This window comes from Chitinophaga sp. GbtcB8 (assembly GCF_019091455.1).
Taxonomy (GTDB): domain Bacteria; phylum Bacteroidota; class Bacteroidia; order Chitinophagales; family Chitinophagaceae; genus Chitinophaga.
This window is the reverse complement of the sequence record NZ_JAGXJN010000033.1, coordinates 1-104,357: the sequence shown is the minus strand read 5'-3', so window position 1 is coordinate 104,357 and position 104,357 is coordinate 1. Positions and strand designations below refer to the sequence as shown.

Below are 104,357 nucleotides of genomic sequence, written 5' to 3'. Positions count from 1 at the left end.
GCCAGGCCACATGCGGCAAATGTTTTTCCTGGCCCGGGCCTACGTGAATATCATTGCCCTGTGCATAGGCCAGCGCGCTTAGCTGGGCGGGTTTGCTGGAGTTATAGTGCACCTTTACATCAGACATATCCATACCGGAAAGGTTTTCCACCCCGGATTTCAGGCTGTCGGGCATACCTGTATTATTGGCTTGCAGCTGTGTGGTGAATTTTCCCTGCACGGGTTTTTCCTCTTCCGGCAAAGTAGCTCTTTGCAAAACGAATTTGCCTTGCATCGGTAATTTTTTCTCTTCCTCTTCCGGCTGTAGCTGGGCTGGAAATTTGCCCTGCACTAATTCGTCCATATTGGCCGCATTTCTTTGTAAGGGTGCAGTGGAAGGTGCAGCTGTTTGTTCATCAGCAGCCGAACGGGAGCTGGAATAGGATTGATCTGAGGAGGAATATGTGAACATAGTTATAGAGGGTTTACCGGTAATAGTATAAATGTAGCAAAAATATCTGGTATGCGATCACCCCCAACATCTTCCCCGCATAATACCCGCATCAAGTCCACGTTATACCCACCGCTTACAACCGCCAGATGTACACTTCCGCAGGCCTTTCCTGCATGCAATCAGTGGTGGTAGCTGTGCCCCTCCCGGAAAAACAGCCGCAAAAGGTGTTGGCATTGTCCCCAGCTGCCCTGCAACCTTTTACACAACCGCATAGTACCCGCCCCCGAAACAGAAAACGTAAACAATTGGTAACCACGCTGCCGGCGCACCCGTCATAGAAAAACAGGGGTATACCTGCTAATAGCAGCTACAGGAAAGGGATACAGGACGGAAATAATTAACGATAATACTATTTTGAGGAATGGTAAGGCCCTCCTTTTTTTGTTATTTTTAGCTAACAGAATAATCAGTAACAAAAAGGCCAAAGACCGCTATTGTTAAACGTACGCTAACCGTTTCACCTGAAAACCCACCATCCTATGAACACGTACACCATTACCATTAATTGTGAACTGCTGAATGAAACCGGCATCCTGGTAGCCCGCACCCTCAAAACCATCGTAAATACACTACCCAGGGTTACAGACAAATACATGTTTGTAGCCAGCCAGCACTTCAAGCCTATCGTAGTTCAGCTCAAAAAGGTTATTGACCTGGATACCGGCCTGCCCGTATTCATTTGCAGCGGCGAAGAAGTAGACGACACCGAAGGAATCAAGGAGGTCATCGGCCACGCCGCCTTTGCAATGGATTGAATTTTTGGGGGGAGGGATTAAGGCCTGGGAATAAGGTTAAGGCTTGAGGAAATAAAATCTACAGCATAATGCCTGTAAAATTGATTGGCACCCCAGGGTAACGGGCGCATTCCTGTGATAAGATCTGCAACATGATGCCTTTAAAACAGCGTCTGCAAAATAACATCCAGAAATTAATGTCTCAAACCTGCACCCATACATTGACTGGCTCGCCGGCCCATCCGCCTGTATTTGTATGCTGCCTACCCCGTGCAACTTACCTTCGCAGCAGGTCCAAACGACGGACCTTGCCCGGCGTCATGCGCTTGATACCGCTTCATAGCATTCCTATGCTGATACGCCCTTCAACGCATCATGTGTGCACACACAGGCGGGTACAGTCCGGAGCTGGACCTGCGAGAAGAAGCCCTCTAAAACAGCAAACACCATAAGAATCAGGCGGGTACAGTCCGGAGCTGGATCTGCGAGAAGAAGTCCTTTAAACAGCAAGCACCACGGGTACACCTGCAAGAAGAAACCTTCTAAAACAGCAAACGCCATAAGAATCGGCATTGTCTTTGTTATAGCATACTTGAATCTTCCTGTACATAACTAAAATTCACAGTATGAAAGCATTGTTATTTTTGCCACTGTTAGTGATGAGCGTATGGATCACTGGCTGTACCAAGAAGTATGAGTATGTTACCCCCAACCAAACCATTCAAACCGATATTGCCGCTGGTGATTGGAAGCTGATTAACGATGGAAAAAGTTATGCAGTAACCATTAGCATGCCGGAAATAACTGACCAGGTGAACCAGGAGTTTGGAATAGTGGTATCTGTATCCGGCGATGGCGGTACCTTTGAAGCCATTCCTGAAGTATATGCAGGTTATAGCTACTCTTACACGCATACCACCGGTAGCCTTACCATCGAATCACAGGCCGTAAGCGGCACCACCGCCGGTACCGCTCCCCCGGCTATCACGGTAAAAATTGTGCTGGTGGAATCAGAACCATAATTTTACCGGTTAAATCAAAAATATAGCGGCTGTATCATTTATGATACGGCCGTTTTGTTTTGTAAACCCCTTTTTTATAAACCTACCCGTTTATGTAGGTGGTTGGTGTTATAAATCTTCTTAAATTAGCTACACTTTTATTGAGACCGTTAAAAAGATGCACATTGTAAGGTTTAACCATTCAACAGAAATATGAAACGCCAAAACAATTGAAACGTTATAGTCTATTCGCTCTATCTGATACAAAAGCATCCTTTTAGCAGCCCCGTTTAAATTTTTTAATATCATGGAAAATTCATTTAATCGCAGCGCTGTGCGTTTAATATCCGCGTTGCTGCTGGCCCTCACCAGCCCCTGCATTGCCAATGCCCAGGGTTCCAACAACCACCGCGTTCTAACGCACGCCAACTGGACCAATGAGCTGAACCTGCAGATCCCCTATGAGCAATTCAGCATCTGCGCTGGCGACAATGCCGTGCTGATCGCCACTTCTGGTCATGTTTTCCCCGAAACCCTATGGTACGATGCTCCTAAAGGCGGTAAGCTATTACACACCGGCAGCACCTTTAAGGTAAATCCCACAGAAACCACCGTGTATTATGCTGCTTCAGAGCTGTATACGGAAGAACGTGGCCGCGATGCCATTACCGTTACCGTTAGCAACTGCCAGCGCCGCCAGGCTATTGGTGATGATATTGGATATGTAGATGTACCTGCCAAAGCCGTAAAGCTGCAATTAACCGCCAACGCAGAAACCGGCGAGCTGTTATTGCAGGGCAAAGAGAACTGGGATGGCAGCCTGCTCACTGTGCAAAACAGCCAGGGTAAAGAAATACAACGGGAAGTGCTGAAAGGCGAACGTTTCCGTTTATCCGGCCGGTATACAGATGGGGTGTACATTGTGAATGTAACCACACCGGAAGGCAAAACGCTGATCGGGAAGCTAAGGTTGTATCAGTAAGTAAATGTTATTATAAAGAACAAGGGTTCATCATCTGTGCGCAGAGGATGAACCCTTGTATTATTTACTAATGTAGACTTGATAATTTAAGCAGCCATTCTCCGGAGTAAAATTCTAATTTGCTGCTACACCAAAATTATATACGATGTCGCAGGGAATATATTAATCATCAATTATTAATTCCTAACCTGCTCCTCTTCTTTCACCCTCCACTCATTATCATAAAACCCTGCCGTCTTAATCGCCTCAATCCCCCCTTTCATCAGCTCTGCGCTAAAGATCATATAATCCGGGAACCCACTGCCACCCGCAAAATACTGGTTTGCTTCCGCGGCATGCAGCCCTGTTATGCCCGTGCCGCTGATCACGGCAATACTGGCCGTTTTACTGTCCTGCCGTGGCCATACAAAATAGGCGGCCAGCGCGTCGCCAGTGTACTGTTGTGCACCCACCTGCAGCTGCCCGCGGTTCACCTGTATAGGGCAGTTTTTCAGTAAAGCATTCCATGCTTTATTACTGCCGGCATGGCCGTATAGAACAATGCCCTGGTCAGGGTAGGCAGCAGCCTTAAAATCTTTATCAGCCACCAGGTCCACGGCGCCGTTGCCGCGGTAGTACCAGGTTTCTGCATCATAGCGGGCTTTATTATACGCCCACTCATTTTCTGCAGCATTGCCGCTGGTGCCGTACACAAATACCATGTGGTGGTTAAAGGCTTCTTTCAGGGTGCCATTACGTTGCGGGCCTTTTTCAGTAGCAGCAGGTAATGTGCCAACGGCCCATTGTGCCTGTTTATGTAAATAAACCACCGTGTCTGATTTCGTGATCGTTAGCGGAGTGCCATCCAGCGTGATCGTAATAGTCCCAGCAGGCATATCTTTCAGGTCTAACGCTAACGTAGCTACGTTATCAGTAGTACCGGTTATGCTGCGGTGGTCCTCACTGCGGTGCAGCTGTATGCGGCTGTATTCCAGCGAGTGTTGTTGCTGCAGAATATGCGCCCAGCGCATGCCGGAAGAGATGGCGGGGTTGGCCGTGGTAAAATCAATATGCTGCCAGCTGCTGTCCGGCAAAATGGTATGCCATTGCAGGAACTGGAACAGCGGCGGCCAGTCCACGCACTTATCGCCGTACCAGTGCTCGCCGCCCGGGTACTCATAATAGCTGAAGTCAGCATGAAAACCGGACAGCACGCGTTTCATCTGCCGCGCATATTCAACAGAAACCACTTTATCGCTATCACCGTGTAATACGTACACACCTGCCGCTTTGTAATTATTGGCCAGCTTTAGCACGTTACTGGGGTTGCTGGCGCGCAGCAAGATCTTTTCCGTATTATTTTTCGGGGAGTCCGGTATCAGCCCGTCGGCAGATCCGTAACCTGTTAGGGTTGGGTAACCGGAACAAGGCGCCACAGCCGCCCATTTGCCGGGATAGGTGGCGCCCAGGTACCAGCTGCCATGCCCGCCCATAGAGTGGCCGGTTAAATATATTTTAGTAGGGTCTGGGGAGAATGTTTGCTTCGCAATATCCAGCACTTCCAGCGCATCAAGCCGGCCCCAGTCTTCCCAGTTAAAACCGCGGGGGCGGCGGTTAGTAGGCGCTACCAGCACACCCCAGTCTTTTTGCTTGTAGGCGCGGGCCTGGTTTATGGACTGTACTTCTGCGCCATGCACGGAAAGGAACAGGGCAGGGGCGCCGCCGGTGCTGCCTTCCTGTGGCGATACGCTGTAGTATTGCACACTGCCGTCTATCTGGCTTACAAAGGTGCTGGTATAATGATCGCCGGGGTTCACCACCTGTAAGGTAATATTCCGCTGGTCTATATTTCGTTTATTGCTGCCCGTTAGTATCAGTGTACAGGAGGCCGTGCCTTTCTGCTGCAGCTGGCTGGCATCCATTTTAAAGCCCACTTTGCGGGTGGTCATGGGCGCAATGTCCGGCAGGGTGCTTACCACTTCTTTGCCCTGTATGCCGGCGCTGATCTGTAAGCCTTTCAGGGCTTGTTTGCTGGTGTTAATAACCACTACTGCGCCCCATAGCTCTGTATTGGTTTTACCGCTTACAATAAACGGCAGGGTAGAATCTGCGGTGCTCAGGTACACGGGTTTAGGGGGAAACAGCAGCTGTGCCTGTATTCCCTGCCGTCCAAAGCTGCGGGCCGTGCGTACGTAAAATTCATTCAGCCCTTTCTTCAGCTGTACGGGAGTATACATCCAGCCGTAGCGGTAAATATCGCCGGCATGCGGTTCCCCGTTCACATACACCATCTGGTGCCCGGAAATATTCAGCACGGCTGTTTGCGCCGCAGGCGCATTATATGTAAGGTAGAGGTACCCGTTGTTAATCAGGCGGCCTTTGAACATACCGGCGCTGTCGGCCTCAATAGATTTCCAGCTGCCTGGTGTATTGTCCAAACCAGGAACGCTGCTGCCGGCTGCCGGTGTGCTAAGCTGCCCGGTGTATAACTGGTAGGCCAGGGGATCGGTGAACAGCGCCTGACGCCCGTATTGATGACTGGGCCCGCTGATCAGGCCCCTGGTAAAAGTGTAACGTTCCTGGGCATACGATATAGTACATACCAGGAAAAAAATCCATAGTAATAGGGTCCTTCTTATCATAAATTCAACTGTTTGTCCGTTCAAAATAGGCAATTAGGACCGTTTATCCCACCACCCCCACTTTAGTGTTATCCCGGACTTGGAAGGACATACTTATCAACGCAAAGCACATTTGCAAATATTTTAATTTAAATTTTTGTTATAAAGTGATCAGAATTGTCACTATTTTATGATGTAAAAAGAGGGAACAATGCTTTGGGGGAAGCGGGACTGCTTTTACAACCAAATGCCGACATGAACACATTAGATGCAGTATTAGTAGAACGGTTACACGAAAATGAAGTAGCCGCGTTTGATACCCTGTACTGGAAGTATCACGAAGTAGTTTATCGCAACATCCTGAAGCTCGTGAAAGAGACAGTAGTTGCAGAAGACATTTTACAGGAGGTTTTTATAAAGCTGTGGGAAAAAAGGCAGGAGATCAAGGCATCGCAGTCAGTAGCAGGCTGGTTGTTTGTGATCAGTTTTAATCTGTCTGTGAATTACAGCCGCAAGAAGCTGCGTGAACAAACCTTTCACCAGAAGCTCCTGGCCCTTGCTCCGGGTGAAGAATCCGGAACGGACCGTAAAGTCCTGCAGGAGGTGCAATACCATTTACTGGAGCAGGCCATCGCAGAACTATCGCCCCAGCGCCGCCGTATTGTAACCCTTTGTAAGCTGGAAGGCAAAACCTATGAGGAAGTAGCCAATGAGCTTAATATTTCCCGTAATACTGTCAAAGAACATCTATCCGCAGCCATGGTTAAACTCAATGACTACATTCAGAAGAACGCAGAACACAGGTATGTCCTGTTATTCCTTCTTTTCCTGAACCGCGACTGGTGAAGGTCAGCACATCAGGAACACCCTGTTTCGTATTATTCTAAATAATATATGAAATTTTCTGGAAGGAACACCCACCCTTTTTTTACACTTCATTGTATTTAAATTAAACAACCGACAGCGTGCACAATAGGAAGGAATATCTCAGGCATTTATTACATACAGAGGAATGGACGATTGCTGAGAAAGAATGGATGCTGCAGTATTTGGATGAGAACGATCTTTCAGAGCTTGAAGCATTAGCCGCAGAAGAATTCAATACTGACCTGGAGACTGTAAAACATACCCTCAACAGGAAAGTTGCAGAAGATCTTTTAGAGCGCATTCACCGGGATATGGATATACCCGCGCCACACCTTTCACAACCCAAAAGGAATACGGCCAGGGTGTATACATGGTGGGCAGCAGCGGCAGCAGCCATTTTGTTAGTAGCAGGTATCGGTTTTTACACCCTTACCCGCCAGTCTGTTAAACCACAGGTGGTAGCAACAAATAACGAACGTAAAACAATAAAGCTGCCGGATGGATCGCTGGTATCGCTGGAACCCGGTTCCACGCTGGAATATCCCGGGAGCTTTAGTGAAGATACGCGGGAGGTAAGCTTAATAGGAGAAGCGTATTTTGAGGTAGCGCATAATGATAAACAACCCTTTGTTATTCATTCCTCCCTCATAAATACCACGGTGCTGGCCACCTCTTTTAATATAGAAGCCAGGGACGCCGGCGCCGCAAGGGTAGTAGTAGTAAGCGGCCGCGTACAGGTACAGGCAAAAGGCCAAACCGCAGGAAGGGATCAGGCAATGATCATTACCGCCAACAAAAGCGCAGTATACAGCAAAGCAACCGACCAGCTGCAAATGCTGGATGCTGAAGACGATGCCCGCTTTTATGCGCAAAAACGCTCCGGTAAGTTCATGTACAAAGGCGTAACGCTGGATAAAGTGGTCAGTGACCTGGAGCGGTATTATAATACCACCATCATTACCCACGAAAGGATCCGCCATTGCGTGTTTAACGGTGATTTTAACACAACCGATGATATAGATAAAGCGCTTACTTTGATCGCAATATCATTAAACGCGAACATACGCAAGGACAGTAGTACTAACAGCTACACAATAACCGGTGGCAGCTGTTTATAAGAAAGTTACAGCAAATAACACAGTAGAAGAAAACCTAGTTGAATTGAAAACCAAACTAATCGCCAGTATGAAAATTTCCCTATTGTCAGATCCGGGGTAACCATTAACAGACAAGGTTAATCCAAACAGAAAAACCCTGTTTTGCAGAGAATCTATTGTTGTCTGGTTTCCTTAACGAACCGGAATGGGCTTCCTTTGCCCGGTAACCAGCCATAGTGGCATAATAGAAGTAATACAGAGAATTAGAGTCAACCAAAAAAACTAATCAAATGATGGAGCTGTTACGACAACCGCAACCCGGTTAGTCCAACTTATTTTTTACAAGGTTAATAATCCGTAAAAACGTTGCGCTGTTTTACAGCCGCTAAACTATTGCCTGGACTTTAAGAAGTCCGGGACGGAGATCCTATTTCCTTAACGGTACAAGTGTTCTGAACAACCAACGGAACGCTAATGGAGAAGGTATGCCCTGCCAGCTGTACTCAATGCTAATATACAATAAAGTGAAACATGCGCATTAAAAAGACGCTCTACTTAAAATTATCACTGGTATTCCTGTTCATGCTGGGCGTGATGAAAAGCCCTGCAGCAGGCGTAAAGAGCGCGCAAAATGCGCTCGACAAAAAGATCACGATCGAATTAAAAGATGTAGTGCTGAAAGATGCGCTGGAAAGGATTGCAGACCTGGCCTCCATATCTTTTGTATATGTGAATACCGAAGCGCTGGAAGCCAACCGCGTAAACCTGCATGCACATGATGAAAAAGTAGGTACCCTGCTGGATAAGCTGCTTACGCCGTACTCCCTTTCTTACTCCGTAGTATATGACCGCGTTGTTATCCGCAAAAGCGAGCGGAAAACAATACGTCCTGAAGGAGCCTTATCCATCAGGGCCATTACCACCCCGCAGCAGAAACAGACCATTGATGTAAAAGGCGTGGTAACCTCTGAAAAGAAAGAGCCGCTTGTAGGCATTTCCATCGGGGTAAAAGGTACTTCCCGCGGTACCATGACCAATGAAAGAGGCGAGTTTGAAATTAAACGCATCAGTAGCGATGCCATCCTGGTATTCAGCGGCACCGGTTATAAGCAGGAAGAGCTGAACCTGTCCACCTACAAAGGCGGAACACTGGCCATACAATTAACGGAAAAGCCTACACGCTTAAATGAAGTGGTGGTAACCGGCTTTCAGAATATAGATAAGAACAAATTCTCCGGCGCCGCCACTCGCTTAAAAATGGAAGATGCCAAGATGGACGGGTTGGTGGATGTAAGCCGTATGCTGGAAGGCCGCGTTGCCGGTGTGGCCATCCAGAACGTGTCCGGTACATTTGGCACCGCGCCTAAAGTACGCGTGCGCGGCGCTACCTCTATTAACGGGGATAACAAGCCCCTGTGGGTAGTAGATGGTGTGGTGCTGGAAGATGTGGTGAATATATCCAATGATCAGCTGTCCAGCGGTGACCCTACCACCTTGCTGGGATCCGCCGTTGCAGGCCTTAACTCCAATGATATTGAAAGCTTCGACATCCTGAAAGATGCCGCCGCTACGGCGTTATATGGCGCGCGCGCCATGAACGGCGTAGTGGTGATCACCACCAAAAAAGGACGTGTAGGCAAACCCGTGGTAACCTACACGGGCAACTTCAGCACCCAGCTGAAACCTACCTACGGCAATTTTAATATCATGAACTCCGCACAGCAAATGTCTGTGCTGGGCGAGCTGGAACGCAAAGGCATCCTTAGCTCCAACATCCTTTCCCGGGGCGATGTTGGCGTGTTCGGCAAAATGTACGAGCGCCTGAACGGGGACGATGCCGGCAACATCCCACTGGAAAATACCCCGGAAGCCCTGCGCGCCTTTTTAATGCGCTACGGCAAAACCAACACCGATTGGTTTGACCTCCTGTTCCGCAACAACTTTATACAGGAACACTCCGTCAGCATTTCCAGTGGTACAGAAAAATCGCAGTCCTATTTCTCCACCAGCTATTACAGTGATAACGGCTGGACCATTGGGGATAAGGTCACCCGGTACACCATGAACTACCGCAATAACTATAAATTTTCTGACCGGCTTTCAGCCGGTTTCTCCACCTTAGGTTCTGTACGCCAGCAACGTGCCCCCGGCGCATTGTCGCGCACCAGCAACCCGGTAGAAGGGCAGTATGACCGCGAGTTTGATATTAACCCGTTCAGCTACTCCCTGAATACCAGCCGCACCTTAACCGCTTATGATGAGCAGGGCAACCTGGAATATTTCAGAAGGAACTTTGCCCCCTTCAACATCATTAACGAGCTGCAGAACAACTACCTGAGCCTGAACATGATCGATCTGCGCCTGCAGGGCGATCTGGCCTTCAAGCTCAATGATCACCTGCGTTATGAGTTCGTAGGTGCGTTACGGTATGTAAAGTCATCCCGCGAGCACCAGATCACAGAAAATGCCAACATGGCCAATGCCTACCGCGCTAACGGCAACGCCACCATTGCAGCCAACAACAAGTTCCTGTACCGTGATCCGGATAACCCGGACGGTCAGCCCATTGTAGTGCTGCCCTATGGCGGCTTTTACAACCGTTCGGAAGATCAGCTGGTGAACTACGATTTCCGCAACAGCTTAACGTACACCAATACATTTTCAGATAAGCATAACGTGAATGTGCTGGTAGGCCAGCAGGTGAAGTATGCCGACCGTCAGGCATCATCCAACACCGGTTACGGCTACCAGTACAACAACGGCGGTGTACCCTTCATTGACTACCGTATCCTTAAACAAACCATAGAAGGAAATTTTCCTTATTACGGCATGAGCAAAGACTATGACCGCTTTGCCGCTTTTTATGCAACCGGTACTTATGCCTATGATGGTAAATATAACCTCACAGGCACGGCAAGGTACGATGGGTCTAACCGTCTTGGGCAGTCCCGCAAGGCGCGTTGGTTACCTACTTGGAGCGTGGCAGGCTCATGGAATGTGGACAGGGAAGCTTTTATGCAAAGGGTAAACGTGGTTGACTACCTGACGCTGAGAGCCAGTTACGGCCTAACGGCCAGTATGGGGCCTGCCACCAACTCCAATATCGTATACCAAACCATTAACACCAACCGTCCGCACCTGAACGAAGTGGAGTCTGTGATCGCTTTATCGCACCTGCAGAACGATGATCTTACCTGGGAAAAATTATACACCACCAACCTGGGGCTGGACGCGGGTTTATTTGACAGGCGTTTATCTGTGAACCTGGACCTCTACACCCGGCGCAGCTTTGATCTCATCAGCATTATCAAAACCTCCGGTATAGGCGGCGAAACAATGAAGGCAGCCAACTATGCGGATATGAGCTCCAAAGGTGTGGAGCTGATGGTAGGAGGGGAGATCATCCGCCGCAAAGACTGGGGCTGGCGTACCAATGTAACCTTTGGCTACAACACCAACAAGATCACCAATGCCAAGAACATACCCTCCATTTTTGACCTGGTAGTAGCAGAAGGCGGCAATAAGGAAGGGTATCCTGTGCGGAGCTTATTCTCCCTGCAATACAAGGGGCTGAATAGTAATACCGGCGTGCCCACCTTCGTGAATGAGCATGGCGAAAATAAATCCGATGTATACCTGCAGGACCTGAACACGCAATACCTCGTATATGCGGGCCCGGTAGATCCGCCGGTGAACGGTGGTTTCTCCAACACCTTCCATTACAAAGCGCTTTCCTTAAATATATTTTTCACGTACCAATGGGGTAACAAGATCCGCCTGTACCCGGCGTTTAAATCCACCTACACGGATCTGGATGCCATGCCCCGGGAGTTTTATGACCGTTGGGTAATGCCCGGCGATCAGAAGGCCACACAGGTGCCCTCCATTGCAGATGCCTTTGAGCAGCTGGTGTTTAACGGATCTCACCCTTACAATAACTATAACTATTCAACAGAAAGAATAGCCAAAGGCGATTTTATCCGCTTAAAAACAGTATCGCTCACCTACCAGATGCCGCAGCCGCTGATCAAACGCATTGGCTTAACCAATGCCGCCATCACAGCCGCCGCCATCAATCCCTGGCTCATTTATGCAGATAAAAAGCTGAAAGGGCAGGACCCGGAATTCTTTAACTCCGGTGGGGTGGCGCAGCCTATACAAAAACAATTTACGCTTTCATTAAAAGTCGGAATATAAAAAGAGGACAAGATGATAAAACAACGTATAATCTTATCTGTGATTGCCGGCCTGCTAATGTTCACCGGCTGCAGGAAATACCTGGAGCAGGTGCCGGACAGCACATGGACAGACCTCAGCACGCCTGAAAAGGTAACGCGCCTGTTAGGTACTGCCTATCCGAAATCCAGCTACATCACTTTTTGCGAAGCCCTGTCGGACAATGTAGCTGACAAGGGGGTAGGACAAACAGAACGGGTGAATGAAGATCCGTTCCTTTTCCAGGATGTACGCAACGATAAGGAAGATTCGCCGGAAGCATACTGGATGGCCTGTTATAAAGCCATTGCCGCCACTAACCTGGCGCTGGAAGCCTGCGATAAAGCCGGCAATACAGAAGCCTACCGCCGTCAGCGTGGCGAGGCCCTGGTAGCCCGCGCCTATGCCCACTTTATGCTGGTAACCTTCTTCTCTAAATTTTATGATGCCGCTACAGCCGCTTCCGACCCGGGCATACCTTACGTAACGGTGCCGGAAACCGTAGTGTCTAAACAATATGAGCGTAAGACGGTGGCCTATGTCTATGAGATGATAGAAAAAGACCTGCTGGAAGGCTTGCCCCTTATCAGCGATGATGCCTATACAGTTCCACGTTATCACTTCAACCGGGCTGCCGCTTACGCTTTTGCCACCCGCTTTTACCTGTTTAAGAAAGATTATGCAAAGGTGCTGAGCTATGCCAACCAGGTATTTCCCAATAACGATTTTGGCGCTAACCTGCGGCCCTGGAACACCACCTACGCCAGCATGTCGCCGGAGCAGCTGTGGAACCAGTATACCCTGGCCACGGAAAATGCTAACCTGCTGCTGGCAGAAACGGCATCCGTTTACGGACGTTACGGCGCCCGTTACCGTTATGGGCTGGACTATGCGCATGAGATCAATATACTTACCTACAATGTAACCGGCGGCCGCTATATATACCCGGTATACTACTACGGTAACCAGGATTATTTTGTACCCAAGCTCAGCGAATATTTTGTAAAAGCATCTGTGAACGCAGAAATAGGCGATCCCTATGTAATGACGCCTTTGTTCACCACAGAAGAAGTGCTGTTCAACCGGGCAGAAGCCAATGTTTACCTGGGCAACAACAATGCCGTGCTGCAGGATCTGAACCTGTTTGCCAGCAAAAGGATCAGCCAGTACAATTCCTCCGCCCATATACTCACCGTTAACAAGATCAGGAACTACTACGGCATCAGCGATGTAAAGACTGCGCTGATCCAGACCATTCTTGATTTTAAACGGGCAGAGTTCATACAGGAAGGCATGCGCTGGTTTGATCTGCAACGCTACAAAATGCCGGTAACGCATTACACCATTACCGGGCAAACGCTGGTGCTTACTGCAGATGATAAACGCCGTGTGCTGCAGATCCCGCAATCTGCCACCAGCTCCGGTATTGCATTAAACCCAAGGTAAACGTGTGCCACACATAAACGCATAAAGAATGAAATCAATAAAAATACTCGCGCTCTTCGTTTCCATCGCTTTCCTGGCAGCCTGCTCCAAGAAAGATGACCTGAGCACTATAGACGATATACCCGGCCTGGGTGGCGATACCTGGGTGAAAGGCCCGCTGGATCAATGGTTGTATGATACGATCACCAAGCCTTACAATATTGCCGTAAAGTATAAATGGGACCAGTTTGAGTTTGAGCTGAACAAAACCCTGGTGCCGCCTAAGGAAGAAAAGGTGATACCCGTAATGTCCGCCATTAAAAAAGTATGGATAGATACCTACATGGATGAAGCAGGAGAGATCTTCTTCAAAAAATACAGCCCTAAGTTCTTCATCCTCTCCGGCAGCGCCAGCTGGAATGAGAACGGCACCATAACACTAGGCACCGCAGAAGGCGGCCGTAAAGTAGTGTTATACCTGCTGAATGATTTCCGCACCAAAGGCATGCCTGGTTATGTACCCCGCGATTCCGCCACGGTAAAACAAATGTTCCATGTAATAGAGCATGAGTTTGGGCACATCCTCCACCAGACCACTATGTACCCGCAGGAGTTCAGGCGCATTACCGCCGGTTTATACACCGGTAACTGGAATAACATTTCCGACTACGATGCCCGCCGGGATGGATTTGTAACCGCTTATGCCATGTCGGCATACGATGAGGATTTTGTGGAAATGATCTCCACCATGCTGGTAGAAGGTAACGCAGGTTTTACAAAGATCGTGAACAGCATTCCACCCGGTGTTAGTGTTAACGGCATTCCGCAGGAAGAGGCCCAGGCCCGCCTGCGTAAAAAGGAAGCAATGGTAGTAGACTACTTTAAAGCCGTATGGAAAATAGATTTCTACAACCTGCAAACTAAAACCCGGAAAGCCATTGACCGGCTGTTGTATTAGTCCTATAAAAAAAACATTATGAAACGATATCTATTATATCTCTTCCTGATCATCGCCACCTTCACCGCCTGTAAAAAGGAGGACGATCCCGTTTTTCCAAAATCACCGGATGAAAGGCTTAACGATACGCTCAACAAATACCAGCAAACCTTAACCGGCGCGCCTTATGGCTGGAAAGTGCTGATCTTCCCCGCCGGTGTACCGCACAGTGTGTTCAGCTTTTACTGCCGGTTTAATGATTCCAACCGCGTAGCCATGTTCTCTGACTTTGACGCAACTTCTTCTATCACGTTAAAGGAAAGCAGCTACCGTTTAAAAGCATTACAGCAGCCCAGCTTATTATTTGATACCTACTCCTACATCCATGTGCTCAGTGATCCGGATGGCGGTGTAAATGGCGGCGCAAATGGCCAGGGCCTGGGCTCTGATTTTGAGTTTGCGCTGAATGGTATGTCCGGCGACAGCATATTGTTAACCGGCCGCTTTAACAGAAGCAAAGCCTATCTTATAAAAGCCACCCAGCAGGAACAGCAGGACTATTACAACCTTAAACGGAACCGTGCTTTTGAGAACATCACCAAATTCCTCACCTACTTCAAACGCATCAGCGTTGGCAGCAGCCAGTATGAGATAAAGGTGAATATCTATGCACATACCATCCTCTTCACCTGGAAAGATGCTAATGGCGTGCTGCAAAGCATGGAAGTAGGCTTTTACTTCACGGCCACCGGCGTTGCATTCTCACCTGCATTTACAGATGGCATTAATACCATTACCGGCCTGGAAAATATTGTATGGAATGAGAGCACACAAACGCTGAAAGGCACCGGCTTTACCATTGCCGGTTTTGCCAAACCACTGGTAATAGACAGTACCGCAGCACGCCGCTGGTGGCAGCAGGGCCTGGACCAGGAATACTGGATTAGCCCCTATGGCTTCCATGACAATGGGGTAGATGATGCGTACAATATTACGCAACTGCCGGATTTTTATGCCCTGAGTTTTTGGCCGCAGTCCGGTACCAGTGGTGGCGTGAACTATGATCTGCTTGGATTTGTAACCCAAACCGGCGATCAGCAGCCAACAGTTAGTTATGGGCCTGCATTTGAACCGCCCAATTTTAGAACAGACGGTAAAGTGACATTTTCCTACCTGGGCGACTTTGGCAAGTATCCGCCTGACATAACACCCATTGCAAAAACTGTTAACAAGCTCATAGATGCCAACGGGTTTTACCTGGTACAAACAGGCGCCAGCAGTTATGATATGGTCAGTGCAAAAGATGGTAAGGCCTGGATCACATGGTTCCGTTAATAAAGCGACTATTCCATATAACCCTCAAATAGAAAAAGATACCAACAATGAAGAAGCTGAAATATATTATTTGGAGTGCAACACTGCTGTTCTCTTGCGCTAAGCAGGAACAGCCTGTAACGCCTGTGCAAAAAGATGCAATGTCCGTACAGGCCCCAGCATTGGTTGTTGCGGCTGCGGACGATATGCCGGTAGCGCTGGATCCTGCTTTTGTAAGCTGTTACGATAACTATACCGATACCATGCGTAACGGAGCTGCGCCAGGTGTGGGTTTGCAGACCTTTGTAGATTGTTTGGCCCCACAAACCAATAAATGGACACTAGGCTGGCCGGTCGAACATCCCGGCAAGTTGTATCCGGCAGCCCCTGTTTGCTATCCGTGTATACACCAGCTAACCAACTTTGATATGATGCTGGAGCTGCTGGAATTATCCGATGCCAGTACGCCTGCACAAACAGACCTGGCGCGTCTGTACCTGGAACCGTATAACGACATTATTACTACAGGTATTCTGCAAGGAGCGCCAGGCACTACCGGTACTCCGGAAGGTAAACATATTGCGGTGATGAACTATTTGAACACCATTAACACCATTACTACCGACGAAAGAATATTTCTGACCCGTTACATAAATATTTTGTTTGGCCGCTTAGTCATGCCACAAGCATGGGCCGAAAAACTCTATTACCAATTGTGGAAGATCGTAGACATCAATACAGGGAAAGTGCTGGGATACACTAAAGGCCCTACACTTTTTCTGACCACTATTGGCGTACCACGCGTATAAACCCCATAAGCATTATCAACCCGGATCATCTTGAGAAAAACTTGCTTTATGAGAAAATACATTTTTACACCGCTGTTTAAAATAGCACCGCTCTTCTGCTGTCTGCTGTTGTTAGCCTCAAGGTCTATGGCGCAAACAGACATCAGCATTGGCACCGGCACTACCGGCAATGGTTCCACCTTCTCTTATCCCTGCCCTATACAGGATTATTATGAAGGCAGCCGTGCGCAATACCTGTACAGAGCCTCTGAGCTGATAGCCGCAGGTATGGGCCCCGGTATGATCTCCGCCATAAAATTTAACGTAACCAATGTAAACGGAGCGGAGATTGTAGAACAGTATGCGCTTAAGATCGCTACTACCGCCATTACCACCCTGGGTACCACCAGCTGGGAAAATACCGGCAGCCCGGTATATGGCCCGGTAGATTACCAGCCCATAGCCGGTATCAACGCTTTTACATTTACCAGTGGTTTCTTCTGGAATGGTACAGACAATATCATTGTAGAAGCCTGTAACGGTGGCGATGACTACACCAACAACCCAAGCATTCCCTGGACAACAGGTCTGTCCTTCAATGGCTCCCGTTCCTATGTAGCGGACAATCAGGGTAGCCTGTGCGGCACCACTACCACTAATACCTCCGGCACAGCTACCACCCGTCCGAACATCATTTTTACCTGGACGCCCGCATCCGCCTGCACCGGTACGCCCAACGCAGGTACTGCAGTAACCAGCGTAAGCAGCGTGTGTTTAAATGAAAGCTTTAACCTGAGCTTAACCGGCGCCACCGTGGCATCCGGTTTAAAGTATCAGTGGCAGTCTTCTCCCAACAATAGCACCTGGACAAACATTCCCAATGATACCACCGCCGGTATCACTGCCACACAAACCGCAAGCACGTATTACCGTTGTGTAATAACCTGCGCCAATACCGGTTTATCTGCCAACTCCACCAGCGTGCAGGTAGCATCGCCCACACTGGTATCAGGCACTTTCTCCATTAACAAAGCCCAACCCACCGATCCTACGGGAACGCATAACTTCAACTCTTTTAACGATGCCTATAACTATATTAAGTGCGGCATCAACGGACATGTGATCTTTAACGTAGCAGCTGGCAGCGGCACCTATACGGAGCAGCTGAACATGACCGCAGTACCCGGCGCTTCCGCTAACGCCACTGTTACCTTTAACGGCAACGGGCAAACGCTTACATTCACCTCCACTAACGGCAGCCAGCGTGCGGTGATCAAGCTGGATGGGGCGGATCATATCATCTTTAATGACCTGGTCATCACCGCAGCCGGCAGCACCTCCACCGAATATGGTTTTGGCGTACAGCTGCTGAACGATGCTGATTCCAACGTGGTGAATAATTGTACCATCAATATTACCACCACATCCACTTCCCAGAACTATGCAGGTATAGTTGTCAGCGCCTCCGCTTCCAATGCCACCGGCACCGGCGATGCCAAGTGCGATGGCAATACCTTTAGCAATAATACCATTACCGGTGGTTACTATGGTGTAACCCTGGTAGGCAGTAATAACTTTGCCAACGGTAACAACCGTTTCACCGCTAACACCATTAAGGATTTTTATAACTATGGCTTTTATCTCAGCTACTCCTTCAATGCGCTGGTCAGTGGTAACACCATCTCCCGCCCGGCACGTACAGATGTGTCGGACTTTTACGGGGTGTACCTTACCAACCTCAATACCAAGGACAGTATCAGCAAGAACCGTATCACCGATCCGTTTGGCGGAGCACCCACCAGCACAGATGATTTTTACGGCGTGTACCTGACCGGTGTGGATGCATTAAGCTCCCTGGAAAACATTGTAAGCAATAACCTTATCTATAACCTTAGCGGTAACGGCAGTGTATTTGGTTTCTATAACAGCAGCTCCGATAACGTATATTTTTATCACAACACCCTGGCGCTGGATGGCAGCTCTTCCGGCAGCTCTTATGTAACCCGGGGTTTTAACTTTACTACCAGCCGTATAGATGGTATTAATTTCATCAACAACATTATCACCATCACCCGCAGCGGCCCCGGTCCCAAACATGCGTTGTACTTTGGCAATACTACCAGCACAGTGGTATCTGATAAGAACGACCTGTTTATTGCACCGGGCGTAGCCAATGCCTTCAGCGGTTACTTCTCCGCCAACCAGGCTACCCTGGCCAACTGGCAGGCCGCCAGCACACAGGATGCCGGTTCGCTGGCCTCTAATCCCATGTATGCATCCACATCTACCGGTAATTACAGCCCGGTAAATGCGTCTATTGATAACAAGGGTATGCCGGTAGGTATTGCTGCTGATATTAATAATGCGGCACGCAGCGCCACCACGCCGGATGTAGGTGCGTATGAATTTACACCGCCGCCTTGTACCGTGCCGCCCACACCAGGTACCGCCACCGTAGGCGCCACGCCGGTGTGCGTGAACAGCCGCGTGGCCCTGGGCCTCACTGGTAACTCTGTTGGTTTAACACAAACTTACCAATGGCAGATAGGTAATGCAGCAGCAGGTCCGTTCACAAACCTGGGCGGCCTGCTTACCAACCCGGATACCATCATCGTAGCATCCCTTACCTCTTATTACCGGGTAGCAGTAACCTGTAGCGGTAATACGGCTTATTCAACGCCCGTATTGTTAACCGTAACGCAGGCATTACCCGGTGATACCTACACCATTGATAAAACAGCCCCTGCCAACACGCCCAAGAACTATCTGAGCTTTGCAGCCGCCAAATCCGCGCTGGAATGTGGTATTGCAGGTCCCGTGATCTTTAACGTGGTAGCAGGCCGCACGCCATATACAGAGCAGCTGATCCTGGATTCTATTCCCGGCGCATCAGCCATTAACACGGTAACCTTTAAAGGCAACGGCAACACCATTGCTTACAGTTCTGATAATACGGATGAAAGAGCTGTGATCAAGCTGCGCCGTACAGACCATGTAACCTTTGACAGCCTGAAGATTGACGCCACCGGCACCGGCGACTACGGTTATGGTGTACAGCTGATCAGCAATGCAGACAGCAACACCATCCGCAAGTGTGAGATCATTATCTCCACCACCAGCTCTTATGAAGACTATGCCGGTATTGTGATCAATGCAGCAGATGATGATGCCTCCACTTACGGCGCCACCCTTTGCGATGCCAACGTAATTGACCGCAACACCATCACCGGTGGTTATTACGGCATTACCCTGGTAGGTGATGAGGACCTGATGCTGCTGAATAACAAGATCACCAATAACACGGTGAGGGATTATTACGCAGCCGGTATCCGCATCAGCTATACCAACAATACGCTGGTAGAAGCTAACAGCATAAGCCGCCCCACGCGTGATAACAGCAGCTATACCGTAAGCGGTATCAATACCTATGAGGCCAGCAACAAGCTGCTCATCACACGTAACCGCATCTTTAACCCCTTTGGCGGCGATGCCGGTAACACCAGCGATTTCCATGGCCTGTACATTCAGTACACCAGCGCCAATGGCGGAGCAGAGAACATAGTATCCAATAACGCGGTGTACGGTATTAATCATGACGGTTACATTTACGGTATTAACAACTACTATACAGACAATACTTACTATTACCATAACACCGTGTCGCTGGATAACGCCACCGCTACCACCGGTGATGCTGCAAGAGGTTTCTATATAGCAGGTGACGTAGCCGGTGTGCGTTTCTTCAACAACATCATCACCATTACCCGCGGTGGTAACGGCGCCAAACATGGTATTTATGTAAGCGGCACCAATACAGATCTTACATCAGACTATAACGACATCTATGTGAAAGGCGGCGGCAGCCAGAATTACTTTGGTTACTATAGCGGTAACCAGGCTACACTGGCAGACTGGAAAGCCGCTAACTTCCAGGACGAGCATTCCATTAGCATGGACCCGGTATATGCCGATATGCCGAATGGCAACCTGGCACCGGTAATAGCCCCGCTGGATAATACCGGCACACCGGTAGGCATTACCAACGATATACTGGCGGTTGTGCGCAGCACCAGCAAGCCGGATATGGGCGCGTATGAAATAACCATACCGCCTTGCGTGGCCCCGCCCAATGCAGGAACAGCTGTAGCCAACCCGGCAACCGATGTTTGCATGGGCGCCACCATTGCACTCACACTCACCGGTAACACTACCGGTGGCGGACAAACGTACGTTTGGCAGAGCGGTAAGGCAGCTGCCGGCCCATGGCGCGCCATCAGCGAAACCCGCTATGTGAAAGAGTATAAGACAGAGCTGACAATGGAGAACTATTTCCGTTGCCTGGTGATCTGCGGCGGGGATACCGCTTACTCCGTACCCGCACATGTGAACATGAATGCACCGCTGCTGTCCGGTAACTATACCATTAACCCGGCAGCACCGGTAAGCGCCACCAACTTCCAGTCATTTACACAGGCCGTAGCAGCCCTGGATTGCGGTATAGCCGGCTGGGTAACCTTTAACGCTTACCCCGGCACGTACACAGAACAGGTACGCATGCACAAAGTACCCGGCGCCACAGATACCAGCCGTGTTACTTTCCAGAGCCGCGATCATGCAGCCGCTTCCGTAACCTTAACGTTTAACGGAACCAGCGCTGCTAACTATGTTCTGAAGCTGGATAGCGCTAATTACATTACCTATAAGGAGATCACAATAAAATCAAACGGCACTACCAATGGCCGTGCCATAGAGCTGGCCAGCACCAGCTCTTACGACAGCATTAAAAATTGTATTGTAACCGCGCCCGCTGTAACCAGCAGCACTACCAATGTAGTAGGTATTTATGCAGATGATCTGAAAGGCGTACAGACTGTGATCAAAGGTAATACCATCAACAACGGCAGCAGCGGTATCTGGATCTCCGGTAGCTCCGATGCAGAACATGTATCCGCCCTGGTAATAGACAGCAATACAGTCAATAATGCTTACCAGTATAACATTTACACCTATTACACCAACAGTGTAAAGGTGAATAAGAATACCATTAACATTACAGCGCCGCGCGCCAGCACTTCTTACGGTATTTACACCGCTTACAGCGATACCGCTTTTGAAGTGAGCAACAACGCGGTGAACATCAGCGGCACCACCACCAGCACTTACGGTATTTACACTTACTATAGTGATGGTACTTCCCTGAAGCCTGGTAAAGTGGTTGGCAATAAAATAAAAGCCATTAGCGGCAATACCGGTTCGCTGTACGGTCTGGAAAACTATTACAGCAGCTACATAGATGCGGTGAATAATGTAGTAAGTATTAAAACCAGCGCCGGCACTGCCTATGGCTTATATGGTTATGGCGATGAATACGTTAACTATTACAACAACAGCGTACAGAACGCATCTGCCAACACTGCCAGCACCAATGCAGCAGCATACTTTAGCCCCAATGCAGCCGTGAAAGCGCGTAACAACATTTTTGCGCATATGGCCGGTGGTAAAGCCATGTACTTCCCGGGTAACGCGGACGATTTCAACAGTGATTATAATACTCTGTACACCACTGGTACAGGACTGGTTTACGCGGGCACGAATTACACTTCATTACAGCAATGGCGCGATGACGCGGATCTGGATATAAGCTCCATTGTATACAAACCCGCCTTTACAGACGATAGCACCCTGGCACCTGCCATAACGGTACCGGATGTATGGGCCATACATGGCCGCGGTGTACAGGTGCCCGGCAACGACCGTGATATTAATTACAAACCACGTCCCACTACCCTCATAGGAGGCGTACCGGATATGGGTGCATATGAATTTCTGCCCACGGTGCTGCCGCCGGCATTGCCCGCCACACCAGCCGCCCCTGCGCCCGGTGTAACGCAGACCTTTATGTTCGGTACTGATACCGTAACTAAAGTAACCTGGGGCCCCACTGTACCGGATACCATTTCTGTAAGAAGGTACTCCGGTGTAATACCGCCCAAGGTAGATACCTCCAAAGAGTTCATGTACTTCTATACGGAAATTGCTGCGCCGCAGCCCTATAGCTTTGGCATACAGCAGTACTACGTGGATTCCTGGCAGGGACGCTTTAAGAAGCAGGCAGATATTCGTTTAGGCAGAACCGTAGATACTTCCAATACCTGGGTGGTGAATGATAGCAGTAAAGTGATAGACGCCTACAACATCATATCAGACACCAGCCTTAATTACCTGAACAAATTCACCGGTCTTAAAGGCCATCTGCCAGATCCTCCGTCAGTGATACAGCCGGCAGACAGCTCTAACAGGGGCACCCGCTTCTGGGTAGGGTATGGCCACCACCAGTTCTTTGGCAGTGATAACAGCCAGGATATGGTGCTGTACCTGAGCGCAGAAGACAGCGCCAATGTGGTGGTGCGTATTAACGGCACCTCATGGGAAAAGCAATACCATATACCGGCTAACACGGTTATTAGCAGTGACCTGATCCCTAAAACAGGCCTCTCAGACGCCCGCCTGTTATCAGAAGGCTGGTCAGATAAAGGCATCAGCATAGAAAGTGATGTGCCCATTGTAGCCTACGCGCACATCTATGGCAGCGCATCATCCGGCGCCACCATGCTGCTGCCGGTAGGTACCTATGCGTACGACTATTATACGCTGGGATCCGAACAGTATTACAGCACCGATACCTATTCCTGGTTCTACGTAGTAGCAGATTATGACAATACCGTAGTTGAGATCACGCCCTCCAATCCTTCACTGGGTGGCCGTGTTGCAGATGTACCGTTCACCGTAACGCTGAACAAAGGCGAGGTGTACCAGGTATTAGGCGCCCTTAAATCCGGCTCTGAAGGGTACGATCTCTCCGGCAGCCATATTAAATCGGTATCCAACTCCGCTGGCAAGTGTTACCCGGTAGCCGTGTTCTCCGGCAGCAGCCGCACGGCCTTTGGCTGCAGCACCAGCGGAAGCAGTGGTGATAACTTCATCCAGCAGAACTTCCCGTCACAGGCATGGGGCAGGAACTACCTCACCGCACCAACTTCCGTAGATGATGATCCGTCCAGCTTTATGACCAACGTTTACCGCGTATTGGTAAAAGATACGGCCACCATCGTAAAAAGGAATGGCGTAGTGCTCACCGGCTTGATCAACAAACGCTACTACGAATACTATAGCGACAGTGCCGATTATATACAGGCCGACCAGCCGGTAATGGTAGCACAGTTCATGTCATCTTCCGGAGGTTGTGATAATACCAATGGCCTGGGCGATCCCGAAACCATCTACATCAGCCCCATTGAGCAGGGCATTAATAAAGTAGGCCTGTACCGGAATACAGAGGAGTCTATTGAGGTGAACTATTTAACACTCATTATACCCACTGCCGGTGTAAGCAGCCTGCTCATAGATGGCAACAATATCTTTGACCATGTATATGCGCATCCTAACCTGCCCGGTTATACGGTAGTAATAAAACGCTGGGATGCAGAACAGGCCCAGTGTACGGTAAGCAGCGACTCCGCATTTACCGCCATCACCTATGGCCTGGGCAGCGTGGAAAGCTATGGGTTTAACGCTGGTACGCTGGTGAAGAACCTGAACAGCAGGCCATCCTTTAACAATGTGTACGACAGCAGCGGCATAGCCAATGATTATACCTGCGCTAAAACACCGTTCCGCTTCTCCATGTTGTTATCGCTGAAACCCGCCACTTTAACCTGGCAGTTCAGCAAGGTAGCTAACCTTACCTCCAGCCAGGATGTAACACAGCAGAACCCAGTGCCGGTTGATTCTTCTATCGTGAACGGCCGCAAATACTTCCGCTTTGTGGTAGACAGTAACTATGTATTCAGCGCGCCAGGTACCTATTATGTGCCCATTGTAATGACGCACCCGGATATAGAAAGCTGTAACAACAGCCTGGAAACCATACTGCCCATTAAGGTAATAGCCGCACCGGTGGTTGACTTTACTGTAGCATACTCCGGTTGTGTGGCAGATACTGTGCAGTTCCGCGGCAACGCTACTACCGCCAATGGTGTAGGCATCAGCTCCTGGAAATGGGAATTTGGCGACAGTGATACTGCTACCATAAAAGACCCGCTGAAGAAATACAATGCACCAGGCACTTACAATGTGAAGCTGAGCATCATAGCTGCAGAAGGTTGTATAGGAGATACCACCTTACCGGTAACGGTAAATGCAGCACCCGCTGTTGCACTGGTAAAAGACAGCCTCACCGTATGCGCCGGCTCCAATGTAACCTTTGATGTACAGAACCCGGATGCAGACGCCACTTATAACTGGTACAGCGCCGCAACCGGCGGCACGCTCCTGGGCAGCGGTACCAGCTTAACAATACCCAACATCACCGCCACCGGCAGCTATTATGTAGAAGCTGTAAAAGATGGTTGTACGGGCGCCAGCCGCAAGCGTGCATTCGTAACCGTATTCCCGCAGCTCACTACACCGGTAGCGGAAATAGATACCATTGGCGTAAACATGATCCGCTTCAAATGGGCGGCTGTACCTAACGCCACCGGTTATGAAGTATCCATAGATGCCGGTTCAAACTGGATGCAGCCTTCCTCCGGACCTAACGGCTTAACACACACCGTATCCGGTTTACAGCCTGCACAGGAAGTAACGCTGATCGTAAAAGCCAAAGGTTGTGAAGACAAGATCTCTGCACCGGTAAGCGGTAAAACCCTGCCCGATGGCATCTTCATCCCCAATGCCTTCTCTCCGAACGGTGATGGTTTGAACGATGTGCTGCGCGTGTATGGTTATATCATCAAGGACATTCACTTCATGATCTTTAACCAGTGGGGCGAGAAAGTATTTGAAACAAATACGCAGACAAGAGGCTGGGATGGTGTGTACAAAGGCAAAGCGCAACCCTCAGGTGTGTACATCTATGTGTGCAAGCTGCAGCTGACAGATGGAACCATGGTAGAAAAGAAAGGCGCCATCAACCTGATCCGGTAACGTAAAACTGACGACCATGCTGAAGAAAATAACCTATCAAACCCTCATTTGCCTGGCCGGGCTGCTGTTCATAAACACAGCAGCCCACACCCAGAACCTTTCCAACAAAGGGAAAGAGTTCTGGGTGGCTTACGGCCATCACCAGTTCATGGAACCCGGTATGGACAATAGCCAGGAAATGGTGCTGTACCTGAGTGCAGAACAACCCGCCACCGTAACCGTAAATATTTTCGGCACGGCCTGGACAAGAACCTATAACATACCTGCCAATACGGTAATAGCTACAGAGCCAATACCCAAAGCAGGTTTCTATGACGCCCGCCTGTATTCACCGCCGCCATCTTTTGGTGGTACCGGTGGGGAAGGGGTGTTCACCAACAAAGGCATTCATATTGTAAGTAATGTACCCATTGTATCCTATGCCCACATTTATGGCAGCGCCTCATCCGGCGCCACCATGCTGATGCCCGTTGAAACATGGGGTTATTCCTATGCATCCCTCAACAGCCAGCAGGAATATTCAGACAACTGTTTTTCCTGGATGTATGTAGTAGCAAAGGACGATAATACCATGATAGAGATCACTCCCTCTGTGCCCAGCCGTAACGGCCGTGTACCAGGTGTGCCATTTACACAGGTATTGAACAAAGGACAGGTATACCAGCTCATAGGCGCCTCTTTAGGCGGCGGCGCAGGTAATGTGCTAACCGGCACCAAAGTAAAATCCATCGGCAATGCCGCGGGCAACTGCTTTCCCATAGCCGTGTTCTCCGGCAGCAGCCGCACGTATATTAACTGCGCCAGCGGTTTCCCCGGTGGTGGCGATAATAATATACAGCAGATCTTTCCTTCGCAGGCCTGGGGTAAGCTGTACTTAACAGCGCCTACCTCCACCAGCGATAAAGCCAATAGCTTTCATACCAACATTTATAAAGTGCTGGTAAAAGATCCCACCACAGTAGTAAAAAAGAATGGGATCGTATTAGGTGGTTTTATACCTGCCAGCTCATCTTACGAGTTTGAAAGTAATACAGCCGATGTAATAGAAGCCGATAAACCTGTACTGGTAGCACAGTTCATGTCGTCCACAGGCGGCTGTCCCAATACCAGTGGCCTGGGCGATCCGGAAATGATGTACCTGAGCCCACTGGCACAGGCCATTAACCAGATAGGCTTTTACCGTAACACGGAGGAGAATATTGATGTGAATTATCTCACCCTCATTATTCCTACCAACGGTGTGTCTTCCCTTAGTATAGACGGGGCGCTCAATGCCGCTTCCTTCACCTACCCGCACCCTAACCGTCCCGGGTATACGGTAGTGGTAAAACGCTGGACCGCCGCACAGGCACAGTGTATTGTGAAAAGTGATTCCGCCTTTACGGCCGTTACCTATGGTTTGGGCAGCGTGGAAAGTTATGGTTACAATGCCGGTACGCTCATCAACAACCTGAACGTAGTAGGCGCTATCCATAATTCGCTGGACTCATCTTCCACCACCAATGACTTTACCTGTAACAATACACCGGTAGAGCTTTCCGTGCTCATAGCTTATCAGCCCACCAAAATGGTGTGGAAGCTAAGCCAGCTGGGCGGGGTAGTAACGCCTAATGCAGATGTAACGGACAATGCGCCGGTAAGCAAAGGCACAGTACTGGTAGATGGGGTGCCCTATTATAAGTATACGCTGCCGCAGCAATACACCTTTAATACCATAGATACTTTTGAAATACCCATTCTTTCCACGCATCCCAGCATAGAGAATTGTAACAATACGGAAGAAGTGAAATTTACAGTGATTGTGAAAGGAAAGCCACGACCTAATTTTACGTATGCCCATACCGGTTGTACACTGGATACGGTATATTTTAAAGGCGATACCAGCAGCCTCAATGCATATAAAATAGACCGCTGGAAATGGCAGTACCCCGGCCCAGTGCTGGATAGCGGGCAAATGGTGCAACGGGTATTTGCACCCGGCACGCAAAACGTAAAGCTGACCGCCATTTCAAAAGAAGGTTGCGTAGGCGATACTACCATTGCCATTGTGATCCGTCCTAAACCCGTAGCCAGCTTCAACACTGCTACCAATGCCGTGTGCGAAGGCGGCAGCATACAGGTTACAGATGCCTCCACCTTTGGCGGCCCGGCCCCCATTAAAACCTGGTACTGGGATTTTGGGAACGATACCACGCGCTCCGTTACCACCAATGCTGCGCAAACAGCTATTTACAAAGGGTATAATACCTATACTATTAAACACGTGGTAAAAGTAAGCGACCGTTGTATCAGCGACACGGCTACTAAAACCGTGACGGTATATGCCAAACCGCAGCTGGGTTTTACTTACCCGCTGAACTGTTTACCGGTAGATGGTATTGTACAGTTTAACAGCACTACCACCACACCGGACGGGCAAGCCATCAGCGCCCACGCCTGGAACTTTGGGGACAGCACCGCCACACCGGCTAATCCCAATACTTCCGATGTAGCCAACCCAACACATACTTATACCCGCTACGGCACGTATAAAATCAAATACAGCGCTACTACTGCCAATGGTTGTACGAAGGATACTACTGTCTCCGCCACCTTTAACCTGAAACCAGCCCTGGCCTTCTCTGCGCTCACCGCAGTGTGCGAGAATGTGAAAACGCCGGTATCAGTAGCAAAAGGCAGCGTAACCAACGGTGTAACCGGTACCGGTACTTACCGCGGGCCGGGCACCAATGCCGTGGGCAACTTTAATCCCGCTGCAGCGGGCCCCGGCACACACACCATCTGGTATGTGTTCACCACCAATGGCGGCTGTATGGATTCTGTTTCAAAGACCATTACAGTATATCCCAAACCAGTGGCCGCATTTGCCGCCACGGCCAGCCTTTGCCAGGGCCAGGTAGCTACCATTACAGATAATTCTACCATTCCGTCCGGTAACATCACCAGCTGGAAATGGAGCTTTGGAGATGGCAGCAGCGCCACTTATACTAATGGCAATGCATTCACCCGCACCTACACCGGCAGTAACACCTATAACGTGAAGCTGGTAGCTGTGAGCGATAACAGCTGTGTAAGTGATACCGTTACGCACGCTATTGCCGTGCATCCGTTACCGGTAGCTGACTTTACATTGCCAACCGCTATCTGTATGCCGGAAGGTGAAGCAGCATTTACTAACCTTACTACGGTGTCAGATAATTCTGCATTAACCTACCAGTGGGCGTTTGGCGATGCTACTAATTCTACGGTAAAAGACCCTAAACATGTATATGCCAGCGCAGGCTCCTACACCGTGCAGCTGATCGCTAAATCAGTGTACGGTTGTACCAGTGATACGGCTAAAGTGCTGAGCGCTTTCTATAACAAACCTATTGCCAGCTTCCTGGTAGAGCCGGATACTTTGTGCCAGGGTACGGACAATGTGTTCACCGATAAAAGTACCGCCCCTAACAGCAGCATTACAAAATGGGATTGGACATTTGGAGACGGCAGCGGCGCTACCTCCCGTAACCCGGTAAAACGTTATGATGCACCGGGCAACTACGATGTAAGACTCACCGTTACCAACGCCATTGGTTGTGTAAGCAATGCTTTCACCAACAAAGTGCTGGTGTACCTGCAGCCGGTAATAGATGCAGGCCCTTCCTTCGTAGTACCGGAAGGCACTATGCTGCAATTCAATGCAACAGCCAATGATTCCTCCGTGCTTACCTTCCGCTGGACACCCTCCGGAGATTTCCCGGATCCATCCATCCTGCGCCCTTACCTGCAGGCCATGCGCGATGAAACATATACCCTCACCGCAGTAGGGCAGGGCAACTGCTCCGCTGTGGATGCCTTAACTGTAAAAGTGTTGAAACCCGTAAAAGTGCCCAACGCATTTTCCCCCAATGGCGATGGTATTAACGATCAATGGGTCATTACCAACCTGGCCGATTATCCCGGCGCCACAGTAGATGTGTATAACCGTTACGGACAGCGCGTGTACACCTCCAACGGCTACAACGTAGCATGGGATGGCACCTGGAATGGTAAGGCATTACCGCTGGCCACTTATTACTATGTAATTAAGCTGCAAAGCGGTTTCCCGCCGCTCACCGGCAACGTAACCATTTTGAGATAACAATAAAAAACAATTCACATGCAACCGTATCTGAGGACATTAACCAACGCGCACATGGACACAGTGAGGTGCCATGTGGTCAACCAAAAAATAAAAATTGTACGTATGAAACGTTTTACCAGAACCCTGGGTTTGCTGATCGTAGCAACACTCTCCGCCTTAAGCACACGGGCGCAGATAGATCCGCACTTTTCCCAATACTACGTGTACCCCTCCTGGTTAAACCCCGCCTTAACCGGTGCGTTTGACGGTGACTACCGTCTGTCGGCTATTTACCGTACGCAGTGGGGTAATATCAGCAGTCCCTTCTCCACCTTTGGTGCAGCAGCGGACATTACCACCGACAAGAATTTCAACTTTGGCGCCAGTGTGCTGAACCAGTCAGCCGGCGATGGCGGTTACAACTACACCACCGGGTATGCTAACGTAGCCTACACCGGTGTAAAGTTTGGCGCTATGCAAACGCACCAGCTGGCTTTTGGTATGCAGCTGGGTTTTATACAGCGCAAGTTCGATCCCTCCAAGCTCACCTTCGGTGACCAGTGGAATCCCATCACCGGTTACAACCCCGGCACCAGCTCTGCAGATGTGTTTAACAAAACTTCTGCAATGTCCTTTGATGCCGGTGCAGGCGTATTGTACTATGATGCAGAACCGGGAAAGAACTATAACATTTTCGGTGGCTTCTCCGTATCACACCTTACCCGCCCCAAAGACCAGTTCAGCGATAAGGGCGATGCCCGCATACCCATGCGCTACATTGGACATGCCGGCGTAAGGCTGCAGCTGGGCCAGGGTTTTACCTTAACCCCTAACGCCATGTACATGCGCCAGGGCACTGCTTCTGAAAAAATGTTTGGCGCTTACGGGCAAATGAATGCTGCCATGAACACTGATTTCCTGCTGGGCGCTAACTACCGTGTTAAAGATGCCATCTCCGTATACGCTGGTTTCATTTATAAGACCATGACACTGGGCGCCAGCTACGACATCAATAATTCCGACCTGGGCAAAATGGTGAAAGGCGCCAACAGCTTTGAAGTATCCTTAACCTTCATTGGCCGTAAGAAATACAAGGCGCAGGAAGTAGAATTTGTTTGTCCAAGATTATAATAACACGATTCAAAGAAAACTCATGAAAAGAATATTCTTAGTTGCAGCGGTAGTGTTAATGGGCATGGCAGCACAGGCACAGTTCACCTACGACTACCTGAAGGCCGGTGATTTTTACTATAAAAAGGCCGACTACAATTCTGCCGCACAGTATTATGAAAAATACCTGGCCTCCCGCAAAAGCATTATCCGTTCTGCATCATATAATCCTTATACAACCGGTACGCTCAGCAAAAAACAGGTAACCCCTGTAAGCAGCGAGCAGCAAGCCATCTATTACCTGGCAGAAAGTTACCGCCAGCTGCATTACTATGTAAAGGCAGCGCCTTATTATGAAGAAGTATTGGAGTTTGATAAAACGCAGTTTCCCCTGGCAGCCTATCATTACGCCACAGCATTACGTGCACTGGAAAAATATGAAGCCGCACAAAAAGCCTTCACCTATTTTCTGAGCATCCACGAAACAAAAGATGAATACACTGCAGCCGCAGAGCGGGAAGTAAAGAACCTGCAGTTTATACAGGAGCAGCTGCACCGCAGCGATCTTTCACAGTACTCCGTGCACAAGGGCGCCACCGGCCTTAATACCACCGGCGCCAGCTATGCACCCGTATGGCTGAACGACGGTACTTTAATATTCACCTCCACCCGTCCGGACAGCGCTACAGATAAGAACCATGTGCACCTGAACCGGGTATACCAGGCCGCTGTAACAGCTGGCAGCGCATCTAACATTACCCGTTTGGAGCTGCCGCAGCCGCGGGATATACACCAGGGTGTGATCAGCATTGCACCGGATGGCAACACCTTATTCCTGACCCGTTGGAAAATAGAAGATGGTAAAAAGATCGCCAACATATACCGCAGCAAAAAATACGGCAATGCCTGGAGTGAGCCGCTGATCCTGGATGAGCAGGTGAATGCTGCCGGTTACAATGCACAGCAGCCTTTTGTAATGCCCGACGGTAAGCACCTGTTATATGCCAGCGACCGCAAAGGCGGTTATGGCGGTTATGATCTCTGGTATGCTGACCTGGATGTAGATGGCAAACCTCTGAACAGCCGCAACCTGGGCAGCACCATCAACAGCGCTGATAATGAGCAGGCGCCTTACTATCACGCAGCCAGCGGCATGCTGGTATTTTCTACTGATGGTGGCGTAGGCATGGGCGGTTACGATTTCTTTTACAGCAAAGGCAGCCTGGATAACTGGGAGACGCCTGTGAACTTCGGCTACCCGGTGAACTCCGTAAAAGACGATATCTACTTTGCCAGCAAAGGCACAGAAAAAAATATCCTGGAAAATGTGTGGATAGGCTCTGACCGCGCAGCAGAATGCTGCCTGGAATTATTTGCCCTCAACAAAAATATTCCTGTACCGCCGGATACTATCAAGGCGCTGCCGCCGGTAGTAAAAGAAGTACCGCCACCCGCAGTTGAAACACCCACCATCCTGCAGAACGTGTACTATGATTTCAACGTAGCCACGCTGAAAACAGAATCATACCCTGCGCTGGATGTGCTGGTGGATATGCTGCTGCAGCACCCGGATCTACGCATTGAGATCAGCGCGCATACAGACAGTAAGGGTTCCGACGCGCTGAACGCCCGCCTTTCTGAAGCAAGGGCCAGGAACGTAGTGGAATACCTGATCAGCAAAGGAGTTGATAAGGAAAGGCTGCAGTACAGGGGTTATGGCGCTGCACAGCCCATTGCACCCAATACTACGCCGGATGGAAAAGATAATCCCGAAGGAAGGCAGAAGAACAGAAGAACAGAGTTTAAAGTGCTGAAACCTTAAAACAAATGTTATGCAGATATCTATTAAAAGATGCATGGCGGTTGCTTTAATGATCTGTATGGGGGTGCATTCCGTGAGTGCGCAACAACAACCGCATTACACGCAGTACATCATGAACCCGTTTATTATTAATCCGGCCGTGGCAGGTATAGAGAACTACTGGGATGTAAAGGCCAGCCACCGCCACCAGTGGGCAGGGCTCAACGGTTCGCCGGTAACCACGTATTTAACCGTGCATGGCCCGCTGCGCAAAAGTGATTATCCGCAGGCATCGCCAACGGGTTTTGAAATAGAAGGTACCAACCCGCGCGGCAGGGCCTATTGGGCCGACTATGAAGCGCCGCCTTCACACCCCGGTGTAGGTTTCACCTTGCTGAATGACAGGACCGGCCCCTTAAACCGCGTTTCTTTTAGCGGCACCTATGCACATCATATAGGCCTGGCGCCCCGCACCAGCTTAAGCGCCGGTATCTCACTAGGCATGCAGTCCATTACGCTGGATGCTTCTAAGCTGGAGCTGCAGAATCCCAATGATCCTGTGATAGCCGGCAGCACGCTGCTGAATACCTGGAAGCCGGAAGTAGCCGCCGGTTTGTGGCTTTACTCCGCAGATTACTTCATTGGTTTATCGGCCCAGAATATTATTCCCATGAACCTGGGTTTTGATGAAGGCAAGGTAGTAGGGGATTCTGTATACCGTGGTAAGCTGATCCCGCACCTGTTCCTCACCACCGGTTACCGTTTGTGGCTATCGGAAGATGTTACGCTGATGCCCTCTGTAATGCTGAAATACATAACAGCAGCGCCGGTAAGCTTTGATGTAAATGCCAAGGTGCAGTACCGCGACCGCATATGGGCCGGCGCATCTTACCGCTATAAGGATGGCGTAGCAGCTATGCTGGGCGTGAACATCAGCTCCACGTTCAACATTGGGTACTCTTATGATTACACAGGATCTTCCTTAAACACCGTAAGCCGTGGCTCACATGAGATCCTGGTCGGGATCCTGATCGGTAACCGCTATGGCGATCTGTGTCCGCGCAACGTATGGTAACAACAATAAACAGTTTATTCATTTTTCAACCAATACAAACAAGAGTTTTTATGAAACGTTTTTTCCAAGCATCATGGTTTATTCCCTGTGTACTTGTAATGTCTGTAATGTTTACAGCAATATCCTGCTCTAAAGATGGTGATCCCGGACCCGCCGGCCCGGCCGGTCCAAATGGCCCTGCTGGTCCCGCAGGTCCTGCCGGCCCTAAAGGGGATACCGGTACCGCCAACGTAATTTATTCAGGCTGGCTGGATATAGCTTTTGAGCAGGATACCTCATCCGGCACCTGGATAGCCAGCCTGGATGCACCGCAGATCACACCCGAAGTATTAGCAGGAGGTGAAATAAAAGTATACATGAACCTGAACTCTGCTGCTGATCCGCTGGTAGCGCCGCTGCCTTATTTTGACGGCGACTACATTATTAATGTACGTTTTGTGGAAGGCCTCATAGGGCTGCTGGCTAACGGCAATCTGTCAACCGTAGAAGATGATAACGGCGTTAAGTACCAGCAGGCGCGTTACATCGTGATCCCCGGCGGTACCAGCGCCCGCAAGGCAGCAGCAGGTATTGACTGGAATGACTACAAGCAGGTAAAAGCCTATTTGCATTTAAAAGACTAAAGACTGATCTACTAATAACTCCATCACAGATTAGATTATAGGAAAAAGGGCTGCCCTTTTCAGGGCAGCCTGTTATTAATCTTAACCTTTTTTGGGAACCTCTATTACAGTGTTTATGAACAGATATTGTGACTTTACCGACGAAGAATTAATACAGCATTATTTATCCGGCGACAACAGCGCTTTTACGCGCCTGGTGTACCGGCATAAAGACAGGATCTTTACCACCATTGTATTGCTGGTGAAAGACCGTACCCTGGCAGAAGATATTTTCCAGGAGACTTTTATAAAGATCGTGAATGCTTTAAAGGCCGGGCATTATACGGATAACCACCGTTTTGTAGCCTGGGCGGCGCGCATAGCGCATAACTGCAGCATTAACCACTTCCGTAAGGTGCACGTGTCGCTGCCGGTAGTGCTGGGCTACAGGGAGGAGCTATCCGAAAACTTTGCAGGCATAGAGCCCAGCGAAGAGCAGCGCCTTATTATCCGGGAGCGGCAGCAGGAGCTGCATGGCATGCTGGATATGCTGCCTGCTACACAAAGGGAAGCATTGATACTGCGCTATTATGCCGACCTGAGTTATAAGGAAATAGCAGAGGTGGTGAATGTAGGCATTAACACCGCGTTGGGCCGTGTACGTTATGCCATTATGAACCTGCGTAAGATCATGGAACACGCCAGGGAGAATGCCATCGCATAAAATAAATTGCGCGTGTGAAAATAAGAGGTGGTTAACGGTTTACAAACATTATACATTATTTGCTGCGGAAGAACTTTTGTATAAAAGGTTTCGCCTGTTATTACCTGTCTGACAAATGTAAGCGGTAATAACAGGCGTTGCGCGGCTATTTTTCAGGAGCCGGTTTAGGTGCTTCTTTTTTATCAGCAACCACTTTTACCTTTTTGCCTGCAATGGCTTTCTTTACCTTTTTACCTGCAATAGATTTTTTGCCAGCAGCAGCCTTTTTTGCAGTTTTCTTATTAACAGGTGCTTCTTTTTTAACCAGCGGTAATCCTTTGCTGAAGGCTTTAGCTGCTTTCTTCACCCGGTTCTTGAATTTCTTCTCTCCCAATTGTTCCTTCCAATTGGTAAGCAGTGTTTCAAACTGCTGTTCAATTGTTTTACGGGTATCCTTACTGGATGCTTGTCCCTTCTTAGTTTCAGACATTGAAAATTGTTTGTTTATAAATTATGAGTAATGTGTGGTTACATAAAGTTAACAATTATATAACCCCAGCAATGTTAAGTTTTTTAAAAAGCCACATAAAACCTTCGTTGTAAATTCGTTATAAGGGTATAATATATTGATATTAGGTGCTATGTTTACGGTGTTTACCTGTGCTGCACATGAATAGTGCAGCCTCCCATCCCTGTATTTACAGCCTCCTTCATAATTTAATTGACAGCCTCTGCCAGGTTCGGTAGCTTTCCGGGTAAATAATCCCATTATGAAAGCATCAATCTGTCTTGTAGCCGCCATCATCTTTTTACCACTCATAACATCCGCGCAATTAACCACTGCGCCCAGTGGTAATAATAAAAAAGCATCTGTTAGCGAACGTATTGGTTTAACGGATGTAACCATTCATTACGACCGCCCCGGCGTAAAAGGCAGGGAAGGCAAGATCTGGGGGCAGCTGGTGCCCGTTGGTTTTACAGACCCTGGTTTTGGCAGCAGCAAATCTGCCCCCTGGAGGGCCGGCGCCAATGAGAACACTACTTTTGAATGTACCAATGATGTAAAGATAGCCGGCCAGCCTTTACCCGCCGGCAAATACGGATTTTTTGTAGCCTATGGCCCCGATGAATGCACCCTCATTTTTTCCAAGAACTCCAGTTCATGGGGGCAGTTCTATTACAATGAGCAGGAAGATGCCCTGCGGGTAAAAGTAAAACCCGTGGCGCTGGCTAACAGCGTGGAATGGCTGAAATACGAGTTCATGAATGAAACAGAGAACACCGCTACCGTGGCCCTGGAATGGGAAAAGGTCAGTATCCCCTTCACTGTTGAAACTGATTATGTAAAAGATCAGATCGCCTCCTTCCGCCGTGAATTAAGATCAGACAAGGGGTTTAACTGGCAGGGCTGGAACCAGGCCGCCCAGTGGTGCGTACAGCATGATACCAATTTGGAGGAAGCCCTGCTGTGGTCCGATTCCGCTACCAGTGCAAATTTTGGCGGCGACCGCAGTTTCCCGGCCTGGAGCACCAAAGCGCTGGTGCTGAATAAGCTGGGACATAATGATGAAGCCACCGCTGTTATGAAAAAATCGCTGCCCTTAGCCGGCATGAACGAGATGCACCAGTACGGCCGCATGCTGGTACAGCAGAAAAAGCCTGCAGAAGCGCTAGAAGTGTTTAAGCAGAATTTTGACAAACATCCCAACGAGTTCACTACCCTTATGGGATTAACACGCGGCTACTCTGCCACCGGGGATTATAAGTCCGCATTGAAGTATGCCCGCCAGGCCTTATCCCTTGCGCCCGACCAGATCAATAAAACCACGGTGCAAGCCGCTATTGATAAGCTCAGCGCAGGCAAGGATGTGAACTAACGGCAGCAGCACCTGCCAGTCTGGCCTACGGCCCTATTTTTGATGAACAACAGGAAAAAGGGGCTATGGAAACTAAAAATGCGCAACCAACTTTTGGTGAGCTTATAAATGGTAATAAACCGGTGCTGGTAGATTTTTCCGCGGAATGGTGCGGCCCATGTAAAATGATGCCGCCCATTCTTAAAGAGCTGAAGAACATGACCGGAGATGATGTGGTGATCCTGAAAATGGATGTGGACCGCAATCCCAAGCTGGCAGCAGCTTACCAGGTACAAAGCGTGCCTACCCTCATGGTGTTCCGTGGCGGTGAGGTAAAATGGCGGCAAAGCGGTGTAATGAATGCCCGGGAGCTGAAAGGAGTGATCGATCAGTTTAAAGGGTAAATTTCCCGCATCCGCAGTATCTTGCTGCATATATGCCGGTCATTCAGTCATCTACTTACAAACCACCATTCTTTTTACGGCATCGTCATTTACAGACGATCTATCCCGCTTTATTCCGTAAGCTGCCGCGCGTTCATTATGAGCGTATACGCTTTACCACCGCTGACCAGGATTTCCTGGACTTAGATTTCAGCCGCATTGGCAGTAAAAAGGTCGTGCTCATTTTACACGGGCTGGAAGGGAATGCTACCCGCCAGTATGTAAAAGGTATGGTGCACATCTTTAACCAGGGCGGCTATGATACGGTATCCATGAACTTCCGCGGCTGCAGCGGAGAACCTAACCAGCTGCTGCGTTTTTATCATAGCGGTGAAACCGGCGATCTGGGACAGGTAATAGATCACCTTACCACATTAGATCAATACGATAGTATTCACCTGGTGGGTTTCTCTTTAGGCGGCAATGTAACCCTTAAATATTTAGGTGAGCAGGGCGTGGATATTCATCCCTCCATCCGTTCTGCCGTAACCTTTTCTGTTCCCTGCGACCTGCAGGATAGCTCCGTTGAATTAGAGAAAAAGCATAACACGGTATACATGCGCCGCTTTATCCGCGAGCTGGGTTTAAAGCTGCAGGCAAAAGCACAACGTTTTCCCGGCATGATCAACCTGGACAATTACCACACTATCAAAAGCTTCCGGGAGTTTGATGACCGTTATACCGCGCCTATTCACGGCTTCCCGGATGCGCTCACGTACTGGGACCGCTGCAGCTCCAAGCCTTTCCTGGAAAACATCCGCATCCCTACCTTGCTCGTTAATGCATTGGATGATCCATTTTTAGGCAAAGGCAGCTTTCCTTACGAAGCAGCTGCCCGGAATCCTCACTTTTATCTGGAAACGCCCAGCCATGGCGGGCATGTGGGTTTTGTAACTTTTGGCGGCACGTTTTACTGGTCAGAGCGGCGGGCGTTTGGGTTTATCAGCAGGAATGCCTGATAAATAAAGCGGCAGGGATTGCTCCCCGCCGCTGTTCGGTGTTACTAGGATTGGTTCAAAAACCAGGTGGTGTATTGCAAATAGTCAGGGCTTAATATGAATATCCATGGCCCCGGATATTTCCGTAGAGATCTCTCCCAGGAAACGGTCCGGGTTATCCGGGTCAGTAGAAGTATTACCATTGCAGCTTTGGCCGGTATACACTTTCACAAAATCAATATATTTTAAGGTTACGCTTTTGCCATTGGCATCTACTGCATTGCTGATCTCCAGCTTATTGTAACCGCGCCCTTCATCATTGATGGTTTGCAGCACATCCGCTGATCCGTTATCGGAATAACCCCAGTCAAAAGGTTTGTTGGTCATCAGGTCTGTTTGGTAAACAGGATCATACTTTTTGCCGATGGTATTGGGCAGCAAAGTGCCTTCAAAAGAAATAGAATCCGGGTTTGCAAAAGAGGGGTAGTAGGGCTGCGTGTGAAAATAGTTGGCCAGCACATAACCGCTGTGGCCCTGGTTGTCTTTCCACAATATATCCGTAGCTTCTTCCTTTTTAGGATTGTAATACGTGATGCGGTATTTTTTTATGGTAGTGGCTTTAGCATATTCGCTGCCGGCCAGCTCATACCATTCGCCATCATCCGGCTTACCGTTACCGTTCTTATCCTGCATTACCAGCACAATACCCGGCTCTGACCATTCCTGGCCGGCATTGGTTAAGGGATTGCCAAAGATGCCAAGATCATCGCCATCTTTATTCTCAATGGAATGGTCGAACCCAAAAGTTACGTAACCGCCATAACTGCCTAGTGACAGCAAAGCATCGCTGCCGCCGATCAATTTTTTAGCACCGGTTGTATCCCCTAGATTATTCTCATTTACAAACTGCCCGGGCGCGGGCAGGTACTCAAACACCTGGCTAATATATGCGCTGCTGGCTGCAGTAGCCGGCCGGAAATGGTCCGGTTCTTCCGGCGTGGGCGTTTCATCTGCATCCTTGGAGCAGGCTGCCAGCAACAGTGCAGCAGATAAAAAAGTAAGCCGGGTAGATCTTGTGAATTGCATAATATGGAAGTGTTAATTTTTCTTAAGGAATACAAAATGGCCGGGAATATCTCCGGTTTCAACGGACCATTTCTTTTTGCCGCTTTTATCAAAGCAGTACAGGATGCCGGGTGATACGTAGTCCAGCGCATCAGATACGTACACATCTTCAGTATCCTGGTCTACCAGTATACCATAGGGTATTACGATCTGTTTATCCGTACCATCGGTAATGAATTGAGTGCTGAGCAGCGTATCCGTTTTTACATTGATCATAGCATAGCTGATAGTGTTGGAATGGGTAATGTAACTCCATGCCACGCTGTAGATGTAGGCCCGGTCTTTATGAATAAAGATGTTGCTGGCTGTTATATCAAACCGCTTTTTTACCGTATCTGTATGCGTATCAATTACGTATAGGCGGGAGGGTACGGTATAATAATCTCCCCGGGAGCTTACATACAGGTCGCCATAAGGGTCCAGCGCCAGGTGGTCCAGGTTAATGGCTACATCAATGCGCTTCAGCTCCTGCTGTGTGTCCAGGTTTATGACGGATACCGTACGCTCATAATTAGGCGGGCTGTAACCGCCGGAGTTGGCTACATACAGCTTGTTGCCGCTAATGGCCATCTGCTCCGGGTTACGGCCGGTTTTAATACGCGCGGTTTCTGTGAGGGAAGCGGTATCTATTACCGATACATAACCATCATTAGAGGTGATGTATGCATTGCCTTTATAAAAAACTACGTACCGGCATTGCCGTATGTTCAGCTGTTTAATACGGGTTACTGTGGCGGCGTCCACTACCTCTACCTTGTTGGAGTTGTTTACTACAATGTACATTTTGCTGCCGTAGATCTGTATGTCGTTTCCAACATCTCCCAGGCCTTTGGTTACTTCCGGGTTGTAGGCTTCAAACAGGCGGCGGCTGTAGCGGCCTGTGGTAAGATCCAGGTAATCCAGGGAAGCTTTGTTCATGTTCATGTTACCCTCATTCAGCACATACAGTCCCTGCACGGTAGGCGTAATATCATGCGGGCGGCTGTAGCCGGTTATGTCCACGCTGTCAACCTGCGGCAGCAGGATATCTTTACGGCAGGCCGTAAGCAGCAACAGGCTGTATAAAAGAAAGCGGTATAAATGATTCACAGACATCATGTTTTGTGATCAGCGGCTGATGCTTAAAGTAAGCCGGTAGTTACGGCCTGGCATGGGAAAGTTCAATACCACATCGTAATACTGGTTTAATAAATTATTCACCTCAAACGTTAGCTTATTTGTAAATGATCGCTGCGCCAGGATCCAGGAGGCAGAGAGGTCGCTGGTGTACCAGGGCTGCACATAATTCACGGGGATGTTCCTTTTCTGGCTGTAACGTTCCCCGGTATAAATAAAGCTGTAGTTCAGCGCCAGGGAACGCCAGTCGGCCCCCAGCATAAAAGATCCGCTGTGCCAGGGTGTGTAGGGGATCTGCTGCCCGTAGTTAAACCCACCCTTGCCGGAAGTAACATCCTGTGCCTTTTGATACGTGTAATTAATGCCTGCATTTACCAGCAGCTCCTTAAAAGGCTGCAGGGCGGTGTTGAGCACTACATCTATTCCTTTAATATTCACCCGCCCCAGGTTCATCATAGACCAGCCAAAGAGGTTATCAGAAGGCACGGCTACTATCTTATCCTTTACATGATTGTAATAACCATCTGCCTGCAGGGAAATGTATAACCAGCGTCCGCGCATAGGCTGCTGCCAGGTAAAACCCGCATCATACTGCTGCACATATTCAGGTTTCAGGTTATTGTTGCCAATGAAAGTATAGTATAGATCATTGAAAGTAGGCAGGCGGAAAATGTGCTTGTAAAAAGTACGCAGCCACAAATGCTGTTGTGCAAAGGGCTTCCAGGCCAGCGACAGGGAAGGAGTGTATTCCCTTTTAGGACCGGCGCTTTCATAGGTTTGTACTTTTTCATTTACAATGGTGGCCAGTAAATTGCCCTGTATTTCCAGCTGTGGTAAATGCACCCGGCTGGCCAGCGCCACCAGTGTGGTGTAGCGGGTTGGGTAGGGAAAGCGGTACAGGTTTGCATCCATCGTGTTGGATATAAAGTCCGCTGCCAGCGAGCTTTCCCACCAGCGGTTAATAGTATATTCATTCGCCAGGGATACATACACTTCTTTCTGACGATAGTAGTTATCCAGTAAATGTTGTTCGTTGGGATATTCGGGATCAATATACCGGCTGTATAGATCAGCGTATTTAGCATTGGCTAAAAGGCGGTATCGTTTATGCGGATCGTTGTGAAAGGTTGCCTGTACAAACTGGTCACGATCCTCCAGGTGCTGCCCGTAATTAAAGTGGTTGGCTACAATAGCGCCCGGCAAGCCGCGGCCGGATTGATAGCGGTAATACTTCACCGCCCAGGTGCTGCTATCCGCCAGCAGGCCGTTTAAGCCGGCTTCTGCGCGAAAAGCATTTACATTACCATTCTGCCGCAGGGCTGTAGTATCATACTTACCATTAGTGTAGCGGAATTTATACCGACCGTTGGCATTGATCCATTCTGTGCTCACTGTACTATATATGCGTGCTGTAACTTTTTGCTGCCATAAAAGCGAGGGGTTAATTAAACCGGATGAACCGGTTTTCAGACTTACTTTACCATTCCATTGTTCATTGTCTGAAAATTGGGGTGTACGGGATTGCAGGGCCAATACATTGCCCGCGGAGAAAGCCCTGGCGGGCTGTAATAACGTAGGGGGCTGCCCGTTATACAGGGTTATTTCAGAAATATTATCTAAGGAAAATTTACCCAGGTCTGTCTGCCCGTTCTGCGCATTGCCCAGCACCAGCCCGTCATAGCTCACTGCTGTATGGTTGGTGCCCATGCTGCGTACATTAATGGTTTTTAAACCACCTATGCCGCCGTAATCTTTTAGCTGCACACCGGAAAAATACCGTACTGCATCGGCTACAGACAGGCTGTTTAACCGCTGCAGCTTTGACCCGGATAATACCTGCATGGCAGTAACCGGGCTAAGGCCTGCCGGCAAGCGTTTGGCATCTACCCGTACTTCCTGTAAAGTGGTAGTGTCTTTTACTTGGGAATAAGCAGCGCCGGCCCATAACAGGCTGGCACTGCTTAACAGGTGAACATACTTACGGATAAAAGCCGGTTGTTGCATAATTAATGGAATATCGGCATAGCAGGGAAATACCAGCCTGTATAGGTTAATGCCTTTTTCAATACTGCTGTGGTAGCATCATAGATCAGTATGCGGTTGGTATCGCCGGTGAATGCGCCGTTAATTGTGGTCAGCACCAGCTCATTTTTATCTTTGTTATACGCTGCGCCTGCGCCATAAAAGAACTGGCCGCTGGGCAGGGTAATGAAAGGTGTAGTTAAAGAAGCCGCGTTACCAATTACATAACGGTACAACTGTGTGCCACCGGCAAAACCGTTGTTGCGCACTATGTACACGGTGCTTTCCTGTGTAGAGGAAGTAATAGCTGCATGCCGCCATGCACCCCAGGGTGAGGGTACGCTAAAGGGTAGCTTTAGCGCGGTACGGCCCAGCGTAGCGGGATCAATACGGATCAGGGAATCAGCATTGGTAGCATATACAGCGCCGTCTTTACCCAATGCAAAAGCCAGGTTGGCTGCGCCGAAATTTTTCACCCATGCATAGGTGCTGCTGTTGATAGCTACAATACCATCAGTTTGCGAAAGTACAAATACATAACTGCCGGCTTTCAGCATGTCGCCGGTATAACCGGCCACTGCGCTGATCTTGGTGCCAATAGCCAGGCTGGGTAACGTTACCGGGTACACGCCATCTTTAGCGCTCAGCAAACCGTGCGTAGCATCAACACCAATGAACGCATGACCGTCATTCTGCGGCAGGGTGGCCACACGGCCGCTTTCCACCATGGTATTGGCATCTGTTACCACCATGGGGCCGCCTGCTTTAATTACAATGTACATTTTGCCATTAAAAATGGTAGCGTACTGCAGGGTGCTGGTGGCAGTACCCAGTGCGCCGGTGGGGTTTTGCTGATGGTACACATTCAGGTCCAGGCTATCGCCACTGTAAGAATAAAAATGCAGGTCGCCGGTGCCATGGCCAAACCAGCCTTCATTGGCAATAAAAAAGCCATTGGCATAATTTGCTAATAACGCGGTTTGCGGGGCATTAACTTTTCCAAGCTCCGCTGCTTCTTTTTGCAGCGGCTGTAGCGTTTCTTCTTTCTGGCAGGCTGCAAAGAAAACAGTAAGGGTTCCCAATAACAAAAGGGGCAATAGTTGTTTTTTCATATGATCGTATGGGTTTAAAAATACAGGGACATACAATGCCTGCCGGACCAGCAGCCCGGAAAAAAACAATTGTAATAAGTACTGGTATTATTGCACCAGCACTACACGCCATGGGTAAAAACGATACAGTAAAAAAGAATATAATGCCGGTAGGCTTACATTCCTGGCCTTTCACCCGAAAGCGCTGAATGACTGATTGCACCTTGGCAGGTCTTCTGGCTCTCCTGCTTTTCCGGCAGCCTTCCCATTCTAATTGAACAGTGGCATGCAGTACTCCGGAAAAACGTCCCAACAGGTTGGGAGCAGGATCACAGCTACGGGGATAGCTCCGGTATTACACCGGATTCCCTTTTAAGCCCGGTTTTTTACACCGGGCACCAAATGCGAATGCAAACGTACGGGAAGTATTATTAAAATCCAAAGAGGGAAGGATGAGTGGGGGGAAATGAATGCTAAACGCTAAACGCTAATAGCTAAAGGCTAATGATCACTCATCATCCAACCCCTTTCCATTGAGTATTTGCTTCGTATATTTTTCAACCCTTGCCTCCCGGGTTTTGGATTGTTTGGGTTGAGAGAAATGAAAAAGGTATGCTCTCTGCCGGCCTGGGGTTAATGCTTCAAAAGCTTTTTTCAGGGCAGGCATCTTATCCAGTTTCTTTTGAAATTCTTCGGGAACATTAAATTCTGCTGTCTTTTTTAAAGTTACTTTCAAGCCGGCTTCCTCTACGGCAATGGCTTCATAAATATAGGTTTTCAGGATGTCCTTCATCTCCACTATTTCCCGGACATTAGTAAAACGGATCTGGCGCGCGGACTGCACATTCTCCGTTTGCTGAATTAAAATGCCATTGGTGTCATTTAATAACACGCCTTTGAAGAATAAGTACGCACAGTATTCTTTAAACTCGTGTATTAAAACAACGTTGCTTTTCTGAAGCGTGTAACAAGGACAGCCCCACTTCAATTCTTCCGTGAGCCCGCAATCCAGCGCGATCGCTCTCAATTGTTTTAGTTCTTTCTGCCATTTTTCGGATTTATCGAAGTAGAAATCAACCTTTGGATTCATTTTATTCATTTATTAAAGTTAACTGAAATAAGCTTGCTGTCTGCAGGGCCTGAATGCATGATGCCACAGACTGGATGTACATGACAAAGAAAAGTCTGCATAACCCCATGCCTTAGCACCAAACTATACGATCCTTTAAATTATTGCGTAGCTATTTGGCTACTAATTTAAAGGTAGATGTTTAACTACGCAAATTTTTTTTAAGAGAATTCTTAATACTTCTTATAATAGATCAGCTCCCCGGCTTCCCCGCCGCCACTATTCTCGCTGGGTACAAACAAGGTTACCAATATCGCGTTCTGCCCGTTTATCACCGTATTGGCAATGGTAGGATTGGCGAAGGCCTTGCTGCCATGATCTGTTACAATATGTAGTGTGTCTGCATTGCCGGTCTGGTAATCATACAAATACGTACGCCAGGTACCAAAATCACCTTTGGTGCCCTGGCCTTCAATTACGCCAAAGTTGTAACCTTTGTAAACGGCAGCATCCCGGTCGCCAATGTTACCTTTTACGCCCCAGTATAATAAGGCATTATCAAAGTTGGGCTGCTTGCTGGTGGTCCAGGTATTAAAGTTGGTGAGAGTGCCGCGGGCCTGCCGGTCCACATCACAGTTGGAATAAAAATGATGCCCCACATCCAGCCGGGTGCTGCTGGCATAATACAGGTTAGGCGTACCTTCTGCGCAGGAGGAAAGTGTTTGCGGCGCATTAAAACTTTTATTTACCGCACCGTTTTGCAGATCCGTCCAGTTACGGAAATACACAAACTTCAAATGGTTATTAGGCTCCTGCTCCCAGGCCATTACAAAACCGCCATCGGCTGCAACAGCAATGGTAGGTTGCGATGCGCTGCCTGTGTTGCTGCCGGCCAGCTCGCGGATCCATGTCCAGTGTAATACATCGGTCGAAGAAGCCAGGTTTACCTTTGCCTGGCCATTTACATACGTATGGTACACAGCAATAAATCCGCCACTGGGATTGGCAATGATTTTTGCGCAGTCCATAGTATGGCCAACGTTATCTTTTGCATTGTAAATGTGCGCATCAGCGCCCGTAACGTTTTCAATAATATGCCGCAGCTCTGCACGGGTAAGATCAGAAGGAGCTGCCAGCGCAGTGGCTTTGCTTTTGGCCGTTAATTCATTACCGGCAGTATCATTGGCTGCATTGTTTTTAGCGCAGGCGCCTGCCAACAGGCATACGCCTATAACATACAGGAGAGGTGTTTTCATACTGGTGGAAGATTTGGGTTTTACAATAAAAAAAACAGGTTTACAATACTAACAAGATATTATTTTTCATCATCGTTTGCAACAGTAGGGGTAGCTATATCGCCTAATAATAAATTCACCTGTTCTGCAGGCAGCTCCTGCACATTGCGCAGCTTGCGTTCTATGGAGCGCGACCTGCGTCCTGCTTCATCAATTACGTTGCTGGCTTCCTGTAATTTCTTCTGTGTTTTATCCAAAATAGTTCCAAAGTTGCCGAACTCCGTTTTCACGGCGCCCAGCAGCTGCCATACTTCGCTGGAACGTTTTTCAATGGCCAGCGTACGGAAACCCATCTGCAAACTATTCAGCAGGGCGGAAAGGGTAGTGGGACCCGTAATAATAATGCGGGATTCCCTTTGTATGGCCTCAAACAAACCCGGTGTGCGGATCACTTCTGCATACAGGCTTTCAAAGGGCAGGAATAAAATAGCAAAGTCAGTAGTGTTAGGCGGATCAATGTATTTGCTAAAGATATCAACCGCGCATTTTTTAATGCCTTTTATAAAGTTCTTGCGGCATTCTTCAATTGCTTCCGGGATAGCCTTATCATAGGCTTCTATCAGCAGCTCAAAATCTTCTTTCGGGAACTTGGAATCAATAGGGAGCCATAATGCCTGTTCGGGGTTTTTGCCCGGCAGCTTTACCGCAAATTCCACCAGCGCATTGGAGCCGGCTTTAGTTTTTACATTTTTGGCATATTGCTCCGGCGTTAACAGCTGGTCCAGCATATTTTCCAGCTGGTATTCGCCTAAGATGCCCCTGGTTTTCACGTTGGTGAGCACGCGTTTCAGGTCACCTACACCGGTGGCCAGCTGCTGCATATCACCTAATCCTTTGTGCACGGCTTCCAGGCGCTCGCTTACCAAACGGAACGATTCTCCTAAGCGTGTTTCCAGTGTCTTTTGAAGCTTTTCATCTACTGTGGCCCGCATCTCATCCAGCTTTTTTTCATTGCCGGATTGCAGGTCCGTGATCTTTTTATCCAGGGAGCTGGTTAAGTATTGCAGCTTGTCTTCCATGCTGCGGGTTAGCATATTCAGGTTAGTAGAAAAAGTTTCCAGCTGGTTCTTTTGCAGGTCGCTGGTGGTTTTCATAGCAGTGGAAAGCTGCCCGCCAAATACCTGCAGGGAGGCTGTCATTTCCGTGCGCGTGTTTTTTGCCGCTTCATTGGTTTCTGCACGGTTGGTCACCATTTCCTGTTTCATAGCGGCTTCCAGCCGGTGCAGGCTATCCAGCAGCTGATCTGTTTTATATTGTAAGGTGTTTTGGCGGGAGGTATTGGCGGCTTTATTCACCATTACCAGCACTACTACCAGCAGCAGTAATATCACAGCCAGTAATACATATATTATTTCCATTGTGAAAAGTTAAAAGTAAAAAGTACAAATTAAAAAGGCCGCCTGTTCATAATCCTGTATCCTTCTCTTATTTCAGCATTCCTAAAATCATCCCCATCACCTTATCCCGGTCTTCCAGCCAGTCTTTTGCATACACATTCAGCGTTTGCCAGCCAAAGGCCTGTAAAATAGCGGGGCGTTGGTAATATTGTTCTATAAGGTTATCGTTATAATAATGGGTGGCATCATCCAGTAGAATGCCTAAGCTATAGTTTGTATCAGCAGCCTGCCGTTTTACAGCTAAGGAGCATTTAAAGCTGCTTTGCCCCACATTTACATCTACCGTGTAACCGGCTGTTTCCAATGCTGTTTTGATCTGCTCACTTACAATATTGTTCCCCTCAGCAGCGTAAAAAGACCGGGTACCCGGTAGCACCAGGTTATCCAGTATTTCCCGGGCCTGCGGCATGTTGCCATTGCTTACCATTTCCGCATATTGTAAAAAGCGTTTAAAGTAACGTGCGCCGTCATTATGCTCATTGGTAATGTGGTGGTGTTGTATGCTGCTTACTACCGCCATGTGTTTCCTGGCCCGGCTGAATATTACGTTCAGTCTTTTCTCGCCACCACGGCGGTTTACGGGGCCAAAGTTCATGCGCATATCCCGTTGCCGGTCGGGCCCGTAACAAACGCTTATAATAATGATGTCCCTTTCATCTCCCTGTACATTCTCCAGGTTTTTTACAAACAGGCCGGTGAACTGTCCGCCTTCTTCCCGGTTATATGCATTTTCCAGCAGCGCTTCAAATTCCCGGTCCGTAGCGGCCAGCGCGCTAAGCGCATCTGTAATAGCGCCCTGCTGTTCCTGGCTGAAGGCTACAATGCCAATACTGTCCTGCACATTATCCAGCAGCAGCTGTTTTACAATGTAAGCAATATACCCCGCTTCAGCTGTATTGCGGCGGTTTTCGTAGATGCCTTCCGGTAAGTAATGGTAGCTGATGCTGTTTTGCAGCAGCTGTGCTGCGTTGACAGCTCCTTCTTCCGGCTGTAACACCTGCTGTAATGGTGTTTGCTGTGCAGGGGTGGTATGGTCTGGTATGGTGAGCAGCTCTGCGCCATAAAATGCGTGGTTGGAAAAACTGATCAGCGATTCATACCGGCTGCGGTAATGCCAGCTTAGCATAGTGCCGGGTAATTTGCCTGCACCCTGCACCAGCAGGCTTTCTGCATCCGTAGGGTAGGCTGCTTCAGCTTCCGGCAGGTCTGCATCTTCAGCATCTGCACTGCGGTGCTGGAAGAACTGACCCGGCGGCATCTGTTTATCATCGCCCACAATAATGGTTTGCGGCGCGCGGAAAAGTGCGGGTATCCCTTCTTCCACCGGTATCTGGCTGGCTTCATCAAAAATAACCACGTCAAATAAGCAGGCATTCATGGGCAGGCTGTCGCTCACGCTTAATGGGCTCATGAGCCATACCGGTTTAATATCTTTTAACACCAAACCGCTTTCATAGGATGCCATTTCCCGTATGCTGCGGAAACGCATGGTTTTGCTCATTTCATGTTCCAGGATGCGCCGGCCTTCTGCATAGGCTTTCTTTAATATTTTCTGTTCCGGTTTCAGCTGGCTGGCGGCCGTATGGCTAATGGCATAATGCTGCAGGAACTGCTGCCGCCTGGTAGCGCGTATATAATCACTGTTCAGCACCAGTAAGTACTGGTAGGTTTGTGCTATTTCTTTTACCACCTGTTGCAGGGTGGCATGGGTGGTGGCTGCAAAAGCAGGGTTACGGTCCAGTATTAATTGCAGGGAAGTATGCGCCATGGCTGCTTCCGCCTGTAACGGCGTTAAGGGAATATGGCGGATCACTTCCTGCAAAGGCAATGGCAATGCGGCAAAGGCCTGCAATGCAGGCAGCAGTTTTTGTACAGCTCCAGCATTTTTGCTGATGGCTGTCAGCTCTTCGTTTACCTGTAACAGTGATTTCTGTTCGTACCGGTACAGCGATTGCTGCAGCTGCAGCTCCAGCTGGTGCAGGGTATTGTTCAGTGCATTCAGCTGCATCACCAGCTCATTGGCAGCGGGGTGTTGCAGCAGGTAATCAACATGCGCGTTGCCCAGCTTACGCCGCAGTGTTTCAATACCTATGTGAATGGTCTGCAGATTATCTACCCGGTATTTTTGCTGTGTGGCCCGCAGGTGTTCCTGTGCTTTTTCAAGTGCGGCATATTCCTCCTGCAGCTGCTGCAGCACGTCGCTGTAGGCAGGCGGCAGCTGGTGGCCGGTAAAATCGTAGGCGCGTAACAGCTCTTTTTTTAAGCGTTTCCAGGAGCCGCTGAAGAAGCGGAAAAAAGACCGTTCATATTTATGAGCAATAGCTAATCCATGTTTGGTTTCCTGTGCGCTGAATTTCTGCAGCCATTTACTATTGGCTTTTACCGTTTGTTTATAGGCCTTTTGTAATTTCCGGTATTGCCGGTAAGCTTTTTCAAAACGTTTGGCTTCTTTATGCGCAGGGTCTACCAGCTGCAAATTACTGCTCTCTGCCAGTGGCGCCAGTACAGCGGCTGTTTTCACCAATGTAATAATGCTCAACAGCTTTTCCGTGTATTCATAAGGCAACTGGTTGGTGGTAATGATGCGTACAACATGGTCAATAGCGCCCTGCGCGTGTGAGGCCATATTATTCACCAGGGTAAAGGCCTGGTCAGACAGTATGACCGCATTACCTAAATTACGGAAGGGGTGTTTTGCAAATGCAGCATCAGCGCCCTGTTGTTCCAGCACACTGCCCAGGTTTTGCAGCGTATCGCCAAACTCAAGCCACTGGCTGTAACCGGGCATATCGGCCTGCTGTTGTGCATCCAGTGTGGGCATATGCGGCTGCAGCGCTACCAGCCGCGCTATCAGCTCCCGCGTAGGCAGCCCGGTATTTTCATACTGGTTATTTTGCCGGGCATGATAGGCTTGTAATACCTGCAGCTGCCGTTGCAAATGTTCAACGGCTATTTGCCGCCGTAAGGTCAGGTGGGTAAGGTCCATCTTGGAGCGCAGAAAATCGTCATACACGGCTTTGAGCTCCTGGATAAATGTTTTCTTATCAGCCTGGCTATCGTGAATATAACAGCACAGCTCTGCCAGCTTGTTCTGCTGCAGGCGGTGGTACACTACATCCAGCGCAGCTCTTTTTTCACAAACAAACAGCACGGTTTTGCCCTGCGCTAAATAATCTGCTATCAGGTTGGTGATGGTCTGGCTTTTACCGGTGCCGGGCGGGCCTTGTATAATATAGCTCCGCCCTGTTCTGCCCTGCAGGATGGCATTGGTTTGCGTAGGATCAGCGCTGATCACATGGTACCAGTCGGCCGGGGAATGGCTGGCAGGCGCCAGGGCCGGTGCCTTGGGCTGTTCGCTGAACAGCTCTGCAAATACCGGGTGCGCGGTGGTTTGTTCCAAAGCCTGGTTATAATCGCTTACCAGGCTCATTTTTTTATAGTTGAAATTTCCCAGCACCAGGTTACATACATCCAGCTCCCAGTGGTGAGGATCCTGTATTATAACAGGTGCGGGTATTTCTGTTATATCAGGTGTTTTACCTAAGCGTTTCAGGTAAGTGATAAGGGTTTGTTGTGCAGTGTAATATTGTGGCGTTACTTCCGGCTCTTCGCTGAAATGTAATTGTACCTGCTGTCCTGCGTTTTCAATCGGTGCTTTCACCGTTTCGTAAAAGACCTGCATGGTATCTTTTTCAAATGCCAAAGTTTCCGGTAAGGTAATACCGTACAGCTCCTGTAGGTACTGCGCCAGCACCGGGTTTACAGTGGCCATATTATCCTGCAGCTCTAAGGTGAACCGGTCGTCCGGCACGCCTTTGCTGCGTTTAAGCTTTACCGGCAGCAGCAATAAAGGGCTTTGAATGCGGGCGCTGTTCTCGATAGTTAAATTATGCCAGTGTAAAAAGGCTACCACCAGCTTTAGCTGGCTAAAGCCATACTCCCGCTCATCGCTCTCCGACTGCTGGCGTATGCCATTCAGCTGCGGCTGCAGGTAAGGGTGTTCCCGGAAATGCAACCGCTCATTCAGCAACAGGTCTTTTTCGCCTTTTACAGCTTTGCTGATGTTGTTCCAGCTAAGCAGGGCAGCAGGGGAAATGTATTCCGGTTTTAATGCCAGGGGCACACTGCCTGTGCTAAGGTTTACAAAACGGCTGCCGCTTTTGTAATACAGCAAACGGTTACGCCGGCTGGTATCAAACAACCGGTTCCGCAATCTGGAAAGTATAAGTGCATGAGGTCCGGCAAGGGAGGATGGTGTATTTTTTTTGAACAGATCAGACATAACAGGTAGCCGGCGTTTTGCACATTTACAGGGAAAAAATAGCGCATTACACGCTATTATACAATTTATTTTTTCACGGCAGCTTCTTCCGGCTGAATAATAATGTAATGCACCAATGGGTAAGCCTGTTTAACCGCTTCGCGGATGCGTTCAATGGCATCATAAATATCCCCCGTATCCAGGTCCGGTTTAAAAGACAACATTACCATCAGCATAACTTCTTCCGGAGACTGGTAGGTGGAGAAAATATGTTGTACGCCCTGCACCGCCGGGTCTTTGTTCACCAGCTGAATGATCTGTTTTTGCGTATCATTGCTGATGCCTTCACCCATCAGCAGGCTGCGGCTTTCCCGCGCCAGCAGCACAGATACAATGGTTAACAGCGCGCCTACGATCAGGGAGGCAATACCATCAAAATACGGGTTATTGAACAGGTGGCCCAGGTATACAAACAGCGCTACTACCAGCAAACCAATTACCGCAGCGCTATCTTCAAACAGCACTACAAAGCTGGCCGGGTCTTTACTGCGGCGTATGGCCATCCACCAGGAGTTATTGCCCCGTACCTTATTAAACTCTCTGGCTGCTATCACCAAAGAGCCGCCATCAAACAAAAAAGACACTGCCAGCACCACATAATTCCAGGTAGGATCTTCCAGCGGTGGCGGATTCCGCAAATGCATAATTCCCTGGTAAATAGATATGCTGCCGCCCACGCCAAAAATGAGGATAGAAACAATGAAAGACCAGAAGTACAGCTCTTTCCCATAACCAAACGGGCGGTTGGCATCCGGCTTCCGTTTGCTGTTGCGGATGCCCAGCAGCAATAACAGCTGGTTGGCAGTATCTACCAGGGAATGCACAGCTTCTGATAACATAGCAGAGCTGCGGGTAGCAAAACCTGAAATGAATTTAATAACAGCGATCAGCAGGTTGGCTACCAGCGCTGCATAAATGGTTGTGTGGTTGCGGGCCATTCTATAACAGAACATAAAATCATGCCAGCCCTTACGAAAGCGCCATCACGCGGCTGCCAGGCGGTAATTGAGTAATTATTTCACAACCGGTTTGATTTTTGAGGTAGGCCTTTTAAACAAACGTTATGGATATACTGGGTACTTTCTGGGGGGAAGGGGAGAACATCACCATTTTACAAATGTCTGTACGCGCATTTGTAATGTTCTTTATTGCGCTTACCCTGGTGCGGATCGGCGGTATGCGCATCTTCGGAAAAAGATCGGCCTTTGACACCATTATCATTATTATGCTGGGCGCAGTGCTGGCCAGGGGCGTGGTAGGCGCTTCTCCTTACTGGGATACGGTAGCCGCTTCTTCCGTTATGATAGGGGTGCACCGCTTATTATCCTGGTTATCGGGTAAAAGCAGCCGTATGAATAATTTGCTCAAAGGCAAAGCGCTGGTATTATATGAATCGGGCAATATTGTATGGGAAAATATGAGGTTTGCTGCTCTAAGTGAGGAAGACCTGATGCAAAGCCTGCGCCTGGAAACCCAACAGGAATCATTAGCCGTAATAGAAAAAGCCTATATGGAAACCAATGGCCGCATTAGTTTTATAACCAGGCATACTTAACGTAATTCATTTTACCTTTGCCCCGGCAGGCCATTATAAGCTGCTAATAATATGGAACAAAAACATCCGCTACCTCCCTTCACACGCGAAACCGCCCTGCAAAAAGTACAAATGGCGGAAGATGCCTGGAACAGCCGCGATCCGCAGCGCGTTTCCTTAGCCTATACTATAGATACCGAATGGCGTAACCGTGATCAGTTCATTAACGGCCGCGCGGAAGTGCAGGTTTTCCTTACAAAAAAATGGGAGAAAGAGCTGGACTACAAATTGAAAAAGGAGCTGTGGAGCTTTACAGATAACCGCATCAGCGTTCGGTTTGAATATGAATGGCATGATGCAGCCGGCCAGTGGTTCCGCTCTTATGGCAATGAGCAATGGGAGTTTGATGCCAATGGCTTAATGCAGAAACGTTTTGCCTCTATCAATGATCTGGTTATTGATAGCAAGGACCGGAAATTTTCATAATAGCACAACAGTTAACCCCATGAATGCCAGTTTGTAATGTGCTGCATCTGATATTGGTATGAGTTGTTGTTTATTTTAATGTGTGCGCAAGTTGAGTATCTTTGGCGCCCTTAATAAATAGCATCAACCTATGACCAAACCTTTACCTATGCTCAACAAGCAAAGCATCAGCATTCCTTTAAACAAAAGCAAATTAACAAAAGGCCTCATTGGCTCTTTATTATTTGTGCTGACCAGCCTGTGGATTCTGCTGTACCAGCCAACAGTAAGCAATCCAATATTTAATAACCCCTTGCTGAAATACGGAGCGGCTGTTTCAGGTTTCCTTTTTTTTGGATTCGGGGTTATTTATTTCTCCCGGAAGCTGGCCGGTAAAAAGCCCGGATTGATCATTGATGATGAGGGCCTTTTTGATAACGCAAGCGCAGCTGCTGTGGGCCGTATACCATGGATGAACATTATACGCGTGGTAACTACGCAGGCCATGAACCAGCAATTCCTGGTCATAGTGGTTAATAACCCGGAGCATTACATCAACGAACAGCATAACGCTATTAAGAAAAAAGGAATGATCTATAATTTTAAGCATTTAGGATCACCCATTGCTATTGCTGCAGGCGGGCTTAAATGCAATTTGCGTGAATTGCTGGAAATACTGGACGCGGGGCTGGTAGCGCATAGAATGGCCGTAGTATAAGATCATTATTTCAACTGGCACACATATCCGGGCAGGGCAGGAGGCTGCTGTAATAACATAAAACCTCGTACGCTTCCTGTACCTTTCCCGGAAACTCTCCTCATATTTCCCGGGTTACATGTCAATTAGTGAATTATTAAGCGTTCTGTTAATCCTCCCCGGCTATCTTGTTACCTCACCAAATTCCACGTCAGCAATGAAAAGATGGTTACACGTATTGTTTGCACTGGCCCTGCTCTCCGGCCCTAATTTTTCCCGCGCACAGGTGGCTGCCCCGGCACAGGCCATTATTGGTAAAACCATTTGCGGTTACCAGGGATGGTTTAACTGTTATGGCGATGGCTCGCCGGTAGCCCGTTGGCGGCACTGGTCTGCCGGGCAGTATAACTCCAATACCGGCAGCCCTGCGCCCAATGCCGTTACATTTGAGGCCTACCCGGATGTAACGGAATACCCCGCGACCCAGCTGTTCCAGACCAACCTGGGAAATTTGAATGATGGCCGGCCTGCTAAGCTGTTCACCTCTTACCCTTATGAAACAGTAGACCTGCATTTTAAATGGATGCAGCAGAACGGCATTGATGGTGTAGCCCTGCAGCGTTTCCTGGGCGAGACCCGCGACGGTGTTTTTAAAAGCCAGCGCGATAGCACTGCGGTACGTATGCGCCGCGCAGCAGAAAAGTACCAGCGCATTTTTTATATCATGTATGATATGAGCGCCGATGATACCACCTACTTTAAGAACGACTGGCTGCATATTGAAAACGATCTGCAGGTAACCAACTCACTTTATTATGCCCACCAGAACGGCAAGCCCGTGGTGTGCATCTGGGGTTTTGGATTTACCGGCCGCGTAAATGCACCTGCTGCCAGCCTGGCCATCATTAACTGGTTAAAAGGGAAAGGGTATTATGTAGTAGGCGGGGTACCCACGTACTGGCGCACAGGCAACAATGATTCCTGGAGCGGTTACACGCAGGTATACAATGCCTTTGATATGATCTCCCCATGGTCAGTAGGGCGTTTTGGCGATAATAACGGCGCCGATAATTTTGCCGCTAACCTCATTGCGCCGGACCTGGCCTACTGCAATACCAATAATATTGCTTACCAGCCTGTATTGTTTCCCGGTTTTGCCTGGAGTAACTGGAACGGGGGTACGCGTAACCAGATACCGCGTAACAAAGGTGAGTTCTTCTGGCGACAGCTGTACAACATTAAGAACCTGGGTTTTAACACTTCCTACATCGCTATGTTTGATGAATATGATGAAGGCACTGTGTTCGCTAAAATGGCCGACAGCTATTTTGCCGTACCTAACAATCAGTACTTTTTAACCACCAGCGCAGACGGTACTTTTATTGGCCCGGACTTTTACCTGCGTCTGGCAGGGCAGGCCACCAAAGTGCTGAAAGGCACGGCGCCCCTTACCACCAATGTTAGCATACCTTATGCCAGCGCGCCGCTGTGGTTCCGTACCAGCATGGAGCCGGGCTATGATGCCACGCTCACCTGGACGGATAGCGCGGATCCCAGCTCTATACCCCGCAATGTAAGCACGCCTGTTTGCGGTATTGTAAGTAATGAGACCAGCTATACCGGCCCTTCCGCCATCCGCGCAGCAGGCAGGGATAATGCGGCTACCGGCGGCTCCTATTATTACTTCCGCGCCTTTGATGTGAACATCCCGGTGAATAGCAGCACAAAGCTGAGCTTCCGCACCTTTCCTACCAATAACCTTTCCCGTTATGTGAGCGTAGACCTTATTATGACAGACGGAACTACCCTGCGCGACATTGGCGCTACTGACCAAAACGGTACTTCCATGCACCCGGGCGCAGGGCACGGTACGGTAAATACCTGGCAGCGCATTTTGTGTAACATAGGCACCTGGCTAAATGGCAAAACCATTGACCGCATTATGGTAGCCTATGATCATGGCGCAGATACCGGGAGCTTCAAAACCTATATAGATGATATTGTGATCAGCGATACAGCTTCAGCCCTGCGCACTGCCGCACCTGCGCAGTTTACAGATAGTGTATACAAAACGCTAAGCGGCAGCCAAAGCAGGTTATTACAGGTGTACCCGCAGCCGGCAAGCAATACGGCCATCCTTAAATTCAGCAATGGCTGGAAAGGGGTAGGTTACCTCAGCATTTTAACCGCTACCGGCGGGGTAATTGGCCACCAGGTGATCAATATCGATGGTGGACAGGCCACGCTGCCGGTGAGCAATTTGCCGGGCGGCATGTACTTCCTGCGCATTAACCGGGGCGGGCAGGTAGTTACCCAAAAACTGGTGGTAGTACATCCATAACAGCTCATCTTACATCTATTTATCAAATATCCACGTCATCATTTAATCAGCCGTCTCTGCTTTAAACAGAGGCGGCTTTATTTTTGCGGCAGTGACAGGGGAGGGTTGGTTTTTATTTTATTAACTTAGATAAGCACCCGCTACAGTAACCTTTTAAACCAAGTGAAATGGAAGTACATTATGATACCGTATCCAATGCCATTGAGGCATTGCGCAAACAAGGATTTACAACAGATTTTAACATTGAAGGCAATTACCTGGTAAGTGAAAAGAACCGCTTACACCTGGATGATTTTTCCATTGTGGATGTGTACCGTTACGAAGGTAATACCGACCCGGCAGATGAAGCAGCCGTATACGCCATTGCCTCTGCCGATGGTAAGGAAAAGGGTGTGCTGGTAACCGGTTATGGGGTATCTTCCGATCCGCTTTCTACAGAAATGCTGCGGAAATTAAAGTAAAAAGTAAAAACAGAACGCCGGTACTACGAATAAAGTAAAAAGCAAAAAGTAAAAATGCATCAGCGGTATAAAACATCTGTATCAGGTGTAATATCCGCCTCCATTTTTTTACCTTTTGCTTTTTACTTTTTTACTTATAGTTGTCATGTTCTGATGGCCGGCAGATATGCCTCCCCGGTATGATAGTTGAGGGAAAGATAACAAAGGCTTAACATCGGATGCAGGAAACCATTAAATTTACCTGTGAATTTAAAAACCGGTGTAGTTTCCGGAGGAATTTCCGAACATGAAGAATATCACACTGAATGCAGCCGGGGAGCAGGCCTATTCACTACCTGTGAATGCGGCGCTTTCTTTTGACCCGTTTATCGAATACCTGAAAAAGCGGGCAGAAGGGGAACCTACCGTTAAGGCCGATTTTTTCAAAAAAGTCCTGGAGCAGTTTGAAAGCTATCAGCAGAAAGGCATAGCGCTCACGCTTGAAAATATAAGCCAGTATGAGCCCCTGCTTGAGTATATGTATGCCTGCAATACCTCGCCCGTGGCAGATGAGCAGCAGCTGGCCTGGGGCCTCAGCTTTCCCTTTCAGCCCCATGTCTTCTATGGTACGGAGCTGCTGTTTACGTTGCTGACCCAGAAAGATGAGAAGTACGAGGTTACCCAAACACCGGATGATTATCGCCGGGAGCGCCTGCAGCTGGTATATTCGTTTATCCTCAAACGTTTGTATAATTTCCAGTCGCCTGTAAAAGCAGGTTTATACCATGCCGGTACCAGCACAGTCACCGGTTTGCTGGAATACTACAGCGTGAATATAAATACCGATTTTATTTCCGTTACTGCCAAAGGTGAGCTGCCGGAGCTGGACTGCAACCGCCTGTACATGCACCTGAGCGAAGGCGCCAGCTACGAGATCATGGAAAATATGCTGCCGCTGGATATGTTTGAATTCCGCGGCATGGCCATGCTAACGGTAACGGATATTACGCCGTATAAGGCGGTAGATAATATCCGCAAGGTACGCCTGAACCGCAAACCCGGGGCAGATAGCACCGCACAGGATACCGTGATCCAGTCCCTGAAAACACTGGTACGCAATAGTAAAATAGAGTTCGACCTTTTTCCCTTTGTACATATCAATGATGAACCGGTATACGGTTTTGAGAAAACAGGTACCGGTATCCTTTTCTCTGTGTGGGGAGAGAAAACCTTATCGCCGGAAGATTTCCGGGACCAGGCAAAATCTTATGCCGCCAATCCCAGCTTCTTTTTCTCCCAGGATATTTTCCTGGAAGAAGTAAAGGAGGAGTATAAATTCCTGGACGATTTCCGCAAGCTGGGCGTACGCTCCCTGGCGCTGATGCCCATCTTCCTGGAACGTACACCCGTAGGGGTGCTGGGGGTGCATACCTGGGGAGATGATACCTTCAATGAAAAAACGCTGGCCCTGCTGGAACCCGCTATTAGCGCCATTGGACAGCTGCTGCAGGTATACCGCGATGAGTTTAACCTGGAAATAGAGAACATTGTAATGGAAAAGTTCACTTCCCTGCAACCCGCTGTGCAATGGAAGTTTAATGAAGCTGCCTGGCACTATTTACAGCAGCGGAAGAAACAGCTGCCCGCCAAAGTGCAGAACGTACATTTCAATGATGTATACCCCTTATACGGCGCTATTGATATCCGCAATTCTACCATAGAAAGGAATAAGGCCGTACGTGCCGACCTGGATAACCACCTGCGCATTTTATGCGAAATGCTGGTGAAAGTGCAGCATGAACATCCATCTTCCCTGCTGGAAGAAGCCCTGTTTAACTGCACCAAATGGCAGCAGGTGCTGGAGCAGGAGGAATGGGATGCTACGGATGAAACTAACCTGAATCACTTTTTAACAGAAGGCACGCTGCCTTACCTGAAGCACCTTGCCCAGCAGGAACCCACTACCCGCAATAATATTGAAGGTTATCTGAAATTACTGCACGGGAACGGAGAGGCAGTGCAGCAGAACCGGAATGCGCTGGAAGCTTCCATGCAAATGATCAATAACGCCATCAATAATTATTTTGAAACGGAAAAAGATAAGCTGCAGCAAGCCTATCCCTGCTACTTTGAAAAGTTCCGCACAGATGGTATTGAGTATGATATTTACATAGGGCAGTCTATTTCCCCCAACCGGGTGTTTGATCATTTTCATCTTAAGAACCTGCGCCTGTGGCAGCTTTCCTCTATGGCAGCCATTACCAGGCTTACCCGTTCCCTGCTGCCGGATATGCCGCAGCAGCTGCGCACCACGCAGCTGATCTTTGCCCATAACCATACCATTGATATCAGCTTCCGCGCAGATGAAAGGAGGTTTGATGTGGAAGGCACCTACAACATCCGCTACCAGATGATAAAAAAACGGATCGATAAAGTACATATCCGCAATACCGATGAACGCTTAACCCAGATAGATAAGATCGCGCTCATTTATTTTAACAGGAAAGATATAGAGGATTATTTACCGTACCTGCAATACATGCAGGAAACAGGCGTACTGCAAAATGACCTGGAAGAGCTGGAGCTGGAAGATCTGCAGGGACTTAGCGGGCTCAAAGCACTTCGTGTAGGGGTGGCTTAAAATATTACTCTTTGTAAACATATTACATTATCTTTATTTCGAAAGACCAAACGCATGGTATCATCAATGTGGCGGCCTCTTCCATGGGGATTAGCTGCACATGCGTATCCTAATAATTTACAGTAAGGGTATTGGATAAGTCTTAACTTTCATAATTGAGTTTTTTAATCGCTCTAATGCCGCAAAAATGAATACCAGGAAGAAAAGTGCCGGTGCAGTTGCATCACCGGCCAGGAGTGCATCAAAAAAAGCCATACCTGCCTCTGAAAAAAGTAAAAAGATCACTACCGTATCTCAGCAATTACACGATGAGCTGGACAGCCGCCAGCTATTACAGGTGCTTTCCGAAGTAAAGGGCGGCAATTTCAGTGTACGCATGCCCGTAGATAATATTGGGCTGAATGGTAAGATCTGTGATACCGTGAATGAGATCATTACGCTTAATGAAACGTTGGTAGAAGAGCTGCTGCTGGCCCGCAATACCATTGGTAAAATGGGAAAGCTCAATCACCGTGTAGCCATGCCCCGCACTGCCAAAGGCGCATGGAATGAGGCGGTAGGCTCCATCAACAGCCTTATCTCCGACCTGGTGCATCCCACCATTGAAATAGCGCATGTGATCAGCTCCGTGGCCAAAGGTGATCTGTCGCAGGAAATGACCCTGCAGATAGAAGACCACTTGCTGCAGGGCGAGTTTGCGCGTATTGCAACAGAGGTGAACGGGATGGTGAAGCAGCTGAACCTCTTCTCCCGCGAAGTAACGCGCGTGGCGCTGGAAGTAGGCTCTGAAGGTAAGCTGGGCGGCCAGGCTAAAGTAAAGGACGTAGCAGGGGTGTGGAAAGACCTGACGGATTCCGTGAACCAGATGGCGGATAACCTGACAGCCCAGGTGCGTAACATTGCAGATGTAACCACTGCTGTGGCGCGTGGCGACCTGTCTAAAAAGATCACAGTAGATGTGAAGGGAGAGATCCTGGAGCTGAAAGATACTATTAATACCATGGTGGATCAGCTGAACTCCTTCTCCTCCGAAGTAACGCGCGTGGCGCGTGAGGTGGGTACAGAAGGTAAGCTGGGCGGCCAGGCCACGGTAAAAGGAGTAGGCGGGGTATGGAAAGACCTCACCGATTCCGTGAACCAGATGGCCGGTAACCTTACTGCGCAGGTGCGTAACATTGCGGATGTAACCACCGCCGTGGCGCTGGGCGACCTTTCCCGCAAGATCACTGTGGATGTGCGCGGGGAAATACTTGAATTGAAGAACACCATTAACACCATGGTGGACCAGCTGAACTCCTTTGCCTCTGAAGTAACGCGCGTGGCGCTGGAAGTAGGTACAGAAGGTAAGCTGGGCGGCCAGGCTAAAGTGCAGGGTGTGGGCGGTACCTGGAAAGACTTAACAGATTCCGTGAACCAGATGGGATCCAACCTCACGGCCCAGGTGCGTAATATTGCAGAAGTAACAACCGCCGTGGCCAAAGGTGACCTGTCGCGCAAGATCACCGTGGATGTAAAGGGAGAAATATTAGAGCTGAAAAATACCATCAATACCATGGTGGACCAGCTGAATGCATTTGGTTCCGAAGTATTCCGCGTGGCGCGTGAAGTAGGATCCGAAGGTAAGCTTGGCGGCCAGGCCGATGTGCCGGGAGTAAAGGGCTTGTGGAAAGACTTAACGGATTCAGTGAACATCATGGCCTCCAACCTTACCTCGCAGGTGCGTAACATTGCGGAGGTAACTACGGCGGTGGCTAACGGTGACCTGTCGCGTAAGATTGAGGTGGATGTGAAAGGCGAGATCCTGAAGCTAAAAAATACCATCAATACCATGGTGGAGCAGCTGCGCGCATTTGCCTCCGAAGTAACGCGTGTGGCGCGTGAAGTAGGTACGGATGGTAAGCTGGGCGGCCAGGCATTTGTGCCTGGTGTAGCCGGTACCTGGAAGGACCTAACAGATTCCGTGAACCAGATGACAGGTAACCTTACCTCCCAGGTGCGTAACATTGCGGAAGTAACCAAGGCCGTGGCCTCGGGTGACTTATCCAAAAAAGTGACCATTGACGTAAAGGGCGAAATATTAGATCTGAAGAACACCATCAACACCATGGTGGACCAGCTGAACTCCTTTGCCTTTGAGGTAACGCGTGTGGCGCGTGAGGTAGGTACGGAAGGTAAGCTGGGCGGCCAGGCAGAGGTGCAGGGCGTGGGCGGTACCTGGAAAGACCTTACCGACTCCGTGAACATGATGGCCTTTAACCTTACCAACCAGGTGCGCGGTATTGCCAAGGTAGTAACCTCTGTGGCTACCGGTAACCTGAAACAAAAGCTCTCCATCGTATCCCGCGGTGAGGTGGCGCAGCTGACAGAAACTATTAATGAAATGATCGATACCCTGGCGGTGTTTGCCGACCAGGTAACCACCGTGGCCCGTGAAGTGGGTGTGGAAGGGCGTTTGGGCGGCCAGGCCAGTGTGCCCGGCGCATCCGGTATCTGGAAAAACCTTACGGAGAACGTGAACCAGCTGGCTGAGAACCTGACCACGCAGGTGCGCGCCATTTCCGCAGTAGCATCTGCCGTAACCAAAGGCGATCTTACGCAAATGATCCGCGTGGAAGCCAAAGGTGAGGTGGAAGAGCTGAAAGATACCATTAACCAGATGATCGCCAACCTGAAGGAAACCACGCTGCGTAACCAGGAGCAGGACTGGCTGAAATCCAACCTGGCCAAGTTCACGCAAATGCTGCAGGGCCAGAAAGACCTGAACACGGTAACCCGCCGTATCCTTTCTGAGCTGGCGCAGGTGGTGAATGCGCAGAAAGGAATGTTCTATATCCTGGAAGATGAATCGGCCAACCCCAAGCTGAAGCTGTTTGCTGCATACGCCTTTGGCGATGAGGTAAGCCTGAGCCGCGAATTCTCACTGGGACAGGGCCTGGTAGGGCAGTGCGCCGTAGAAAAGAAACAGATCCTGCTCACCAATGTACCGGGTGACTATATTAAAATAAGCTCCGGCCTGGGAGAAGCCCGGCCGCTAAACCTCATCGTATTACCGGTGCTGTTTGAAACGCAGATCAAGGCCGTAATTGAGCTGGCCTCTTTTGATACGTTTAACCAAACCCACCTCGACTTCTTAAGCCAGCTGACGGAAAGTATCGGTATCGTGTTAAACACCATTGAGGCCAACTCCCGTACAGAGGCCCTGCTGGAACAGTCCCAGTCACTGGCCGATGAGCTGAGAAGAACCAACGAAGAGCTGCAGGATAAAGCCCACCTGCTGGTAAAACAGAAGGAGGAAGTGGAAGAAAAGAACATGGAGGTGGAAGAAGCGCGCCGTTCCCTGGAAGAAAAAGCGGAACAGCTGCAGCTTACCTCCAAGTACAAATCAGAGTTCCTGGCTAATATGTCGCACGAGCTGCGTACACCGTTGAACTCTTTACTCATACTGGCGCAGCAGCTGTATGAGAACCATGAAGGTAACCTGAGCGAAAAACAGGTACGTTATGCCAAGACCATCCACAGCTGCGGGGACGACCTGATACAGCTGATCAACGATATCCTGGATCTGTCCAAGATTGAATCCGGTTATATTTCTACAGACTTTATCAATGTACGTTTTGGTGAAGTGGTAGCCTTTGTGGAAACTACGTTCAAGCATATTTCCGAAAGCAAGAACCTGCGCTTTGGTATTATAATCGATGAGCAGCTGCCGCAAAGCCTGGAAACGGATGTGCAGCGTTTGAACCAGATCTGAAAGAACCTGTTGTCCAACGCCTTTAGGCTAACAGAAAAGGGAGGAGTACGGCTACGGACATATGATGCCATACGCAACTGGAAAACCGCCAATGCCAGCCTGGATAATGCGGACCGTGTGGTGGCATTTGAGATCAGGGATACCGGCATCGGCATTTCCAAGGATAAGCAGAACATTATCTTTGAAGCCTTTCAGCAGGCAGAAGGTTCTACCAGCCGCAAATACGGCGGTACCGGTTTAGGACTGTCCATTAGCCGTGGCCTGGCCGATCTGCTAGGTGGCTCCATTGAGCTGGAAAGCGAGGCCGGAAGGGGAAGTGCCTTTACCCTGTTCCTGCCCTTGCAGTATAACCCGGCTGCCATCAAAAAAGAAAAACAAAGCAACCTGCTAAAAGTAGGGGAATATAAATTATCTGAGGGCGATGATAGTGCCGTGATCCACTCCGTACCCACTGTGAAAACCGCAGATACCCGCGACCTGGAAGGGCTGAATGAGATCATTAACGAGATCGGGGACGACCGCACGCATATAACTGAAACGGACAAAGTAATGCTGATTGTGGAAGATGATGTGCGTTTCGCCAAGATCATGCAGGAGAAGGCGCACGAAATGGGCCTGAAAGTTGTGGTAGCTACCAGTTTTGGGGAAGTATTTGACCTGACCAATAAATACAATCCTATTGCCGTTACTTTAGATGTTAAGCTGCCGGATGCCAGCGGCTGGCGCGTGCTGGACCTGTTTAAGAACGATGTGAACCTGCGGCATATCCCCATTCACCTCATTTCCGGTGAGGAGAACCGTATGCTGGCCATGCACCGCGGCGCGCGCAGCTTTAACCTGAAGCCCATGAAAGCAGAAGCGCTTACCGTATTGTTTAATAATATTATTGAGCAGAATGGCCGCAGATCCAAGCGGGTGCTGGTAGTAGAGGATAATGAAATGGAAGCCTCCCAGATAGCCGGTGTGCTGGATAATGAAGACCTGATAGAGATTGAGGTGGCGCCCAACGGTAAAGAAGCGCTGGAGCATATCAATACTACTGCCTACGATTGCATTATTGCAGATTATATGCTGCCGGATATTGATGGCGTAGAATTTATAACGAATATTTATACCATCAACAAGCTCAATACCACGCCGGTGATCGTATATTCAGCCAAGGATTTTTCCAACAAGGAAAAAAACCGGCTGAAACAGTATGCAAACAAGATCTTACTGAAAAGCGCCAGCTCCCTGGAGCTGCTGCTGGAAGAAACGGTTATGCAGCTGCACCTGAACCACAACGTGCTGCAGCCGGAAAAACGGCGTATGATCGAAGAGCTGCGCTCGCAGAAAGATGTGCTGCTGCATAAAAATGTGCTGGTGGTGGATGATGATGTGCGTAACCTGTTTGCCCTTACCACGGCCTTTGAACGGTACCACATCAATACCATTACCGCGGAAAGCGGCCGGGAAGCCATTAACATTATGGCGGAGAACAACGACATAGATATTGTGCTCATGGATATTATGATGCCTGAAATGGATGGGTGTGAAACCATGCAGAAGATACGAAGGGAGCATAAGAACAGCGCATTACCTATTATTGCAGTCACCGCAAAAGCCATGAAAGGGGACCGGGAGAAATGCCTGGAAGCAGGAGCCTCCGATTATATTACCAAACCCCTGAAAATTGACCAGCTGCTGTCTTTAATGCGTATCTGGCTATACAGGTAAAAGAAAAGGATACATAAAAAACTATATGCGGTTGCAGGAAAATGATCCAATAAAAATATTAGTGGTAGACGACAGGCCGGATAACTTATTATCCATCTCCACCATACTGGAGCGGGAAAGTTATGTCACTGTCAAAGCCAGCTCCGGGCGGGCAGCATTAAAAATACTGCTCACGGAATATGACTTTTCCCTGATATTGATGGATGTGCAGGTGCCGGACATGAACGGCTTTGAGACCGCTTCCCTCATTTACCAGCGTGACAGGTTAAAGAATATTCCCATCATCTTTATTACAGCCTACAGTCATGAAGAGGAAACCATGTTCAAAGGTTATAAAGTAGGCGCGGTAGATTTTATTTATAAGCCGGTGAACCCTGAGCTGCTGCGCATGAAGGTAGGTGTATTCGTAGAGCTGTTCCAGAAAACACAATCACTGATAGCACAGGAGCAAAAGCTGCTGAGCATTAACGCCTCCCTGCAAAAAGAGATCGAAGAAAGGGAAGCCTCCGAGCTAAAGGTGCGGGAGCTGAACCGGCAGCTGATGCAGAACAACCAGCGCTTAAAAGCAGCCAACGAAGAGCTGGACCGCTTTGCCAATATAGCCTCGCACGACCTGCAGGAGCCCCTGCGCAAGATCCGGATGTTCAGTGACCTGATCGTACAGAAAAAAGGCAATGTAGGAGAGATGGATAAACATGTACAGAAAATTACCAACGCCACAGAACGTATGCAGCAGCTTATCAGCGACCTGCTGCGGTTTTCACGGCATTCCGTGGGCAAAGGGGATTTTGTGCATACAGACCTCAGCTCCGTTATCCGCGAAGCTATGAAGGAGCTGGAGCTGAAGATCCAGCATGTGGATGCGCGGATCACCATTGATGAAATGCCATCCACCCTGGTGATCCCTACCCTGATACAGCAGGTATTCCATAACCTGATTGCCAATGCTATTAAGTTCTGCAAAAAGGGCGTAGCGCCGGAAGTACACATTTATGCCCGGCATGAGGCTCCGCTGGTACCCCACAATGGGAACGCGGAACAATTGTATTACAACATTTATGTAAAAGACAATGGTATTGGTTTTGAAACCAAGTACCTGGACGATATTTTCATTCCTTTCAAACGGCTGCACAGCTACCATGAAATTGAAGGATCAGGCATAGGCCTGTCCATCTGCAAAAAGATCATGGAGCAGCACAACGGTTTCATAACCGCCACCAGCGTGCTAAACGACGGGGCCACCTTTATCATCGGCATCCCGGAAAAGCAGGTTTCCTTAGCATAGGGATATCACATTATTTCTGTAGGCCAGGGAGTTTTTCCTGGCCTACTGCTTTTGTATAATCTGGACTATTCAGGGGTACCAGCTTGTCAGCATCTTTGTACCGTACCTGAAAACAAACACGCTATGCTGCTTAAAATTGCACACACCTATAGGTCCTCCTTCAGTGATCTGAGCCGGGAAACCTGGCTGTTAAGCCTTGTATTGCTGGTAAACCGTTCCAGCACCATGGTAGCGCCTTTTATGAGCATGTATATTACCCAAAGCATGCACCGCAGCATTGCAGATGCAGGGCTGATCATTACCCTGTTCGGCGCCGGTGCAGTAGCGGGTTCCAGCGTAAGCGGCTATTTTATAGACCGGTTCAGCTTCCGCGCTGTACAGGTATTTACCGCCATAACAGGCGGCCTGCTGTTCCTGTTATTTGGTTATGTGCAGGATTTTTCCCTGCTGTGTGTAATGACCGTGCTGCTTAGTTTTGTGGTAGAGGCCTTCCGCCCGGCCAATGCCGCTGCGGTAGCCGCTTATTCCACCCCGCAGAACCTTACCCGCTCTTACTCCCTGAACCGCTTGGCCATGAACATTGGCTGGGCGCTGGGCACTTCTGTAGGCGGTATACTGGCTGCTATTAATTATCACCTGCTGTTTTGGGTGGAAGGGGTGGTGTATATGATCGTTGGGGGACTGGTGCTCACCTTATTACCTGCCGTTAAGCAAGCGGTAAAAACCGCTATGGTAGCGGAAGAAGCGCCGGTGCAATCTTCTCCCTGGAAAAACAGCTATCTCTTAAAATTCTTAATGGTAGTGATCATTTACATGAGCTGTTTTATGATCATGTTCCGCCTGGCCCCTGTATACTGGAAAGAGAGCCTGCACATTAATGAAGCTACCATTGGTATGCTGTTAGGCCTCAACGGTGTTATCATTGCCCTGTTTGAAATGGTGCTGGTACGTTACTGGGAAAGCCGCCGCTCTGCCATTTATTATATTATTTCAGGTGTTATAGCCACTGCCCTGGGCTACACGCTGCTGGTAGTGCCGGGTATGGCGCCCATGGTAGCTGCAGCTGGCTCCATGATCTTTTTAACCCTGGGAGAAATGATGGCCTTACCTTTTATTAATACGGTGATCATGAGTAAAGCGAATGAGCATAACCGCGGTAAATTTGCAGCTGCTTTTGCGGTAACCTGGTCGGCCGCGCAGGTGCTGGGACCCGGTGGTGGCGCGCTGATCACGCAAACATGGGGTTACAATGCATTATGGATCACGCTTATTATTGTATGTATCATCTGTGTGCTTGCCTTCAAATTCATTAACAAAAAATAAAAAGGTGTTAACTTTCCCCCTGGTATGAACAACACTACATCACCCATACGGTCTGTGAATGTAATGCGGTATGTAACACCTTTACGCGAGGGTGGCTCTATGCCGGCTATTGCAGAAGCAGATGACGATTTCTTATACGTGCACAAATTCAGGGGCGCAGGGCAGGGAATAAAGGCATTGATAGCGGAGCTGATAGGCGGGGAGCTGGCCCGGGCATTAGGCTTAAAAGTGCCGGAAATAGTATTTGCCAGCCTGGATACCGCCTTTGGCCGTACAGAACCTGATGAGGAAATACAGGACCTGCTGAAAGCCAGTGTAGGCCTTAATTTAGGGCTGCATTACCTGGAAAGCTCCATTACTTTTGATCCTGCGGTGTATACCATCAATGCCTCGCTGGCTTCGCAGATCGTGTGGCTGGATTGCCTGATCACGAATGTGGACCGTACGGCACGTAACACTAATATGCTCATGTGGGGGCGGGAGCTGTGGCTCATAGATCATGGCGCCTCTTTATATTTTCACCACACCTGGACCAACTGGAAAGAGCATGCGCTGCGGCCCTTTGCCCAGGTAAAGGATCATGTGCTGCTGCCGCAGGCCTCCCAGCTGGATGCTGCAGATATAGCCGGCCACGCCATTCTTACGGAAGAGCGTATCCGCGCCATTGTAGCACTGGTGCCGGATGAATGGCTGCTGGCAGATACACAGGAGGCAGGAGACGCCAATGAACGCCGGGAAGTATACATACAGTTTTTAACCACACGCATCGCATCGTCAGAAATTTTTGTAAAAGCCGCACAACATGCAAGGGAAAGTCTTATTTGAATACGCCGTTATCCGCATCGTACCCCGGGTGGAGCGGGAGGAATTCATCAATGTAGGCGTTATTCTCTACTGCAAGGAGCGTAAGTTCCTGCAGGCGGTGTTTACTTTGGATGAAGAAAAGTTACGGGTAATAGGGCCCGGTACCGATGTGCTGGAAGTAAGGGATTATTTGCGCGCCTTTGAGCAGATCTGCTGCGGAGGCGCTAAGAGCGGGCCCATAGGGCAGCTGGACGTAGCGTTGCGCTTCCGCTGGCTCACGGCTACACGCAGCACCATTTTACAAACCTCCCGTGTGCATACCGGTTTTTGTGGTGATCCGGAGTTTGCCCTGCAACGGCTACACGCCCAGCTGGTGCTCTAATACATAAATAAAGATCCCGCCTATGCCCATGCCAATAATACCGCCTATAACAGCGGCAATGGCATCCATTACCTCGTAATGCCCTTTGCCGGTTACCAGCGATAATACCTCAAAGCCATAGCTGATGGCCACTACGGCCACAAAAGTAAGTACCGTATCCAGCACCGGCCTGCCCGGCAGCAGGTACCAGGTCACGCTTTGCAGCAGGGCGCCCATCAGGATGCCCACATAAAAATGCGTCCACTTATCCGGTCCTATCTTTTTCAGCATAACGGTAATGTACGTAAAAAAGCAGGTCGATGGTATTGATAAGTTTGAGATGTTTTGCATACATATTGATACAAATGAAACATCCACAAACATTATCTTTATACGCATTAAACCACGTTTTGGAACTGAAAATTAATCACCCATGCGAATAAAGAACTGGACACTCCTGCTTCTATTGTCTGTAGTAATAGGCAATGTAAATGCACAAAAGAAAAAACAAACGGAAGCTGCTGCACCGGGCCAGCAATGGTCTGTTGAAAAGGCCAATCAATGGTACAGTGAGCACCCCTGGATAACCGGCGCCAATTACATTCCCGCCAATGCTATTAACCAGCTGGAAATGTGGCAGGCAGCTACTTTTGACCCTGCTACCATTGATAAGGAATTAGGCTGGGCAGAAAATATCGGTTTTAACACCATGCGCGTATTCCTGCATTCCGTAGCCTGGCAGCAGGATCCGGAAGGATTTAAAAAACGGGTAGGCGAGTTCCTGGGCATTGCAGAAAAACATCACATTCAACCGCTGCTGGTGTTCTTTGACGATTGCTGGAACAAAGAACCCAAAGCAGGTAAGCAGCCGGATGTTAAACCCGGCATCCATAACTCCGGCTGGATGCAGGACCCCGGGCAGCCCGCTTCTTCCGACCCGGCCAATTTTCCGCCGCTGGAAAAATATGTGAAGGATGTGCTCACCCATTTTGCGCACGACAAACGTATCCTGCTGTGGGATCTGTATAACGAACCTGGTAATAATAAAAAGGGCGATTCTTCCATGGCGCTGCTGACCAGCGTATTTAAATGGGCAAGGGAAGTAAACCCTGATCAGCCCATCAGTGCCGGCTTATGGTCCTGGGGCCTGGAAAACCTGAATACTTTCCAGCTCACCCACTCTGATATTGTTACCTATCATGATTATGAAGAGCCGCAATGGCACCAGCGTGTAATAGAGCTGTTAAAAGCCAATGGCCGCCCGCTGATCTGTACGGAATACATGGCCCGCACACGCAACAGCCGTTTTGCCAACACCCTGCCCCTGCTTAAAAAAGAAAAGGTAGGCGCTATTAACTGGGGTTTTGTAAATGGGAAAACCAATACTATCTATGCCTGGGATACTCCCTTACCGGATGGCAGCCAGCCTATAGAATGGTTCCATGATATTTTTGATAAGGATGGCACCCCGTACCGCCAGGATGAAGTAAACCTTATTAAAAAGCTGAACGGCAAATAAACCGCCGGTTAACTTTAATTTATTATGATTCCCCGGCATGTTAGTGCCGGGGAATTTTTATTTTATAAATACCTATCTTGTATTGCGTACATTCCCGTCAATACAAAGGCCATGAAACGTATATCCCGCGTGTGGTTGCATATATGCATACTGGTAATGCTGTTAACCCTGCATACCCAGGCGCAAATGGTAACAGGACTTAACCGCGACAGCCTGCGGCGTGTACTGCATGCCCTGCCTGTGGATACCAATAAGGTAATGGCTTTCATTACTTTGGGCCAGCAGTATGAGAATAACATTCCCGATTCCGCTTTGTATTACTATGAGCAGGCGCAGCGCCTGAGTGTGCAGCTGCATTACCCTGCTGGTTTTGTACGGTATGTGAATAACTATACAGCCGTATTAAATATGCAGGGCCGGTATAATGAATCGCTAAAGCTGGATCTGCAGGCAGTGGATACCTGCCGCCGGTACGGGTTACAAGAGCTGCTGGTAAAAGTGCTGATCAATGATGATATTACTTTGCAGGAATCTGCGCTTATGAGCCTGGGCAATGGTTATAAAAGGGTTCGTTACTACGATAAATATTTAGCCGCATTCAGATCGGCCCTGCCCCTGGCCCGCATGCTGGATGATGTAAACGGGCAGGCTATTGCCATGCAGGGCATTACAGAAGGCCTGTACTGGACCAAACAATACAGGCAGGCCGCTATCAGCGCAGATACGGCCCTGGCATATGCTAAAGTGCATGACTAGAAAGAAGTAACTCGTGGATTGCTGCTGCTAATGTCTGACATACAAATTGCGCTGGGCAACCAGCTGCTGACAAGGCAATACCGTTACCTGTACGATTCTGCCCGCGATGCGCTGATGAATGATAACCTGCAAAAGGACATCCAGGAGCTGGAAACCAAATATGAAGTAGAGAAAAAGCAGCATCAGCTGCTGGAAAAAGACCGGCAGGCATTGCATCAGCATTTGTGGTTAATAGCCGCCGGTGCAGGCATCCTTGTCTTATGTTTATTGCTGCTGCTCACATACCGCTATTACCGGCAAAAATAGCAGGTATTACAGGCAGGGCAGGAGAATGTACGCCTGAAAGCCTTGCTGGAAGGGCAGCTGCAGGAGCGCCAGCGCATTAGCCAGGAAATGCATGACGATATGGGATCCGGGTTAACTGCCATGTTATTCCTGAGCCGCAGCATCCGCGATCCGGAAACAGCCGCCGTTAAAATTCAGCGCACAGCCGCTGACCTGATACGCAAAATGAATGAGATCATCTGGACCATGAACCCGGAGCAGAACTCCCTGGACAGTCTTATTGCATACATCCGGGTGAACACCGCAGAAGCGCTGGAAAACGCAGGATTAGCCTACCAGTTTCAGATACCGGAAAACGTTCCCGCAATAAACATTCCCCAGGAGCTGCGCCGTAACCTGTACCTGGCATCAAAAGAAGCGGTGCATAACATAATAAAACATGCCTGCGCCACAGAAGTAGTTATAGCCATTATCATTATTAATAGCGAGCTTAGAATAATCATACAGGATAATGGCCGTGGGTTTGAGACCCCGGCAACCATGCCCTTTGGCAATGGATTAAAGAACATGGACCGGCGCATGAAGCAAATTGGCGGTTACTTGCTGGTAGTAAACGATGAGGGCACTGTGGTAAATTTAGCGGCGCCCCTGGCGCTATAACTTTTGTTATATACCAGGATACTTGTAAATAGATCAATTTTATAACATGGATGCAATACAGGTAAGCATAGTGGAAGACATTACGGAAATACGCGAAGGCATGCGCTTCCTGGTGAACCAAACGCCAGGCTTCAGCTGCCTCTCTGTATACGATAATGCAGAAGCAGCGGGTAAAGGCCTGTTAGCCAACCCGCCCGACCTGGTGATCATGGATATTGCGCTGCCCGGCGCTACCGGCGTGGATTGCATACGGCAGCTGAAAGCAGCCGGCGCTAAAATGCAGTTCATGATCTTCACTATTTATGAAGACAGCGACCAGGTATTTGAAGCGCTGGCAGCAGGGGCCAGCGGATACCTGTTAAAAGATACGTCCCCTGACAAGATCATTGCTGCGCTGAAAGAGCTGCACGAAGGCGGATCGCCCATGAGCATCAGCATAGCACGCAAGGTGGTAGCCTCTTTTCATTGCAGCCCGGAACCTGCGCCACTCTCGCCCCGCGAAATGGAAGTGCTGACCCTTTTAGCCAAAGGACTGTTATATAAGGAGATTGCAGAGCAGCTGCACATCAGCACCGGCACGGTGCGCCAGCATATACATAATATTTACGAGCGCCTGCATGTGCAAAACCGTACAGAGGCGCTGAACAAAGTATTTGGGCAGCCCCGCAAATAGCGTATAACCATTGTTCTATTGTTCAGCTTTTGCCCGCTGGGTAGTTTTGAATCATCAAAACTTTTTAAACCCGGCATATGAAACCGATCTTCTTCTTTCTGCTTTTCCTCTTTCCTTTTGTATTACAGGCGCAAACAGATAACCGCGGCGGATGGTACGCCGGTATTGGCTTTGCGCGTATGCATTACAAAACCAATTGGTACTATCACCGCTTTGATGGTAATCCCCGGCACGATAATTACCCCATTCACAGCATTAACAGTAACATGATCACGCTGTCGATTGAAAAAAGGTCACTGTTCAAAGCAGGCCCCGTACATTTTGATCTCAATGGCGACCTGCTGCTGGGTATAACCGGCAAGGCAAAAGGGGAGTGGCTGCCCAATGATGATGTGATTTCCGGCGGAGGCAAAGCCGCCGGTATCAATGTACTGCTTAAAGCCGTATATCCATTACCGGTAGGCGGTAAAGTGCGTATTGCGCCGTTTGTTGGTTTAGGCCCGCAGTTCACCTTTTTGCACAATAATGGTAAAGATGCAGGTGAGTTTGCCTCCCGTGCCTATTACAGCTATACAGAAGGCTGGAATGAATATGTGTTGTTGTTCAATGGCGCGGCAGGTGTGAATTTTGAGCTTGGATCCGTTACCATTACCCCGGCAATTCATTTCGGGCTGATAGGCACCTCTTTTACAGACTGGGAGCCCAATGAAGATGGCGTGCAGATGGAATCATCACCGCTGAACTTTGGGTTCAGTGTAAAGGCAGGGTTTAGGCTGGGGCGGTAAGGCTACTTTTTCAGATCCGGATGTAAGGTTATGTATATATCCGTTACTGCTTTACCCGGCTCATGTACGATCATACCAATACAGATCTGTTGTCCATTCGCTTCGGCTGCTTCAAAAGCAATGCCCTGGGCAATGGCATCATACAGGTGGATCATTCTGCCTCCTTTCTGTTCCTTGTATGTACCTTCGGAAACAAGGTCAGGATATATTTCCCGGATGCGGGCAAGATCATTATACACCTGCAGGCTGTCTGCCGTTATATAAAAAGGAGAGGTTACCCGTATTTGCTTTACCGTTTTTGTACGCATGGTGCTGTCTGCGTATGTAGTATAGATATTCAATTCATTCCGGTTATTATGCTCATCCCTGCGCTTACTGTACCAGGTAAGCCAGGCTTTGCCCATAGCGGCATCGGAGAAATCGGGCTTGCCTAATAATTGCTCCAGCTTATCAGCATTACTGCCCAGGCTTATTTTGCCAATGCCCTTGCCGGCACTCACCAGCTTTTCGGATGATATAGCAGGTCTTTTCGTAGCTGCGGTAGCTGTATCCTGCTGAATAACAGGTTGCTGACCAGCTGTTGTGGCCGTGTCTGTTCCCTGTACGGTGCGGGGCTGCTGCTGACAGCAGGTAAATATTAGCAGGCTGCCCAAGATGATCAATAGGTTTTTCATGGCAATCATATTTTTATGCTTTACTCTTTCAAATATCGTACTATAATTTCCTATATTTCGCTACTATGGCTTATCTAAAAACTATCTTCCAGGCGGGCCTGATTGCAACAGGCCTGGCATCCGGTATGAAAAGCATGGCGCAGCAACCCGCTATATTCCTGGCCGATCCTACCATCTTTGCCGGTAGGGGAACATATTACCTCTATGGCACCGGCAGCAACCAGGGATTTAAGGTATACGAGTCTGCCGACCTGAAAACCTGGAGCCAGCCGCAGGATAGCTTTGCCTTACAGCGCGGCCAATCCTTCGGTAATGGCGGTTTCTGGGCGCCGCAGGTGGTTCAGTACAAGGGCAGCTATTACATGGCCTATACAGCAGATGAACAGATAGCGATTGCAAAAGCATCCAGCCCCAAAGGTCCGTTCAAACAGGATCAGTTTGCCCATTTGAGCGGCACGGGCAAACAGATCGATCCGTTTTTGTTCTTCGATAAAGATGGTAAAATATATCTGTATCACGTAAAGCTGCAAAATGGCAACCGGATCTATGTAGCGGAAATGAAACCCGATCTGTCTGATGTGATGCCCGGCACGGAAAAGGAGTGCATTGCAAGCGCTGAAGGATGGGAGAACACAGCCGGATCAAAGTGGCCGGTGGCAGAGGGGCCAACCGTATTAATGCATAAAAATGTTTATTACCTGATCTATTCCGCCAACGATTTCCGCAGCAAGGATTATGCAGTGGGATATGCTACTTCCAGCTCTCCCTTAGGCCCCTGGAAAAAATATGCAGGTAACCCCATCATAAGCCGGCACACCATTGGACAGAATGGATTGGGCCATGGTGATGTGTTCATTGATAAGAATGGGAAAATGAAGTACGTGTTGCATACGCATCATTCTGATGATCGCGTTTCACCCCGCGCTACGGCGGTTATGGGGTTGCAGTTCAAACCCGTGAAAGACGGGCCGGATGTGCTGGAGGCAGATAAGGGTTCGTTTGAATGGCTGCAGGTTCATTAATAAACTTCAAGGATCACTGTATCCTGTTTATTAAAAAGAAAACGATCACCTGCTTTTTTGTGCAGCAATAATTTTGCGAGCGGCGCATTGGGCGAAAGAAAAAATATTGACTGATCATCTATCAGCTGTTTACCGAGTCCGGATGCAATAAAAAAGGAATGATCTGTACATCGTATAAAAGCGCCTGTTTGAGCGGCTGTATAGATGATATCGGTATTAATTTTCTGTAGGTTGTCAAGCTCTCTTATATTTTCTGCCTGTTGATGTGCATACATATCTTTTTGCAGGTGTCCCATGGCTCTTCCTGTTTCGTATTTATCCCCTGCCGAACTTTTACCTTCACTATTAGCTGCTTCCTGTGCATTATCGATTGCTGTTTTTATCACAGCAATCCGTTCTGTAATAAGCCGCTCTCCGGCTTTTTTCAGGTTGGTTTTAAAAGCAATCATTTCCTGGCGTGTCATAAGTTCGTATCGGTGTCCTCTTGCTGTAGCTAAATAAGATGTTATGCAGTAAATAGAGGGGTACTTTTTTTATACAGCCTGGTTAGGAGCAATGCGATGAATATGGGCTACCCGTCCGCTGTTTTGCACCTTCCAGAGATCGTATTTCGCTTGCAGGTCCAGCCAAAACGATGCATCCACACCAAAGCCTTTTTCCAGGCGCAGCGCCATTTCAGCAGTAATGCCGGCATTCTCATTAACGATTTCCGAAAGCGTTTTACGGCTGACCTCTAAGCCTTGAGCGGCTTTTGTAATGGAAAGGTTCATTTCCTTTAAAATATCCTCCCGGAGTACTGCGCCGGGGTGAGTGGGCATCATGCCTCGCTTCATCTTGCTATCCTCCTTTTAATGATAATCGATGTAATTCACGACATGCGCATTTTCATTTTCAAACCGGAAAATGATCCGGTATTTTCCTGTTACTGTCACGGCCCAGAAACCTTTTAAGTCACCCGTCAGGCTATGCAGCTTATAACCGGGGATCTGCCGTAGCGGATCAAGCGTCTTGATCGTATCCAGGACTGATAAAATGCGTCTGATCTTTGCCACTTGCGCGGCTGGCAGCTTCGAGGGATCATCTTTTTCCCACAGAAGCCGTAGCCCTTTATGCGCTATGGTTTCAATCATAGTACAAAGATACACTGTAACCCCAAAGGTTACAAATGTTTTTTTAATGGTGGTGAAGATCCAGCGTATGACAGGTCTTTGGGCACTGCATCGCGATATAATCAAATGTAAATCAAATTATTATTATAACTTCATCACCATGGCACACAAATTCTCCTTACCATTTATCTTTTTATGGCTGATGACAACGCAACTTTACGCGCAGCAACATCCTATTCCGGTTATCCTGGATACTGACATCGCAGGCGATTATGACGATGTAGGCGCAATGGCATTGTTACACGCTTTTGCAGATAAAGGCGAAGCCAAAATACTGGCCGTCATTTCTTCTAACGCTTTTGAAACCACCGTGCCTACCATTAGTGTGCTGAGCACTTATTTTAAAAAACCGCATATACCCATTGGCGTTACCAAACGTGCAAAACCCAATGAACTTTGCCAGCAGCAATGGGCACAGGCTATTATTGCCAGGTATCCGCATAACATACGCTCTAACCAGCAGGCTACGGAAGCAGTGGCGCTGTACCGCCGTATACTGGCCCAACAGCCGGATCATTCGGTGACCCTTATCACTATTGGCTTTTTCACTAACCTGGCAGACCTGTTAAACTCCAAAGCAGATCAGTACTCCGCGCTTAACGGCCGGCAGCTGGTAAAACAAAAGGTAAAACAGCTGGTAGCCATGGCCACCAGCTTGCCCCCTGGTAAAACCAGCGGGCGGGAATACAATGTGTATATAGACGCAGCAGCATCGCAAACCGTATTTGCGCAATGGGAAACGCCGGTAATATTAAGCCCGTTTGAAGTAGGGGAGCAGGTACGCACCGGTATTCCCTTAATTAAAAATAATACCATCCATAACAGCCCGGTAAAGGATGCTTTTCAAATAGCCCTCACAAAAGATAAGGATACTATTGGCCGTATGAGCTGGGACCAAACAGCCGTATTTGCCGCTGTGCGGGGTGTACATCCCTGGTTTAAAACGCGTGAGCTGAACCTGCGCATAGAAAAGGATGGCACGGATACACTTATACCCGGCAATAAATTTACCTTGCTTGAATTAACAGACCAGGCCACCGCTTTACAGCAGGCAATAGAGGAGCTTATGCATCACCAGCCGGTGCATTAAGTATCCAAACTGTATTAATTCTTGGCCGGTAAACGACACGGAAGCAGTGCGCATCTATCATATAAACATCTATCTTTGCGCCTGCTCATCCCTTTATATGAAACAATTAATTTCCTTTCTGTTATTAGCCATTGGCTTACAAACCACCGTACACGCGCAATCCAGTGAAGACCTGCAAAAGAAGACCGTTAACGATACCATCCTGCAGCACCGCACCTTAACAGTGCCATCGCCCTTTAATGCACAAAAGGCGCTGCAACAGCTATTTCCCGGTAAGTATTACAACCTTAGCAAAGACAATTATAAAAATGAGCTCATTAACTGGGACTGTAAAACCTGCGCGGTTAAAAAGTACCCGGATGTGAATGAAGATGCAGCAGGTGATTTCCCTTTTAGTGAAGGCGTAGCCACCCGTTTAATTAACGGGATCAGCTACCAGGATTCATCCGGCAGGCAGTTTAAGGTGATCTGTTTTAATCATTCCGAGTATGATCCGGAAGGTCTGCAGGTATCGCGCTTTACCGGCGGCCTGTTAGGATTGGCCAAATTTGAGCAGCATGAAAACAGCTGGGAACTGGTAGCTTTTCAGCCAGCAGTAGCAGCCTATGGCGCTTTTTCGCAATGCCCGTCGCCTAAGCTGCTGCAAATAGGGAAAGATCAGTTTGCGTTTATACTGAAACACCTGAACGGCCCTGGTGGCGGCCCTTTTGATGGTACCTGGTATTTAATAGCAGGGTTAAACGGCAGCTATCAGCAGATCATGGCTGCCTATGGGATTGAAAGAACAGAAACCACTGCCGAAGAAGGATATTCTTTCTGGAGCAGTGAATATAAAGTACCGGTCAGCGATAAAAAATATTTCCGCGATATTATCATCATCACCAAAGGTACTTACCGCAGTACAGACCCCGATGCAGAGCAGCTGCCGGAAGAGCTGCGTAAGCTGGTAAAAGGCAAAAAAACAGCGCGTTTCACCCTGGAGCAGCGTTATGTGTATAAAGGCAGTAAAGGGTATGTATTACAACAACCCCTTACTGCCTCGCTCACTCAGTAAGCAATCAAATTATTTAGGATGTTTCGCCTGCTCATCCAGGAACAGGTAACGCTGCCGGTGCTGCTCCGGCTCCATACGTGTGCGCACATCAATATGCATTACCGGTACAGTATCCGTTCCCGTTATAGCCGGCCACTTAGGTAATCCGGGGCCGTTAGGGTTGGCGTTCTTAATAAAATTGGCAAAGTAAGCCTGCATAATGGCCGATACTTTATAATCCTCCGGTGTCCACGCATATACTTTATTCGATGACAGGTTACCCATAGCATATTCTATTTCTGCAGAATGTACCGCGCCTTTAGCGGCCGGTGGTTTAGGGGCAGCGGTTGTTTTATCTTTAATAACGCCGCCAGCTAATCCCGGCGTGGCATTGCCCATAGATGCTCTCATGGCAGGCCGCGGGCGGGAAAATAAATAACGGTACACCGGCTGGCCGCTGGTCTTTACCTGTTCATCTATCCACTTCCAGGTGCTGAAGCTGATAAACCGGTCGCCGGCCAGGTCGGTGGCTACCTGTTCTACGTCTGCATCGGTAGCAGGGTTATATAATTTCAGGAGCGTACCGCTCACCTCTCCATGGCCGTACAGCTTCTGTACCGTTTTTTCAAAATTTTCTTTGGTGGGTGGCAGGTTGCCCAGCATAGCGCGGTAGCCCATCTCTTCTGAGTTCCAGCCGGCCAGCAGCGGCACATGCGCCTGTTCTCCTGCAGCATATACCTGGTAAGGATCTTTGGTAAAAAAGTAACCATCAACCGTAACCGGAAAACGGAATGTACCAAAGCGGGTGGCTAACTTCAGCAATGAATCTGCCGGTAATGCGCGTAACGCTTCCAATGAGGCAGCGCCTATGCTTTTTGCAAATTCTTCGCCCATTGCTTCACCTTTTGAGAGAGGCATGGCAGACAAAGCGCCCAGTACGGAACCGCTTTCACCTATAGCGCCTGCAAACAGGTCTTTTGACAGGGGAGAAGCCATTAACGCGCTTACGGCAATGGAGCCGGCAGATTCGCCTGCAATGGTCACCCTTTTAGGATCACCGCCAAAAGCTGTTATGTTTTCCTGTACCCATTTTAATGCGGCCCACTGGTCCATCAGGCCATAATTACCTGAAGCGTGGCTGGGCGATTCTTTTGTAAGCTCCGGGTGGGAAAGGAAACCGAACACGCCTAAACGGTAATTCACTGTAAGCGCTACAATACCTTTCTGCGCCATACTTTCACCGTCATAACGCGCTTCGGAACCATCACCGGCTACAAAACCGCCACCATAAAAATATACCAGCACCGGCAGCAATGTTTTGCTTTTGCGTGCAGGCGTCCAAACATTCAGGTATAAACAATCTTCGTTCATGCCATCGGAACGGAAACCCATATCGCCAAAAACAGCGGCCTGCATAGTGCGCGGTGCAAAATGATCTGCTTTTCGTATACCCGTCCAGTTAGCAGCGGGCTGGGGCGGCTGCCATCTTAAATTGCCTACCGGCGGCGCAGCAAAGGGAATGCCTTTATACGCATGCACCCCGCTTTTTTCAATGATACCGGTAAGGGCGCCATTGGCTGTTTTCACGGCCGGTGCAGCAGCGGTTGTTTTGGTTTGGGCCTGTAATAAGGTGAGCATACTGCCCAGGCAAGCCAGTAATATAAGTGGAAATACTTTTTTCATGGTTAACGGATTAGACGCCGATTGCATTTGGTTAGATCATCAATTTATGTTTTTTGCAGCAGCAATCCAATTTTAGCAGGCACAAAAAAAGGGCGCAGGTAAATGCCTGCGTCCTTTTACATCGGGCTGCTGTATATTAACAGCAACCTCCGGGAAAGATATTAATTAATAAAAACTGAAATTTAATGGGAATGTTTACGGCTTTCTTTTGTGTGTTTGAGTTCATCTTGCTGTTTGGTTAAGTCAGGCCGTGTCTGATCTGCTCCCTTATTATGCCGTTCGCGTTCTGTCTGCTCAATGGCAGCTTCAGATTGTTCTGCTTTCCCGGTCAGGTTTTCTTTCCTGAATTGATTATAATCCTGATTTTTATCCTTTTCATGCTGTTTCATGATCGTTACTTTTTTATGGTGAACGAATCCCCGTTTCTATAATCATATATCCCAAAGAACAGGCCAAAATGGCCACCACCCTATGTTAAGCAGGGTCAGCCAGGGAAGATGTGGCATCCCTTTCCCAGGTTTGTGGAATTAATACCAATCCCTTCATTACCAGTAATAATGCCACGATCTTCAATTTTTTTCTATAAAAATTGTGTAATTCAAAAGTTACATATTACATTTGAGTAACTCAAAAGTTACATATTATGCAAAGGGATCTTCACATTAAATGGTTTTATCCATACCCCCTGGAAACGATCTGGGAATGTCTTACCGAACCATCACTGCTGAAACAGTGGTCGCTGAATGCCGGTGATTTTAAACCGGAAGTTGGTTTTAAATGGATGATGGTACAACCGCCCCGTCCTAAAATGAAATGGGATGGTAAAACGTATTTTGAAGTGCTGGAAGTAGTGCCTTTACAAAAGCTGGCGTACTCTTTCCAGGGCGGTCCTTCAGAAGGAGTAATAACACTGGATACCGTGGTAACCTGGAAGCTGGTGCCCAAAGATGATGGTACAGAATTACACCTGTATCATACCGGCTTTAAAGGCGCCAGGAATATCTTTGCCAGCTTTATTATGGAAATGGGCTGGAAGAACAAAGTGATCAAAAGACTGGAAAAAGCATTGCAACAATACAGCTATGGCGAAAAGTAAATACAGCGTGGATTGCTTCCAGGCACTGTCTGACCCCAACCGGCGGGAGATCTTAATGATGCTTACCAAAGAAAAGCAGAACATTAACGCTATTGCAGATAACTTCAACATCAGCCGCCCCGCGGTATCCAAACATATAAAAGTGTTGTACGACAGTGGTTTTATTACCATTACCACACAGGGACGGGAGCGCTACTGCGAGCTGCAGCAGCAGGGCTTTGATGAGCTGAAGGAATGGATCAGCTTTTTTGAAACCTATTGGACCAAACAGCTGAAACAGCTGGAAGTTTTCTTAAAAACCCGGCACGCAAAGAAGTAGGCGGTCCAACATTTGCCGTAGCTTTATGCAGTTAATAATTATGTTATGGCTAAACAAAGCGCCGGTATCTTATTATACAGAAAGCAGGCATCTCAGCTACAGGTATTGCTGGTGCATCCCGGCGGCCCTTTCTTTGCTAAAAAAGATGCCGGCAGCTGGACCATTCCCAAAGGAGAATATCCTGAAAGCGAAGCCCCGCTGGATGCCGCTATCCGCGAGTTTGAAGAGGAAACCGGTTACCGGCCTTCCGGCAGGTTCATTCCACTGAAAGCCATTAAACAAAAGGGAGGAAAGGTGGTGTTATGCTGGGCCGTAAGCGGGGAGCTGGACCCTGCAGGTATTGTAAGCAATACCTTTGAGCTGGAATGGCCGCCCCGCAGCGGCAAAAAACGCAGCTTCCCGGAAGTGGATAAAGCCGCCTGGTTTACGTTAGCGGAGGCAAGGCAAATGATGAATGAACGGCAAGCCGCTTTTTTAGACGAGCTGGAAACATTGCTCTAACGGGGACGACACAACGATCATTTCTCAAACACCAGCAGGTCTGGTTTAGCGCCCAGCGCTTCCAGCGCCACGTTAATATCCTGTATCATTTTATCGGGCCCGCATACATAAAAATGTTTGCTGAAATCGGAGATCCTGGATTCCAGGAAAGCGCGGTTAATAGTGCCGTTCTCGTAACCTTCTTTCTTTTCACGGGTAAGGGTAAAACGCGCATTGCGGCCTAAGATCCGGTTTAGCTCATCTTCATAAATAATATCAGCAGCTGTTTTATTGGAGAAAAAGAGGATGTTATCTGCGATCTTGTTTTCTTTATGCAGCATACGCAAAATGGCTATGAACGGGGTTATGCCCGCACCGCCGGCAATAAAATAACCGGGGCCTTTATACTCAATAGCGCCCCATACATCCCGTAATATCAGCTCATCCCCTTCGGCCAGCTGGTGCAGCTGATGGGTAACCCCGTCATGATCCGCATACCCTTTAATGGTAAATTCCAGCCAGGGTGCATCTTCCAGGGCGGTAAAGGTAAAAGGCCGCGCTTCCTCCTCCCAGCCGGGTTTATTAACGGATACCTCTGTGGCCTGCCCGGGTACAAACGTATAACCGGCCGGTTTTTCCACACGAAAGCATTTTACGTCATGCGTCATTTGCTGTATGCCAATAATTTTTACGGTATGTTTTTCCATAGCAGGGGTATTTATATGGTAAGATAACTTTTTTATGGGACGTTCAAAAACCGCCGCCTTGCCTTTGTTACCCCTTTAAAGCCACTTGTCAATTAACGGTTTGGGAAATGCCCGGTTTTTTTATTTTGCAGGCTCAGCGTCATTTCAAGCGCAATGCACAACCCATTGCCATCAACAAAATCTGTTTACAGCAATTTATGAACAAGTACCTTTTTACGGCTGCCGCCTTACTCCTGGCGGGCCTTACCTATGCGCAGGACCATGCTTTATGGTTACGTTACCCCGCTATTTCCCCGGATGGTAAAACTATTGCCTTTGGCTATAAAGGAGATATTTACCGGGTGGATGTAAATGGGGGCGTAGCCGTACCGGTTACCATTCACGAAGCGCAGGATATGATGCCGGTATGGAGCCACGACGGCAAATACCTGGCCTTTGCCAGCGACCGTTATGGCAACCTTGATGTGTTTGTAATGCCTGCCACAGGCGGTACGCCGGTGAGGCTAACAGCTAACAGCACAGCAGATTACCCTTACGATTTTACGCCCGACAATAAACAGGTATTGTTTGGCAGCCCGCGCACTGCACCCGCAGGCAGTGTGCGTTTCAATGTGCGCCTGTTTAATAACCTGTACACCGTACCGGTTACCGGCGGGCGCTCCGTATTATTGAGCGCTGCCGGCGCAGAATATGCGCACTACAATACAAAAGGCGATCAGCTGGTGTTCCAGGACCGCAAAGGATATGAGGATCCCTGGCGCAAACACCATACCTCTTCGGTAACCCGCGATATCTGGATCTATGATCTTAATAAAAAAAGCTACCAGCAAATATCTTCCTTTGAAGGGGAAGACCGCGAGCCGGTTTTTGCCGCAGACGATGCAGTATATTATCTGAGCGAAAGGGCCGGCGGCTCACAGAACCTGTTCAAAGCCGCGCTGGCAGATAAAGACAAGCCGCAGCAGCTTACCCATTTTGATAAACACCCGGTACGGCATTTGTCGAGGTCAGGTGATAATACCTTATGTTTTACCTATAACGGTGAGATCTATACGCTGAAAGAAGGCGCGCAGCCGCAAAAGGTAAATGTGAAGATCTTTAACGACGGCCGCACAGCTACTGAAAAATTTATGCCGGTAAGCGGCAATATCACCGCGTTTTCCATGAGCCCCAATGGTAAGGAGATGGCCTTTATTGCCCGCGGAGAAGTATTTGTAAGCAGCGTGGAAGGCAATATGACCAAACGCGTTACCAATACCCCGCAGCAGGAGCGCATGGTAGAATGGTCGCCGGATGGTAAACGGCTGGTATATGCCGCTGAACGTAACGGCAACTGGGACATTTACCAGAGCACTATTGTAAGAAAAGAAGAACCCTATTTCTTTGCAGCTACCCTCTTAAAAGAAGAGCCGCTGATAGCCACGGCAGCAGAGGAATTTCAGCCGGTATTCTCACCGGACGGTAAAGAGATTGCGTATATAGAGAACCGGAATGTGCTGAAAGTGTATAACCTGGCATCCGCTAAAAGCCGCACGTTGCTGCCTGCCGGTCAGAACCACTCTTACTCCGATGGCGACTGGAGCTTTACCTGGAGCCCGGATGGCAAGTGGATTGCCGTGGACGACCAGCAGGGGTATTTTGGTGTGCGGAACGTAGCCTTATTACCGCAGGATGGAAAAGGGGCGCCGGTGTTCCCCATTAACAGCGGTTTTGGAGAAGGCAACAGCAAATGGAGCAGCGATGGTAAAATGCTGACATGGGAAACCAGCAGGGAAGGCCGTAAATCGCTGGCCCGGCAGGGGAGCCGCGAAACAGATATTTACGCAGTATTCTTTGACCAGGAAACATATGACCGTTTTAAATTATCGAAAGATGAATTTAACCTGCTGAAAGAAAAAGAGGAAAGCGATAAAAAAGCAGCTAAGGATTCAACCGCTAAAGGTAAAGACACCACTACCCCAAAAACACTTTTTAAACCCGATTTTGAGAACCTTGAAAACCGGCAGCTGCGCCTTACCATTAACAGCGCATCCATTAGTGATTATGTGCTGAATAAAGACGGCAGCAAAGTGTATTATACTGCCGCCTTTGAAAAAGGATACGACCTGTGGGTTACAGAACCCCGCACCGGCGATACAAAGATCCTTGCCAAGCTGGGTGGCAGCCCCGGTAGCATAGAGCTGAGCAAAGATGGTAATACCTTATTTGTAAGCAACAACGGCAGCGTGGTAAAAGTGGAAACCGCTTCCGGAAAGATCACCCCCATCAATATTAAAACTGAGCTGGTGCTGAATGCAGCAGCAGAACGCGCCTATATTTTTGAACATACCTGGAAACAGGTGCAGGAGAAGTTCTATGATCCCACGCTGCGCGGCCTGGACTGGAAAATGTACCACGATAACTACGCACGCTTTCTGCCGCATATCAGCAACAACTACGATTTCCAGGAGCTGTTGAGCGAGCTGCTGGGCGAGCTGAATGGTTCCCATACCGGTGGCCGTTATTCGCCTCAGCGCCCGGATGGCGATAACACCGCTTCCATTGGTTTGCTGTTTGATGAAACTTACAGGGAAGACGGCCTGAAGGTGGATGAGATCATTCCCGCCGGCCCGTTTGACCGCTCAGGCAGTAAGCTGGAAAAAGGCAACATCATTGAAAAGATAGATGGCGTTACCATTACCCCGCAAATGGATTGGTCGGTACTGTTAAACCGTAAAGCCGGTAATAATGTGCTGGTAAGCGTGTACAACCCGGCTACCCAAAAACGCTGGGAAGAAACCGTAAAAGCCATCAGCCCCGGTGAAGAAAATACGCTGATGTATAAACGTTGGGTGCAGAACACGCGTAAAATGGTGGACAAGCTCAGTAACGGCAAAGTTGGTTATGTGCATGTGCAAAGCATGAACGATGCCAGCTTCCGCTCCGTATATGATGAAGTGATGGGCAAGAACCGCGGCAAGCAGGCGCTGATCGTAGACACCCGCTTTAATGGCGGCGGCTGGCTGCATGATGACCTGTACAACTTTTTAAGCGGTAAAAAATACCTGGAATTTGCCCCGCAAAGCGAGAAGGTGAAAGGCGGTGAGCCGCAGGGCCAGTGGCAGCAGCCCAGCTGTGTGCTCATGAGCGAGGGAAATTACAGCGATGCGTTCATTTTCCCTTACATCTATAAACAGGGGCATATTGGTAAATTAATTGGTATGCCTGTAGCAGGCACCGGCACGGCCGTTTGGTGGGAGCAGCAAATAGATCCTACCATTGTATTTGGTATCCCGATGATAGCTACCATCGGTAAGGAAGGCCGCCCTACAGAAAATCTGCAGGTAGAGCCGGATATACGCGTACCACTGAAGTATGAAGACTTCCTGGCTGGTAAGGATACACAGCTGGAAGCAGCAGTGAAAGAGATGCTGGAAGAGATCAAATAAAAAATGTAAGATCATAAATGTAAAATTTCAAATGTAAAAGGGAAATGCAACAGATCGCTGCATTTCCCTTTTACATTTATGATTTAAAATTTTACATTTTACATTCTTTCCGGTGTTTATTTTATCTCCACTTTCTTAATGCCTTCACGGCCGTAGAACACCGGGAAATACATCATCTCCGCCTTAGCGGGGTTCAGGGTATACACCCCGCCATACCTGGGCAGCAGTGATACGCGGAATTCATACACGCCTTTAGACAGGCTCCTGCAAAAGATGCTCACCTTATTTTTAAAATGTTCCCGGTGCACTTCATTGTACCGGTACGACTGGCTTTTATCCTGGTAGGAACAGCCGGCCGGAATAGGGATCTCTATCATCACATAATCCGCATCTCCTTTAACGGTTACCGTTGCTTTTAAAATTACCGGTGTGCCGGCTTTTAAGCGGGCCACGGTTTTTGCCTGCTCCTCAAACACGGTATGTACGGTAAAGTTGCCGCTTACACTATCCGGTGCTGCATTCCAGCGTTGCTGATAAGCTGTAAAGTACAGGGGCAGGCCGCCTTGTTTACTAACGGTTAATGCGCTGCCGCCTTTTAGCGTAGTGTTAAAAGGAAAGGTAGTTACCTGCATATGGGTAGGGCCGTCAATGGTTAAGGTAGCAGGTTGCGCTGTTGCGTTGTCGGCCAGCAGGTCCGGCAAAATGGTTTCAAGGATCAAAGCAGATTCGTAGGTATTGCGCCAGTGCCCGCCGCTTCTTTTTTCCAGGAAGTAACCGCGTATGCTTTGCAGCAGATCGTCATAACCGCCTGCCTGGCGCAGCATACGGTACATACATAAGGTAAGCTGTATGGAGTTGTCGAAGAACTGGTAATTATCCGCTCCCCAATAGGTATTGCCAAACGCAGTGTGCTGCTGTTTGGCAATAAAAGTATCCAGGCGTACAGGCAGGTTCAGGGATTGTTTAAATTCTGCCAGGCGCAGGTGGAGGTACAGACTGCCGGTGTTGCGGTTTTGTTTTTCCAGTGAATCCACATAGGTTTTAAAGTTCGCTTTGGCGCCCAGCTGCTGTAATATATATAAGCTGTTCAGCTTTTCCACGCCCCGGTAGCTTTCCTGGTTATAGACCAGGTAATCAATAAGCATTTGTTTGTTAACCGGTATGGTGTAGCCGCTTTGTGCTGCTGCAAGCAGGGCTTCCATGGCGTGCTGTGAGATCCAGAGCTGCGGCTCATTGCCGGCCCACCAGCCCCATAATCCATTGCCTGCTTTGCTTTCGTTCAGCTTTTTGATCAGCTCTTTTATGTTTTGATCGCCGTCAAAGGGCTTTTTCAGGTAGGCGTCTATTTTTTTCTGTACCAGCAGGGCTTTGAGCTTGGAGGCCAGCTGCTCATTACACAGGTATTCGTAGGTTCGTAACCGTTCTGTTTCCTCCTCCCATGCCGGCAGCAGGGAAGCTTCTGCGTGCACCTTTATAACTCCGGTATCCGCCAGCAGGGGTATGCGTAGGGTAGTGTCTTTATGCAGCGCTGCAAAATAACCGTTGGTTTCTGTTACACCCGGCTTAAATACGGGGATGGCCCTTTCTTCCCCGTCAAAATAGCCATTGGGTTTTTGTATGGTGTATTGCAGCTTTAAAGAATCATTATTAGCTGCTGTAACAGCAAAAGTATCGATCAGGGAATTGCGTACATGAATGTTACCTTCTTTTACCAGCCGGCCGTTTATGGAAAAGCTGCGTTTTACATCTGAAGCTTCTGGCTGGTAGTTCAGCGTTTTGCCTATCACCTGTATGGAATCCCCGGTTATGGCAAACTGTGGCAGGTTTATACTTGCGCTCAGCGCTTTAAATGAGCGGATGGCGCCCTGCAGGTAACCGCTTTGTTTTTTATCCGTTATGGCAATAGCAAAGGTTTGCCAGTTGGTAATATCATCCGGAAAAGTGGTTGTAAAGCTGGCGTTACCCTGCGCATTGGTTAACAGTTTGGGCTGCCAGTAAGCATCGTCCCGGAAATTACGGCGCAGGGTATTACCCTGTGTGGGCAGTGGTATTTCAGCTGTCTGGGCGGCCTTTTTCGTGGTAATAATGATAGCGCCGCCAGCTGCCTGCGCACCGTATAGGGCAGTAGCTGCATCTGCTTTTAATACGGTAATATGATCCAGCAGGCCGGCGTCAATACTTTCCATGGTGCCGTTATAGGGCAGGCCGTCTACAATAATAAGCGGCGCTGTATTGCCGCTAACGGAATTTACTCCCCGGATAAAAACGCCTGCAACACGGCCGGCCAGCGCGCTGGTTTCAACAGTGGATACGGAGCCTGTCATTAACTTTTTGACTGTTGTGCCATAACCTACTACCACTACTTCTTCCAGCTTTTGCTCGTCTTCCCAGAGTGTAATGGTATAATAATTTCCCGCCTGGATCCTGAACTGTTGCGGAAGGTAACCGATGTACATAATATTTATGGTGCCATTGGCAGGTACTTTAAGTTTGAACTCGCCCCGGCTGTTTGTTAGTGTACCATTGCTGGTGCCTTTTATGATGATGCTAACACCGGGCAAAGGCGCTCCTTTATTATCCTTAACAATACCATTGATAATATTGGTAAAGGAGCTTACATCCAGGTATTGACTGTTAAAGGTTTCTTTAATGCGGTCCATATCATTATCTCCCTTTAACACGCTGTTATAACCCTCACGGCTTTCAATAATGCGGGCAATCTTTATGCTCATGCTATCCGCAGGTTTTTCAAGCTGTTTGTTTGCTTCGTAGTAGTTGACACCATCGGGCAGTATGTGCAGACTATCCAGTAAAAGATAATCGTTCTTCTTTTTCAGCAGCAGCACCCGGTACAAACCAGGTTGCTGATAGCCCAGGTCAAGCATGGCGCCGGGATACACGCGCAGAAAATCAAGATCATCATAACGGAACAGGATCACATTTTTGATCAGGCCTGGTAACTGTTTATCATTTTCAGGTAATCCTATTTTTAATTTACCATTGCCGGTTTTGTTTGTCCTTTGCCACTCAGGCAATGTGGTATGGCGGCTGCGGTTATCCAGGAACTCCTGCCAAAGGCTGTCTATATCTTTTTCAGTTAGCACATAATCACTGAAATTGGGTAATACCGGGTTGTTATATAAACGAGAGGAAAAAGGGTAGGGCTGGCCCAGCTGTTTTTGTTTAATGAGGCCGGGAGCAATATTATAACGCCAGTTGCCTTCTGCTTCAAAACCCTGCTCAAACTGGTTCTTTACTACCAGGGTTAACTGGTTCTCAGGGAAAGGACCTGCCAGGTAAGGGGCGTTGTAGCTGTTCTGCCCAAGCAGGTAAAAGTCCGGGTAATGCCGCAGATAGGCAAAACCATCATAAAAATTATTTTCTATCAGCAGCATGTATTTGCTCCAAAGCGCCTTTTCATAGTTGGTGAGCGTATCCGGCATTTTTTTTATGCTGATGTTCTTTGCCTGGGCATATTCATCAACACTGATCACTGTTTTTTCCGCAGGGGTAATCCATATACTGTCCAGCGTTATTAATTTATCAGCGGTGCGCAGGCGTATGTTATGCCAGCCTTCTTTTACACGGAAGCTGTAATGCTGCGTGGGCTGCGACTGGCTGAAGAACACCGGTCTTTCATCAATATAAATAAGATGTACCGGCGTAAGATCGCCCCAGCCCGTTACAAAGGGCGCCAGCTGTGTTACTGCATGGGCGGCAGGTTCCCGGTTCACATACAGGTTTTGCGGATGCAGGAATTTATAATATTCAATGGTGTCCAGCTTCATTTCCCGGCTCCAGCGCTGCCAGTTCAGGCGCTCTGTAGCGCTAAGCCGTTTATGCTCCATCAATGCAATACCGCGGAACATTTTCCGGTTAGCATAGCTGCGGCCCTGGTAGGGAACATAAGGCGCAGGCGCCCGTAGTTTTTTCGTTAATGCATAAGCGGTAACATCAGCATCCGGTACGGCCTGGCCGTTTGCATCTGTTACATGCAGGTTTATATTTACGGTTTGGCCCGGGTATACAAAGGCCGGTTGATCAGAGTGAATGTTCAGCAGCTTATCCTGGTAAGCGGCCAGGTAGTTTTCTTTCTGCACCTTGTTGCCATAAATATATTGCAGGGATATATTGTAATTGCCGGCTGTATGGGTTCTTTCCTGGTAAAGCAGCGTGTCACTATATCCTCTTAATACGATCTTATTACCCGCAAAAATAGTGTACCATACCGGCAGGTGATACGGGTTCACCAGGCGTACAAATACAGAATCCCGGCTGCGCATGGCCTGGCAGCTCACTGCGCCGCCGGCGTGGGAAAGGTTGTAGCTGTCAGTAAGCTGGTTGCTGGTTACGGTATAGGAAGTGGCAAAAGGGTGGATCTTAATGATCGTGGGCAGGGTAATAGTACGTTGTTCCAGCGTATCGTTCTCTTCACCAAAGACATATAATATGCCGCTGGCTGTGCTGGTTTTGCCTGCAGTATAATGCTCAATTTTCAGGCTATCGTCCTGTAGCTCAAAAGCAAGGTGCTGGCCTGCATTGGCAAAGCTTTGGTAAAGGGATTCGTGCTGTGATTCATTATCACTGTTCAGGAAATGGCATTGGATCACATAGCTGAAGCTGGCTTTAGGGAAAATGCTGTCCGGGATGTTCACCCGGGTTTCACCGGTAGTTTCCAGTGTTTGTGTAAAGGACCATAAAGTATCCGGCAGAAAAACCCGGGGTGCATGAAAATTGGAGTAAGCATGTTCCTGGTTCAGCACGAACAGTTCCACCCGTCCGTCCATAACCGGCATATCATTTTCATCTGTTGCTTTCAGGAAAACGGACAGCTCCTCTCCGCGGTAATGTTTGGGTTTACTGCTGCGGGCGGAGAAGGTAATGGAATGCAGCTCGTATTCCTCATATTCAAATTTCGTACGTACCAGCACGTTACGCAGCGATGCATATTCGTTATCATCCAGGTCGCCGTCATAGTCACCCAGGTTGTACTTTTTGCTGCGTGTTTCTTCCAGTGTAAGCAGGTATTCATCATCCAGATCCAGGTCCAGGCTGTCTGATACCACCATTTCATACACGTAAGCACCGGGCCGGTAAGGCTGTATGGTAGTAAGAATGGTGTCCAGGTCCAGGTATTCATCTGTGAGGCGCAGTAACAGGGGCTCATTTACCGGCCGTCCCTTATGGTTGGTAATAAAGGCTTTCAGGCGCAGGGTATCGCCGGGTTTGAACTTGTTTTTGTTCAGCACCATAAATCCCCGGAACTTTTTTTCATAAGGGGTTTGTGCACGGAAGTAATTACCATAGCGCGAGTTGTTCCTTTGGCGATGAAAGAAATATTTCAGCGGAAAGTGGTAAGTAAGGGAGCGGAAAAATGGCGTATGATACCGGTAGGCGCCCACGGGAAAATAGTAGTGTGTGTTCTTATAATATACGGTTACAGCGCCGTTCTTCTGGCTTCTTACCGGCCCGTAGGTTTGCCGTTCTTTATTATAGGGCAGGCGGCGTTTATTCAGGTACACCGTAGCATCCGTGATCAGGCGGCCCTGTTTATCATGCACCGCCATCTGCTGATCATGATCATTGCTTACCAGCTTTATACGCACATTGCCGGCAGTGTATAGCTGGTATTCCAGCCGGTTACCGGATGCATTTACCAGCAGGTAATTGCCATCGCTTAATGCGGGCAGCTCATCACCGGTTTTAAAAGAATCCACCAGGGAATGCAGGTATTTTTCATTTTCTTTTTCCAGCCGGTCTTTGGAGAGCTGGGCAGCTTCCTTATTATCAATGCGGTACACGTAAGTGTACAGACTATGGCGTAAGCTGCCGGAAAGGTTGTGCTGCGCATGGGCACAAAAGCAGGCAAGGAAAAGGACGCTGGTTATCAGGTACTTCATACGGTATTGCAGGGATGTATAGGTGAAGGGATGCCCCCCGGGTTAAATTGTCCACTTCAATTTAATCACTTATCCCAAGCTGGCAAAAAGAAAAAGCCGCTACAGCCTTTCACTGTAACGGCTCAACTATAACAAATGGTCACTACTTCAGGATCAATACCGGCTCCTGCGCATTTTTATAAATGGCTTCGGAAATGCTTTTATGGGTAAGGGAATACAGGAAGCTGTGCTTACCTGGCAGGGCTATGACCAGCTGTACCGGGTGCGCCTCTACGAACTGCCGTACCCCGTTCAGGAGATCCGGCTCATTGCTGTAATGCAGCTCATGTGAAAAATCCTGCAGGTAGGTATGCAGGTCCTCTTCTTTTTTGCGGAAGGTTTCATCCGGGTGTAAATAGGTTTCTTCCGGGTCCACGTTCAGCACCAGTAATTTGGTGTCGCCCCAGGTTGGGGAAGTTTGTACATGGCTAAACCGGCTTAAAGGCTGCAGCGCATCAAAGTCTACCGGTACCAGCGCGGTTTCCACAGGCTGGTAGGTATAACCGGCCGGTACCACCAGTACTTTAATAGGGCTTACCTTGGCAATGCTTACTACATGTCCGGCCACAATGCTGCCGCTGGAATAGCTGTAGTTATCGCTGCCCAGCAGCAGGGTATCTGCTTTTTCATCGCGTATCGTATCCAGGATGGCGCGTAACATGGGTACCTCGCTTACAACCGAAAGTATGGCTACGTCCTTGTCCACCTGGGAAGCTACCCGCTGGCGCAGGGATTCCAGGTGGTCCAGCACATCCTGCCGTTCCTGCTGCCGGTAATCCTGGTTCACCGCATATTCCGCCGATAGTACGATCTGGTCAAAGATATTGTCATAAAAAGTTTTCAGCAGTATAATGCGCGTATAGTCGTACCGTTTGCACCAGGCTGCGCCAAAATTCACCGCATTCTCCGCAGTATCGGTGAAGTCTACAGGGATGAGTAATGTTTTCATAATGTTTGTTTCAGGTTGTCGTTCATTTTATTTAACATCACAATAGCCTTTTCCATTACACCGAAAGGTATGCCAGCCGTGGCTGTTTCATACATTTCAGTGATCAGCGGGTTAAATTGTTTCTGCAGCTGTTTCCCTTCTTTGGTTAAAAAGATGAGCTTATTGCGCCGGTCGTTTTCATCCGCTGTACGTATTACCAGGTTCCGCTTTACCAGGTTGTCGATCAGGTAAGTGGTGCTGGATTTATCCTTAATAATAATATCTGCAATTTCCTGCTGGTTCACCCCATCCTGCCGCCATAAATAGGCCAGTATTTCCAGCAGCTCAAAGGAAATATCAAACTGGTATTCCCGGAGCTTGGCCTGTATGTGCAGCCGCATAATGGAGCGCATTTCCCGGACAGACCTTGTGAGGTCGCGTGCCAGTTCGGTAATATTGTTCGTAGTGTTCATACAAACAAATTTATTGCTTTTTGCAGTTAGAGTGCGGGTTACTGCCAGGCTCACCCGGAAACAAAGGTACGGATAATTGGTTTGAAATAAAACTAATTTGATCCGGCATATTTTGATGGAAGAACAAAAGCCAGTGTTAACCCGTTTCCCTAAAATGTTGTTTTTTCTGTTTTACAAGCGGGGCTATTTATAATAGCTGCCTGGAATAATTGCATCATTAAAAAGAAGGGAAGCGATTTTTAAGATACAAAAGCGTATTACGTACACTATATTTTTATTTTAATGTGAAGGGAAAATAAAAGGATGGGGATTGCGTAAGTTTTGGAAATAAAAAAATAACCGTGCTCTTACTTAATTACAGCATCTGTTTTTTGAAAATAACCGGAGTAGATGCAACCTGCTATGGTAAAGGATTACAGCGGAGTGTGATTTTGGGCGCAGCAAGAAATGAGTGCGTAAATTTTTAATACAAATTGTAAGCCGCGCAGATGATCTTGTTGTGAAATTCTCAAAAAAAGTGTTGGTTGTTTTAATTTTAAAATTATATTTGTCTTGAAAACTCTAGTAACCCCTGATTGACCCAATAGATATTTAGTCGACCACCAGACCAGAGGAGTAAGGATCAGTGATTCTATTGAATAAGAAAAAAAACCGTCACGAAATCTGATAAATCAAATAACCGTCAGATTTTTAAATTCAGGCCAATAGTTACTAGTTGTCGTTTTCAAGTGGGAATGCCTTCTTGAGACCGCCACCTAAATTTTTAAGTTGCAGTAAGTATTCACGTCTTATTGTAGCGGTAGCTTTTACTTTAATTTTTTCCATATCCTATACGCCCGCCTCCCCAAAGAGGACAAGTGTGTATGTTTGTTGATGCGCGGGTTGTCTACCTCCACCATTTACCTTCTGTGAAACAAGCCATGCTTCACTGTAGCGGTAGCTGTGTATTTTATTCTTTATCAGCAATAAAATAGGGTGCATATAGCAGTATGCTCTTTAGAACTGTTTCGTTATTCATTGTTTAAAGTCGGCTTTTATGAGTTTTTTTGTTGCAGGTTGGTACCTGATCTATACGAAGCCGAGGCAGGAAAAAAAAGTGGCAGTGCAGTTGTCAAAATCAGACATCAAAACTTTTCTGCCAGTTTTTAAGAACAAAGGCCATCGTGTAGACGGAAAAAAATTGGGTTTTACTCCACTCTTCCCATCCTATGTGTTCGTGCAGCTGAAAAGCATGACGGACTACTATACCTGTGCGGATACGGATGGAGTGATCACCTATGTAAAATTTGGAAAAAAGATAACACGCGTTAAAGACGAAGTAATACAGAATATAAGTATGCTGGTGGATAATTGTCCGGATATAACAGTGCTGTCCGGCAATGTTCATTCCGGACAAAAAGTGCGTATTGAGGATGGCCCCTTGTCAGGCCTCTCCTGCGAGATTGCAGAGCACGAAGGCCAGCAGAAGGTATTGGTACATGTGAGTGTCCTGAACCTCTATATTGTTGTGAACGTTTCGCTGAATAAGTATCTCATAGAGATGTGTTGATAAATATTACACCGGATACCAGACTAATGTTACCCCCAAAAAGCAAGGAAAAAAATCCATTAGACAGACATATACTAATTATTGAAATTTTTTATTTGATGTAATAACCATTAGCCTTGAGTGTTTTATAGTACACATTTCACTGAAGATTATAGTTTATAGCCGCAGGCGGTAGTACACTTTTATTGTTTGTAGTACGCCCTGTAGCCCTATAGTGCTAACAACACCTGTGTTAGCATCCGGCGCCGTGCCCCGGACCGGGTCCTTAGTGTCCATTGATCAGATTAGTCAAAAGTTGTTATGAAAAATAACGGGAAAACCATCGTTGATCATTTGCTCACCTATGCAAATGTTACACCAGACAAAAAAGCTTTTATTGTGCTTGGGAATGAAGCGCATGATGAAAAAGCTATTACCTATCGCAGACTTGCAGCCACGGTTGAAAAAGTTGCCGCCGCTTTAGCAGAAAGAGAATGGGCCGGTAAAAGAGTGTTATTGGTTTACCAGGATGTGCTGGAATTTGTTGTTTCATTCTTAGCCTGCCAGTACGCCGGTATTATTCCGCTGCCTGTGCCTTACGTTAAAGGCAGCAAACAATTTGCCAGGCTGGTACACATTATTGAGGATGCGCAGGCCAGCGCCGTTCTCTGTACGGATGCCTCAATCCCTTACCTGCAGCAGGGATTAGGGCAGATCCTGGATAAGATCCAAATAATCAGCACCGATAAAAGTGTACCCCTTAGAGTATTGCAGGCGCCTGTGTGGAATGAGATCTCCTTCATTCAATACACTTCCGGTTCCACCGGCCATCCCAAAGGCGTAATTATTACAGCCGCTAACCTGCTGCATAATCAACAGCTTATTCAAAATGCTTTTGATGGCAACAGCAACTCCGTTATTTTTTCCTGGCTGCCTTTTTATCACGATATGGGCCTCATTGGTAACATCCTGCATACGGTGTATGTGGGCTGTAGCTGTGTGCTGATGTCGCCTTTCCAGTTTATGCAAACGCCTAAAAGATGGCTGGAAGCCATCACGAAATATAAGGTTACGCATAGCGGCGCGCCCAACTTCGCTTATGATCTTTGTGTGAACAGGGTTTCAAAAGATGAACTATCGGCGTTAGACCTGTCCGGCTGGCAGGTGGCCTATAACGGGTCAGAGCCGGTACGCCCCGATACCCTGCAACGTTTCAGCGAATATTTTGCACCAGCTGGTTTCAAGGCGCATGCCTTTTACCCTTGTTATGGTTTGGCAGAAGCTACCTTACTGGTGTCTGGCAACAAACAGCAGGCACTTCCTGCTACCATTTACATTGATCACAACGCCGCAGGTAATGGCCTCATTCAGCTGGTGGATGCAGGGCATGCCAATGCCAGGGCAGTAGCGGGTTCCGGGAAAGTAGCCGAAGGCATGCAGCTGAAAATTATTTCCCTGAATGATGGTACTGAATGTGCCGGGCTGATGGAAGGAGAGATCTGTATTGCCGGTGAAAGTGTTACTAAAGGTTACTGGAATAAACCAATTCATGATCTTTTCTATGAGCTGGATGGCACAAAATTCCTGAGAACAGGCGACCTGGGTTTCCTGTACAACGGGGAGCTGTTTGTGCATGGCCGTTTAAAGGAAATGCTGATCATCCGCGGAAAGAATGTATACCCTTATGATATAGAGCAGCTGGTAAGCAGCAGCCACGCCGCCATTGAACCTAATGGTGTAGCGGTATTCAGCATTGCTCTGCAGCCGGATGCGCCGGTGATTATAGCAGAAGTAAAAAGAACAGCTATCCGCGGGCTGGATGCAGCAGCCGTGATCCGCACCATTGACCAGGCAGTAGCCGGTGTATATGGAATAAACCCGTACGACATTGTATTAACCACGCCGCTGGGTATTCCCCGCACTACCAGCGGTAAGCTGCAACGGGTAAAATGCCGGGACAGCTATCAGCAGCAGCATTTTGAGATCATCGCCGCCAAACTAGGACTGGCTACCGCTTTGCTGCAAGGGCAACGGGATGAAAGGTTGCTGGCAATAGTAAAAGAAGATGGCAATTATGCAAACATAAAATCTTATGTGCTGGATCTGCTGGAAGCAAAAACAGGCAGCACAATGGCGCAGCATACGGAAGACGGCACAGAGCTGACAGAGATGGGTGTTGACTCCCTGCGTGCCATGGAGATCATTAACGCCATTAATAAAGAGCTGCATATCAGGATCGATGCAACAAAGTTATACCAGTATAACACCCTGTTTGATCTGATCTGCACTGTTGAGAACATGTTATGGTTAAAAACTGAACAAACATCCGGAAAGGAAATTACAATATGAATACACTAGAGATCATAAGCGCCTTAAAAAGACATAAAGTAATTCCCCGCCTGGCTGGTGATCAGATCAAGCTGGTTGGAGAAACCACTAACCTTTCGGAAGAGCTGATCGCACACATAAAGGCCGGTAAGGAAGAGCTGATCGCATTTCTCAGGAATGCCGTGGATGTATCGGCAATGGCGCCTATTCCAAATATAGCAGAGCAGGCATATTATCCGGCCTCCAATGCGCAGAAAAGACTTTGGATCTTAAACCAGTTTGATGGGGGAGACCGTGCATACAATATACTAACCGGCCTTTACCTGCAGGGCGATATTATAACGGAAAACCTGGAAAGAGCTTTCCGCATCACCGTTCAAAGACATGAAAGTTTAAGAACAGCCTTCCGGGAAACCAACGGAGAGCTGCAACAGGTAATACTGGACCAGGGTGTGTTTGAAATGGAAGTGGAGGATCTTAGTAATACGCTGGATATAAACACACGACTGAAAGCAGCCATGGCGCAATGCCAGCAATTCAGGTTTGATCTGCAGCAGGGGCAAACCATGCAGGTGAAGCTGATCAGGATAGCTGCAACAGAACATGCCTTGCTGTTAAACCTGCATCACATTGTTTCAGACGGGCATTCTGTAGCTGTATTGCTGCAGGAAGTAATGCGTTTGTATGAAAGCATCTGCAAAGCAGCTGCAACACCCGTTATTCCATTAAGGATCCAGTATAAAGATTATACGCAATGGTTATCGCAAAGGATCGCCGGTGTGAACGGGCAGGCCGCCAGGGATTTCTGGCGGCAGCAGTTTGCAGCCGGTGTAACCCCGCTGGAATTACCGGCAGACTTTGCGCGGCCAGCTATCAAAAGCTTTGCAGGCGGCACTTCCCGGTTTTTACTGGGCGCTGAGCAGTATGAATCGATCCTGCAGTTCTGCCGGCAAAATCAAACCACGCCATTTAACTTTTTGCGTGCAACATTAACGCTTTTATTAAGCAGGCTTTCCGGGCAGCAGGTTGTTACCATTGGCGCGCCGGTATCGGGCCGCCATCACTTTGACCTGGAAAACCAGGTAGGATTTTATGTAAATACGCTGCCATTGAGAATGGAAGTAGCGCAGGCAGATAGTTTTCTCAGCTACCTGAAGAAAGTGCATGCACATTCTGCTAAAGCCTTTGAGTTCCAGGAATATCCTTTTGACAGGATTGTGGAAGAAGTAGCGCAGCGCCGCGATAACAGCCGGAACCCGCTGTTTGATGTGATGATGGTGCTGCAGGATACGAGTATTGGTGATGGCAGCATGCAGCAGCAGCACGGTTTTACCTTAGCACCCCTGGACAGTTATTTATATGCAGCAGATGAAACCCTGCGCGAAAGCGCTACGGCTAAATTTGACCTGACCTTTAATTTTGCCAACGATACAGATAACCGCTTTTACCTGGAAGTTGAATATGCTACTGCTTTATTTAAAGCGGCTAGTATACAAAAGCTTTTCAATACCTACCTGCATATCATTACGCAGGTATTGGAGCGCCCGGATGTGCTGCTGAGCGACATTGAAATAGTAGGAGCAGAAGAGCAGCAATTGCTTTTATCTGTCTTTAATGCAACAGATGTAGTTTACAACCAGCAGAATACTTTCCTGCAAAAATTTGAGCAGCAAGCCGCTCAAGCACCGGACCAGGCAGCCATTCTGTTTGATGAAACAGTACTGAGCTACGCAGCGCTGAATGAAAAAGCAAACCAGCTGGCTGGCTACCTGCAAAAAAAGTATAAGATCCAGGCCAATGACCGCATAGGCATCCAGTTAGACCGTAGTGAATGGACCATCATTGCTATACTGGCAGTATTAAAGTCCGGCGGCGCTTGTGTGCCTATTGATACGGAATATCCGCAGGAGCGCATTGATTATATTATAACAGACAGCCAATGCAAGGTGGTGATAGATGAAGCGGAGCTGGCTAAGTTTAAGAAAGCAGCTGCAAAGTATAAAACAGAAAATGTAGCAGCCAGTAACCAACCCGGCGATCTGGCCTATATCATTTACACTTCCGGTTCTACTGGCAAACCTAAAGGTGTAATGATCACCCACAGCAATGCCACTGCTTTCATTAACTGGAGCCAGCAGGAGTTTAATGTAAATGCTTTTGATGTAGTATTTGCCGCAACATCTATCTGTTTTGATCTTTCTGTTTTTGAGATATTTTACCCTTTAAGTGTAGGTAAACCAGTTCGGTTCTTAACCAATGCACTGAGCATTCCCCAATACTTGAATACAGCAGGAAAAATACTGATCAACACCGTGCCCAGTGTAGTGGGTAACTTACTGAGCGAAGGCGTGGATCTCAGTAATGTGGCTGTATTGAACATGGCCGGGGAGCCTATCCCACCGCGTTACCTGGACCAGCTGGACGCAGAAAAAATAGAGATCAGGAATCTGTACGGCCCTTCAGAAGATACCACCTACAGTACTGTTTACATGTTAAAGAAGGATGGGGACATCCTCATCGGTAAACCCATCTCCAATACACGCATTTATATTCTCAATGAAACACTGCAGCTGCAACCCATTGGCGTAGCAGGTGAGATCTGCATAGCTGGTGATGGCTTAGCACAGGGATACCTTAATCAACCTGAACTAACAGCAACTAAATTCATAGACAATCCTTTCAAACCCGGAGAGCGCCTGTACAGAACGGGTGATTTAGGCCGTTGGTTACCGGATGGCAACATCGCCTTCATAGGCCGTAAAGATGAGCAGGTAAAACTACGTGGTTACCGCATCGAGTTAGGTGAAATAGAGAACACCCTGCAAACACAAACAGGCATTGAATCAGCAGTAGTCATAGCCAAAGCTAACAACAGCGGTGAAAAGGAAATAGTAGCCTACATTGTTAGCGAAACAGCACAGAATATTGCTGATCTGCGTGCTAGCCTTAGCAAAGCCTTACCTGCTTACATGTTGCCTGCGCATTTTGTGCAGCTGGAAACATTGCCCTTAACGCCCAATGGTAAAGTAGATAAGAAACAGCTGCCGGAACCGGAAGGCTTGGGTGTTACCGGTGTTGAATATGTAGCCCCCCGCAATGCTACAGAAGAGGCGCTGGTAGCCATCTGGCAGCAGGTATTAGGCCGTGAGCTGATCAGCGTAAAAGATAACTTCTTTGAAATAGGTGGTCACAGCCTGAAAGCCACCCGCCTGGCCAGCCAGGTGTATAAAACCTTTGAGGTGCAGCTGGCATTAAAAGAACTATTCAGTCATGCTGTATTGGAAGAACAGGCCCGCCTTATTGAGCAAAGCAGTAAAGCAACATTTATAAACATACCGGTTACAGGATCTAAACCTGCTTATGAGTTATCTGCCGCTCAGCGCCGCTTATGGGTGCTGAGCCAGTTCGAGGAAGGTAACCTGGCTTACAACATGCCAGGTACCTATGTGTTTGAAGGGAATTTAGACGCCACTGCGTTAACCGCTGCCTTTAATGACCTGATCGCGCGGCATGAGATCCTGCGCACTGTTTTTAAAGAAGACGAGCAGGGTGAGGTAAAACAATATATCCAGGCAGCTTCCGGTTTCAGGATAGAACATTTTGATCTGCGGCAGGAGCATGCACAGGAAGAAAAATTACCGCTGCTGATCCGGCAGGTAGCCATTACCCCCATGGACCTTCGTACAGGACCCTTGCTGCGTGCGGTTTTATACCAGGTAGCAGATCATAAGTGGGTGTTTGCATTTACCATGCATCATATCATTAGTGATGGCTGGTCTATGGAAGTATTGATCAGGGAACTGCTGCACCTGTACAATGCAAAGGTGAATAACACCAGCAGCACCTTACCAGCTTTACGTATCCAGTATAAAGACTACGCAGCCTGGCAGCAATCGCAGACAGGCGAAGTCGCGCTGGAACCACACAAGCAATGGTGGCTGCAGCAGCTGGCAGGTGAATTACCCCTGCTGGACCTGCCCGGCGACCGCCCGCGGCCGGCTGTAAAAACCTATAACGGCAGCACCATCAGCCTGAATCTCAATAAAGAGATCGTACAAGGGCTGCAAACCCTGGTAAATGAACAAGGCAGCACCTTGTTCATGGGATTACTGGCAGCCGTGAATACTTTGCTGTACCGCTATACCGGGCAGGAAGATATTATTATCGGCAGCCCGGTGGCGGGCCGCCTGCACAGCGATCTGGATGACCAGATAGGGCTGTATGTAAACACGCTGGTTATACGAAATCAATTCAGCGGCACAGACAGTTACAGCTCACTGCTGCAAAAAGTAAAGCAAACTACACTGGGCGCATATGAACACCAGGCCTATCCTTTTGATGAGCTGGTGGATGCGCTGCAATTACGCCGGGATATGAGCCGTAGTGCTTTGTTTGATGTAATGGTAATATTACAGAACACCGGCCACCTGATTTCAGATGGAACATCCGTAGGTGAAGCCCTGGTAAGCAGCTACGGTGATGTACACGCGCAGTTCACCAAGTTTGACCTCACCTTTAACTTTATTGAAAAAGGAGAAGGCCTGCAGTGTATTGTAGAGTACAACAGCGATATCTATCACCGGAATACGGTAAAACAATTTACCCATCACCTGGAACAGCTGCTGACCGTTATTATTACGCAACCCTCGCTACCCCTGAACCGCTTAAGCTATTTAACGGCTACAGAACAGCAGCAATTATTAAATACGTTCAATAACACCGCCACTGCTTACCCGCAGACAGGCCCGCTGGTGCAGCTCTTTGAAGCGCAAGCTGCCCGTACCCCGGATGATATTGCCATTTTCTTTGACACCAGCACCCTTACTTACCAGGAGCTGAATGAGAAAGCCAGCCAGTTTGCCCGGTACCTGCAAAGGAACTATCACATACGGGCCAACGAAAGGATCGGCATTCAGCTGGACCGCAGCGAATGGACCATCATTTCTATACTGGCAGTATTAAAATCCGGTGGCGTGTATGTGCCCATTGATACCGCATATCCGCAGGAACGTATTGATTATATCATAGCAGATAGTCAGTGTAAGGTGGTGATAGACGCCGTAGAACTATCTGTTTTCAGGGAAGAAGCCAATAAGTACCCACAGTATAACGGGCCGCTGGTAAACCAGCCTGATGACCTGGCCTACATTATTTATACCTCCGGATCAACCGGTAAGCCTAAAGGTGTAATGATCACCCACAGTAATGCCACTGCCTTTATTCAATGGTGCGGTCAGGAGTTTAAGAATGCTGTTTTTGATGTGGTGTTTGGCGTAACCTCTATCTGTTTTGATCTTTCAGTTTTTGAAATATTTTACCCGCTAAGCATTGGCAAACCCGTACGGTTCTTAACAAATGCATTAGCTATTCCACAGTACTTAGCTACAGCAGAAAAAATACTGATCAACACCGTGCCTAGTGTGGTAGGCGCTTTACTAAGTGAAGGAGTTGATCTGAGCGCTGTGAGCGTATTAAATATGGCAGGGGAGCCTATCCCGCCGCGCTACCTGGAACAGCTGGATGCAGCGAAGATCGAGATCAGGAACCTGTATGGTCCTTCAGAGGATACTACCTACAGCACCGTTTACCGGCTCAGAAATAATAGTGAGATCCTGATAGGGAAACCTATCTCCAATACCCGCATCTATATCCTGAGCGAAGCGCTGCAGCTGCAGCCCATTGGTGTAGCAGGAGAGATCTGCATAACCGGTGATGGCCTGGCACAAGGTTACCTGAACCAACCGGCATTAACCGCGCAGAAGTTTATAGATAATCCTTACCAGCATGGTGAGCGCCTGTACAGAACGGGCGACTTAGGCCGCTGGCTGCCGGATGGCAACATTGCTTTCTTAGGCCGCAGAGATGAGCAGGTGAAACTACGTGGTTACCGCATAGAATTAGGCGAAATAGAGAACACCCTGCAAACACAAACAGGCATTGAAGCCGCGGTAGTAATAGCCAGATCAAACAACAATGGTGAGAAAGAAATAGTAGCGTACTTCGTTAGTGAAACAGCACAAAACATTGCTGGCCTGCGTACAGCTCTCGCTCAAACCCTGCCCGCTTATATGCTGCCCGCGCATTTTGTGCAGCTGGAAACATTGCCCTTAACGCCCAATGGTAAAATAGATAAGAAAAGATTGCCGGAACCGGAAGGTCTGGGTGTTACAGGTGTGGAATATGTTTCACCCCGTAATGTTACAGAAGAAAAGCTGGTAGCTATCTGGCAGGAAATATTAGGACGTGAGCTGGTCGGTATAAAAGATAATTTCTTTGAGGTGGGTGGCCATAGTTTGAAAGCCACCCGCCTGGCCAGCCAGGTGTATAAAACCTTTGAGGTGAAGCTGGCATTAAAAGAGCTGTTCAGCCACGCCGTATTGGAAGAGCAGGCCCGCCTTATTGAGCAAAGCAGCAAAGCCGCTTTTGTACAGATCCCGGTAGCAGCCACACAAACAGCGTATCCTTTATCTGCAGCACAACGCCGCTTATGGGTGCTGAGCCAGTTTAAGGTAGGTAATATTGCTTATAATATACCAGGTGTGTATGTATTTGATGGTAGCCTGGATGTGGCAGCGTTATCAAATGCCTTTATGTCATTGATCGAGCGGCATGAGATCCTGCGCACTATATTTGAAAGCGATGCACAGGGAGTAGTTAGCCAGGTGGTGCAAACACCATCAGCTGCTGCCTTTAGCATAGCCAGCTATGACCTGCGGCTGCAGGATACACTGGATGCACAGCTGGAAAGCCTCATAACCACAGCCTGCTTTACGCCTTTTGATCTGACTGTGGGACCTTTATTAAGGGCCGGGTTGTACCAGGTAGCAGATAATAAATGGGTATTCAGCTTTGTAATGCACCATATTATCAGTGATGGGAGGTCCATGAGTATTTTGATCCGCGAGGTGTTAGCCTTG

71 protein-coding genes and 1 riboswitch are annotated in these 104,357 nt (G+C 48.5%); of the genes, 48 read left to right on the top strand and 23 right to left on the bottom strand.

The features are described from left to right. Positions 1-451 (bottom strand): DUF4157 domain-containing protein (locus KVT36_RS24065; RefSeq protein WP_217606003.1); only part of this gene is annotated, 451 nt, incomplete at its 3' end. Between the two features lie 521 nt (positions 452-972). Here KVT36_RS24065 and KVT36_RS24060 point away from each other — a divergent pair. The 3 genes from KVT36_RS24060 to KVT36_RS24050 all read left to right on the top strand — a co-directional run bounded on the left by KVT36_RS24060 (position 973) and on the right by KVT36_RS24050 (position 3,210). Continuing rightward, a complete protein-coding gene (locus KVT36_RS24060; RefSeq protein ID WP_217606002.1) occupies positions 973-1,248 on the top strand; it encodes a DUF5952 family protein in 276 nt (91 codons plus the stop codon). A gap of 605 nt (positions 1,249-1,853) precedes the next feature. Next, positions 1,854-2,249 carry a hypothetical protein gene (locus tag KVT36_RS24055; RefSeq protein ID WP_217606001.1) on the top strand — a complete coding sequence of 132 codons (396 nt, stop codon included), beginning with the start codon at positions 1,854-1,856 and terminating at the stop codon, positions 2,247-2,249. A gap of 286 nt (positions 2,250-2,535) precedes the next feature. After that, positions 2,536-3,210: a hypothetical protein gene (locus KVT36_RS24050; protein ID WP_217606000.1), complete on the top strand. Its 675-nt coding sequence runs from the start codon at positions 2,536-2,538 to the stop codon at positions 3,208-3,210. Between the two features lie 176 nt (positions 3,211-3,386). Here KVT36_RS24050 and KVT36_RS24045 read toward each other — a convergent pair whose 3' ends face one another. Further along, positions 3,387-5,831 carry an alpha/beta hydrolase-fold protein gene (locus tag KVT36_RS24045; protein ID WP_217605999.1) on the bottom strand — a complete coding sequence of 815 codons (2,445 nt, stop codon included), beginning with the start codon at positions 5,829-5,831 and terminating at the stop codon, positions 3,387-3,389. Positions 5,832-6,065: 234 nt separating this feature from the next. On the opposite strand from KVT36_RS24045, the gene KVT36_RS24040 reads away from it, so the two are divergent. The 14 genes from KVT36_RS24040 (at position 6,066) to KVT36_RS23975 (ending at position 34,855) form a co-directional block, all read left to right on the top strand. Then, positions 6,066-6,656 (top strand): RNA polymerase sigma factor, encoded by a 591-nt coding sequence (locus tag KVT36_RS24040; protein ID WP_217605998.1) that lies wholly within the window; start codon positions 6,066-6,068, stop codon positions 6,654-6,656. A gap of 119 nt (positions 6,657-6,775) precedes the next feature. Next, a complete protein-coding gene (locus KVT36_RS24035; RefSeq protein WP_217605997.1) occupies positions 6,776-7,795 on the top strand; it encodes a FecR domain-containing protein in 1,020 nt (339 codons plus the stop codon). A gap of 510 nt (positions 7,796-8,305) precedes the next feature. Next, entirely contained in the window at positions 8,306-11,971 is a 3,666-nt protein-coding gene (locus tag KVT36_RS24030; protein ID WP_217605996.1) for a SusC/RagA family TonB-linked outer membrane protein, read from the top strand. A gap of 12 nt (positions 11,972-11,983) precedes the next feature. Further along, positions 11,984-13,435: a RagB/SusD family nutrient uptake outer membrane protein gene (locus KVT36_RS24025; RefSeq protein ID WP_217605995.1), complete on the top strand. Its 1,452-nt coding sequence runs from the start codon at positions 11,984-11,986 to the stop codon at positions 13,433-13,435. Positions 13,436-13,463: 28 nt separating this feature from the next. Beyond that, on the top strand, positions 13,464-14,372 hold the full coding sequence (locus KVT36_RS24020; RefSeq protein WP_217605994.1) for a putative zinc-binding metallopeptidase: 909 nt from the start codon (positions 13,464-13,466) through the stop codon (positions 14,370-14,372). 18 nt (positions 14,373-14,390) lie between these two features. Continuing rightward, a complete protein-coding gene (locus tag KVT36_RS24015; RefSeq protein WP_217605993.1) occupies positions 14,391-15,686 on the top strand; it encodes a DUF4302 domain-containing protein in 1,296 nt (431 codons plus the stop codon). 47 nt (positions 15,687-15,733) lie between these two features. Then, complete coding sequence (locus tag KVT36_RS24010; protein WP_217605992.1) at positions 15,734-16,474, top strand: hypothetical protein; 741 nt, start codon at positions 15,734-15,736, stop codon at positions 16,472-16,474. A 48-nt stretch (positions 16,475-16,522) separates the two neighbouring features. After that, complete coding sequence (locus KVT36_RS24005) at positions 16,523-25,438, top strand: gliding motility-associated C-terminal domain-containing protein (protein ID WP_217605991.1); 8,916 nt, start codon at positions 16,523-16,525, stop codon at positions 25,436-25,438. A 16-nt stretch (positions 25,439-25,454) separates the two neighbouring features. After that, entirely contained in the window at positions 25,455-29,561 is a 4,107-nt protein-coding gene (locus tag KVT36_RS24000) for a PKD domain-containing protein (RefSeq protein ID WP_217605990.1), read from the top strand. 105 nt (positions 29,562-29,666) lie between these two features. Continuing rightward, the gene (locus tag KVT36_RS23995; RefSeq protein ID WP_217605989.1) at positions 29,667-30,674 is read left to right on the top strand and encodes a PorP/SprF family type IX secretion system membrane protein; all 1,008 of its coding nucleotides are present in this window, start codon (positions 29,667-29,669) and stop codon (positions 30,672-30,674) included. Positions 30,675-30,696: 22 nt separating this feature from the next. Continuing rightward, on the top strand, positions 30,697-32,475 hold the full coding sequence (locus KVT36_RS23990; protein ID WP_217605988.1) for an OmpA family protein: 1,779 nt from the start codon (positions 30,697-30,699) through the stop codon (positions 32,473-32,475). 10 nt (positions 32,476-32,485) lie between these two features. Beyond that, positions 32,486-33,529, top strand: a complete 1,044-nt coding sequence (locus KVT36_RS23985; protein ID WP_254640174.1) for a type IX secretion system membrane protein PorP/SprF — start codon at positions 32,486-32,488, stop codon at positions 33,527-33,529. A 50-nt stretch (positions 33,530-33,579) separates the two neighbouring features. Further along, complete coding sequence (locus tag KVT36_RS23980) at positions 33,580-34,152, top strand: hypothetical protein (RefSeq protein ID WP_217605987.1); 573 nt, start codon at positions 33,580-33,582, stop codon at positions 34,150-34,152. A 115-nt stretch (positions 34,153-34,267) separates the two neighbouring features. After that, positions 34,268-34,855 carry an RNA polymerase sigma factor gene (locus KVT36_RS23975; RefSeq protein ID WP_217605986.1) on the top strand — a complete coding sequence of 196 codons (588 nt, stop codon included), beginning with the start codon at positions 34,268-34,270 and terminating at the stop codon, positions 34,853-34,855. 145 nt (positions 34,856-35,000) lie between these two features. On the opposite strand, the gene KVT36_RS23970 is transcribed toward KVT36_RS23975, so the two are convergent. Continuing rightward, positions 35,001-35,324 carry a hypothetical protein gene (locus KVT36_RS23970; protein ID WP_217605985.1) on the bottom strand — a complete coding sequence of 108 codons (324 nt, stop codon included), beginning with the start codon at positions 35,322-35,324 and terminating at the stop codon, positions 35,001-35,003. A gap of 280 nt (positions 35,325-35,604) precedes the next feature. On the opposite strand from KVT36_RS23970, the gene KVT36_RS23965 reads away from it, so the two are divergent. The 3 genes from KVT36_RS23965 to KVT36_RS23955 all read left to right on the top strand — a co-directional run bounded on the left by KVT36_RS23965 (position 35,605) and on the right by KVT36_RS23955 (position 38,092). Further along, positions 35,605-36,711 (top strand): DUF2911 domain-containing protein, encoded by a 1,107-nt coding sequence (locus tag KVT36_RS23965; protein WP_217605984.1) that lies wholly within the window; start codon positions 35,605-35,607, stop codon positions 36,709-36,711. Between the two features lie 65 nt (positions 36,712-36,776). Beyond that, positions 36,777-37,094, top strand: a complete 318-nt coding sequence (gene trxA / locus KVT36_RS23960; protein WP_089915441.1) for a thioredoxin — start codon at positions 36,777-36,779, stop codon at positions 37,092-37,094. A gap of 32 nt (positions 37,095-37,126) precedes the next feature. Beyond that, a complete protein-coding gene (locus KVT36_RS23955) occupies positions 37,127-38,092 on the top strand; it encodes a YheT family hydrolase (RefSeq protein ID WP_217605983.1) in 966 nt (321 codons plus the stop codon). An 84-nt stretch (positions 38,093-38,176) separates the two neighbouring features. Here the strand turns inward: KVT36_RS23955 and KVT36_RS23950 are convergent, their stop codons facing one another. The 9 genes from KVT36_RS23950 to KVT36_RS23910 all read right to left on the bottom strand — a co-directional run bounded on the left by KVT36_RS23950 (position 38,177) and on the right by KVT36_RS23910 (position 52,445). Then, positions 38,177-39,157, bottom strand: a complete 981-nt coding sequence (locus KVT36_RS23950; RefSeq protein WP_217605982.1) for a hypothetical protein — start codon at positions 39,155-39,157, stop codon at positions 38,177-38,179. Between the two features lie 12 nt (positions 39,158-39,169). Further along, on the bottom strand, positions 39,170-40,294 hold the full coding sequence (locus KVT36_RS23945; protein WP_217605981.1) for a YncE family protein: 1,125 nt from the start codon (positions 40,292-40,294) through the stop codon (positions 39,170-39,172). Between the two features lie 9 nt (positions 40,295-40,303). Continuing rightward, positions 40,304-42,316: a TonB-dependent receptor gene (locus KVT36_RS23940; protein ID WP_217605980.1), complete on the bottom strand. Its 2,013-nt coding sequence runs from the start codon at positions 42,314-42,316 to the stop codon at positions 40,304-40,306. A 2-nt stretch (positions 42,317-42,318) separates the two neighbouring features. Further along, positions 42,319-43,446: a DUF5074 domain-containing protein gene (locus KVT36_RS23935; protein WP_217605979.1), complete on the bottom strand. Its 1,128-nt coding sequence runs from the start codon at positions 43,444-43,446 to the stop codon at positions 42,319-42,321. Positions 43,447-43,633: 187 nt separating this feature from the next. Continuing rightward, a riboswitch (cobalamin riboswitch) is annotated at positions 43,634-43,843 on the bottom strand. A 90-nt stretch (positions 43,844-43,933) separates the two neighbouring features. Continuing rightward, positions 43,934-44,524, bottom strand: a complete 591-nt coding sequence (locus KVT36_RS23930; protein ID WP_254640173.1) for a YdeI family protein — start codon at positions 44,522-44,524, stop codon at positions 43,934-43,936. A gap of 203 nt (positions 44,525-44,727) precedes the next feature. Continuing rightward, complete coding sequence (locus KVT36_RS23925; RefSeq protein WP_217605978.1) at positions 44,728-45,750, bottom strand: hypothetical protein; 1,023 nt, start codon at positions 45,748-45,750, stop codon at positions 44,728-44,730. Between the two features lie 59 nt (positions 45,751-45,809). Next, positions 45,810-47,147: a DNA recombination protein RmuC gene (locus tag KVT36_RS23920; protein ID WP_217605977.1), complete on the bottom strand. Its 1,338-nt coding sequence runs from the start codon at positions 47,145-47,147 to the stop codon at positions 45,810-45,812. Positions 47,148-47,214: 67 nt separating this feature from the next. After that, positions 47,215-51,468, bottom strand: coding sequence for an AAA domain-containing protein (locus KVT36_RS23915; RefSeq protein WP_217605976.1), 4,254 nt, complete (start codon positions 51,466-51,468; stop codon positions 47,215-47,217). A gap of 65 nt (positions 51,469-51,533) precedes the next feature. Continuing rightward, positions 51,534-52,445, bottom strand: a complete 912-nt coding sequence (locus tag KVT36_RS23910) for a cation diffusion facilitator family transporter (RefSeq protein WP_217605975.1) — start codon at positions 52,443-52,445, stop codon at positions 51,534-51,536. A 125-nt stretch (positions 52,446-52,570) separates the two neighbouring features. Here KVT36_RS23910 and KVT36_RS23905 point away from each other — a divergent pair, with 125 nt between their 5' ends. From KVT36_RS23905 to KVT36_RS23855, 12 genes are all read left to right on the top strand, one after another. After that, positions 52,571-53,062 (top strand): DUF421 domain-containing protein, encoded by a 492-nt coding sequence (locus tag KVT36_RS23905; protein WP_217605974.1) that lies wholly within the window; start codon positions 52,571-52,573, stop codon positions 53,060-53,062. Positions 53,063-53,113: 51 nt separating this feature from the next. Then, positions 53,114-53,527, top strand: a complete 414-nt coding sequence (locus KVT36_RS23900) for a nuclear transport factor 2 family protein (protein WP_217605973.1) — start codon at positions 53,114-53,116, stop codon at positions 53,525-53,527. A gap of 130 nt (positions 53,528-53,657) precedes the next feature. Beyond that, positions 53,658-54,224, top strand: a complete 567-nt coding sequence (locus KVT36_RS23895) for an STM3941 family protein (protein ID WP_217605972.1) — start codon at positions 53,658-53,660, stop codon at positions 54,222-54,224. Between the two features lie 196 nt (positions 54,225-54,420). Next, entirely contained in the window at positions 54,421-56,544 is a 2,124-nt protein-coding gene (locus KVT36_RS23890; RefSeq protein WP_217605971.1) for a T9SS type A sorting domain-containing protein, read from the top strand. Between the two features lie 167 nt (positions 56,545-56,711). Beyond that, a complete protein-coding gene (locus KVT36_RS23885; protein ID WP_217605970.1) occupies positions 56,712-57,005 on the top strand; it encodes a hypothetical protein in 294 nt (97 codons plus the stop codon). 286 nt (positions 57,006-57,291) lie between these two features. Further along, the gene (locus tag KVT36_RS23880) at positions 57,292-59,625 is read left to right on the top strand and encodes a GAF domain-containing protein (RefSeq protein WP_217605969.1); all 2,334 of its coding nucleotides are present in this window, start codon (positions 57,292-57,294) and stop codon (positions 59,623-59,625) included. Between the two features lie 187 nt (positions 59,626-59,812). Next, on the top strand, positions 59,813-63,376 hold the full coding sequence (locus KVT36_RS23875) for a HAMP domain-containing protein (protein ID WP_254640172.1): 3,564 nt from the start codon (positions 59,813-59,815) through the stop codon (positions 63,374-63,376). Positions 63,377-63,385: 9 nt separating this feature from the next. Then, positions 63,386-65,092 carry a response regulator gene (locus tag KVT36_RS32845; protein ID WP_254640171.1) on the top strand — a complete coding sequence of 569 codons (1,707 nt, stop codon included), beginning with the start codon at positions 63,386-63,388 and terminating at the stop codon, positions 65,090-65,092. Positions 65,093-65,117: 25 nt separating this feature from the next. After that, entirely contained in the window at positions 65,118-66,377 is a 1,260-nt protein-coding gene (locus tag KVT36_RS23870) for a response regulator (RefSeq protein WP_254640170.1), read from the top strand. Positions 66,378-66,500: 123 nt separating this feature from the next. Continuing rightward, positions 66,501-67,700 (top strand): MFS transporter, encoded by a 1,200-nt coding sequence (locus KVT36_RS23865; protein ID WP_217605968.1) that lies wholly within the window; start codon positions 66,501-66,503, stop codon positions 67,698-67,700. Between the two features lie 24 nt (positions 67,701-67,724). Next, positions 67,725-68,525, top strand: coding sequence for a HipA family kinase (locus KVT36_RS23860; protein WP_217605967.1), 801 nt, complete (start codon positions 67,725-67,727; stop codon positions 68,523-68,525). Next, positions 68,503-68,886 carry a DUF3037 domain-containing protein gene (locus tag KVT36_RS23855; protein ID WP_217605966.1) on the top strand — a complete coding sequence of 128 codons (384 nt, stop codon included), beginning with the start codon at positions 68,503-68,505 and terminating at the stop codon, positions 68,884-68,886. Before KVT36_RS23860 ends, KVT36_RS23855 begins: the two co-directional genes overlap by 23 nt. Here KVT36_RS23855 and KVT36_RS23850 read toward each other — a convergent pair. Then, positions 68,863-69,156, bottom strand: a complete 294-nt coding sequence (locus KVT36_RS23850; protein ID WP_217605965.1) for a hypothetical protein — start codon at positions 69,154-69,156, stop codon at positions 68,863-68,865. The two genes, KVT36_RS23855 and KVT36_RS23850, sit on opposite strands and share 24 nt — an antisense overlap. A gap of 142 nt (positions 69,157-69,298) precedes the next feature. Here KVT36_RS23850 and KVT36_RS23845 point away from each other — a divergent pair, with 142 nt between their 5' ends. The 6 genes from KVT36_RS23845 to KVT36_RS23820 all read left to right on the top strand — a co-directional run bounded on the left by KVT36_RS23845 (position 69,299) and on the right by KVT36_RS23820 (position 73,543). Continuing rightward, positions 69,299-70,384 (top strand): cellulase family glycosylhydrolase, encoded by a 1,086-nt coding sequence (locus KVT36_RS23845; RefSeq protein WP_217605964.1) that lies wholly within the window; start codon positions 69,299-69,301, stop codon positions 70,382-70,384. A 111-nt stretch (positions 70,385-70,495) separates the two neighbouring features. Continuing rightward, on the top strand, positions 70,496-71,140 hold the full coding sequence (locus tag KVT36_RS23840; protein ID WP_217605963.1) for a hypothetical protein: 645 nt from the start codon (positions 70,496-70,498) through the stop codon (positions 71,138-71,140). A 30-nt stretch (positions 71,141-71,170) separates the two neighbouring features. Beyond that, positions 71,171-71,446, top strand: coding sequence for a hypothetical protein (locus KVT36_RS23835; RefSeq protein ID WP_217605962.1), 276 nt, complete (start codon positions 71,171-71,173; stop codon positions 71,444-71,446). 42 nt (positions 71,447-71,488) lie between these two features. Beyond that, the gene (locus KVT36_RS23830) at positions 71,489-72,085 is read left to right on the top strand and encodes a sensor histidine kinase (RefSeq protein ID WP_217605961.1); all 597 of its coding nucleotides are present in this window, start codon (positions 71,489-71,491) and stop codon (positions 72,083-72,085) included. A gap of 46 nt (positions 72,086-72,131) precedes the next feature. Continuing rightward, positions 72,132-72,758 carry a response regulator transcription factor gene (locus KVT36_RS23825; protein WP_217605960.1) on the top strand — a complete coding sequence of 209 codons (627 nt, stop codon included), beginning with the start codon at positions 72,132-72,134 and terminating at the stop codon, positions 72,756-72,758. Positions 72,759-72,835: 77 nt separating this feature from the next. Continuing rightward, positions 72,836-73,543 carry a hypothetical protein gene (locus tag KVT36_RS23820; RefSeq protein WP_217605959.1) on the top strand — a complete coding sequence of 236 codons (708 nt, stop codon included), beginning with the start codon at positions 72,836-72,838 and terminating at the stop codon, positions 73,541-73,543. A 2-nt stretch (positions 73,544-73,545) separates the two neighbouring features. On the opposite strand, the gene KVT36_RS23815 is transcribed toward KVT36_RS23820, so the two are convergent. After that, entirely contained in the window at positions 73,546-74,217 is a 672-nt protein-coding gene (locus tag KVT36_RS23815) for a hypothetical protein (protein WP_217605958.1), read from the bottom strand. A 65-nt stretch (positions 74,218-74,282) separates the two neighbouring features. On the opposite strand from KVT36_RS23815, the gene KVT36_RS23810 reads away from it, so the two are divergent. After that, a complete protein-coding gene (locus KVT36_RS23810) occupies positions 74,283-75,239 on the top strand; it encodes a glycoside hydrolase family 43 protein (RefSeq protein ID WP_217605957.1) in 957 nt (318 codons plus the stop codon). Here the strand turns inward: KVT36_RS23810 and KVT36_RS23805 are convergent. The 3 genes from KVT36_RS23805 to KVT36_RS23795 all read right to left on the bottom strand — a co-directional run bounded on the left by KVT36_RS23805 (position 75,236) and on the right by KVT36_RS23795 (position 76,369). Further along, on the bottom strand, positions 75,236-75,703 hold the full coding sequence (locus KVT36_RS23805) for a hypothetical protein (protein ID WP_217605956.1): 468 nt from the start codon (positions 75,701-75,703) through the stop codon (positions 75,236-75,238). The genes KVT36_RS23810 and KVT36_RS23805 overlap by 4 nt on opposite strands. A 69-nt stretch (positions 75,704-75,772) precedes the next feature. Further along, entirely contained in the window at positions 75,773-76,072 is a 300-nt protein-coding gene (locus KVT36_RS23800; RefSeq protein WP_217605955.1) for a HigA family addiction module antitoxin, read from the bottom strand. Positions 76,073-76,087: 15 nt separating this feature from the next. Further along, complete coding sequence (locus KVT36_RS23795) at positions 76,088-76,369, bottom strand: type II toxin-antitoxin system RelE/ParE family toxin (RefSeq protein WP_217605954.1); 282 nt, start codon at positions 76,367-76,369, stop codon at positions 76,088-76,090. Between the two features lie 181 nt (positions 76,370-76,550). On the opposite strand from KVT36_RS23795, the gene KVT36_RS23790 reads away from it, so the two are divergent. Together KVT36_RS23790 and KVT36_RS23785 are read left to right on the top strand one after the other, a co-directional pair. Then, a complete protein-coding gene (locus KVT36_RS23790; protein WP_217605953.1) occupies positions 76,551-77,498 on the top strand; it encodes a nucleoside hydrolase in 948 nt (315 codons plus the stop codon). A gap of 97 nt (positions 77,499-77,595) precedes the next feature. Then, a complete protein-coding gene (locus tag KVT36_RS23785; protein WP_217605952.1) occupies positions 77,596-78,552 on the top strand; it encodes a hypothetical protein in 957 nt (318 codons plus the stop codon). A 9-nt stretch (positions 78,553-78,561) separates the two neighbouring features. Here the strand turns inward: KVT36_RS23785 and KVT36_RS23780 are convergent, their stop codons facing one another. Both KVT36_RS23780 and KVT36_RS23775 read right to left on the bottom strand, forming a co-directional pair. Continuing rightward, complete coding sequence (locus KVT36_RS23780) at positions 78,562-80,214, bottom strand: carboxylesterase/lipase family protein (protein ID WP_217605951.1); 1,653 nt, start codon at positions 80,212-80,214, stop codon at positions 78,562-78,564. A 182-nt stretch (positions 80,215-80,396) separates the two neighbouring features. Then, on the bottom strand, positions 80,397-80,603 hold the full coding sequence (locus KVT36_RS23775; protein ID WP_217605950.1) for a hypothetical protein: 207 nt from the start codon (positions 80,601-80,603) through the stop codon (positions 80,397-80,399). A 254-nt stretch (positions 80,604-80,857) separates the two neighbouring features. Here KVT36_RS23775 and KVT36_RS23770 point away from each other — a divergent pair, with 254 nt between their 5' ends. From KVT36_RS23770 to KVT36_RS23760, 3 genes are read left to right on the top strand one after another with little or no spacing between them, the layout of a single operon-like run. Further along, a complete protein-coding gene (locus tag KVT36_RS23770) occupies positions 80,858-81,310 on the top strand; it encodes an SRPBCC domain-containing protein (protein ID WP_217605949.1) in 453 nt (150 codons plus the stop codon). Continuing rightward, entirely contained in the window at positions 81,297-81,629 is a 333-nt protein-coding gene (locus KVT36_RS23765) for a helix-turn-helix transcriptional regulator (RefSeq protein WP_217605948.1), read from the top strand. Before KVT36_RS23770 ends, KVT36_RS23765 begins: the two co-directional genes overlap by 14 nt. A 45-nt stretch (positions 81,630-81,674) precedes the next feature. Then, on the top strand, positions 81,675-82,130 hold the full coding sequence (locus tag KVT36_RS23760; RefSeq protein WP_217605947.1) for an NUDIX domain-containing protein: 456 nt from the start codon (positions 81,675-81,677) through the stop codon (positions 82,128-82,130). A 17-nt stretch (positions 82,131-82,147) separates the two neighbouring features. Here KVT36_RS23760 and KVT36_RS23755 read toward each other — a convergent pair whose 3' ends face one another. Then, a complete protein-coding gene (locus KVT36_RS23755; RefSeq protein WP_217605946.1) occupies positions 82,148-82,816 on the bottom strand; it encodes a flavodoxin reductase in 669 nt (222 codons plus the stop codon). Positions 82,817-83,013: 197 nt separating this feature from the next. Here KVT36_RS23755 and KVT36_RS23750 point away from each other — a divergent pair, with 197 nt between their 5' ends. Continuing rightward, positions 83,014-86,244 carry a S41 family peptidase gene (locus tag KVT36_RS23750; RefSeq protein ID WP_217605945.1) on the top strand — a complete coding sequence of 1,077 codons (3,231 nt, stop codon included), beginning with the start codon at positions 83,014-83,016 and terminating at the stop codon, positions 86,242-86,244. Between the two features lie 116 nt (positions 86,245-86,360). Here KVT36_RS23750 and KVT36_RS23745 read toward each other — a convergent pair whose 3' ends face one another. The 3 genes from KVT36_RS23745 to KVT36_RS23735 form a co-directional block, all read right to left on the bottom strand. Further along, positions 86,361-92,144, bottom strand: a complete 5,784-nt coding sequence (locus KVT36_RS23745) for an alpha-2-macroglobulin family protein (RefSeq protein WP_217605944.1) — start codon at positions 92,142-92,144, stop codon at positions 86,361-86,363. A 142-nt stretch (positions 92,145-92,286) separates the two neighbouring features. Next, positions 92,287-93,132 carry a universal stress protein gene (locus tag KVT36_RS23740; protein WP_217605943.1) on the bottom strand — a complete coding sequence of 282 codons (846 nt, stop codon included), beginning with the start codon at positions 93,130-93,132 and terminating at the stop codon, positions 92,287-92,289. Beyond that, a complete protein-coding gene (locus tag KVT36_RS23735; protein ID WP_217605942.1) occupies positions 93,129-93,584 on the bottom strand; it encodes a MarR family winged helix-turn-helix transcriptional regulator in 456 nt (151 codons plus the stop codon). Before KVT36_RS23735 ends, KVT36_RS23740 begins: the two co-directional genes overlap by 4 nt. A gap of 1,036 nt (positions 93,585-94,620) precedes the next feature. On the opposite strand from KVT36_RS23735, the gene KVT36_RS23730 reads away from it, so the two are divergent. The 3 genes from KVT36_RS23730 to KVT36_RS23720 all read left to right on the top strand — a co-directional run. Next, positions 94,621-95,133, top strand: a complete 513-nt coding sequence (locus KVT36_RS23730; RefSeq protein WP_217605941.1) for a transcription termination/antitermination protein NusG — start codon at positions 94,621-94,623, stop codon at positions 95,131-95,133. 300 nt (positions 95,134-95,433) lie between these two features. Next, a complete protein-coding gene (locus tag KVT36_RS23725; RefSeq protein ID WP_217605940.1) occupies positions 95,434-97,461 on the top strand; it encodes an AMP-binding protein in 2,028 nt (675 codons plus the stop codon). Then, the coding region (locus KVT36_RS23720; RefSeq protein ID WP_217605939.1) for a non-ribosomal peptide synthetase at positions 97,458-104,357 on the top strand (6,900 nt) is incomplete at its 3' end. The genes KVT36_RS23725 and KVT36_RS23720, both read left to right, overlap by 4 nt.

Coding starts and splice junctions, on each gene's coding strand:
- KVT36_RS24060 (WP_217606002.1), top strand. CDS start 973: ATGAACACGTACACCATTACCATTAATTGTGAACTGCTGAATGAAACC.
- KVT36_RS24055 (WP_217606001.1), top strand. CDS start 1,854: ATGAAAGCATTGTTATTTTTGCCACTGTTAGTGATGAGCGTATGGATC.
- KVT36_RS24050 (WP_217606000.1), top strand. CDS start 2,536: ATGGAAAATTCATTTAATCGCAGCGCTGTGCGTTTAATATCCGCGTTG.
- KVT36_RS24045 (WP_217605999.1), bottom strand. CDS start 5,831: ATGATAAGAAGGACCCTATTACTATGGATTTTTTTCCTGGTATGTACT.
- KVT36_RS24040 (WP_217605998.1), top strand. CDS start 6,066: ATGAACACATTAGATGCAGTATTAGTAGAACGGTTACACGAAAATGAA.
- KVT36_RS24030 (WP_217605996.1), top strand. CDS start 8,306: ATGCGCATTAAAAAGACGCTCTACTTAAAATTATCACTGGTATTCCTG.
- KVT36_RS24025 (WP_217605995.1), top strand. CDS start 11,984: ATGATAAAACAACGTATAATCTTATCTGTGATTGCCGGCCTGCTAATG.
- KVT36_RS24020 (WP_217605994.1), top strand. CDS start 13,464: ATGAAATCAATAAAAATACTCGCGCTCTTCGTTTCCATCGCTTTCCTG.
- KVT36_RS24015 (WP_217605993.1), top strand. CDS start 14,391: ATGAAACGATATCTATTATATCTCTTCCTGATCATCGCCACCTTCACC.
- KVT36_RS24010 (WP_217605992.1), top strand. CDS start 15,734: ATGAAGAAGCTGAAATATATTATTTGGAGTGCAACACTGCTGTTCTCT.
- KVT36_RS24005 (WP_217605991.1), top strand. CDS start 16,523: ATGAGAAAATACATTTTTACACCGCTGTTTAAAATAGCACCGCTCTTC.
- KVT36_RS24000 (WP_217605990.1), top strand. CDS start 25,455: ATGCTGAAGAAAATAACCTATCAAACCCTCATTTGCCTGGCCGGGCTG.
- KVT36_RS23995 (WP_217605989.1), top strand. CDS start 29,667: ATGAAACGTTTTACCAGAACCCTGGGTTTGCTGATCGTAGCAACACTC.
- KVT36_RS23990 (WP_217605988.1), top strand. CDS start 30,697: ATGAAAAGAATATTCTTAGTTGCAGCGGTAGTGTTAATGGGCATGGCA.
- KVT36_RS23985 (WP_254640174.1), top strand. CDS start 32,486: ATGCAGATATCTATTAAAAGATGCATGGCGGTTGCTTTAATGATCTGT.
- KVT36_RS23980 (WP_217605987.1), top strand. CDS start 33,580: ATGAAACGTTTTTTCCAAGCATCATGGTTTATTCCCTGTGTACTTGTA.
- KVT36_RS23975 (WP_217605986.1), top strand. CDS start 34,268: ATGAACAGATATTGTGACTTTACCGACGAAGAATTAATACAGCATTAT.
- KVT36_RS23970 (WP_217605985.1), bottom strand. CDS start 35,324: ATGTCTGAAACTAAGAAGGGACAAGCATCCAGTAAGGATACCCGTAAA.
- KVT36_RS23965 (WP_217605984.1), top strand. CDS start 35,605: ATGAAAGCATCAATCTGTCTTGTAGCCGCCATCATCTTTTTACCACTC.
- trxA (WP_089915441.1), top strand. CDS start 36,777: ATGGAAACTAAAAATGCGCAACCAACTTTTGGTGAGCTTATAAATGGT.
- KVT36_RS23955 (WP_217605983.1), top strand. CDS start 37,127: ATGCCGGTCATTCAGTCATCTACTTACAAACCACCATTCTTTTTACGG.
- KVT36_RS23950 (WP_217605982.1), bottom strand. CDS start 39,157: ATGCAATTCACAAGATCTACCCGGCTTACTTTTTTATCTGCTGCACTG.
- KVT36_RS23945 (WP_217605981.1), bottom strand. CDS start 40,294: ATGATGTCTGTGAATCATTTATACCGCTTTCTTTTATACAGCCTGTTG.
- KVT36_RS23940 (WP_217605980.1), bottom strand. CDS start 42,316: ATGCAACAACCGGCTTTTATCCGTAAGTATGTTCACCTGTTAAGCAGT.
- KVT36_RS23935 (WP_217605979.1), bottom strand. CDS start 43,446: ATGAAAAAACAACTATTGCCCCTTTTGTTATTGGGAACCCTTACTGTT.
- KVT36_RS23930 (WP_254640173.1), bottom strand. CDS start 44,524: ATGAATAAAATGAATCCAAAGGTTGATTTCTACTTCGATAAATCCGAA.
- KVT36_RS23925 (WP_217605978.1), bottom strand. CDS start 45,750: ATGAAAACACCTCTCCTGTATGTTATAGGCGTATGCCTGTTGGCAGGC.
- KVT36_RS23920 (WP_217605977.1), bottom strand. CDS start 47,147: ATGGAAATAATATATGTATTACTGGCTGTGATATTACTGCTGCTGGTA.
- KVT36_RS23915 (WP_217605976.1), bottom strand. CDS start 51,468: ATGTCTGATCTGTTCAAAAAAAATACACCATCCTCCCTTGCCGGACCT.
- KVT36_RS23910 (WP_217605975.1), bottom strand. CDS start 52,445: ATGGCCCGCAACCACACAACCATTTATGCAGCGCTGGTAGCCAACCTG.
- KVT36_RS23905 (WP_217605974.1), top strand. CDS start 52,571: ATGGATATACTGGGTACTTTCTGGGGGGAAGGGGAGAACATCACCATT.
- KVT36_RS23900 (WP_217605973.1), top strand. CDS start 53,114: ATGGAACAAAAACATCCGCTACCTCCCTTCACACGCGAAACCGCCCTG.
- KVT36_RS23895 (WP_217605972.1), top strand. CDS start 53,658: ATGACCAAACCTTTACCTATGCTCAACAAGCAAAGCATCAGCATTCCT.
- KVT36_RS23890 (WP_217605971.1), top strand. CDS start 54,421: ATGAAAAGATGGTTACACGTATTGTTTGCACTGGCCCTGCTCTCCGGC.
- KVT36_RS23885 (WP_217605970.1), top strand. CDS start 56,712: ATGGAAGTACATTATGATACCGTATCCAATGCCATTGAGGCATTGCGC.
- KVT36_RS23880 (WP_217605969.1), top strand. CDS start 57,292: ATGAAGAATATCACACTGAATGCAGCCGGGGAGCAGGCCTATTCACTA.
- KVT36_RS23875 (WP_254640172.1), top strand. CDS start 59,813: ATGAATACCAGGAAGAAAAGTGCCGGTGCAGTTGCATCACCGGCCAGG.
- KVT36_RS23870 (WP_254640170.1), top strand. CDS start 65,118: ATGCGGTTGCAGGAAAATGATCCAATAAAAATATTAGTGGTAGACGAC.
- KVT36_RS23865 (WP_217605968.1), top strand. CDS start 66,501: ATGCTGCTTAAAATTGCACACACCTATAGGTCCTCCTTCAGTGATCTG.
- KVT36_RS23860 (WP_217605967.1), top strand. CDS start 67,725: ATGAACAACACTACATCACCCATACGGTCTGTGAATGTAATGCGGTAT.
- KVT36_RS23855 (WP_217605966.1), top strand. CDS start 68,503: ATGCAAGGGAAAGTCTTATTTGAATACGCCGTTATCCGCATCGTACCC.
- KVT36_RS23850 (WP_217605965.1), bottom strand. CDS start 69,156: ATGCTGAAAAAGATAGGACCGGATAAGTGGACGCATTTTTATGTGGGC.
- KVT36_RS23845 (WP_217605964.1), top strand. CDS start 69,299: ATGCGAATAAAGAACTGGACACTCCTGCTTCTATTGTCTGTAGTAATA.
- KVT36_RS23840 (WP_217605963.1), top strand. CDS start 70,496: ATGAAACGTATATCCCGCGTGTGGTTGCATATATGCATACTGGTAATG.
- KVT36_RS23835 (WP_217605962.1), top strand. CDS start 71,171: ATGTCTGACATACAAATTGCGCTGGGCAACCAGCTGCTGACAAGGCAA.
- KVT36_RS23825 (WP_217605960.1), top strand. CDS start 72,132: ATGGATGCAATACAGGTAAGCATAGTGGAAGACATTACGGAAATACGC.
- KVT36_RS23820 (WP_217605959.1), top strand. CDS start 72,836: ATGAAACCGATCTTCTTCTTTCTGCTTTTCCTCTTTCCTTTTGTATTA.
- KVT36_RS23815 (WP_217605958.1), bottom strand. CDS start 74,217: ATGAAAAACCTATTGATCATCTTGGGCAGCCTGCTAATATTTACCTGC.
- KVT36_RS23810 (WP_217605957.1), top strand. CDS start 74,283: ATGGCTTATCTAAAAACTATCTTCCAGGCGGGCCTGATTGCAACAGGC.
- KVT36_RS23805 (WP_217605956.1), bottom strand. CDS start 75,703: ATGACACGCCAGGAAATGATTGCTTTTAAAACCAACCTGAAAAAAGCC.
- KVT36_RS23800 (WP_217605955.1), bottom strand. CDS start 76,072: ATGAAGCGAGGCATGATGCCCACTCACCCCGGCGCAGTACTCCGGGAG.
- KVT36_RS23795 (WP_217605954.1), bottom strand. CDS start 76,369: ATGATTGAAACCATAGCGCATAAAGGGCTACGGCTTCTGTGGGAAAAA.
- KVT36_RS23790 (WP_217605953.1), top strand. CDS start 76,551: ATGACAACGCAACTTTACGCGCAGCAACATCCTATTCCGGTTATCCTG.
- KVT36_RS23785 (WP_217605952.1), top strand. CDS start 77,596: ATGAAACAATTAATTTCCTTTCTGTTATTAGCCATTGGCTTACAAACC.
- KVT36_RS23780 (WP_217605951.1), bottom strand. CDS start 80,214: ATGAAAAAAGTATTTCCACTTATATTACTGGCTTGCCTGGGCAGTATG.
- KVT36_RS23775 (WP_217605950.1), bottom strand. CDS start 80,603: ATGAAACAGCATGAAAAGGATAAAAATCAGGATTATAATCAATTCAGG.
- KVT36_RS23770 (WP_217605949.1), top strand. CDS start 80,858: ATGCAAAGGGATCTTCACATTAAATGGTTTTATCCATACCCCCTGGAA.
- KVT36_RS23765 (WP_217605948.1), top strand. CDS start 81,297: ATGGCGAAAAGTAAATACAGCGTGGATTGCTTCCAGGCACTGTCTGAC.
- KVT36_RS23760 (WP_217605947.1), top strand. CDS start 81,675: ATGGCTAAACAAAGCGCCGGTATCTTATTATACAGAAAGCAGGCATCT.
- KVT36_RS23755 (WP_217605946.1), bottom strand. CDS start 82,816: ATGGAAAAACATACCGTAAAAATTATTGGCATACAGCAAATGACGCAT.
- KVT36_RS23750 (WP_217605945.1), top strand. CDS start 83,014: ATGAACAAGTACCTTTTTACGGCTGCCGCCTTACTCCTGGCGGGCCTT.
- KVT36_RS23745 (WP_217605944.1), bottom strand. CDS start 92,144: ATGAAGTACCTGATAACCAGCGTCCTTTTCCTTGCCTGCTTTTGTGCC.
- KVT36_RS23740 (WP_217605943.1), bottom strand. CDS start 93,132: ATGAAAACATTACTCATCCCTGTAGACTTCACCGATACTGCGGAGAAT.
- KVT36_RS23735 (WP_217605942.1), bottom strand. CDS start 93,584: ATGAACACTACGAACAATATTACCGAACTGGCACGCGACCTCACAAGG.
- KVT36_RS23730 (WP_217605941.1), top strand. CDS start 94,621: ATGAGTTTTTTTGTTGCAGGTTGGTACCTGATCTATACGAAGCCGAGG.
- KVT36_RS23725 (WP_217605940.1), top strand. CDS start 95,434: ATGAAAAATAACGGGAAAACCATCGTTGATCATTTGCTCACCTATGCA.